This window comes from Streptomyces sp. NBC_01237 (assembly GCF_035917275.1).
GTDB lineage: Bacteria > Actinomycetota > Actinomycetes > Streptomycetales > Streptomycetaceae > Streptomyces.
Genome location: NZ_CP108508.1, coordinates 4,765,471 through 4,880,813, shown reverse-complemented (window position 1 = coordinate 4,880,813; position 115,343 = coordinate 4,765,471). Strand labels below are relative to the sequence as shown.

Below are 115,343 nucleotides of genomic sequence, written 5' to 3'. Positions count from 1 at the left end.
TCCCTGCGGCGAGCGGTGCCCAGATGATCCCGGCGACGGCCGCCACCGAGTCCTCGGCCGTGCCGCGCCGGCGCATGCTCCACCAGCACCACAGGGCCACCAGGACCATGCCGAGCATGATCCCGTACTCACCGACGAACTCCATGACCCGGTCGAACCAGGGGGGAGCGGCCTTCGCCAGCCCGTTGATGTCGTAGAGCAGGCTGACGTCGGGGTTCGACCCATCGAGTGCGAGTCCAGCCATCTGCCGCGGCCCCTTGCCTTGTCTGCTGCCGCGACGCGCGTCCGCGCGCGCCGCATCGGTCGAACCCCCGTGTTCGGTGCGATCCGGATACCGCGGTCCAGCCGCTGCGGTCCCGTCACCCTGCGACCACGCTGTCGCACGACGTCCGGACCGGCGTCCGCATGGTCAGTGCGCATGCTGTCCCAGTTCAGGGAACGGCCTGTCCACCGTCTACGTTCCGCTCTCCACCGAATGATCACCATGACGTTATCGAAGAGTGACTCATCGTCGCAGCTCAGGGCCCAGGCTTCACGGAGAGTTCCGGCCACGGCCGACTCTCCGTCAGGCGCGACACCGAGCCCCGGCCCGGTCCCCGCCCGTTTCCGTCCCGGTCCCGTACCACTCCCCTCCCGCGCGCCTCCCGCTCCCCTTCCTCCCGCCGGTCAGGCGGAGGGAAGGTCCCGGGGAAGAGCGGCGGCGCCGTCCTTGGTGACCCGCGTCGCACCGAAGTAGTCGGGGGTGTCGATCTTGTCGAACCGGATCACGGACCCGGTGTACGGAGCGTTGATCATGTACCCGCCGCCGACGTAGAGCCCCACGTGCCGAATGGCCCGCGAATTGTTCAGGTCGTCGGAGAAGAACACCAGGTCCCCCGGCAGCAGCTCGTCCCGCGAGGGGTGCGGCCCGGCGTTGTACTGATCATTGGCCACACGCGGCAGGTCGATGTCGACGGTGCGGTACGCGGCCTGGGTCAGCCCGGAACAGTCGAACCGGCCGCCCTGCTCCTTCGTCCCGTTGCCGCCCCACAGATACGGGGTGCCCAGCCGGCCCTGCGCGAAGTAGATGGCACCGGCCGCCTGCCGGGACGGCTCGACGCGGCCGACGGGCCTGGCGAAGCTCTTCTCCAGGGACCGGATGATCTTGACGTAGTTCTGCGTCTCCGAGATCCCGGGGACCCCGCCCGCCTTGATCACCCGGTAGGCACCGGCGTTGTAGGCGGCCAGCATGTTGTCGGTGGGGTCGCCCGGGACCTTCTTCACGTACCCGGCGAGCTCACAGTCGTACGAGGCCGCGGACGGAATCGCGTCCGCCGGGTCCCATACGTCCCGGTCGCCGTCCTTGTCCCCGTCGACCCCGTGCGAAGCCCAGGTGCCGGGGATGAACTGCGCGATGCCCTGCGCGGCGGCGTGGCTCTGCGCCTTCGGGTTCCATCCGCTCTCCTGGTACAGCTGGGCGGCCAGGAGAGCCGGGTTGATGGCGGGACAGAGATTGCCCCACTTCTGCACCAGAGGCTGATACCGCGCCGGAACGGCCCCCTTGGCCAGCCCCACGGCACCACCGCCGCCGGCTCCCGCGATCCCGGCGGCGGCCGAGTACGTACCGACGACGAGCAGGGCCACGAAGCACATGGCCATCCCGACGCCGATCCCACCGATCACCCAAAATTTCCGCACCCCTCAACCATCCCCCATTCGTGCGTGGTTCAAGGGCGTTTTCGAGGGTGTGTACGAGTCGTTCGGGTCACCGGTGGGGCTGACCGACCCTCAGGACGCTCCGGCGGACCAGAAATCGGAGCGGACGTTGGGGCGGGGCAGCGGGTAGACGCCTTCGTACGCGGGCCCGTTCGGCTCAGCGGTGGGGTCGGCGACCTTCGACTCCTTCACGCAGGGGCTGTCCGCCTCGAAGAAGGCCTGGCCCTTGCCGCGAATGCTGACGCTGATGCCGAACCCGCTCTTCGTCACGGCGTAGACGGCGGGGAACACCTTGTCGGCGTTGACCGCCTTGATCCGGTAGTCGCTGTCCCGCCAGAACGTCTCCACCCGGTCCAGGAACATCTCCCGGCGGTCGGCGGACACGATGGTCATCACGGTCCGCCTGCGGGTCACCCCGCAGGCACGCGTGGTCGTGGGACCGTGCGCCCACTCGACCTCCGGGTCGATGCCCTCCAGTACCGCGTCGAGCATCTTGTCGGACTGTTCGGCGGCTTCCTGCATGTTCATACCGCTCTTCTTCCCCGCGTCCGTCCGCAGCGTGTCCTCGCTCCCGCAGCCGGACAGAGCGAGCCCGAGAGCAAGGGCCATCGCCACGATCGGGAACCTTCGCCTCACCTTTGTTCCTCCATCTTGAGCCGGTCGGAGTGCCCCGACACGATCAGAGCGATGCTGTCCGCCGAGACGGCGTCCCGTTCAGGATCGAAGTACTGCGAGTGCGCGTCCAGACTGACACCGCTGCCACTGATCACCGGCGGCCCGGGGTCCACGGGGAACCGCTGGGCCCCGAACGCCTTGCTCGCCGGGTCCTTGCCGAACCAGAGGTCATCGTCCCCCGGATCGGCCAGATCGCCCACCAGGTAGGAGACACCGGGACCGCCCGCGATGAGACCGATGGCCCCCACCGCGGCCTGCGTCTTGGACGGAAGCTTGGTCACCGGGTCATTGGCGGCGGCACCGACGAAGACGTGCCCGCTGCCGACCCCGAGGTCCACGGCATGGTCCACACCCACCCCGGGGCTGCCGACGAGGATGATGTCGTCGACCCCCGGAATGCCGCCCTCCCGCTTCGCCGCGGCACCGACGGTGCGTGAGCCGTAGGAGTGCCCGATGGCCGTCACATGCGGGTCCTTGTTCTGGTTGGTGGCCGCGATGCCGCCCATGAAGTCGCTGTAGGCCGCACCGCCCTTCTCCGCCCGTCCGGTACCCATCACCGCGAAGTACCCGCCCACACCGTCGCTGTCCGGCAGCTGCGGAGCGTCGTAGCCGAGCCAGACGATCGACGCGGTGGACTCGTCGTACCCCTGGGCACCGATGGCCGTGTCCCGGGCGCGCCCGAGGTCGTTCTTGGCGAACTCCTCGTCCAGGGAGGTGTTCAGCCCCGGCACGTACGCCGACACGTTCTTCGACGTGTCCGGGTTGCCGAACGAGACGATGGCCCTCCCGTTGCCCTCGTCCCCGATACCGATCAGGTACATCGGCGGCTGCTTCTTCTCCTTGAGCTGCCGGTCGATCTCCTTGAGACCGGCCAGCTGCTTCTGGGCCTTCTCGGTGTCCGTCTTCTCCAGCTTCCCGATCAGGTCCTGGAGGTTCTTGCGGTTGGCCGCGTCCCGGGCCTCGACCGGAATGCCGTCGAGGCTGCCGATCCGCTCCGGGCTCAGCTCGATGTACCGTTCGCGCTGCTCCTGCGACAGCCCGTCCCACCAGGACTTGCGCTGGGCCGCGGTGGCGTTCTGCGGGATGCGGTCGTTGAGGTAACCGCGCTCGGCCTCCTGCACCTTGGCGTCGACCCGGCCACCGGAACCGGGCATGCCCATTCCGGCGCCGCCACCGCCACCGGCGGCCTTGTTCAGGTCCCAGGCCGCACCGATGAAGTCGCCCCGGTCCCACTTGTCGCTCGCGTTCTGCGAGTCCCGGGTCCACTGGTCGACGATGCCCCGGCCGCTCTCGACCGGGTGGAGGACGGCGTCGACGATCCCGCTGACATCGCCCCCGAGCCCGTCACCGAGGAACCCGTCGATGAACCCGCCGTCGGAGCCACTGCCCGAGCCGCTGCCCCCGGCGCCACCGGATCTACCCGCGTCGACCGGCGTAGCGGAATCGCCCCCACCGGACGCGCCAGACCCTTCGGAACCACTGGAACCACCGGAGCCGCCGGCCCCGCCAGCACCGCCGGCGCTGCCCGATCCGCCGGAGCCGCCCGATCCGCCCGATCCGCCGGAGCCTCCCGCAGCGGCCGATCCGCCCGTGTCGGACCCACCGGACGCGTCGGACCCACCGGAGCCGGACCCACCGGACGTCGTGCCACCGGTGACGGTCGACCCCTCGGAGCCCGCGCCGCCGGAGGCCGAACCCTCGCCGCCCTGGCCGCCTCCGGAACCACCGCCGGCTTCCACACCCGTACCCGGAGCCGGGCACGAGCTGCCGGTCAACTCACAGATCGCACTCTGGAGCCGGCCGGACACCGACCCGCCGATACCCGTCGCCGTGATGGCGCCGACGAGGGCCACGACCACCAGGACCAGACCCAGGTACTCCAACGCGCTCTGGCCGTTGTCCCGGCGCAGTTTCATCATCCGGGCGACGCTGAACACCTGCTGCTCGGCGCGCTGTTCCCGACTCAGCCGGAACCACTCACGCGACCCGGGGCGTGTCAGCAACACCACGACGGCGGCGGGGACGACCAGCCGCGTCACCCCTTGCACCCCGGCGTCACCGCTCAGCGTGGCCAGCGCGCCGAGGATGAACCAGGCGTGTACGGCGAGCAGTCCACGCCAGATCCAGACACCCCCTGTACGCGCATACAGGGACAGCACGAAACCGCAGACGCCAGGCAGCGCGGCGTACAGAAGCATCCCGATCAGGTAGCCGTCGACGGCATCGACCGACGAGGCGACCGACAACACCTCGATCGCACCCACGATCGTGGCCACGAGGAGCACTTGGACGAGAATGAGCACCGCCTGCAGCGGGCGTGGCATCGCATGCCCACCCGGACGGACCGCGGCAGCGCTTACATCAACGCCGCCCGGAACCGCGACTCCTCGTATGCCAGACAAGACCAGTCCCCTACCTTGTGAGTGGGCGGCGCAGCGACAGATAAATCACTCCACGTATGCGACCACAGCGGCAGGGGACGCAGCATGGGTCCCTGGGCCCAATGCAGGGCTCAAAAACTTTGCCCGGTGGGCAAGTTGAGAGGGATTGCTCCGGTCACGGGGAGGACGCCACTGCCGCCCCGGCCGCGAGGGTCCCGGCGGACCAGAAGTCGGAGCGAATGTTGGGGCGGGGGATGTGTTCCATGCCCTCGTACGCGGGGGCGGTCGCCCTGCTGGTGGAGTCGGCCACTTCGGAGGGGGTGACGCAGGGGGTGTCGACCTCGAAGAACACTTGCCCCTCTCCGCCGACGATCAGACTTACTCCGAACCCCTCCGAGGTCTGAGCGAAGATCGCGGGAACATCCGCATCATTATTGACGGCCTTGATCGTGTAGCCACTCTTCCGCCAGAAGCGATCCACCACGCCCAGGAAGCTGCCGCGCCGCTCAGCCGACACGATGGTCATGACTGCGCGACGTCGAGTGACGTCACAACTGCCTGTACTCGTCGAGTCATGCGTCCAGCGCACTTGCGGTTGGAACTGCGCCAGCACTGAATCCAGCATTCCGTCGGCATGCTCTGCCGCCTCCTGCATATTCATGCCATTCCCATTCTCAGGATTTCCTGCGGAACCACCGGCGCAGCCCACTACTGACACACAAAGAAGAAAGGCGAACACCGCAAATCGAATCGGATGATTCATCGATGGCCCTCCACTTTCACTTTCTGGGAATTTCCTGAGGCGATGAGGGCGATACTGTTTGCTGATTGCGAATCCCTGACGGGGTCGAAGTATTGAGAGTGCGCATCAATGGAGAACCCTCGCGGACCGACGACCGGGGGCCCCTCATCCACACGAAATCGTTTCGCGCCGAACGCCGCACTTGCCGGGTCCTTGCCGAACCAGAGATCGTCACCTCCCCGGTCAGCAGCATCACCCGCCAGATAGGAGGCTGCAGGCCCCGCGAGAGCATGTTCGAAAACACCAATGAGGCTCTGCTGTTTGGACGGGATCTTTGTCACCACATCGTTCTGCGCCGCACCAACGAAGACATGGTCCTTCCCCACTCCAAGGTCTTCCGCGCGATCTACCCCCACCCCCGGACTGCCGACAAGAACGATGTCATCCACACCGGGGATGCCTCCCGCCTGCTGCGCGGCGGCCCCCACCGTCCGCGATCCGTACGAATGACCAATGGCGGTCAGGTGAGGGTCATCATTCTCGTTCGTGGCGGCCAATCCGCCCATGAACCCGTTGAAAGCACCACCCCCCTCTCCAGCCCTGCTATCTGCCGAGACCGCGAGGCTAGAAAACCCGTCAGGGCTCTGCGGCGCGTCGTATCCGAGCCAAACGATGGCCGTACTGGACGGATCGTGATATCGGGCGCCTTTAGCGGTATCGAAGGCGCGCTTGAGGTCATCCTTCGAAAACTCTTCATCCAGGGACGTATTCAGCCCCGGGACATAGGCCGCCACATTCCTCGACGTATCAGGGTTCCCGTACGAGACGATCGCCCGCCCGTTCCCCTCGTCGCCGATGCCGAGCAGGTACATCGGTGGGTCCCCCGCCCGGGGGACGGCCTGCAACTGCCGGTCGATCTCGCGCAGGGCCACCAACTTGGTCGCCGCCGCGTCATCGTCCAGCCCCTCCAACTTGCCGATGAGCAGACGCAGGTTGTCCCGGTTGGCCGCGTCCCGTACCAGGGCCGGGATCCCGTCCAGATTGCCGATCCGGTCCGGGTACACCGCGAGGTATTCCTCGCGCTGTTCGTCCGTCAGCCGGGCCCACCACTCCTTGCGCTCGGCCGGAGTCGCGTCGAGCGGGATGGCCTTCTCCAAGTAGCCGCCCGCCGCGTCCCGCACCGCGGCCGCGTCCGCCGCCGCGTCCGTCCACGTCGCGTCCGGGACCCTCAGCCCCTCCTCGGCCTTCAGCTTCCGGAGGATGTCCGCGTAGCGCCAGTCGGTCTCGGCGGCCGCCCGTACGGCCCGCACCACCCGGTCAGCGATGTCCTGGGCCTTTGCCCTGTTCGGGTTCGGCGCGACCAGCCCGGACGGCGCCACGAGCCCCGGCCCGGCCACCCCCGACGCCGTGCCGCCCTGTAGCGGACCGTCTCCGATCAGACCTTCCCCCGCCTCCGGATACGTCACCGAGCCGTCCGCGTGCACCGTGAACCCCAGCGCCGTCGCGTCGTCCAACGCGTCCCGCAACGCGCGCTGCTGGTCCTTCATCTCGTGGGCCAGACTGTTCAGCGCCGTACGCAGCAGGCCGCACTCCGTGTACACGTACTGGAAGTTCCGGGCGAGCCGGCGCAGCCGTCCGACCGCCGCCTCGGCCGCCTCGCCCCGCTGCGTCTCGCGGAGGCCGTTCAGGAGCTGCTTCTCGATACGGTCGCGGGCCGCGTCGGCCCGGTTCGCGGCCCGGCCCCACCCGTCGGCCGCGCCCTCCAGCTCGTCGCACTTCACCTGGCGCAACGTCGCCCACGTCAGGGTGGAGGACATACCGCCCACTCCACCGCGCGCCCCCTGCACCCCAGGCATCCCAGGCGCCTCAGACCCACCCCGCACCCCACTCACCGCGTCCCGCCACCGTGCGGCGACATCGGCGCGAAGGCGGACTTCACGGCTTCGTTCGTCTCGCCCTGGGCCCGTGCCACGGCCCGCAGTTTCCCGGCCAGGCTGTCGCACTCACCGCGGGCGGCCTCGATCCGCCGTTCCCAGGAATCCCGTACGGCGCCCAGTTCGGCCAGCGCCGCCAGCGCACCGGCTCCCGCCATCAGCCCCTCGTGGGCAGCCTCCAACTCCGCTGTCACCGGGCCCATATGCGTACGCAGGGCTTCCGCGCCCCCGGCGGCCCGCGTCCACGGACCGTCGCTGTGTCGCAGCTCCGTGCCGCCACCCGCCGGTCCCGCCAGATCGCTCAGCCTCTGCCGACCACCACTCACCCAGCCCACCCGCTCCCTGATCGTAGAGCGGCACTGTGCCAAATCGGAACGACGCGACACGCCGCTGTCATGTGCCGCAGTGTCTGCACTGCCCTTGCCGCATCAGGGCCCGCAAGGCGCGGGCGGGGTCCGATGCTTCACCCGAACGTGCCGTCTTCCGTTCCTACGCCTCATGGGACTCCGCCTCGCCCCGCCCTCCCCCGCACTCGACCCACAGGAGCTTCCCGTCCCGCCCCGGCAGTCCGCCCCGCATCGCGTACGCGCCCCAGTTGTCCGCGCAGAGGCTCACGAGGTGCAGACCACGCCCGTGCTCGGCGAGCTCCGGCTGCTGTTCCGCCCTCCGCACCCCGTCGAACGGAGCGGGTATCTCGGGATTCGTGTCCCACACGCTCAACCGGATACGTCGCCGCCCCGCTCCCCACAGCCGCAGCGCGTACTCGCCCGACGAGTAGCGGTACGCGTTGGTGACCAGCTCGCTCGCCAGCAGTTCCGCGGTCTCGCGGAGTTCGGTCAGCCCATGCGCGCGCAGCACCGTACGGAGGGTCGAACGGGCGATTCCGGGCGCACGCGGGTCCTGCGGGAGGTGGAGGGTGTAGGCCCAGGGCGGCGATACGGTGGCCACGGCCATGGAGGTCTCCGTTCACGGAGGGGGGTCGGTGGATCGGACAGCGAATCCCGGCGACAGGGCCACCCCGTCGAACAGGCGGCACCGGGCTGATGACCTTGGAAACGACACTAGGTTCGCGCAAGGATTCTTTGCACGCGATGGGCGGAATTCCCGCGGCGAATCACTCGTGTGAGTGATCGCGCAATCCACACGCCTCCCAGGAGGGTTCGCCATGGCAGGCAGGGCCGCACCGACCGCTCGTCGCAGCCGCCTCGGAGCGGAACTGCGCAGATTGCGCCGGCGAGCCGGACTGACCACCACTCAAGCAGCCGGTCTGCTGGGTACCAGTCCGGGTCAGCTGAGCAATATGGAGGTGGCGCGGTTCGGGGTGAGCGCCGAGCGCGTACGCGTCGCCGCCAGCGCCTACTCCTGCACCGATCAGGCCCTCATCGAGGCATTGGTCGCCATGACGGGTGACCGCAGGCGCGGCTGGTGGGAGGAGTACCGGGAGACGTTGCCGCCCGAACTGCTGGATCTGGCCGAGGTCGAGCACCACGGCACGGCTCTGTACGCGGCGCACAGCATCCACCTCCCCGGCCTGCTCCAGACCGTCGATCACGCGCGTGAGCTGCACCGTCAGGCAGTGCCCGAGATCTCCCCGCCGGAGATCGAGGACCGTGTCACGTACCAGGCCAGGCGTCAGGCCGCCCTGTACGGGAACAGGTCCGTCCCGTACCGGGCCTTCATCCATGAAGCCGCTCTCCGTATGAGGCTCGGCGGTCCCGCGGTGGCGCGCGCCCAGCTCCTCCACTTGCTGGAAGCGAGCGAGGCCGATCACGTGACGGTGCGTGTGATCCCGTTCGAAGCCACGTACTACCCGGGGCCCGGTCAGTCCGTCCACTACGTCCAGGGTCCCGTTCCCTGCCTGGACACCGTGCGGCTCGACCAGTCGCACGGCCCGCTGTTCCTCGATTCCGAGGCCGAGCTCACGCACTACCGGCTGCTGCTCGAACGGCTCGACGACGCGGCACTCGGCATCGAGGAATCCCGCGACCTGATCCACGGGATCGCCCGGTCCGTATGACGGAACCCCTCTCCCTCTGCCCCAGGGCCGAGAGGAGGAAGGGTGCCTGGTCCACCGCCGCAGGACCGGAACGGCCGGCGCGCGGGGTGTCGGAGCGACCGTTGGTGCCATCATCCGCTGATGCCCCCGGAGAAGATCAGCCCGACGACCGCGGCCTCGGCCGCCGGCACCTGGAGTCTCGGCGACCTGACGGTCAACCGCATCGGCTACGGCACGATGCGCCTCACGGAGAACGCCGACGGCACCCCCCTCGACCGCGACCGGGCCCTCACCGTCCTGCGCCGGGCGCTCGAACTGGGCGTGAACCACATCGACACCGCCGCCTTCTACTTCTCGCCGCTGCGCTCGGCCAACGAGCTGATCAACCGGGCGCTGGCCCCGTACCCGGACGATCTCGTCATCACCACCAAGGTCGGCCCCGGACGCGACACGTGGGGCGCATGGCACTGGGCCACCCCGGAGCAGCTGCGCGGCCAGGTCGAGGAGAACCTGCGCCAGCTCGGCCGCGACCACCTCGACGTGGTGAACCTGCGCGTCCCCCGCAAGGAGACCTCGGGGTCGATCGCCGCCCACTTCGGCGCACTGGCCGAACTCCGCGAGGCCGGGCTCATCCGCCACCTGGGCATCTCCAACGCCCGCCCCGACCACCTCGCCGAGGCCCTGGCCATCGCCCCGGTGGTCTGTGTCCAGAACGCGTACGCGGTCGGCGCGCCGCGCGAGGAGCACGAGTTCCTGGACGCCTGCGGTGCGCGGGGCATCGCCTACGTACCGTTCTTCGCCATCGCCGGGGCGGGCCGCGAGACGGGCGCGGCCTCCACCGACAACGAACGGGTGCTCTCCGTGGCCCACGCGCACGGGGTGACTGCCGCTCAGGTCCGCCTGGCGTGGACGCTGAACCGCGGTCCCCACGTCCTGGCCATCCCGGGCACCGGCAACCCCGACCACCTGGCCGACAACGTGGCCGCCGGCGCACTCCGGCTCACCGCCGACGAGCTGTCCCTGCTCGAAGCTCCGGCCGACGACGAGGCGTAGGAAAGGCGCGGCCCGCACCCGAATCCCGGTGGCATGATCGCCCGATGGACGACGCACCGGGCGGGATACTCCGCTGGAACCTCTTCATCGGCGGCCACCTGAGTTCCTCCGTTCCCGTGCGCCTCGTCGAACGTACGAGGGTGGGCCGGCTGCTCTGGCTGGAGACCGGAACACCGATGTGGCGCACCGAACTCCCGGGCGGCGCCCATCTCCGCGACATCCCGCCGCAGGACCGCCCGGCGCACGGGTACCCGGCGAAGGCCGACCGCTGGCCCATGGGCAGCGCGCTCATCCACCAGCCGTTCGGAGCCGGACACGCGGTGTTCTGGTTCTTCGGCCGACGCCAGAGATTCCGGGGCTGGTACGTGAACCTGGAACGCCGCGTGCACCACGGCGAGGACATCGACGTCGTCGACCACGAACTCGACATCACCGTGGCGCCCGACCGGACATGGCGGTGGAAGGACGAGCGGTCGTTCACCGAGAAGACCGGTCACCCGGCCTACTGGTCGGCGGAGGAAGCCGCGTCCATCCGCACCGAGGGAGAGCGGGTGGCCGCTCTCGCGGAATCCGGAGCCTTCCCCTTCGACGGCACCTGGTGCGATTTTCGGCCATCCAGGCGTTGGATGACGCCACCTCGCTCAGCGCCACCGAGCCGCACCGTCCTGTAAGACGCACGGCGCGACCGCAGACCGCACCGTCCTTCCCCACCCACCTCCTGACGACGCGTCGAACACGTCGAACACGAAGCCGACCGGCGCACCGACGGCTCTCGAACGGCGCATACGAACACCCCGTGCCCCACGAACGCTGCAACCGTGTCGGGAACCCATAGCCACCGTCGTTGCTCGTGGTCATATCGCGTGATACACAGAGTGACTATGCATATGCACGGGAAACCCGGAACGAGCCGCAGGTCAGGGCAGCCGTCCCGGTCAAACGTGCGAGATCCGGGTAAAGAGACCCGGGAAGGCGTCGTGCGGGCGCGGTTTCATCAGCGAAGATAGAAGGCGACCCGTTGCTGTTCGGCGCGGGCGGCGAACTACCCAACAGGGGCGGTGACTTACATGATCCTGGCAGCGGAAAAGGGCGACATCACCACCATCATCGGCGGAATCGCCCCGAACTGGGGGCCGTTCGGGACGCTGGGCAACGAGGCGCGCATCATGATCGAGGTGGTGATGGCGATCGCCATCCTGCTCTGCCTCGGCATCGCGATCTGGGGCGCGGCGAAGCAGCGCATCGGGGCGACGGCGCTGCGTGACACGTTCAGCGCGGAACAGGGCAAGGGCCTGATCGTGGCGGGCCTGACCGGAGTCTTCATCATCGGCTCACTGGGCACCCTGTTCACCATTGTCTACGGAATGGCCGTCTGACCGGCCGTCGGCCGGCCCTGCTCACCGTCACCCGCCCCCGTACCACCCGGGCCGTCCCAGCCCGCTCCCCCACCATCCGCCCGTCGTGCCCACCGGCTGAGGTTGCGTCTCCCTGATGTCGAGTCACCACACCGCGCCCACGCGGCAACCAGCACAGCTACCGTCGTCCTGCGCGGATCCGCACACGACCGAGGGAGCGTACGCGGCATGAGTCCCGGCGACGAGCACGACTACCGCGGCATGGACCAGGGCGGCCGCACGGACGACCCGTACAGCACCCTCGGCGGCACCCGCCAGACCCGCACCCGCCTCCCCGACGGCGACACCGCGACCCCCCACACCCGCCGTCCCGCCCGCAGCTCCCGCTCCCTCGTCACCGTCATCGGCATCGTCGTCCTCCTCATCGCCGCCATCGCCTTCGCGAACCGGGGCGGCGGCAACAGCGACGACGAGGCATCCGGCAACGGAAAGAAACCGGGCGCGGCAGGCCCAGCGCCGACGGGGGCCACGGGCACCAAGCCCGTGCAGGGCAAGAACGGCACGATCGCCTCGGGCTTCGCGCACGACGAGCAGGGGGCGCAGAGCGCGGCGGCGAACTACGCGGTGGCGCTGGTTTCTGCCGATATCCTCAAGCCGGATCGCCGAGCAGGCATTGTGCGTCAGATCTTCATCGCCGAGCGGGCCGGCGAGTTGGAGACGAAGTTCAACCAGGCGTACGGCCAAGAGTTCCTCGACAAAGTCGGACTCGACCAGAACGGGAACGCAGCCGAGGGAATGACGTACGTCTCCCGAACGGCTCCCGTCGGCACCAAGGTCACCGCGTACTCGGCAAGCTCTGCGACCGTCGACGTCTGGTGCACCGGCGTCTTCGGCACCGCGGGGGTCAGCTCGACCAACCCGGTGAGCAGTGACTGGTTCACCATGACGCTGCAACTGCAGTGGACCAGCGAGGACTGGAAAGTCGACAGCTTCGCCCAGAAGGAGGGGCCTGCTCCGGTGAACACCGACCGTACGGCCTCCAACGCGGACGAGATCGCCAAGGCAGTCGAGGAGTACGGAGGGTTCACTTATGCCCGCTGATTCACGTCGTGGTCTCAAGATCGGGGGATTCCTCGTCGGCATTCAGGCCACGATGGTTATCCTCGCGACCCGTGTCGCCGCAGCGCCTACGCCGACACCGACGCCTTCACCGTCCGACAAGGACAAGTGTGACCTCATTGTCGGCCCCGCCAAGGACTACTGCGAAGGCGGCGAAGGCTCCCCCTCCTCCGGCCCCCCCGTCCCCCCGGACTCCACCGACCCCCTGGCCTCCCTGGCCCGTGGCTGCGCCGACGCCGCCGCGTGGATCGTCGGCAAGCTCAGCGAGGCCGTGAAGGGCACCGCGAACGTCGACTTCACGAACCCCAAGTTCCTCCAGCAGTACGCCGTCATCTTCGCGGCCTCCACCATCCTCACCCTCGTGCTGTGGCTGCTCGCCGTAGCCAAGCGCGCCATCCGCGGCGTCCCGCTCACCACCGCGATCTCCGAGGCCGTCGGCTTCCTCTGGCTGACCGTCCTCGCCTCCGCGTTCACGCCACTCATCCTGTACACGATCGTCTCGGCCACCGACGGCGTCACCGAGGTCATCGCCAGCTCCACCGGCGGCCAGACCGATGTCTTCTTCGGCTCGTTCGCCGAGGCCCTCAAAAAGGGCAACGACATCGGCGGCGGGCCGATCATGCTGATCGTCGTCTCGCTCGTATCGATCCTCGCCGCCGGGGTCCTGTGGCTGGAGCTCGTCATCCGGGCCGCCCTGCTCTACGTCGGCGCGCTCCTCGGCATCGTCGTGTACTCCGGCCTCGTCGACAAGAACATGTGGGGCCACGTACGCCGCTGGGCGGGCATCATGATCGCGGTGATCATGGTGAAGCCGGTCATCGTCATCGTGCTCGGCCTGGCCGGGGCGCTCTCCGAGGACGACGGCCCCGACGCCTTCTCCGCCGTCGTCTCCGGCCTCGCGATCATCCTGCTGGCCATCTTCGCCTCCGCCATGATCTACCGCTTCGTCCCCGGCTTCGGCGACGAGATCCAGGGCGCCCGCACCAACCGGAAGCAGGCCACCGACGGCGCCCAGGCCGCCGCCCTGATCAGCTCCCCGGCCGCCCTCGTCTCCCAGGGCATCAAGACCCACAGCGGCCGCAACGACCAGAACAGCGGAGGCGGCGGTGGCGCCCGCCCCTCCAACCCGGCCAGCGGCGGTGTCGCCGCGCACAGCTCCCGCAGTACCGGCGGGGGCGGAGGCGGCGGCGGATCTGTCCCCTCCGCCGCACCTTCGCCCCGCAGCGGAGGCGGCCCCACCTCCGGCACTCCCCACGGCAGCCGCTCCCCCCGGGGCGGTTCAGGCAGCACAGGTAATCCGAACACAGGAGGTGGAGGGCGTTGACGACCCAGTCCCACACGATCACGCCCCGCCGTACGTATCTCATCGGCCGTGCCCGGCCGAACGCGATCGTCGGCAAGAACCGCGAGACCGGCGAGATCGCCCTGATCATCGCCGGTGCGTTCCTCGGCATGATGAGCGGGCTGATCGTCCCCGTCCTGTCCCTGCGGATCGTGCTGCTCATGGGCTTCCCCATGCTGGCGCTGGCCATCGTGTACGTCCCGTACAAGCACCGCACCTTCTACAAGTGGTTCGAGATCAACCGCAGCTTCAAGCGGTCCCTGCGGCGCGGCACCGCGTACCGCTCCACCGCCATGGAGGCGGGCGTCAGCGCCGACGGCCGTGAGGTCGAGATCGGCCCGCCGCCCGGCATCGGCCGGATCGGCTGGCTCGCGGCCCCCTTCGGCCCCGACGAGATCGCCGTGCTCCTCCACGCCGACCGCCGCACCGTCACCGCCGCCATCGAGATCGAGGGCCCCGGCGTCGGCCTCCGCGACAGCGAGGACCAGGAGGCGCTGGTCGACCGGTTCGGCACCCTGCTCAAGCACGTGGCCAACGGCGACGGCTTCGTGACCCGCCTCCAGATGCTGGCCCGTACGCTGCCCGCCGACCCCGACGCGCACGCCAAGGACGTCGCCCAGCGCGGCGACAAGGCCGCCCCCGGCTGGCTCCAGGAGTCCTACGACCAGCTCCAGTCCATGGTCTCCACCTCCAGCGAGCAGCACCGCGCCTACCTCGTCGCCTGCATGCACTACAGCCGCGAACTGGCCGCCGAGGGCCACGCCATGGCCCGTGCGGCCCGCCCCCAGGGCGGCCGCAAGCTCGACCGCGACGCCGGACTCGCCGTCGTCATGGCCCGCGAGCTCACCGACATCTGCGCCCGCCTCGCCGAGGCCGACATCCGGGTACGCCAGCCGCTCGGCCAGAGCCGCCTGGCCTCCCTCGTCCACTCGATGTACGACCCCGACCACCCCATCGACCACATCCAGGCGATGACGAAGCGCAACGCCTGGCCGGCCGAACTGGACGCGGTCGAACCGACGTTCCTCCAGGCCAAGACCCGCGAGTCCTCGACCCGCGCCCCCTGGTGCCACGCCACGGCCTGGGTGAAGGAGTGGCCGATGACCCCCGTCGGCGTCAACTTCCTGGCACCGCTCCTCGTGCACACCCCGGACGTCATCCGTACGGTCGCGGTCTGCATGGACCTCGAACCCACCGAGGTGGCCATCGAGCGCATGCTGACGGAGAAGACGAACGACGAGGCCGAGGCCAGCCGCCAGGCCAAGATGAACCGCACCGTCGACCCGCGCGACATCGCCGCCCACGGTCGGCTCGACCAGCGGGGTGAAGATCTGGCGAGCGGCGCGGCCGGGGTGAACCTGGTGGGGTACATCACCGTGTCGTCCCGATCCCCCGAGTCCCTCGCCCGCGACAAGCGGACGATCCGGGCCTCGGCCGGCAAGTCGTATCTGAAGCTGGAGTGGTGCGACCGCGAGCACCACCGCGCCTTCGTGAACACCCTGCCTTTCGCCACGGGCATCCGCCGCTGACCCCCTGACCCGCTGCCCCCTGACTCAGCGGTCCGCAACACCGCAACGCCGCAGACAGCCGGACACCACACACACCACCGGACAACCACCGCACCCCCAACGCACCCGCACCCGACCGAACCCACACCAGCACCAGCCCCCGCACCCGCACCCGCAAGAACCAAGACCGGAAACCGAGAGAGAGGGCAGTCACGCCATGCGAGACCCGTTGTCCGCATTGTCGGATGCCTTCACCGCCTTCCTCTTCGGAAAGGTGGAGACGACGCGGCTGCCGGTCCGTACGTCGACCGGCCAGGCCCAGGCCGTCTACCTGCCGACCGCCGCCCCCGGCCTCGGCGACTCCGGCGTGATCATCGGGCGCGAGGTGTACTCCGGCAAGGGCTACATCTACGACCCCTTCCAGCTGTACGGGCAACAGCTCCCCGCCCCGCACTGGCTCGTGCTCGGTGAGTCCGGCAACGGCAAGTCCGCGCTGGAGAAGACCTACGTCCTGCGCCAGCTCCGCTTCCGCGACCGGCAGGTCGTCGTCCTGGACGCCCAGGGCGAGGACGGTGTCGGAGAGTGGAACCTCATCGCGCAGGAACTGGGGATAACCCCCATCCGCCTGGACCCGACCGCGGCGCTGAACGGCGGTATCCGGCTCAACCCGCTCGACCCGTCGATCACCACCACCGGCCAGCTCGCCCTGCTCCGGACGATCATCGAGGTCGCCATGGGCCACGGGCTCGACGAGCGCTCCGGCTTCGCGCTCAAGGTCGCCCACGCCTACGTGAACGAGACCATCACCGACCGCCAACCGGTCCTGATGGACATCGTGGAACAGCTGCGCCACCCCGAGCCCGAATCGGCCGAGGCGATGAACGTCGACATAGACGACGTACGCGCCTGGGGTCTGGACGTCGCTCTCGTCCTGGACCGGCTGGTCGACGGCGACCTGCGCGGCATGTTCGACGGCCCCACGAGCGTGGGCATCGACCTCGACGCCCCGTTGATCGTGTTCGACCTCTCGCACATCGACCGCAACTCGATCGCCATGCCGATCCTGATGGCGATCGTGGGTGTCTGGCTGGAGCACACCTGGATCAGGCCCGACCGGAAGAAACGCATCTTCCTGGTGGAAGAGGCCTGGCACATCATCAACTCGCCCTTCGTGGCCCAGCTCTTCCAGCGGCTGCTGAAGTTCGGCCGACGGCTCGGTCTGTCGTTCGTCGCCGTCGTCCACCACCTCAGCGACGTGGTGGACGGCGCCGCGGCGAAGGAGGCCGCGGCGATCCTGAAGATGGCCTCGACCCGGACGATCTACGCGCAGAAGGCCGACGAGGCGCGAGCGACCGGACGGGTCATCGGCCTCCCCCGCTGGGCGGTCGAGATCATTCCCACGCTCACCCCGGGCATCGCGGTCTGGGACGTCAACGGCAATGTGCAGGTGGTCAAACATCTGATCACCGAGGCGGAACGGCCGCTGGTCTTCACCGACCGCGCGATGACCGAGGGCTCCGACACCGACATGCTTCCCGAGGACGTACGAGCCGCGGAGCTGGAGGCGGAGCAACGTGCGGCCCGGATCGAGCACCAGCAACGGCTGAACGAGTCGTCCGAGTCAACGGTGGCATGACATGGCACGGCAGGCAGGGCACGGTACGCGGCGCGGACGCGACGACGAACGGGGCAGCGGCGGCATCCCGGACGGACTGCTGATCGGCCTCCTGGGCTTCTTCCTCGCGCTGACCGTACTGGCCTGGACGGCCACGGGCCTGGCCGGACTCTTCGCGCACGGCGCCTGGCCGGAGGGCGTCGCCTTCACACAGACCCCCCTTGCCCTGCGCGAACTGATCGCGGCACCGAACGACCTCCCCAACGCCTGGCCGCACACCCCACCGGCCGAGCTCTCCGGGTACGGGCTCTTCTGGGGCCTCCTCATCGGCGAGTTGATGGTGCTGGTGGTGCTGACGGTGTTCGTACTGGGGGTGGTGGCCCGTGGACGCGCCGTGCGGGAACGGCGCCGCGAGGAGCGGCTGAACCCGGTGCGCGACGAGCCCGCGCAGAAGGGGGTACGCGACCGGGGCCGGGCCAGGGAAGCCGCACCCACCACCGTGCACGAGCAACCCACCACCACACAGCCCACCGCCACCCCTTCCGGCGCACCGGCAACCACCCCCGTGGAAGCGCCCCCCGCCCTCACGGCACCCGCGGCGTTCACCACACCCACGACACCCACGGCCGCCACCACACCCACCACACCTCCCACGTCTCCCACGCTCCTCCCCTCCCCCCGCACCCCCCTCCTCCTCTACGCCCCCGCCGCCACCCGCCGCCCCACCGTCGTCCAGGCCATCCGGGAAGCCGACGGCCCCGTACTCGTCGTCACCTCCGACCCCACCGTCTGGGCCGAGACGAAGGACGCCCGCAGCAAGCTCGGCCCGGTCCTCGTCTACGACCCCGGCCACCTCTGCGACACCCCGGCCCGCCTCCACTGGTCGCCCACCGCGGGCTGCGAGCAACCCGACGTGGCCGCCACCCGCGCCGCCGCGCTGCTCGCCCCGGTCCGGCCGCAGGCCCGGATCGACGCGGCGACGGCCGACACGGCGCAGACGCTCCTGCGGTGCTGGCTGCACGCCGCCGCGGTGGACGGCCGGCCCTTCCGCCAGGTCCACCGCTGGGCCCTCGGCGGCAGCGCCCACGAACCCGTGCGCCTGCTCCGTACCCACCCCAAGGCCGCCTCCGGACTCGCCGGACTGCTGGAGTCCGCCTTCACCGCGTACCCGGAACGCCGGGAAGTGGCACAGGAGTTGACCGTACGGGCCCTCACGGCCCTGTCCTCGGTCCATATCCGGGAGGCCTGCACGGCGAACCGAGCGGATTCGCTCGCGCTGGAATCATTTACGGGTGAAGGGGGAACGCTCTATGTGGTGGGCGAACCCATCGAGGATCCCCGCTCCCACCCCGGCGCGATGCCTCTTCTCACCGCGCTCGCCTCATACGTGGTCGAGCACGGCCGCCGCATGGCCGCACGGTCATCCGACGGTCGGCTCGACCCACCAATGACGCTCGTCCTCGACGACGTCGCGGCCGTGGCTCCTCTTCCCCTGCTCCCGGAGCTGCTGGCGACCGGTCAGGACCAGGGCATGCCCACCTTGGTCCTGCTCCGCTCGCAGGAACAGGGCCGCGCCCGCTGGCAGCAGCAACTGCAACTGCCCGCCACCTGAATCAGACCCTGAATCAGATGGTCAACGGGACGGGACCGGGGGTTCCGGGGTTCCTCGCGACTACTCGCGCCCGAGGACGTACTCCAGCTCCCATTCAGGCACTCCCGCCACGCCCGTGCCATCCGCATCGTCCACATCACTCGTGTCACCCGGCAGACGAACGGTCTGTCCGGACGGCGCGAATCCGAACCGGCGGTAGAAGGCGGCGGCCCGCGGGTTGTTCTCGTGCACATACAGCCGCACCCGCTCAAGCGGCGGCTCGGACAGCGACCAGGCCCACTCGACCGCCGCACGGAACAGCGCATCGGTCACCCCGGTGCCCCGCACCTCCGGCCGCACGAACACGCCGACGAGATGCCCCTGGTTCACCTCGGCGGGAGCCCCGAACCGCACCTCGTCCTCCGGAAGTTCGACGAGCAACGTGACCGACCCCACCCACGTGCCGTCCGGCGCCTCGGCGACGAACTGCCGGACACGCGTCCCCGTGGCACCGGTGGCAGTCCGCTCCTGCCAGAACCCGTCCGGCTGCGCGAACGCGTTCTCGTACGTGTCCAGGAACGCCACGGGCGCCGCAGGATCCTGAAGGGCAGCCAGCCGCAGCTCTCTGGCCTGCGGCCATTCCTCGGCCCGCACGGGGCGAATCACATAATCCATGCGCCGATCCTCACCTCCGGCGCGCGGGAGGGGCAAACCGGTTTCGGCGTCGTACCCCGGTACTACGCCCCCGCCGACATCCCGCCCCCGGTCGGACGACCACCGCCCGGCCGCTCCGTAGCGTCGACGGCATGATCAAGGCGTACGAACTCACCAAACGGTACGGGGACAAGACCGTCGTCGAGGGTCTCGACTTCACGGTCCGCCCCGGAACCGTCACCGGATTCCTCGGTCCCAACGGGGCCGGCAAGTCGACCACGATGCGCATGCTGCTCGGCCTGGACGCCCCGACCCGCGGCCGGTCCACGATCGGCGGGCGAACCTACGCCGCCCACGCGGCGCCCCTCACCGAGGTCGGCGCCCTGCTGGAAGCCAGGTCCGTCCACCCCGGCCGGTCCGCCTTCCACCACCTGATGGCGCTGGCGCACACCCACGGCATCCCGCGCAGCCGCGTCGAACACGTCCTCGACCTGGCCGGCCTGACCGAGGTCGCACACAAGCGGATCAAGGGCTTCTCCCTCGGCATGGGCCAACGGCTCGGCATCGCCGCCGCACTCCTCGGCGATCCCCGCACCCTCATCCTGGACGAGCCGGTGAACGGGCTCGACCCGGAGGGCGTCCTGTGGATCCGCAACCTGCTCAAGTCCCTTGCCGCCCAGGGCCGTACGGTCCTGATCTCCTCGCACCTGATGAGCGAGACGGCCCTCACCGCCGACCACCTGATCGTGATCGGCCGGGGCCGTCTCCTCGCCGACACCACGGTCGCCGAACTGGTCCGCACGGCGGGCGGCGCCTCCGTCAAGGTGGTCACCCCGCAGGCCGCAGCCCTGCGCGCACTGCTCACCGCCCCCGGCGTGGAGATCACCACGCCGGACGCCGACTGGCCCGGACCGCTCGGCCAGTTGGAGGTCCGGGGCATGGACGCGGCGCACATCGGCCGGATCGCGGCCGCTCACACGATCGCCCTCCACGAACTCACGCCGCAGACCGCGTCGCTGGAGCAGGCGTTCATGGACCTCACACACGAATCGGTCGAGTACCGAGCCCCAGCCACCCCCCTGACCGGAGCCGCGTCATGACCACCACCGACCCCACCGTCACCACTCCCACCGCCACTCCCACCACCGTCGACCCCACCGCCACCGTCCGTCCGCCGTACCGCATCACCCCGGCCCGCGTCCTACGATCCGAGTGGCACAAGCTCTGGTCCCTGCGCTCCACCTGGATCACCATCGGCTCGGCCGCCGCGCTGATCCTCGGAATCGGTCTGATCATGGGTGCCACCTACACATCCGGCGGCGGCGATTCCGACGTCGACACGGTCATCCTGACGCTCTACGGCACCCTGCTCGGCCAGCTCTGCATCGCGGTCCTGGGCATTCTGGTCACCGCGGGCGAGTACTCCACCGGCATGATCCGCGCCTCGCTCACCGCCGTACCGACCAGGCTCCCCGTCCTGTGGGCGAAGGCCGCGGTCTTCGCCGTGTCCGCCTTCACGATCATGTTCGTGACCGCGCTGATCACCTTCTCCACAGCACAGTTGTTCCTCCACGACACCGACCAGTCGGCCTCCCTCGCCGACCCGGGCGTCCTGCGAGCGGTGGCGGGCAACTCGGCGGCCATCACCCTGCTGAGCCTGATCGGCCTCGGCCTCGGCGCGCTGCTCCGTTCCGTGCCCGGAGCGATCGGTGCCTTCATCGGCGGAGTCATGATCGTCCCTGAGATCCTGGGCATGATCCCGTACGAGACCGTCGAGACGGCCATCAGGTACTTTCCGACCCAGGCCGCCGGAGCACTCGGCTCCGCCACCCCGATCCCGGACACGGCCACCCCGGGCGCGGCCCTGCTCGCCCTGTTCCTGTGGGCAGCGGCCTCACTGGGCGCGGCAGGCCTCCTCCTGCGCCGCCGGGACGCCTGACGGCGAACAGGCGTCAGGAAGGGGGGCTTACGGCGAACAAGGCGACGGAGCCGACGAGGATGACCCTGTGACGGACAACAAGGCACACGCCGAACCAGGCGTCGGCGGTACGGGACACGACGCGGCTGCCCAGGACAGGCGGGACGAACCCGACCGGCGGGACGGGCAGGACGGGCGGGACCAGGAGTGGTTCACGGGGACCGCACCGCTCACCCGGTACGTCCAGGAGCGCCTGCACCGCCTGCGCGCCTTCGACCGGCGCCGGCCGAGGGTCTGGGACGTCCTGGTGACCTCATTCTGGGTCCTGGTCACGGTGCTCGACTTCACCACGGGCGGCTGGCGGACCGTGGCTCGCGACGTGGACGCGCCCGAGCCGCTGGTCCTGCTGCTGACCCTGAGCTTCTCGGTGCCGTTGCTGTGGCGGCGTACGCATCCGGTGGCCGTGCTCGTCCTGATGGCGCCGGTGTCCATGGCCAACATCTGGGCCGGAGCCGTCGTGCAGGCCGCGTTCCTCCAGCTGATCCCGGCGTTCCAGATCGCTCTGCGCCTGCCCCTGAGGACCCTCGGGGGGGCGGGCCTGCTGATGAGCGCCCCCGCCGTGGCCGGGGCGGCACGCATCCCGGAAGTCTGGAACCAGCAACTGGTCTCCTACCTCTGGGGCTTCGCCTTCGTCTCCCTCCTGGGCATCGCGGTCCGGACCCGCAGGGACTACACGGAGGCCCTGGTCGAACGGGCCCACCGGCTGGAACACGAACGCGACCAGCAGGCACGCCTGGCGGCCGCGGCCGAACGCACCCGTATCGCCCGCGAGATGCACGACATCATCGGCCACAACCTCTCCGTCATCACGGGCCTGGCGGACGGCGGCGCCTACGCGGCGGCGAAGACCCCGGAGCGAGCGGTCCAGGCGCTGGAGGCCATCGGCACCACCAGCAGACAGGCCCTGTCCGAACTCCGCCGGCTCCTGGGCATCCTGCGCGAGGACCAACCCGACGCCGACCGCACCCCCCAGCCGACGCTGAACGACCTGCACCCCCTCGTCACGTCCGTCGGTGCCGCGGGCCTCCCGGTGCGCCTGGACATCCACGGCACGCCCCTGGCCAACTCCCTCACCCCCGGACGCGAACTGACCGTGTACCGCGTGGTGCAGGAAGCCCTCACCAACACCCTCAAACACGCGGGCGGCGGCCCCGCCCTGTCCGCGGTGGTCACCCTCACCCACAGCCGTACGCACCTGGAAACCCGGATCACGGACACCGGCCCCCGGACCCCCACCACCCCGGCAACACTTCCGCGCGGCTCGCACCAGGGCCGGGGAATCACGGGGATGCGGGAGCGCGCCGCGCTCTACGACGGCACAATCGAAGCGGGCCCTCTGCCGGACGGCGGCTGGCAGGTACGACTTCGCCTTCCCCTGGAGGACACTCCCCTGTGACGACCGTACTCATCGCGGACGACCAGCCGATGCAACGCTTCGGCTTCCGCATGCTGCTGGAGAGCCAGGACGACATGACCGTCGTCGGCGAGGCGTCCAACGGCACCGAAGCGCTCCACCTGATCGGCCGACACCAGCCCGACGTGGCTCTGATGGACATCCGTATGCCGGGCCTCGACGGCATCGAGGCCACCCGCCGGATCATCAGGTCGGGCGCCCGTACCCGCGTCCTCATCGTGACGACCTTCGACCAGGACGAGTACGCGTACGACGGCCTCCGCGCCGGAGCCAGCGGGTTCCTCGTCAAGGACGCCCTGCCGGAGGAACTCCTCTCCGGCATCCGTGCGGTGGCGGGTGGCGACGCGGTCGTCGCCCCGAGCCTGACCCGCCGGCTCCTGGACGCGTACGTACAACATCTCCCGGCCGTACCGGGCGTGGCCACGTCGGCGGACCCTCGCATCGCCACCCTCACGGAGCGGGAAAGAGAAATCCTCACGGTGATCGGTCAGGGCTGGTCCAACACGGAAATCGCCGCCCGTCTCCATCTCGCCGAATCGACTGTGAAGACGCACGTCACCCGCATCCTCGCCAAGACCGGGGCCCGGGACCGCGTCCAGGCCGTCATCCTGGCCTACGACACCCGCCTGGTGACGCCGGCCTAGACGCCACCGTTCCGTTTCCCCATCCCCTGGTTCCTCCCTGCCTCCACTGCCACAAGCGCAGGAAAGCGGGGAAGCAGGGAAGCAGGGAAACCGGTGGTGAACGCAGAAAAGCCCCGTGCCACAAGGCACGGGGCTTTCCCGGAAAAATTGTTCGGCGGCGTCCTACTCTCCCACAGGGTCCCCCCTGCAGTACCATCGGCGCTGAAAGGCTTAGCTTCCGGGTTCGGAATGTAACCGGGCGTTTCCCTAACGCAATGACCACCGAAACACTATGAAATTAACCAACACCGGAACACAACACGGCCGTTCGTTATTTCAGAACTAACACAGTGGACGCGAGCAACTGAGGACAAGCCCTCGGCCTATTAGTACCAGTCAGCTCCACCCGTTACCGGGCTTCCACATCTGGCCTATCAACCCAGTCGTCTACTGGGAGCCTTAACCCTTCAAGAGGGTGGGAATACTCATCTCGAAGCAGGCTTCCCGCTTAGATGCTTTCAGCGGTTATCCTTTCCGAACGTAGCCAACCAGCCATGCCCTTGGCAGGACAACTGGCACACCAGAGGTTCGTCCGTCCCGGTCCTCTCGTACTAGGGACAGCCCTTCTCAATATTCCTACGCGCACAGCGGATAGGGACCGAACTGTCTCACGACGTTCTAAACCCAGCTCGCGTACCGCTTTAATGGGCGAACAGCCCAACCCTTGGGACCGACTCCAGCCCCAGGATGCGACGAGCCGACATCGAGGTGCCAAACCATCCCGTCGATATGGACTCTTGGGGAAGATCAGCCTGTTATCCCCGGGGTACCTTTTATCCGTTGAGCGACAGCGCTTCCACAAGCCACTGCCGGATCACTAGTCCCGACTTTCGTCCCTGCTCGACCCGTCGGTCTCACAGTCAAGCTCCCTTGTGCACTTACACTCAACACCTGATTGCCAACCAGGCTGAGGGAACCTTTGGGCGCCTCCGTTACTCTTTAGGAGGCAACCGCCCCAGTTAAACTACCCATCAGACACTGTCCCTGATCCGGATCACGGACCCAGGTTAGACATCCAGCACGACCAGAGTGGTATTTCAACGACGACTCCACAACCACTGGCGTGGCCGCTTCAAAGTCTCCCACCTATCCTACACAAGCCGAACCGAACACCAATATCAAACTATAGTAAAGGTCCCGGGGTCTTTCCGTCCTGCTGCGCGAAACGAGCATCTTTACTCGTAGTGCAATTTCACCGGGCCTATGGTTGAGACAGTCGAGAAGTCGTTACGCCATTCGTGCAGGTCGGAACTTACCCGACAAGGAATTTCGCTACCTTAGGATGGTTATAGTTACCACCGCCGTTTACTGGCGCTTAAGTTCTCAGCTTCGCACACCCGAAAGTGCACTAACCGGTCCCCTTAACGTTCCAGCACCGGGCAGGCGTCAGTCCGTATACATCGCCTTACGGCTTCGCACGGACCTGTGTTTTTAGTAAACAGTCGCTTCTCGCTGGTCTCTGCGGCCACCCCCAGCTCACCGAGTAAATCGGATCACCAGTGATGGCCCCCCTTCTCCCGAAGTTACGGGGGCATTTTGCCGAGTTCCTTAACCATAGTTCACCCGAACGCCTCGGTATTCTCTACCTGACCACCTGAGTCGGTTTAGGGTACGGGCCGCCATGAAACTCGCTAGAGGCTTTTCTCGACAGCATAGGATCATCCACTTCACCACAATCGGCTCGGCATCAGGTCTCACCCTTATATGTGTGACGGATTTACCTACCACACGGGCTACACCCTTACCCCGGGACTACCACCGCCCGGGCTGGACTACCTTCCTGCGTCACCCCATCGCTTACCTACTACAAGTCTGGTTCATCGGCTCCACCACTACCCTCAACTCCGAAGAGATCGGGCCGGCTTCACGGACTTAGCATCGCCTGATTCAGTACTGGGCGTTTCAAAGCGGGTACCGGAATATCAACCGGTTGTCCATCGACTACGCCTGTCGGCCTCGCCTTAGGTCCCGACTTACCCTGGGCAGATCAGCTTGACCCAGGAACCCTTAGTCAATCGGCGCACACGTTTCTCACGTGTGTATCGCTACTCATGCCTGCATTCTCACTCGTGAACCGTCCACAACTCGCTTCCGCGGCTGCTTCACCCGGCACACGACGCTCCCCTACCCATCCCAGCCCCCGTTGGGGGTATGTGCTGGAATGACACGACTTCGGCGGTACGCTTGAGCCCCGCTACATTGTCGGCGCGGAATCACTTGACCAGTGAGCTATTACGCACTCTTTCAAGGGTGGCTGCTTCTAAGCCAACCTCCTGGTTGTCTCTGCGACTCCACATCCTTTCCCACTTAGCGTACGCTTAGGGGCCTTAGTCGATGCTCTGGGCTGTTTCCCTCTCGACCATGGAGCTTATCCCCCACAGTCTCACTGCCGCGCTCTCACTTACCGGCATTCGGAGTTTGGCTAAGGTCAGTAACCCGGTAGGGCCCATCGCCTATCCAGTGCTCTACCTCCGGCAAGAAACACACGACGCTGCACCTAAATGCATTTCGGGGAGAACCAGCTATCACGGAGTTTGATTGGCCTTTCACCCCTAACCACAGGTCATCCCCCAGGTTTTCAACCCTGGTGGGTTCGGTCCTCCACGAAGTCTTACCTCCGCTTCAACCTGCCCATGGCTAGATCACTCCGCTTCGGGTCTTGAGCGCGCTACTAAATCGCCCTGTTCGGACTCGCTTTCGCTACGGCTTCCCCACACGGGTTAACCTCGCAACACACCGCAAACTCGCAGGCTCATTCTTCAAAAGGCACGCAGTCACGACTGACAGCACAAGTGCTGCCAGCGACGCTCCCACGGCTTGTAGGCACACGGTTTCAGGTACTATTTCACTCCGCTCCCGCGGTACTTTTCACCATTCCCTCACGGTACTATCCGCTATCGGTCACCAGGGAATATTTAGGCTTAGCGGGTGGTCCCGCCAGATTCACACGGGATTTCTCGGGCCCCGTGCTACTTGGGTGTCTCTCAAACGAGCCGTTAATGTTTCAGCTACGGGGGTCTTACCCTCTACGCCGGACCTTTCGCATGTCCTTCGCCTACATCAACGGTTTCTGACTCGTCTCACAGCCGGCAGACTATGAAAGAGAGATCCCACAACCCCGCATGCGCAACCCCTGCCGGGTATCACACGCATACGGTTTGGCCTCATCCAGTTTCGCTCGCCACTACTCCCGGAATCACGGTTGTTTTCTCTTCCTGAGGGTACTGAGATGTTTCACTTCCCCTCGTTCCCTCCACACTGCCTATGTGTTCAGCAGCGGGTGACAGCCCATGACGGCTGCCGGGTTTCCCCATTCGGAAACCCCCGGATCAAAGCTTGGTTGACAGCTCCCCGGGGACTATCGTGGCCTCCCACGTCCTTCATCGGTTCCTGGTGCCAAGGCATCCACCGTGCGCCCTTAAAAACTTGGCCACAGATGCTCGCGTCCACTGTGCAGTTCTCAAACAACGACCAGCCACCCATCACCCCGTCGCATTCGACGAGTTCACTGGGGCCGGCAACCGAAGGACAGACTCAAACGAGTCCGTACCCTCAGATACCCAACAGCGTGCCCGACCCGACCGATCCCTCCCCACGTTCCACGCCGAAGCAGTACTAGTGAAAAACAACCTGTCGTGCCGAGTAGTCAACGTTCCACCCATGAGCAACCAGCACCGAACATTCGCCGGTGTACTGGCCTCTGACCAAACCGAAGCCTGGTAAGAAGTGCTCCTTAGAAAGGAGGTGATCCAGCCGCACCTTCCGGTACGGCTACCTTGTTACGACTTCGTCCCAATCGCCAGTCCCACCTTCGACAGCTCCCTCCCACAAGGGGTTGGGCCACCGGCTTCGGGTGTTACCGACTTTCGTGACGTGACGGGCGGTGTGTACAAGGCCCGGGAACGTATTCACCGCAGCAATGCTGATCTGCGATTACTAGCAACTCCGACTTCATGGGGTCGAGTTGCAGACCCCAATCCGAACTGAGACCGGCTTTTTGAGATTCGCTCCGCCTCGCGGCATCGCAGCTCATTGTACCGGCCATTGTAGCACGTGTGCAGCCCAAGACATAAGGGGCATGATGACTTGACGTCGTCCCCACCTTCCTCCGAGTTGACCCCGGCAGTCTCCTGTGAGTCCCCATCACCCCGAAGGGCATGCTGGCAACACAGAACAAGGGTTGCGCTCGTTGCGGGACTTAACCCAACATCTCACGACACGAGCTGACGACAGCCATGCACCACCTGTATACCGACCACAAGGGGGGCACCATCTCTGATGCTTTCCGGTATATGTCAAGCCTTGGTAAGGTTCTTCGCGTTGCGTCGAATTAAGCCACATGCTCCGCTGCTTGTGCGGGCCCCCGTCAATTCCTTTGAGTTTTAGCCTTGCGGCCGTACTCCCCAGGCGGGGAACTTAATGCGTTAGCTGCGGCACCGACGACGTGGAATGTCGCCAACACCTAGTTCCCAACGTTTACGGCGTGGACTACCAGGGTATCTAATCCTGTTCGCTCCCCACGCTTTCGCTCCTCAGCGTCAGTAATGGCCCAGAGATCCGCCTTCGCCACCGGTGTTCCTCCTGATATCTGCGCATTTCACCGCTACACCAGGAATTCCGATCTCCCCTACCACACTCTAGCTAGCCCGTATCGAATGCAGACCCGGGGTTAAGCCCCGGGCTTTCACATCCGACGTGACAAGCCGCCTACGAGCTCTTTACGCCCAATAATTCCGGACAACGCTTGCGCCCTACGTATTACCGCGGCTGCTGGCACGTAGTTAGCCGGCGCTTCTTCTGCAGGTACCGTCACTCTCGCTTCTTCCCTGCTGAAAGAGGTTTACAACCCGAAGGCCGTCATCCCTCACGCGGCGTCGCTGCATCAGGCTTTCGCCCATTGTGCAATATTCCCCACTGCTGCCTCCCGTAGGAGTCTGGGCCGTGTCTCAGTCCCAGTGTGGCCGGTCGCCCTCTCAGGCCGGCTACCCGTCGTCGCCTTGGTAGGCCATTACCCCACCAACAAGCTGATAGGCCGCGGGCTCATCCTTCACCGCCGGAGCTTTTAACCCCCGCCCATGCAGGCAGGAGTGTTATCCGGTATTAGACCCCGTTTCCAGGGCTTGTCCCAGAGTGAAGGGCAGATTGCCCACGTGTTACTCACCCGTTCGCCACTAATCCACCCCGAAAGGCTTCATCGTTCGACTTGCATGTGTTAAGCACGCCGCCAGCGTTCGTCCTGAGCCAGGATCAAACTCTCCGTGAATGTTTTCCCGTAATCGGGACACACATCACGAGAGCGGAACGACCGGTCGGAATAAGACCAGTCGTTCACAGCGTCCTCGCTGTGTAATTGCCCACCGGAACCCTAGGGCCCGGCAGGACTTTCAAAGGAACCACCAACCTGCCGAAGCAGGCCGGGGTATCAACATATCTGGCGTTGACTTTTGGCACGCTGTTGAGTTCTCAAGGAACGGACGCTTCCTTCGGTCCCGTTTCACCGGGGCCCTCCGGGCGCTTCCCTTCGTGTTCTTGCGTTTCCGACTCTATCAGACTCTTTCGTGTCCGATTCCCGGTCGAAGCGGGCCGAGCAGTTTTCGCTTTCCAGTTCTTCGCTTTCGCGTTTCCCTTTCCGGCGAGTCCGACTCTATCAGATCCTTTCGGGCCTGATTCCCAGTCAGCGGGGCTTGTCTTCCCGGCTGTTGGGCCGTTCCGACGCTCAAACTCTAGCGGATTCTCCCGGCGGCTCATAATCGAGCCTCGAAATGAATTCCGGCATGCCGAAATTATCCCGGGTGGGAGATCGTGCTGAGTTTTGGTTGCCGCGTTCGCGGCGGGATCGGCTGTCACAGAACCGTTCCGGCCCCGTGACAACTCGAAGAACCTTACGGATCGGGCGGGACTGTGTCAACCCCGCCGTGGGACCCCGCAGAGGGGGTCAGTCCAGGTCGGTGAGCCGGCCGCCCGCGTCCGGCTGGGCGTGCTCCACGCGGCGCAGCAGCCTGATCAGCATCTCGCCGAGGACTCCGCGCTCGTCGCCGGAGAGGTCCTGGAGAAGGTCCTCCTCGAAGTCGCTCGCCATGCGCATCGCCTCGAGCCACTTCGTACGACCCTCATCGGTCAGTTCGACGATGACGCGGACGCGGTTGTTCTCGTCCCTGTCCCTGGTGACCAGGCCCTCGCCGGCCATGCGGTCGATCCGGTGGGTCATGGCCGCCGGGGTGAGACCGAGGCGCTTCGCGAGTTCACCGGGGCCCAGCCGGTAGGGGGTGCCGGCCAGGACGAGGGTTTTGAGGACCTCCCACTCGGCGTTGCTGATGCCGAGGGCGGCGAGCTGTCTCCCGTACGCGACGTTCATGCGCCGGTTGAGGCGGCCGAGGGCCGAGACGACCTGTTCGACCTGGAGGTCCAGGTCGCGGAACTCGCGCTGGTAGGCGGCGATCTGCTCGTCGAGGCTCGGCTCGTGGAGGCCGGGCTGCTCGGTGGTGTCAGACATGGCGGGCAGTATGGCACGCCCTCCATCGCCATCGAAGTCCTTCCATCTGTATTGTTAAGGTTCTAACTTTAGTGCTAAAGTCTTCGAGTCTGATTCCTTCAAGATCTTGAGGTAGGTGAGTGTGACCAGGGAGATGGGCGCAGCGCTGCGGCGGATCCAGGTGGGGAGCGCGCTGAGCGCGTTCGGCCTCGGGTTCACCGTCCCGTATCTGTACGTCTATGTGGCGCAGGTGCGGGATCTGGGTGCCGGTACGGCGGGGGTCGTACTGGCGGTCTTCGCCATGGCAGCGCTGGCCGTACTGCCGTTCACCGGTCGGATCATCGACCGGCGCGGGCCGCTGCCCGTACTGGTCGTCGCCTCCGGTGTGGCCTCCGCGGGGGCCACGGCGCTGGGCTTTTCGAGCAGTGTGACGACCGCTGTGCTGTCGGCCGCGGTCCTCGGTGCGGGCACGGCGGTCATGCAGCCGGCCCTCGCCACCATGCTGGTGTGGTGCTCCAGCACCGCCACCCGTACGCGGGCCTTCGCCACACAGTTCTTCCTGCAGAACCTGGGACTCGGCCTCGGCGGACTCGTCGGCGGGCAGATCGTCGATACGAGCAGGCCGGCGAGCTTCACGCTGCTGTTCCTGATCGAGGCCGTGATGTTCATCGTGCTCGGCGTCGTCGCGGGAAGCGTGCGGATGCCCCGTACCGCCTCCCTCTCCGGCGCCAGGCCGGGCGACGGGGCCGCGGCGAAGGGCGGGCTGCGGGCGCTGCTCTCGCACCGGGCCATGGTGCAGCTGTGCGTGATGGGCTTCGTGCTGTTCTTCGCCTGCTACGGACAGTTCGAGTCCGGGCTGGCGGCGTACGGGACCGAGGCCGCCGGGATCCAGCCGTCGACGCTGGGTATCGCGCTGGCCGCCAACACCGCCGTCATCGTCGTGGCGCAGTTCGTCGTCCTGCGGCTCGTCGAGCGGCGGCGGCGCAGCCGGGTGATCGCGTGGGTCGGCCTCATCTGGGCGTTCGCCTGGATCGTGGCGGGGTACGCGGGGCTCGGGCACGGGAGCCAGACCATGGCGACGGCCGCGTTCATCTCGACGTACGCCCTGTTCGGGCTGGGCGAGGCGATGCTGTCACCGACCGTGGCTCCGCTGGTCGCCGATCTGGCGCCCGCGTCGATGGTCGGCCAGTACAACTCCGCGTTCGCCCTGTGCAAGCAGCTCGCGCTGGCGGTCGGTCCGGCCGTGGGCGGGCCGATGGGGGCCGCGCTGCACGGCCCGTACATCGTGACGTTCGTGCTGTTCTCCCTCGGCATCACCGTGCTGGCGCTGCGGCTGGGCCGTCGGCTCACCCCCTTGCAGGATCAGCCGTCGCTCGCGGCGGTGCCGTCGCGGGTGGTCGCCGTTTCCGTACCGGAGACCGAGCCCGCGGCGGCACGCGCCGCCGCTCACTGAGGCAGCGCGAACTCGCACCAGACGGCCTTGCCGCCGCCCGGGGTGCGCCGGCTGCCCCACGACGAGGCGATCGTCGCGACGATCGAGATGCCGCGTCCCGCCTCGTCCGCCGGTTCGGCGCGGCGGCGGCGCGGCAGGTGATCGTCACCGTCCGCCACCTCGATGATCAGGCGGCGGTCCGTGCGGCGCAGCCCCAGGCGCATCGGCGGGGTGCCGTGCTGGAGCGAATTCGCCACGAGTTCGCTCGCGGCGAGGACCCCCAGATCACACAGCTCGACCGGGAAGCGCCAGGACGTCAGGACGCCGGTGGCGAAGGCGCGGGCGCGCGGCGCCGCTTCTATGCCGCCGAGCAGATCGAGCGACGCGTTGTGGAACAGCTCCGCGTTCGTCCCCGTGCGGGCGGGGTGCTGGACCACCAGGACCGCCACGTCGTCGTCGTGTTCGGCGGTCACCCCGAGGGAACGGATCAGCCGGTCGCAGACCACCTGCGGCGAGCCCTTGGCGCCGGACAGCGCACGTGCCAGGGCGGCCACTCCCTCGTCGATGTCCTCGCTGCGCCGTTCGACCAGGCCGTCCGTGTAGAGGACGGCGGTGGAGCCGGGCGGCAGCGGGATCGTGCCCGAGGTGTGCACCCAGCCACCGGTGCCCAGCGGCGGTCCGGTGGGGTCCGCGGCCCGGTGGACCGTGCCTTCCTCGTCGCGCACGAGGATCGGGAGGTGGCCCGCGGAGGAGTAGACGAGCAGGCCCTCGTTCGGGTCGTGGACCGCGTAGACACAGGTCGCGATCTGGCTGGCGTCGATCTCGGCGGCGAGTCCGTCGAGGAGCTGGAGCACCTCGTGGGGCGGCAGGTCCAGCCGTGCGTACGCCCGGACGGCGGTGCGCAGCTGTCCCATGACTGCGGCGGCGCGGACCCCTCGGCCCATCACGTCCCCGATCACCAGGGCGGTGCGGCCCGCGCCCAGGGTGATGACGTCGTACCAGTCGCCGCCGACGGCCGCGTCCGTGCCGCCGGGCTGATAGGTGGCGGCGATCCGCAGGTCATCGGGCTGCTCCAGCTCCTGCGGGAGCAGGGAGCGCTGGAGCGTGACGGCCGTTTCGCGGTGCCGTCGCTCGCTGGTGCGGAGCCGTTCGGCGGCTTCGGCGTGGTCGGTCACATCGGCGGCGTACACGAGGACGCCTCCCACGCCCTTGCCCGCGCCCTTTCTGTCCTTCTCCTTGTCCCTGGGTTTCGCCTTCGCCCTCCCCTCCGCTGTGCCTTCTTCTTCGCTCGCGTCGTCCCAGGCGGCCACGGGGGTGCAGGTCACGGTGTACGAGCCGCCGTCGGCGGTCTTGCGGGACTTGACCGTGCGGGGCGTGCCGCTGCGGAAGACCTGGTCCATCAGCGGGAGGACGCTGAGCTCCGCGAGCTCCGGCATGGCCTCGGCGGCGGGGACGCCGGACGGGCGGGGGCCGAAGACGGCCTCGTAGGCGTCGTTGACGTAGGCGATGCGGTGGTCGGGGCCGTGGAGCAGGGCGACGGGCGCGGGAAGCCTGCCGAGGATCTCGCGGGCCGAAAGGTCGTCGAGGGCGGGGGCGACCACCGGTGCCGGTTCCGGGGCGGGGGTGACCTCGGCGGGTGAGGGGAGGGGCGAGGTGGGCTCGCCGTCCGGTGGGGTGGGCGGGTTCTCCGGCCGGGCGTACTCGGCTCGCGCCGCGGGTACGGAACTGCGGTCGTCCCGCGCGGCGGCGCGACGCTGCGTTCCGGGAAGGCGGGCGCTCCAACGCGTGAAGTTCACGGAATCTCTGGCCTCGTGTGTCGGTCTGGTCCGCTCGGGCGGGCTGCATCTTCTGCCTGGATCGGGGCGCCGGGGGCCGGACCCCGGGAAGGCGCAGCCGGGCCTCGTCATGCTGCTGGTGCGTCGCGGCTGGTCACTTTTGGTCACTGTCGGCCGGGTCACTCTGTGCAGGCGTGGGCCCACCTATGGTCACACGTCCAGTGTGACCGACCGTACTGACAGTCGCCGTTCAGCCGGATGTCTTCGGCGGTCCGTCGCCCTGGGAAGGGTCGCTTCCGGGGGGCGGGGTGCTGCCGGGTGCCTGACGGTTTCCGGGTGCCTGACGGTTTCCGGGGGCCTGGTGGTTTCCGGGGGCCTGGTGGTTTCCGGTGCCGCCCGCCGCGAGGGCGAACTCGGCGCGTGGGTGTTCCAGGGAGCCGAGGGAGACGATCTCCCTCTTGAAGAGTCCCGCCAGGGTCCATTCAGCAAGGACGCGTGCCTTCCGGTTGAACGTGGGGACTCGGCTGAGGTGGTACGTACGGTGCATCAGCCAGGCCGGGTAGCCCTTCAGCTTGCGACCGTAGACGTGGGCGACGCCCTTGTGCAGACCGAGCGAGGCGACCGATCCCGCGTACGCGTGCCGGTACTCCGTGAGCGGCCGGCCGTCGATGGACGCGAGGATGTTCTCGGCGAGGGTCTTCGCCTGGCGGACCGCGTGCTGGGCGTTGGGCGCGGTCTCCGTGCCCGGTTCGGCTGCGGTCAGGTCGGGCACGGCTGCGGCGTCGCCCGCCGCCCAGGCGTGTTCGTTGCCCTCGACGCCGAGCGTGGCGGTGCACCGGAGCCGGCCGCGTTCGGTGAGCGGCAGGTCGGTGGCGGCCAGGAGCGGTGCCGGTTTGACGCCCGCGGTCCACACGAGCGTGCGGGTCGGGAAGCGGGAGCCGTCGCTGAGGACGGCGACACGGTCCTCGCAGGTGTCCAGGCGCGTTTCGAGGCGTACGTCGATGTTGCGGCCGCGCAGCTCCCGGACGGCGTACGTGCCCATCGCCTCGCCGACCTCGGGAAGGATGCGTCCCGAAGCCTCGACCAGGATCCATTTGAGGTCCGTGGCCTTGATGTTGTGGTAGTACCGCGAGGTGTAGCGGGCCATGTCCTCCAGTTCGGCGAGCGCCTCGACGCCCGCGTAGCCGCCGCCGACGAAGACGAACGTCAGGGCGGCGTCGCGGATGGCGGGGTCGCGCGTGGCGGAGGCGATGTCCATCTGCTCGATGACGTGGTTGCGCAGGCCGATGGCTTCCTCGACGGTCTTGAAGCCGATGCCGAACTCCGCGAGCCCGGGGACCGGGAGGGTGCGCGATACGGAGCCGGGGGCGATGACGATCTCGTCGTAGCGGATCTCCACGGCACCGGTGCCCTCCTCGCCGGTGGCGAGGGTGGTGACGGTCGCGGTCCTTTTGGCGTGGTCGATCCGCTGCGCCTCACCGATGACGATCTTGCACTGGCCGAGGACACGGCGGAGCGGCACGACCACATGGCGCGGCGAGATCGAGCCCGCGGCCGCTTCGGGAAGAAACGGCTGGTAGGTCATGTACGGCTCGGGCGTGACGACCACGATCTCGGCGTCGCCGCTCTTGAGTCTCTGCTTCAGCTTCCGCTGGAGACGCAGCGCTGTGTACATCCCGACGTAGCCGCCGCCGACGACGAGAATGCGCACACTTGGCCGGGTGCCGGGGGTCGTCCCCCGGGAATCTGGAGCCATCACCACCCCATGACGCAACGGAGTCGGGGGTTTGTCCACAGCCCCGGCAAATTGTGTGACCGGAGGATCCTGACGGCCCATCGGGGACCACGCACCGCGGAACAGTGCAGTTGCGCAGGTCAGACCTTGCGGGAGGCGCGAGGGGATGGGGTGGAATCGGGAACCAACCGGCCCTTGCTCCGATCGGGGGGCGCTCCGTGCGGAACTACCCCCTTCTGAATTGACCCGGGCTCAACTATGTTCGTAACCCGTCGGGGTGTCGGGTTCGGACTAGGTTGTGATCCGCTCCCCGACCGACACGGCGGGGAAGTCTCCGGGGGGAGACGTCATAACCGGGGGAAGTTATGCACATTCAGGATTCGCATTGGCAGGCTGCTGTCTCGTCCTCGTCCGAGGGCAACGGGCGGCTGAGCTCAGTGGGGGCGGTCGGAACCATAGGTTCGGCGGCACCGCTCGGGGCGGTGGGACCGGTCGGATCGGCCGTGACCGTTCCGTCGGCCGGAGGCAACGGGGGCACGCCGCGTTCGGCGCCGCTCCGTGTGGACGCACAGCGCAACCTGGAACATGTCCTGCGAGCCGCACGTGAAGTGTTCGGCGAGCTGGGGTACGGCGCTCCGATGGAAGACGTGGCACGCCGCGCCAGGGTCGGGGTCGGCACCGTCTACCGGCGGTTCCCGAGCAAGGACGTGCTGGTACGGCGGATAGCCGAGGAGGAGACCGCCCGGCTGACCGAGCAGGCGCGGACGGCTCTCGGGCAGGAGGAGGAGCCCTGGTCCGCACTCTCCCGCTTCCTGCGGACATCCGTGGCGTCGGGTGCGGGACGGCTGCTGCCGCCGCAGGTGCTGCGGGTCGGGGCCGCCGCGGACGAGCCCGGCTCGGCGGTGGGTCCGGTCTCCGGCGACATCGTCGACGAGACGCGTGTTCCGCAGCAGCGGCAGAGCGCGGGGCAGCCCGATCTCCGGGTGGTCCCGCAGCGCTCCGCGGCCGTGGACGGTCTGGACGACGACGATTCGGGAGCGGCCGAGCTGTTGGAGATCGTGGGCCGCTTGGTGGACCGGGCGCGGGAGTCGGGTGAGCTGCGCGGTGATGTGACGGTGGCCGACGTTCTCCTGGTCATCGCCACGGCCGCGCCTTCGCTGCCCGACGCCGCTCAGCAGGCGGCCGCTTCGACACGGCTGCTGGACATTCTGCTGGAGGGCCTGCGGTCCCGTCCCGCGTGACGGTGTCTGCGTGACCGCGTCCTGCGTGACGGTGTCTGCATGACCGCGTCCCGCGTGACCGCGTTCTGCGTGACCGCGTTCTGCGCGGTGGGTGTCTGTTCGGCCCGGTCGGCCGGCTTCGGTCGGCCGGGCATGGGCGGGACGGACCCGTGCGGCGGCCCCGGTTCCCGGCCGACCGGCACCCGGCGGCTGAAGATCGCCCAGAAGCATTCCCCGAATGGGCGACGGCTAGTGCTCCCATTCGGAAAAACGCCCCGGATGAGTGGTTGGCAGGGCTGACCGTTCGCGGCCACGGGGCCGTATGGCACTCTTGCCCGGTGTTCGGGTCCGAAGGGTGCATACGGGGGCTTCCGCTGTGAGCGGTGACGGGCAACAGGAAGAACCGCTCGACGGCATCACTGCCGCGGGCGGAGGCACGGGGACGGAGACCGGTGGGCTGCCCTTGGGGCAGGTGCCGAGTCAGGCCGGACGCGTACGGCCGGACGACGATGCCGAGGGCGGCACCGTGCTGCCCGGCCCGTGGCCCGCGCCGGTCGACAGCGCCCCGTCCGCCGGCGGCCTGTCCTCACCCGGCTCCCCTTACTTGTCCGATTCCTCGTCAGGTCCCTCTTCCTCCACCGGCCCCGCGGGCAGTGCCGGGATCGCCGTTCCGTCGCAGCGGGAGGGCCGCGGTGGTTCCGCCGACCTCGGGCTGTCCGACGTCCAGCTGATCCAGGGCATGCGGGCCGGTGACGACGGCGCGTACGAGGAGCTGTTCCGGCGGCACTCGGGCGCGGTGCGCCGCTACGCCCGCAGCTGTTGCCGGGACGGGCACACCGCCGACGACCTGACGGCGGAGGTCTTCGCTCGGACACTGCAAGCGGTACGCGGCGGCAAGGGGCCGCAGGAAGCCGTCCGGGCCTACCTCATGACCGCCGTCCGCCATGTCGCCGCCGCCTGGACGAAAAGCGCGAAGCGGGAGCATCTGGTCGATGACTTCGCGGTGTTCGCCGCGCAGGCGTCGCGTACCTCCGAGCTGTCGGACGACGACACCCTCGACCTCGGCGCCGACGTGATGGCGATGCACGAGGCCGAACAGACGATGGCCATGCAGGCGTTCCGCAGTCTGCCGGAGCGCTGGCAGGCCGTGCTGTGGCACACCACCGTGGAGGAGGAGTCGCCGAGCGAGATCGCCCCGCTGTTCGGTCTGACCGCCAACGCCACGGCCGTTCTGGCCAGCCGGGCCCGTGAGGGACTCAAGCAGGCGTATTTGCAGGCCCATGTGAGCCGGGCGCTCACGACGGGCGGCGACTGCGCCCAGTACGCCGACCGGCTCGGCGCCTATGCCCGGGGCGGTCTGCGGATGCGGGCCGAGCGCGGGCTGCGCAAGCACCTGGACGAGTGCGCGCGGTGCCGGGTCGCGGCGGGCGAGCTGGACCATGTGAACGCCGGGATTCCGGCGCTGCTCCCGGTCGCGGTCATCGGGTGGTTCGCCGCCGGGTACTCGCTCAAGGCCGCGGGCATCGTCGCGGGCGGCGTGGCGGGAGCCGCGGGTGCCGGGGCCGCCGCCGCGGCGACCGGCGGAGGCGCGTCCGGGGGTGCCGCCGGTGGTGCCGCCGCGGAAGGGCTCGGGGCACCGGTGAAGGCCGGGATCGCCGCGACGGTGGCCGTGGCGGCCGCCGCCGGGCTGGTGTGGGCGCTGGTCGGCGACGACCAGCCGGAACCGAAGCCCGTCGCCAAGCCGCCCGTGGTGGCTCCCGTGGTGCCGTCTCCCGCTCCGCCGCCGAAGCCGAAGCCGAAGCCTCCGGCGGCGCCCGCGCCGCCGGCACCGGCTCCGCCGCCCGAACCGAAGCCGAAGCCCACGCCCACACCCCCGCCGAAGGCCACGCCCGAGCCCACACCGACGCCCACACCGAAGCCCACGCCCCCGGCACCGAAGCCGCCCGCGCCGACGCCCACGCCTCCGCCCAGCCCGAAACCGCCGCCACCCGCCCCGACCGTCTACCAGGTCAGCGAGCTCGGCTACACCCTGCTCGGGGACCACACCGAGCCCGAGGTGGTGTTCGGCGACAGCAGCTGGCTCTGGCAGCGCTCCCGGGTGTCGATCGCGTCCACTTCGTACGCGCCCGGGGTGACGGTGCACGCCAATTCGTCGGTCACCATCCAGCTGAACCGGGAGTGCACCCGCTACGAGGCGAAGGTCGGCATCGACGATCTGACGATGGGGCTCGGCTCCGTGCGTTTCTCCGTCTTCGACGGGGCCGGTGTCCGGCTGTGGCAGTCCCCGGTCATGGAGGGCGGCGAGCCCGCCGTTCCGGTGAGCGTGGGCATCGGCGGTCAGTCGTCGATCCGGCTCGTCGTGGAGGCGCAGTCGCCGCTCGGCGGTGTGGGTCTGGCCGACTGGGCGGAGTCGAGGATCAGCTGCCGGTGAGCCGGCGCCGGTGACCGGACAGCGGCAGCCGGGAGCGGTGACCGAGCGGGGCCGGGCCGGAAGCGGTGAGCCGGAGCACCGGCCGCCGGTGGACCGGGCCGCGGACGGTCACGGCTGGAGGGTGCGTCCGGCAGGGACCACTCCGCCCGCCACCGCGCGTTGGCGTGGAGCCGCCGTGCCCGTCCAGCAGGTGCCTCGGCGGGCGAGGAGGCGGCGGAGCCAGAGTTCCGTGGAGGCCAGGTCGGCCAGGCCGTCCAGCGGGAGGGGTTCGCCCTCGGAGGCGGCCCGCAGGGCCTTGCGTACGACGCGTGCCTCGACCAGGCCCGCGTCGGCCAGCAGCGGGGCGTCGAACAGTGCCATCAGCTCGGGGAGCGCGGCGCGCAGACCGGTGCGGGTGGCGACGGCCGAGGTGGCCTGGGACGGGGCTCCCCAGCCGGGCGGGAGGTCGTGGATGCCCGCGCCGCCCAGGACCCGGCGCAGGATCGCGGCCCGTGCGCCCGGTTGGACGCGGAGGGATTCGGGAAGGGCCCGGGCGGCCCGGACGACCTGGTTGTCGAGGAACGGGGCGTGGAGGCGCTGGCTGCGGACCTCGGCGGCCTGCTCCAGGATGCGGTGGTCGGCGGCGCTGCGGGCGAGGGCGGCGCGGGCGCGGGCCTCTCCCGGGCGCTGCACGGAGGTCGGCCGGATCGCCGCCTCCTGAAGGCGAACCGCCACTTGGGCCAGCGCCTCCCCCGTCAGCCAGCGCGCCGCGGGTCCGGGGCGCGACCAGGCGAGGGCGGCGAGCGAGGCATCGGCCGGGGTGTCGAGGTCGGGGGCGTAACGGTTGGCGTCGGGCAGCCGGTCGGCCGCCGTCTCCAGGCCGGTGCGGTACGACGTACGGGCCAGCCGCCGCGCCGCGCGGTAGAGCGTGAGCGGGACGAACAGGGAGCGCGCCGCGGGGCCTTCGGCCTTGGTGAGGGCCGCCAGGGGGCGCACGATGTGGCGTCTGCGCCGGTCCATCAGCAGGTCGGCGAGGCGGGCCGGGTGCGCGTCCAGCACCTGCCGGGCGCCGTGGCCGACGAAGTGGTCGGCGCTGCCCGCGGCGAGCCGGCGGCGGTGACGCTCGGAGACGACCAGGGAAGGGGCCGGTTCGTCGGTGAGCGGGCCGCTGTCCAGCGCCGCGTACGGCAGTGCCTCCTCGCCCGCCGCGACCACCACATGGTGCAGGCGCGGGTTGGCGGCGATGGCTCGGGCGCGTTCGAGTTCGTCCTCGTGACCGCGGGTGGTGAGGTCGTTGAAGGTGACCGCGAGCAGCCGCTCCCCCGCCTCCGTGCCGTGGCCGAGGAGGGTGCCGGGGAGTCCGGGCAGTCCGGAGGCCAGCAGCGCGAGGGTGGCGGACGCGCTTCCTCCGGAGAGGTCGGAGCCGACGCCCGGCACGGGTGCGCCGCGCGCCGCCCGGCGTTCGGCGGGTCCCATGCCGGGCACCGGTCCGGGGTCCGGCGGCAGGGTTTCCGGGGCGTGGCGCGGGGCCGTGAGCCGGGCGCGTACCGCTTCGACGAGCGCGTCCCGTACGCCCTCGACGGCGTGTACCGGGTCGGCCTGGGGTGCCGCGACGGCGAGCGAGGCCACCGCCTCGTACCCGGTGATCTCGCGCGAGCCCTCGCGCAGGATCAGCGCGTGTCCCGGCGGGACCCGCTTCACACCGACGTACGGTGTGCCGTCGCCCAGCGCCTCCGGTGTCTCGGGGCAGGCGAGCAGGGCGGCGAGATGGCCGATGTCCAGCTGGGCTTCGATGAGGTCGGCGAGGGGAAGGGCCGCGGTGGCGTAGGCGGTGCCGTTGGCCCAGGGCGTGTGGAATACGGGCCGGGCTCCGGCCAGGTCCCCCGCGACGGTGATCCGGCGGCCGATCTGCACGACGGCCGTGTAACTGCCCGGCCAGGCGGTGAGATGACGCATCGCCCCGCCGCGTGCGGAGAGCAGCCCGACGCGCAGCTGTTCGTCGGTGGCCCCGCAGCAGCCGAGGACGGCGAGGCGCGCGGTGGGGGCGCCTTCGGGGGTCGCGACGTCGATGACGCGGATCTCGTCGGGGCGCCAGTCACCGACGGCCCAGAGCGGATCGGGGTCTCCCCACAGGAGTTGGGAGCCCACGGGCTGGACCGTGCGCCCCTCCCCGCCGGCACCGACCGCGCCGACGGTGCCGAAACTCGCGGCGATACTGCTCCACCCCACCAACCAACGCATCGCCGCCTCCACAGGCTGTGGACAAAGCGGTGCACAGGGAGAACGGGACACCGCTGCGGGACATGCTGCCACGACAACGGCGTACGGGAGGGGGTACGGGCAGCGCACGCCGGAAGAGCATGCGCCCCTGGCAAGGGCCCGGCACCGCTTCCCGGGGGCGAGCGGCGGCCCATCCGCAACGGAACGATGGCTTCCGGGTGTTGTGGAGCCGAAGCGTCAGCCCCGAATGGCCGGTGCGGCGTTGCGGCCGCCCGGTTGACCGCCCGCACGAGCGGTCGAAATCCGGCCATAGTCGGACCGTTGACCAGAGCATCACCCCAGCGTCGTCATTCAGCCATTCTCGGCGCGCGCCGCAACCGGCGATTGTCCGCTTTCACCCCCCGCGCCGAGCGGCTCCACGCACAGCCCGGGAGGTGGGCCTCACCTCCCGGACCGGTCCGCCGCCCGCGGGGAATGGGGCGGCAGTATCCCCCAGCCCACTGAGTCCAGTACAGCGGGCCGACCCACGCAGCATCCATGGAAGCCCTCCCGGAGCGGGCCGGGCCAGAGCGCACGGCCGGGCGCACGGCCACACAACAGGAGCACGCCGGACCCTGCCCGGCACACGCCCGGGATTCGAACACCGGCCGCCCGCACGGACAACAATCCCGCCATCCGGACGCTCGCCCCTTAACGGTAGGGATGCGGCGAACTACGCTGGGTTTACTGATGTTCTCAGCAGGGCGGCATATTCCTCGGGGCTCGGCCAAATGCGTGTGCAGCCGGAGTGACGGGGTTCGAACCTGGGGAGGCATCGGCACGAATGCCGCGCGCCGCCCTCGGTGTCGCGGCGGCTGTCTGTGTGTCGAGGGGTGGCGCATGTCCAGGGAGCAACGCGGGCCGAACGAGAAGCTCGGCACGGTTCTCGCCCTCGCGGGAATCAGTAACGCCGGCCTCGCCCGGCGGGTCAACGACCTCGGAGCACAGCGCGGTCTGACACTTCGCTACGACAAGACCTCGGTGGCCCGGTGGGTCGCCAAGGGCATGGTGCCGCAGGGCGCCGCGCCCCATCTCATCGCTGCGGCGATCGGCGCCAAGCTCGGCCGGCCGGTCCCGCTGCACGAGATCGGGCTCGCGGACGCCGACCCGGCGCCCGAGGTCGGACTCGCCTTCCCGCGTGACGTGGGCGAAGCGGTGCGGTCGGCGACCGAGCTGTACCGACTGGATCTGGCCGGGCGGCGGGGCGGCGGCGGAATCTGGCAGTCGCTGGCGGGGTCGTTCGCCGTCAGCGCGTACGCGACCCCCGCCTCCCGATGGCTGATAACCCCCGCCGATCCCTCGGTGGCGCGGGACTCCGCGGCTGCCCGGGTCGCCATCCTCGGCGCACAGGGCGCGCAGGGCGCGCACGCCGCTCAGAACCTGCGGAGCGCACTCGGCCCGTCGGGCGCGCCGGGCATGCCCGGCGCACTGATCGGGCACGGTGCGCAGGGGTCCGTGCCCCTCCAGCCCGGCCCGGAGTCGGCGGCCGACGCCTCGCCGCTGCGGGTCGGCCACAGCGATGTGGCCAAGCTGCGCGAGGCGGCCCAGGACGCGCGCCGCTGGGACTCCAAGTACGGCGGCGGGGACTGGCGTTCCTCCATGGTTCCGGAGTGCTTACGGGTCGACGCAGCGCCGCTGCTCCTCGGCTCCTACAGCGACGAGGTGGGCCGCGCCCTCTTCGGCGCCTCGGCCGAACTGACCAGGCTGGCCGGGTGGATGGCCTTCGACACCGGCCAGCAGGAAGCCGCCCAGCGCTACTACATCCAGGCCCTGCGCCTGGCCCGCGCCGCCGCCGACGTACCGCTCGGCGGGTATGTGCTCGTGTCGATGTCCCTCCAGGCGACCTACCGCGGCTTCGCCGACGAAGGGGTCGACCTCGCGCAGGCCGCCGTCGAACGCAACCGCGGGCTCGCCACCGCCCGCACCATGAGCTTCTTCCGGCTGGTGGAGGCGCGGGCGCACGCGAAGGCGGGGGACGCGGCGGCCGCGGGGGCCGCGCTCAAGGCCGCCGAGGGCTGGCTGGAGCGGTCCAGGGCGGGGGACGCCGACCCGTCGTGGCTCGGCTTCTACTCGTACGACAGGTTCGCGGCCGACGCCGCCGAGTGCTACCGCGACCTCAAGGCGCCCCGGCAGGTGCGGCGCTTCACCGAGCAGGCACTGTCCCAGCCGACCGAGGAGTTCGTCCGTTCGCACGGACTGCGGCTCGTCGTCTCCGCGGTGGCCGAGCTGGAGTCGGGCAATCTGGACGCGGCGTGCGCGGCGGGGACCCGGGCGGTCGAGGTGGCGGGCCGGATCTCCTCGGCGCGGACCACGGAGTACGTACGCGATCTGCTGCACCGGCTCGAACCCTACGGGGACGAGCCGCGCGTCGCTGAGCTGCGCGAACGTGCCCGGCCGCTGCTGGTGGCCCCGGTCTGATCCGGCGCCCGCCCCGGGTCCGCGGGGCCGGGATGTGCGCTACGTCCTGCCCGTCCCGGGTTTGAGCCGGTTGTCAGTGGGTCAGTGCACTATCGGGGTGGGAGGTGGCGTGATGATGACGCACGCGGCGTACGACTGCGATGTGCTGGTGATCGGCGGCGGGATCGTCGGTCTGTCGACCGCGTATGCGATCACGCGGTCCGCTCCGGGCACCCGGGTGACGGTGCTGGAGAAGGAGCGGGGCCCCGCCCGCCATCAGACCGGGCGCAACAGCGGAGTGATCCACAGCGGCGTCTACTACCGCCCCGGGTCCCTCAAGGCCCGCTACGCGGTGCGCGGCGCCGCCGAGATGGTCGACTTCTGCACGGAGCACGGCATCGCGCACGCGGTGACCGGCAAGCTGATCGTCGCGACCGAGCGGTCCGAGCTGCCCCGGCTGCACGGCCTGGTGCAGCGCGGCCGGGAGCACGGACTGCCGGTGCGGGAGCTGGGCCCGGCGCAGATCGCGGAGTACGAACCCCATGTGCGCGGACTCGCGGCGATCAGGGTCGGGACGACCGGGGTGTGCGACTTCACGGCGGTCGCCGCACGGCTCGCGACGGAGGTCACGACGGCCGGGGGCCTCATCCGGTACGGGGCGGAGGTCACCGCGATCGACCGGCGCCCCTGGGGTGTCGCGGTGCGGACGGCGGACGGCCTCGTCGTCCGGGCCCGGGTGCTGGTCAACTGCGCGGGGCTGCACTGCGACCGGGTGGCACGGCTGGCGGGCGACGACCCGGGAGTGCGGATCGTGCCGTTCCGGGGGGAGTACTACGAGCTGGCCAGGCCGGAGTTGGTGCGCGGGCTGGTCTATCCGGTGCCGGACCCGGCGTTCCCGTTCCTCGGGGTGCATCTGACGCGGGGCTTCGACGGCTCCGTCCACGTCGGCCCCAACGCGGTACCGGCCCTCGCCCGGGAGGGGTACGGCTGGCAGGTCGTGCGCCCCCGTGAGCTGATGGAGACGCTGAGCTGGCCGGGCTCCTGGCGGATAGCCCGACGGCACTGGCGGTACGGGGCGGGCGAGGTGCACCGTTCGCTGTCGAAGCGCGCGTTCACTCTGGCCGTCCAGCGGCTGCTGCCCGAGGTGAGCGAGGACGATCTGCGGCCGTCGCCCGCCGGGGTCAGGGCCCAGGCGGTCCTGCGGGACGGCACGCTGGTGGACGACTTCCTGATCCGTGAGGCCCCGCACACCGTGCACGTGCTGAACGCCCCGTCGCCCGCCGCCACGGCCTCGCTGCCCATCGGCAGGGAGGTGGCACGCCGGGCACTGATGCGGGCTCGCGGCGCGGGGTGGAAGCCGCCCGCCGTAGAATCGGGTCATTGTGTCTGAGCAGCCTGTGAACCCCACTCCTGATGCCCCTGACGCACCCGGTGCCCCCGGTACCACTGGTGCGTACGACGCGGCCGGTGCCCCTGGTACCACCGGTGCGGCCGATGTGGCCGGTGCCTCCGGTACCACCGGTGTGGCCGGTGCGGACGATGCCGCGGACGACGCGGCTGCCCGGCGTGCCGCCTCCTTCGAGCGGCAGCGCAGGCTCCGCCAGGAGCCCCGCTTCCCCGGCGGTCCCGCCGCCGACCCGGCGGGCTCGCACCACGAACGCCGGATCCGCAGCTTCCAGCCGCGCCGCAGCAGGGTCACGACCGGACAGGAGGACGCCCTCCAGCGGCTGTGGCCCATGTGGGGCCTGGACATCGACGGGCTCCGCGTCCTGGACCCGGCCGAGATGTTCGACGGGCTGCCCGTCGTCCTGGAGATCGGCTTCGGCATGGGCGAGGCCACCGCGCAGATGGCGGCCGACGACCCGGGCACCGGGATTCTCGCCGTCGATGTGCACACCCCCGGCCAGGGCAATCTGCTCGGCCTCGCCGACCGGAACGGCCTGACCAACATCCGGGTGGCCAACGGTGACGCGGTGATCCTGCTGCGCGAGATGCTGAAACCGGACGCGCTCGATGGCCTCCGGGTGTTCTTCCCCGACCCCTGGCCCAAGGCGCGGCACCACAAGCGGCGGCTGATCCAGCCGGAGTTCCTGGACCTGGTGGCCCAGCGGCTGAAGCCCGGAGCCGTGATCCACTGCGCGACGGACTGGGAGCCGTACGCGGAACAGATGCTGGACGTCCTCACCGCGCACCCCCTCTTCGAGAACACCGTGGCGGACGGCGGTTACGCCCCGCGGCCCGCGTTCCGGCCACTGACCCGCTTCGAGGGGCAGGGTCTGGACAAGGGGCACGTCGTCCACGACCTGCTGTTCGCCCGCGTCTGACCGACGCGGCACACGGGCGGACGCGGGCGCACGGCCCGATCCGGCACAGGGTCCCGACGCGGCACAGGGTCCGGGTCGGCACAGGGTCCGGGTCGGCACACGGGCAGACGCGGCACACGGACCGACGTGGCACACGGACCGACGTGGCACACGGACCGACGTGGCACACGGACCGACGTGGCGCGCGGCCGGGGACCGTTGCGAACCGGCCGTGTCTCCCGGCGCCCGTGGTCAGCTGTCGGTCCCGCTCGTTAGGGTCATGGGGTGTCCGACGGGTCCGTGCAGCATCAGCAGCCGCAGCCGGCCGTCCCGGTTCTCGAGGAGCGTCAGCTCGGCGAGATCCTGGGCGCCGTGCCGGAGCGTGGCTGGCGATACCGGCCGCGCCGCGTCGGCATGGTGTGGCGCAGCAAGGCGTTCCGCGCCGGTGCGGTGATCGTCGCGCTCGCGCTGTGCGGGCTGGTGATCCTGTCCCTGGTCCGTGAGCAGACCGGCACGGAGGGGTTCCTGGTCGGGCTCGGGCTGGCCGTGCTGCCCGTGCCGCTGCTGATGGCGGCCTTCCGCTGGCTGGACCGGGTCGAACCGGGCCCCTGGCGGAATCTGCTGTTCTCCTTCGCCTGGGGCGCGTGCGCCGCCGCACTCGTCGCGATCATCGCCAACTCGTTCGCGACCCGCTGGATCGCCACGGCCACCGCCGACCCGGCGAGCGCCGACACCCTGGGTGCCACGGTGATCGCCCCGGTCGTCGAGGAGAGCGCCAAGGCGGCCGCGGTGCTGCTGATCTTCCTGTTCCGGAGACGGGAGTTCAGCGGCATCGTCGACGGCATCGTGGTCGCCGGATTCACCGCGACCGGCTTCGCCTTCACCGAGAACATCCTCTATCTGGGCAATGCCTTCGGTGAGGACCAGCAGCTGGGGATGACCGGGTTCGCCTCGGTGACCGCCGGGACGTTCTTCGTACGGATCGTGATGTCGCCGTTCGCGCACCCGCTGTTCACGGTGCTCACCGGCATCGGCTTCGGGTTCGCCGCGGTCGGCGCGCGGCGCCACCGGGTCCGCCGGATCGCGCTGCCGGTACTGGGCCTGGTCCTCGCGATGGGCCTGCACGCCCTGTGGAACGGTTCGTCGGCCTTCGGCCCGTACGGCTTCTACGCGGTGTACGGGGTCTTCATGGTCCCGGCGTTCGGGCTGGTGACCTGGCTGGCGGTGTTCTCGCGCCAGCGGGAGCTGCGTACGCTCTCCGCCGAGCTGCCCGCGTACGCGGCGGCGGGCTGGCTGACCCCCGCCGAGCCGCTCGCGCTCTCCTCGATGCGGGCGCGCGGCATGGCCCGTGATCTGGCCCGCCACTGGCACGGCCACCCGGACCGGAACCGGGGCAGGGCGGCGGCACGGGCGGTCGCCGAGTACGAGTCGTTCGCGACGTCCCTGGCCGTACTGCGCCGACGGGCCCGCCGCGACACGGCGGGCCCGGACTTCGCCGCGCGGGAACGGGAGCTGCTGCATCACCTCTGGCAGCGCAGGGAGATCGCGGGCCCGGCCCTGACATACGCGGCCCACGCCACGGGCCGGCTGCGCGCACACCTACGCCTTCCGGTCCCGCCCTACGGCGGGCCGTTCCCGCAGCGGCCGCCGTACGCGTACGGGGCACCGCAGACGCAGACGTACCCGCACGGGGGCGCCGGGACACAGACGTACCCCTCCGCGTACGGGGGCGCGGGGACGCACACGTACCCCTACGCGTACCCGAACGCGGGACCGGCCCCGCAGCCGTATCCCCACGGCGCGGCACCCAAGCAGCCGTATCCGTACGGGCCGGTGCCGCAGACGTTCCCGATGCCTCAGCAGCGCGGGACGGAGCCGCACGGCGCACCGCACCCCCAGCACGGCGGCGACAACCCCTATCTGCGTCCTCCGCAGTAGCCCGGCGCCCGCTGCCCGGTCGGGTGGATCAGGCGGATGCCTCGGTGAGCTCCGCGAGTTCCCGGTCCGTCAGGCGCAGCTCGGCGACCGCGACCAGCGCGGGCAGCTGCTCGACCGTACGGGCCGAGGCGATCGGCGCGACGACGGTCGGCCGGGAGGCCAGCCAGGCCAGGGCGACCGTGGCGATCTCGGCCTCGCGCTCCTGGGCGATCCGGTCCAGGGCGACCAGCACCTTGCGGCCCTGCTCCGACTCCAGGTGCTGGCCCGCCTTCTCGGCGCGCGCGCTGTCGACCGAGGTGCCCGGACGGTACTTGCCGGTGAGGAAGCCCGAGGCCAGCGCGAAGTACGGGACGGCGGCGAGCCCGGCGCGGGCGGCGGTGTCCTGGAGGGCGCCCTCATAGGTGTCGCGGGAGACCAGGTTGTAGTGCGGCTGGAGGGCGACGTACCGGGCCAGGTTCTCGCGCTCGGAGAAGTCCAGGGATGCCCGGAGCCGCTCCGGGCTGATGTTGGAGGCGGCGATCTCCCGCACCTTGCCGTCCTTCACCAGCTGGTCGAGGGCGGTGATGATCTCCTCGACCGGGACGGTCTCGTCGTCGAAGTGCGTGTAGTACAGGTCGATGTGGTCCGTGCTGAGCCGCCGCAGCGACTCCTCGGCGGCGGACTTGATGGTGGCGGCGGAGAGCCCCTTGTACGAGGGGTGGGCGCCGACCTTGGTGGCGACGACGATGTCGGACCGGTTGGCGCGCGAGGCGAGCCACTTGCCGATGACGGTCTCGGACTCGCCGCCCTCGTTGCCCGGGACCCAGGAGGAGTAGGCGTCGGCGGTGTCGATGAAGTTGCCGCCCGCCGCGGTGTACGCGTCCAGGACGGCGAAGGACTGTGCCTCGTCCGCCGTCCAGCCGAAGACGTTGCCGCCGAGGGCGAGGGGGAAGACCTGGAGGCCGGAGGAGCCGAGCGGGCGCAGAGAGTTCGCAGAAGTCATGTTGGGTTCAACGAGAGCACCGGAGAGGACTATTCCGCGTGGGCGGGAGCCTCTCTGCGCCGTGTGCTGTGTGTCATGTGCTGTGTGCTGTGTGCTGTGTGCTGTGTGCTGTGTGCCATGCGCGTCTGCCGGCGTCGGCTCCGGCTGCGCTGCGGGGCCCGGGGCGTTGTGTGCCCCCATCACCCGTACGACGCGGACGCCACGCGCGTTCTCCTGCGGACAGCAGACCGGCAGCCCTGACGTCGGGGGGTGTGCGTCAGGGCTGCCGGGGTTCGGGTGCGCCCGGTGGACGGGCGCGGGGGGCTCAGACCGTGAGCCCCTTGCTGCGCAGCCAGCTCATCGGGTCGATGCCCGCGCCGCCCCCGGTGTGGACCTCCAGGTGGAGGTGGGCACCGGTCACATTGCCGGTGGCGCCGACGCGTCCGATGGTGTCGCCGGTGGAGACCTTCTGGCCGGCCGTGACGTTCATCGTGGACTGGTGGCAGTACCAGATCTCCGTGCCGTCATCGAGTTCGAGGACGGTGCGGTAGCCGTACGCACCGGAATAGCCGGCCGACTTCACCGTGCCGCTGTGCACGGCCTTGACCGGAGTGCCGGTCGGCGCCGCGAAGTCGAGGCCGGTGTGGTGGCCCGAGGACCACATCGGGCCGGACTGGCCGTAGGTGGAGCTGATGCTGTACGAGGAGGTCGGCAGCGCGTAGCTGGCGGCGAGCTTGGCGAGGCGCTCGGCCTCCTTCTTCTTCTTCGCCGCCTCTTCCGCCTTCTTCTTCTCGGCGGCGATCTTGGCCTCGGCCTTGTCCTGCTGCTCCTTGGCGTCGGCCGCGGCCTTCTCGGCCGCAGCCTTCTCCTCCGCGGCCCTGGCCTCGGCGTCGGCGTTGGCCTGCTGCTGCTCGGCCTGCTGGAGGATGCGGGCGCGGAGCGCCTCACCGGCGTCGGTCGTGCCCTGCTCGGCCTCGGCGCTGGTGATGCCCGCGGAGGTGAGCGGAGCCGCCGAGACCGGGGTCTTGTCCGCGTCGTCGGACATGAAAGCGCCGACGCCGGGAAGGGACTTGGCATCGGGGAGGTTGTCCGCGAGGGAGTCAGGAAGGGAGATGGATACCGGCGGCTTGCTCTGCGCGGTGGCCATGCCGCCCGCGCCGACGGCCGCGATGACACCGACGCCGAGGACGGTGGAGCTACGGGCGAGTCCCCGCTGCTTGGCTACGCGGTGCCTGCCGCGTACGGGCCGGATGGACTCCTCGGTGGGATTCCATTCCTCCCAGGTCCTGTCCGCTTCACCGAAGTTGTCGGTGGCGAAGGGCGACGGGGCCTCGGGGGCAGGCTTGTTGGACGCCACGTGGGCGCACTCCTTTCCTTCCTTCTCGCCTACCGGGTTAGCTGACGGGTTCGGAGCAGGAAGGTCTCCTACGGGCTCCTCTGCCTCTCACGAGACACAGGTGTCCGATTCACCCCATGTAGGTGGTTCCCCGGTTCCCTTGCGGGATTCGGCGCTCGCGCACGGTGCCGCCTCTTGCGACGACTGGGACAACCGCGCTGCGTTATCGAACGTTAATAGACTGATGGGCCCTATTCCAAGCTCTTCCGACTGATCGTTCATGACTTTGGCCTGGACTTAACGGGTACAAGGGGGCGGAATCGGGCGAGTTGAACCGGGCCCGGCCAATACCCAGTTTCTGACGTTGCGTCAAATGTTATGCGGAGCGGCGTCCTTCAGTCACGTACGGTGGTATCGCCCCTGGCTCATCCGCCGCCGCGGCCCACGATCTTCACCGTCTTCCGGCGCTCGGGCTGCCCCTCGGCCGGCCGCCCCACCGCGAGAAGTGCCATGTCGTCAGTGGACCGGCCACCGGTGTGCAGCCGTACGTCGTCGGTGAGCGCGGAGAGCAGCTCCTCGGGACCCGGGAAGATCCGGCCCCGCAGCCGCGTCGCCGGGTCGTAGAAGGCCCCGGACGGGTCCCGGGCCTCGGAGAGGCCGTCCGTGAACACCAGCAGCGTCGCCCCGGCGGGCAGCGCCCACTCATCGGCCCGGTCGGGCCACACCCCCAGGTTCATGCCGAGCGGCAGCGCGGGCACGGACGGGGCCAGCACCTCCAGCGCCCCGTCGGAGTGGAGCAGGATCGGCTCGGGGTGCCCGCGGTTGACGATGCGCAGGATCGTCGAACCGGGCGGGATCTCCGCGAGCACGGCCGTGATGAACCCCTCCATCGCGTCCAGCCCACCGCGCCGCGTCCCCTCCCGCGCCAGCGCCCGTTCCAGCCGCTGCGCGACCCCCTCCAGCGAACGCTCCTGCTCGGCGGCCTCCCGGAACGCCCCGATGATCACCGCCACCGCCTCGACCGCGTCCAGCCCCTTGCCCCGTACGTCCCCGACCACCAGACGTACCCCGTACGGGGTGTCCGCGACGGCGAACAGGTCACCGCCGACGAACTCGTCCGCCTGTGCCGCCTCGTACCGCGCGGCGACATGCAGCCCGCCGATGCGGTCGTCCGGGGTCGGCAGCACGGCCCGCATGGCCGTCGCCGCGATGAACCGCGCCGAGGCCAGCTGCTCGTTGCCGCGCCGCACGACGCCATTGATGACCAGGGCGAGGACCGAGGCGGTGAGCACGGTGGCCAGCTCGGTGACCGGGACGGCCCGGGTCAGCGTTCCGGCGTACGCGTGCAGCCCGACGACGGCCAGGACGGCCGCCACTCCGGTACGGACGGTGCTGGCCAGCGAGAAGAACGGTGCGGCCATCAGCGGTGCCGCCACGAACAGCGGGACGGCGGTGAAGGTGGGCGGGGTCCCGATGTCGAAGAGCAGCCCGCCGCCGATCATCAGGGCGGGCAGCGCACGCACGAACCGCCGGGCGCCGCGGCCTCCCGGGCGCCCCCCGCCGCCACGCGCCGGGAAACCGAAAGCGGAACCTCCCAGGCCGCGCGCCGGAAGGCCCGGAACCTTCCGGCTCCAGGCGCGGGGCAGCCCGGCAGGTCCCCCACGCCGCCTGTCCCGCTTCCCCACGTGTGCACTCCTGCCAGGTCCGCCCACGGCTGCGGACGGTACCGCGCCCCGTCCAGGCTTGCCGGAGCCGCGCCGTGCGGCGACTCCTCATCGGCCAAAGGGGGGAGCGTGCGGCAGCCCCGGCCTTCCGGAGGTCAGTCGGAGAGCCGGTGTTCCGCGTGGATCGTCAGTGCATCCCGTACGAAGGCGGCGGTGCCGTCCCCGTACTGATCGTAGTTCTTCGCGAAGCGGGGATCGGCGACATACATCTCGCCGAGCCCGGTCACATAGGACCGGGTCGGTGCCGCCGTGGCCGAAAGCCAGGCGCAGTGCCGGCGGGCGATGTCCTGCACGGCCCCGCTGCCCGCGGCCAGGCCGTCCCTCCGGGCCTGCCCGTAGTCCGCGGCGATGGCCTCGTGCGAGGCGATGTGGTCCCGTCTCTCCGCCGGACCGAGCGAACGCCACCAGCGGTCGCCCTTCTCATACGCGTCGCGGCCCCAGCGCTCGGTCACCTCCTGCTCGTGGGCGGTGTGGTCGAAGCCGTCGAACACTTCCTCGGCCATGAGTGCCGTCCCCTCCTCCGTCTTGTGAAGAGTGGTCCGCACCGAGGCGATCTGCCGCCCGATGCGCTCGCGCTCCCGCTCCAGCAGCCGCAGATGTGCCCGCAGGGCCCCGGCCGTGTCCCGCTGCCCCTCCAGTACGTCCTTGATGGCGGGCAGGCCCAGCCCCAGCTCCCGCAGCAGCAGAATGCGCTGGAGCCGGACGAGGGCGTCCTGGCCGTAGTAGCGGTAGCCGTTGCTCCCGACCCGGCTCGGCGCGAGAAGACCGAAGTCTCCGTAGTGCCTGAGCGTGCGGCTCGTGGTGCCGGCCCTTCTGGCGATTTCCTGGATGGACCACTCCATGCCGGAAACGCTAGATCTTTACGCTGCGTCAAGGTCAAGCGCGGCGGATGCGGCGCGCCCACGGTGTGCCGGAGCCCGGAAACGACTCGGGCCCGGAACGCTGTGTGCGTTCCGGGCCCGGGCCTTCAGTAGCGGGGACAGGATTTGAACCTGCGACCTCTGGGTTATGAGCCCAGCGAGCTACCGAGCTGCTCCACCCCGCGTCGGTAAACACAACTCTACGGCATGCTGGACGCACTCTTGACCACGTAGCCGATCCCCGCCGCCGGCCGGCCCGCCTCCGCCCCCTCGAAGGCCCCGGCAGAGACCCGCGCAAGGGCCCCTTGGAGGCCCCTTGGAGCCCCCCGTGCCGTGAAGGCCCCCATGGAGCGGGGCGTCAGACGTCCAGCGAGAGGGCGTTCTTGGCCCGGTCGACCGCCTCCCAGGACGCGGGACCGGCCTCGCCGCCGCCGTTCTCCGTCACCAGGGCCTGGTTGGCCGCGACGAACGGACGCATCCGTTCCGTGTACCGGGCGAACGCGGCGGCATGGTCGTCACCGGCCCGCGCCAGTTCGTCCGCCAGCACCTGCGCGCCCACCAGAGCGAGGCTGGTCCCCTGCCCGGAGAGCACGGACGCGCAGTACCCCGCGTCACCCAGCAGCACCGCCCTCCCCCGCGACCAGCTGTCCATACGCACCTGGGCCACCGCGTCGGCGTAGAAGTCGGGCGCGTCCCACATCGCCTTCAGCAGGCGGGCGTTCTCCCAGCGCAGGGGCGCCATCCGCTCGGCGACCAGCGCCCGGTACTGCTCCCGGGTCCGGGCGCCGGGTCCGAGCGGGCCGCCCTCGAAGCCGAACGTGACCCGCAGCTCGGTGTTGTCGCGCACCGGGTAGATGCCGTAGCCGGCCGGGCCCTCCCGGTGCCACACCTGCCAGTTGTCGAGGTCCAGGAAGTTCTCCACGCTGAAGATGGCGATGTGCATGTCCAGGTGACGGACGAACTCCTCCTCCGCGCCGAAGACCAGCCGCCGCACCCCCGAGTGCAGCCCGTCGGCGCCCACCACCAGGTCGAAGGTGCGCGGAGCGGCACGCTCGAAGGTGACGCGCACACCGTCCCCACCCTCCTCCAGAGCGGTGATGCGGTCTCCGTGGCGGAACTCCGCACCGCCGCCCAGGCGTTCGTGCAGCATCGGCACGAAGTCGTCGCGAAGCACCTCGATGTCGCCGCTGTCGAACCGGCCGCTGCTGAGGGTGGCCTCGGTGGAGCGGTGGATCTCGTTGCCGTCCCCGTCGAGGACGGACATGCCCCGCATCCGGGTACGGGCGCCGCGCGCCTGCTCCAGCAGGCCCAGCCGCTCGACCACGTCGAGCGCGACGCCACGGATGTCGATGGCCTGCCCGCCCCGGCGCGGTGCGGGGGCGCGCTCCACGACGGTGACGGAGAAGCCCCGGTCGCGCAGCAGGCACGCCAGCGCCGCGCCGCCGACACCACTGCCGGATATGAGCACTGTCCTCATGGCGAAACCCCTTCGATTTCCTTCGGGCGGCTTGAGCTGCCGGAGCTGTTCACGCCCGCCCAGTACGGTGTACGCGTGCTGAATGTACGGCGTACACGCACGTCCACCAAGTGCGCTTTTCCCGTATCTGAGCTAGGACAGAGCCCGAATCCGCGCCCGCGCCCCTGCTAGTCTCTGCACTAGTACAGCTTCAGAAGAAAAAGAAATCCGCAGAGCGATCCGGAGAGAAAGAAGAAGGAGCAGGGCATGACCGCGGCACCCGAACCCCCCTACCGGCGCATCGCCGACGAGATCCGCCGCCGCATCACCTCCGGCGAGCTGGTCCCCGGCGACCGGGTGCCCTCGACCCGGCAGATCGTCAGGGACTGGGGTGTCGCCCTGGCCACCGCGGCCAAGGTGCTGACCACCCTGCGCCTGGAGGGGTACGTGGAGACCCGCCCCCGGATCGGCACGGTGGTCGCCACGCGTACGCCGACCGCGGCTTCCGCGCCTCCCGCACCGCGCTCCCCTTCGCCCGCGCCCGCCTCCGCCTCCTCCGGTCCCGGTCCCGGCTCCGGCCCCGACCACGACCTGACCCGCGACCGCATCGTCCGTGCCGCCATGCACATCGCCGACACCGAAGGGCTGTCCGGTCTGTCCATGCGCGGGGTCGCCGCCCGGCTCGGGGTCGCCGCGATGTCCCCGTACCGGTACGTGAAGAGCAAGGACGACCTGATCCTGCTGATGGCCGACGCGGCCTTCGGCGAGGAGACGTACCCCGTCACGCCCCCCGAAGGCTGGCGCGCCCGCCTCGAACTGTGCGCCCGGACCCTCTGGAAGGTGTACCGCAGGCATGCGTGGCTCGCCCAACTCGCCCCGCTGTCGCGCCCGTTGGTACTGCCCAACCTGATGGTGCACGCGGAGTGCGCGCTCGCCGCGCTGGACGGTCACGGGCTGGAGCCGGCCACCATGATGGACGTCCACGTCCTGCTCTACAGCTACGTCCAGGGGCTGGCCGTCAGCCTGGAGCAGGAGGCCCAGGCCGAGGCCGCCACCGGACTCACCGAGGACGAATGGATGGCCGACCAGGTGGAATCCCTTCGCGCGATCGCCGGATCGACCGGCTACCCCGTCTTCGCCAAGGTCACCGCCGCCCTCGCCGACGGTTACGACCTGGACCTGGACGACCTGTTCGAGTTCGGGCTCGGGCCGCTGCTCGACGGGTTCGCAGGCATCGTCGAGGGCCCCCGCCCCGCCTGACGGCGGCTCGCGGCGCACCGGACGGAAAGCGGGCGCCGGACGAAACGCGGCGCACCGGACGGAAAGCGGGCGCCGGACGAATTGCGGGCACCGCCGACCGGCGAGAGGCTTGACGTACGTGATGTACCAGCCCTGCGGTGTCCGACGACGCCGCCGGCTCTCGGGGTGCCGGAGCGCCGGCGTACGAACAGACCGATCAACGGCACCGCGGCAGGGGGAAGCAGCCGGGTGTGCGCCGCGGTCCGCGTGTCACCGAGGAGATGCCATGGACGCCGCCACGCTCGAAGCGATGAGAACCACGCTGCGCGGTCCGGTGATCGGCCCGCAGGACCCGGAGTACCAGCAGGCCCGCACGGTCTACAACGCCATGATCGACCGCCGTCCGGCGGCTGTCGTGCGGTGTTCCGACGCGGGCGATGTGATGGCCGCCGTCGATTTCGTACGGGAACACGGCCTCGAAGCCGCCGTGCGCGGCGGCGGGCACAGCGGCGCGGGCCTGTGCCTGGTGGACGACGGGGTCACGATCGACCTGTCGCCGATGCGCGGCGTACGCGTCGACCCTGCCGCGAGGACGGCGGAGGCCGGCGGCGGCGCGCAGCTCGGCGACCTCGACCACGCCGCCCACGCCTTCGGCCTCGCCACCCCGGCCGGCATCATGTCGACCACCGGCATCGGCGGCCTCACGCTCGGCGGCGGGCACGGCCACCTCACCCGCGCGTACGGACTGACGGTGGACAATCTGGTCTCCGCCGACGTGGTCCTCGCCGACGGCAGCTTCGTCACCGCGAGCGCGTCCGAGAACGCCGACCTGTTCTGGGCGCTGCGCGGCGGCGGCGGGAACTTCGGCATCGTCACCTCGTTCGGCTTCCGGTTGCATCCGGTGGACACCGTGGGGGTCGCGATCACCGTGTGGCCGCTGGACCTCATGCGTGAGGTCCTCCAGTGGTACCGCGAGTTCCTGCCCCGGGCGCCCGACGAGCTGAGCGGGTTCTTCGCCGTGCTGACCGTCCCGCCCGGCCCGCCGTTCCCTGAGGAGATCCACGGGCAGCCGATGTGCGGTGTCGTCTGGTGCTCGACCGGCGACCCGGCCGGTCTGGACGAGGCGCTGGCCGCCGTGAACGAACCCGGGCCGCCCGCCTTCCACTTCACGACACCGATGCCCTACCCGGCGCTCCAGACCATGTTCGACGAGCTGATCCCGAAGGGCCTCCAGTGGTACTGGCGCGGGGACTTCTTCGACCGGATCACGGACGAGGCGATCGACGTGCACGCCAAGTACGCCGGGAGCCTCCCCACCGACCTGACGACCATGCACCTCTACCCGGTCGACGCGGCGGCGGGCCGGGTGGACCCGGACGACACCGCGTGGGCCTACCGGGACGCCGTCTGGTCCGGGGTCATCGGCGGCATCGACCCCGACCCGGCCAACGCCCCGGCGATCCGGCAGTGGGCGGTGGACTACTGGGAGGAACTGCACCCGCACTCCATGGGCGGCGGGTACGTCAACTTCATCGGCGCGGGCGAGGACCAGGAACGTGTCCGGGCCACCTACCGCGGTCACTACGACCGGCTGGCCGCCGTCAAGCAGACGTACGACCCGCACAACCTCTTCCACGCCAACCAGAACATCGCACCGGCCGGTTGAGCAGCGGGGCCGCCGCCGCCCCTACTCCGCGGCCGGGGACACCGGGGCCGGACAGCCGTGACGCCGGGCCGAGTTGGTGGCGAAGGTCTTCAGCGCGGCCCGCTGGAGTTTCGGGTCGGCGGCGCGGAAGGCACCGGCCTCCTCGTCCCGGACGGTCTCGACGGCGAAGAGCGCCTCGCCGTCCGGGCAGTCGGCCGTGGTCCAGTACACCCCGTCCGCACCGCCCGTACGGGTGAGGTAGCGCTTGCCGCGGACCGTCTCCAGGCGGGCGGCCTTCACGTACGGACCGTAGTAGGCGGACAGTTGGAAAAGCCGGTTGCCCGCGTCGTCCGTCAGCACACAGTCCTCGACCGGAGCGGGACCGTCCGCCGCGGCCTCGAAGACGGCTGAGGCGATCCCCTCGCACGTGCCCGTGGCGCTGCCTTCCGCCTTGAGGGTCCGCGTGGTGTCCTCGGGAACCTCGGTGATCCTGTCGCCCCCGGTGGGACCGGAGCCGCCGCAGTCCCACTTCTCCGCCGTTCTGTCGAGGGTGCCGGCCAGCACGCGGGCCAGCCTGGCCCGCTGGGACGGCTGGTCGAGCGGGGAGCCGGAGCCGTCGCGTACCGCCGCCATCACGACGGTCAGCCGATCCGCCGCCTCACTCCCGGCGCCGCCCTTCCCCGCCCCGCCGGTCGCCGTGTTCCCCGCCTCGCCGTCCCCCGCCGAACCGCCCTTCCCGCAGACGAGGTACCCGCTGGCCACGGCCGTTCCCCTGGAGGTCTTCAGCACCGCGGACCGGCCGTTCCCGAGCGGCGACATCAGCGTTCCGCCGAGGTGCGGGTCGGCTCGCCGCAGGGTGCCGAGCAGCCGCGCGGGGGCGTCGCCCCGGGTGATCTCCACCTGGAGCGAAGCGGCGCCCTCACCCGGATCGGACACCGAGCAGTGCGCCGGATCCTCCCCCTCGCCGCGCAGTCGGTCCGCGCCGAGCAGGTCCGTCAGCTCCGAGGTGTCCAGCAGGCCGTCGCAGGCCGAGGCGAGGGAGCGGCCGTCGTCGGTCGCGTAATAGATCCCGCCCCCGATCAGGGCGAGCGCGACGACACCCGCCGACGCCCAGATCACCCGCCGGCGCCCGCCCCCGGGCGATCCGCCGTGACGGGTGCCCTCGTCGGAGGTGCTCTCGTGAGGCGTGCCGTTCTCCGTCATACGGTTCAGTCCCTGCCCAGCACCGAGAGTGCGGTGGTACGGGACGTGATGTACGACTGCGACGCCTCGTCGCGCATGTTGATCACCGCGGTGTCCTTCACGTAGTCCTTGCCCTGCCCGGCGGCCCACTGGTTGATCAGGTCGTGCGAGGCGTGGTTCTTCGCCATCAGGTCCTTGGTCGTCTCGGCCTTGGCTATCTGGTCCGCCTCCGCCTTGATGTCCTTGGACCATTCGTACGTGGCGGCGTCGAGCATGCGCTGCGCGGTGTCACCGACCCCGGGGATCATCGTCAGGGGCGTACCGCCGAGGTGGTAGCTGTAGCGGGCCACGTCGTCGGCCCACGCCTTGCGGTCGTCGCGCTCGTCGAGAATGATGTCGGCGCCGATCGCGTTGAAGGCGCCGAGCCCGGTGGCCGTCCTGCGGGCGGGAACGTCCCAGTTCTCGGTGCCGTGCCCGGGGCTGTCGGGAGCCCTGCCCAGCCCGTCGGCGGCCTGGGCCCGCTCCGCCTCGTACAGCATGGCGAAGTCCTTCGGGTCCTCGGCCACGCCGCGCAGCATCCTGGTCAGCGAGTCCTGACCCACATTGAGATGGGCCCCGTCCTTGTCGGTGCGGACGTCGCCGCCCGACTCCCAGTCGTGGTTCGCCTCCTGGGCGAAGGTGTTGTGGGTGTCGGGGGCGTAGTCGGCCATGGCCCTGGCCAGCGGCGTCTGCATGTTGGACGGGACGCTCTCGGCGCCGTCGCCCCGGTCGAGGAGGTTGATCGTGTCCTGCATGACGCGGGTCTGCTCGACCGTGTGGGTGCCGTCGCGCCCGCTGTCCGAGCCCGCGGGCGACCCCGTGGACGCCGCCTCGATGGCGGCGCCCAGGCCCGCCCTGTCGTCGCCGTCCCGGCTGTCGGACGCCGTGTACTCGATGTTTCCGCGCCAGCCCATGTTGTTGACGATGTCCGTGTCCCGGTCCATCAGGTACTTCAGCCGGTCGTTGGGACGGTGCTCGGCGTCCGCGCCGCCCGCGCCCGGGTCGAGATAGCCGGTGGACGCGACCGGGTCCCTGCCCATGACCTGCAGCGCGCCGTCGACCGGGTCGTTGGCGAACCACCCGTCGTCCTTGCCCGCGAACGACCCGTGCAGGTCCCAGATGTTCTTGTCCTTGCGTTCGGCCGCGATCATGTCGTCCGTGACATCGGCGAGGAACTGGGGCGAGTACCCGTCCCCCTGCTGCATGAGGGTGACCAGGCTCTGGTAGCCGCGCGCCTGCTGGCCGTGGCCGGTGCCGACGGAGATCTTCTCGCCCGCGACGTCGACGTCGTACTGCTTGACGCCCGCCTTCTGCATGCCCTCGCGCCAGTCGTTGTAGAACGTGGCGTCGCCCGACTTCTTCCAGGCGTCGAGCTTCTCCTGGTAGCCCTTGGAGCCGTACGCGATCGGCTTGCCGTCGGCGTCCTTGAACTCCGGTACGCGGGTGGCTCCGGCCAGCGTGTTCCCCAGGCCCCGTTCCAGCGCCTGGTAGTCCTTCCTGTTCCCCGTGTCGTCGAAGTGGCCGAGGTCGGTCAGCCTGTTCTCCAGCTTGATGGTGTTCTCGGGGCCGAGGGAGTTCAGCAGGGTCTGGCTGTAGACCTTGTTGTCGGCGTTGTCGCGGTTCAGCCGCTGCCAGTTCGCGCGGTCCTCCGCGGAGAGCTTGCCGCCGTCGAGAACCTTGTCGGCGTACGACTTCGCCTCGCGCGCCTCGTAGATCTCGATGTCCCCGACCGCTGCGCTGTTGAAGCCGTGCTGCGCCGAGCCCGGCAGGATCTTCTCCAGACCGGTCTTGACCCCGGCGGCCTTCGTCAGCGCGAGCTGCGCGCCCTGGTCGGCGTCGTCGACCGCCTTCACGGCTTCCTTGATCCGCCGGGTCCAGGTCTCCTCGGCCTCGATGCGCTTGCGGACGAAGTCCTGGTAGTCGGGGTCGTTGTGGTACTTCGCCGTCTTGCTGAAGTCGTACGACGCCTCGCCCTTGGCGTCGACCGTCATCCCGTCCTCGCCCGCCTTGGCGACCATGTCCGTGACGGCCTTGCACAGCGTGACGAACTGCGTGTGCGCGTCCCTCAGCAGGGAGGCGATGGCCTTCGACTCGGTCTGCGCACCCTGCAACTGCGCCCGCGTGGCCTTGAACTGGGCGGAGGCCGAGCCGACCGCGATCCCCTGCCAGCCCCCGTCCTCGGCCACCGGCTGGACCTGGCTCTTGTAGAGGTCCTCGACGTCCTTGAACGCCTTCGCCATGTCGTCCCACTTGCCGGCCGCCGTGGTCAGCGGCTCCAGCTTGGTCGTGACGACGTCCTGGTAGGTCAGCATCCTTGCCCCCGTGCGATGTGTGCTGCTGGTGGTGCGGTTGTTCGTTCCGTACTCCGGCGCGCATTGCCGCCCTCGGCGTGCGCTTCCCCGGACTCCCGTCCTACGGCGTGCGCTGTTCCGCGATGCCGTGCGCCGGTCTGCTGCCGTAAGCCGGGCTGCATTCCGCACGCCGGGCTACTTGCCGCACGCCGGGCTACTTGCCGTACGACGGATTACTTGCCGTATGCCGGGCTACTGGACGTCCGGCGCGTACGGCCCGTAGAGGGGCGGCGACTGGAGGCCCGGCGCGTACGGCCCCTGCGACTGCGGGCCACCGAGCCTCAGCAGATCGTTGCCCGTGTGCACGTCGTTCAGGAGGTAGCTCTTCTTGGCCTCCTGGAGCGAGGACCTGTCATTGGCCAGCCGCCCCTGAAGGCTCTTCACCTGGAGGGACCACTCCTCCAGCGCGTCCTTGAGACCGGCGCCCGTCGCCCACCCCTTGAACCCGGTCACCGCGCTGTTGGTCGATTCGTCGGCGACGACCCCGGCCTTCCCCGCGCCGGGCTGTATCTGGTTGGTCAGCGCGCTCACCGCGGCTGCCTTGCCGGTGTTGTTCGTCTTCAGATCGGCGTCCCCGCCGCCCTGCCCGCCACCGGTCCCGTTGAGGCGCATGGCCGCCTCGCTCTTGTGCGCGGCCCATTCCTGTTCGAAGGACACCGTTCCCCCACACAGTTCGCTTCTTGCTTCGGATCAAAACACAACACTACGTATCAATTCGCTGTCAGCAAAAGGACAACCAGGAACAGCTACGGACACCTGACCAGCGGATCGGAGTGCCGGTACAGGTGCGGCGGACTCCTACAGATGCGGGGCGATGGCCGGCATGAGGTCCTGGAAGGTGCGCCCGTCGGCCGGGCTCCCGATGGCCGCCATCTCCCAACCGGTGCCGCTGCGGCGCACCTTGGCCATGATCTGGGCGGTGTGACGCCCGCCCCCGGTGAGCGTGTAGCGGGCCAGTTCCTGGCCGTTGCTCTCGTCGAGGAGGCGGCAGAACGCGTTGTCGACCTCTTCGAAGGTCTGGCCGGTGAAGGAGTTCACCGTGAAGACGATCTGGTCGATGTGGACGGGGACGCGTTGCAGGTCCACGACGATCGACTCGTCGTCACCGCCCTGGCCCGCTCCGCCGACCCGGTTGTCACCGGTGTGGCGTACGGAACCGTCGTCGCTCACCAGGTGCTGGAAGAAGACGACATCCACCGGCTGCTTGTCGGCGAAGAGCACCGCGGAGGCGTCCAGGTCGATCTCACGGGCGGTGAGCCTGGCGAGGAACCCCTTGCGCGGCGCGGACTTCCAGCCGAGCCCCATCCGTACGACGCTCAGCGCGCCGCCGTCGGACTTGCTGAGGCTGATCTGCTGGCCCTTGGTCAGGTTTACGGACATGTGCCGCCTCTTCGTTCGATCGGGTGGGCAGAGGGCGTGGGCGTCGGTGCGTCGGTGCGGTGCGTGGGTACGGGTGGTTCAGCTCCCGGCGGGCCCGCCGTCCGTGCCGCCGCCCGGCCGCACGGTGGTGGTGTCGCCGGGGCGCACCCGGATGACCTGGGGGGACGGCGATCGCGGGTCGGCCGCGGAAGTCCCGGACGTCTTCGCCTCGGACTTCATCGCCTTGGTCTCGCTCTTGAGGATGCGCGCCGCCTTTCCCGCGCTACGGGCCAGGTCCGGGAGCTTCTTGGCACCGAGGAAGACGACAACGACGATCAGGAGGATGGCGAGTTCGCTGAGTCCGAGCACTGGAATCCGCTTTCTTGAAGTGGCCGTGAAGGACGAGGGGCACGGGGCGGGGCATACCGCACGGGGCGCGGAATGTGTCCCGTGCCCCGTGCGTACGGCGGTGTGACAGTGACAGCGGTGGCGGTGGCACCGGCGGTGATGCCGTGCGCAATGCCGCCGAGCGGGTCAGATGTTGACGCCGAAGTCCTTGGCGATACCGGCCAGCCCGCTCGCGTAACCCTGGCCGACGGCGCGGAACTTCCACTCGGCACCGTTGCGGTAGAGCTCCCCGAAGACCATGGCGGTCTCGGTGGCGGCGTCCTCGGACAGGTCGTAGCGGGCGAGCTCCGCGCCGCCCGCCTGGTTGACCACGCGGATGAAGGCGTTCCGTACCTGGCCGAAGCTGTGGCCGCGGCTCTCGGCGTCATGGATGGAGACCGGGAAGACGATCTTCGACACCTCGGCGGGGACGGCTGCCAGGTCGACCTTGATGACCTCGTCGTCGCCCTCGCCCTCACCGGTCAGGTTGTCGCCGGTGTGCTCGACCGAGCCGTCGGGGCTCTTGAGGTTGTTGAAGAAGACGAAGTGCTGGTCGGAGAGGACCTTCCCGGCTTCGTCGACGAGCAGGGCGCTGGCGTCGAGGTCGTAGTCGGTGCCGGTGGTCGTACGGACGTCCCAGCCCAGACCGACCAGTACGGCGGTCAGGCCCGGAGCCTCCTTGCTGAGCGAGACGTTGCCGCCCTTGGCCAGGCTGACACCCATGTCGTACCCCTATCCCGCGTGTATCCCGTGCGAAGGAGCCGGGTCCGTTACCCGGTTCCCAGTGACACCCCAAAATCTACAGCACTGTAGAAACCATTGGGGGGGCCGATACGGAACGCTGCGGGCCGCTCCTCCGGGCCCTGCGGCAGGGCATCCGCACCGACGGCGGCCGGACGGAGGCGAAGGGCCGGGCCATCAGTCAGTACGATGAACCGCCCCGCGGCGGCAGGCGAGGCCACGAGGCGGGCGGGAGACGGCATGACGGAACAGCGCCAGGACGGTATCGGCCGGCATCACCGCCGCCGGGGCCAGGGAGAGCTGGAAGCACTGGTACTGGCCGCGCTGCGCCAGGCACCGGGCGCGGTGAACGCCGCCTGGGTGCAGGAGCGGCTGGTCGGAGACCTCGCGTACACCACCGTGATCACCATCCTCACGCGCCTGCACGCCAAGGGAGCGGTCGCCCGCGAGCGGACCGGCCGGTCCTTCGCCTGGACCCCGGCCGCCGACGAGGCGGGGCTCGCCGCCCTGCGGATGCGCAAGGTGCTGGACGGGGAGTCGGACCGTGAGGCCGTCCTCGCCAGCTTCGTCACCGCCCTGTCCCCCGGCGACGAACAGCTGCTGCGCGGCCTGCTCGCCCAGACGACCGACGACGCGGAAGACTGACGTCATGGGGGTCTTCGTCTTCCTGCCACTCGTACTGCCCTTAAGCGCATGGCCGATCGCGCGCCTGGCCGAGCAGCACCTCCATCCGCGCGCCGCCACCCTGTTGCTGACGGCGGTCGCCGCCGTGCTCGCGGTCTGCAGCACGCTGTGCCTGGCGCTGCTGATGGTCGTCGGCACGGCGCAGCTGCCCGGCAACCCGTTGCCGGACGCCTGGTCGGACCCGGAGGTGCGCGAGGCCCTGCCGTACGACGAGGTGGCGGGCAAGGTGGCGATCCCCGCCCTGTTCTGCGTGCTCATCGCGTGTGCGAGGACGGCATGGCGGCATCACCGGGTGCGGCGCCGGGCCGGACAGGCTCTGGCGTGGCTGCCCAGCAGGCCGGTGGCGGTGCTGCCGGACGAGACGCCGTACGCGTACGCCCTGCCGGGTGGGCGCCGTGACCGGATCGTCGTGACGACCGGCATCCTGGCCGGTCTGAACGCCCCGGAGCGCCGGGCCCTGTTCGCCCACGAGCGTGCCCATCTGACCGGGCGCCACCATCGCTTCCTGCTGGCGGTGCAGCTGGCCGCGCGGGCCAACCCGTTCCTGCGCCCGCTGCGTACGGCCGTGATCTACACCGCCGAACGGTGGGCGGACGAGGACGCTGCGGCGGCGATCGGCAGCCGGCGCACGGTGGCCCGCGCGATCGGCAAGACCGCCCTGGTCTCACGCGGAGCGCCGGTCGCCACGCTCGCCGGTTTCGCGACGGCCGGGCCGGTGCCGCGCCGGGTGGCCGCCCTGCTCGGACCGGCCCCCGCCGCGCGTGTGTGGCCGTCCGTCTTCACCACGGTGGGGCTGGCGGCCTGGGGAGCGGCGGCGGGCACCACCGTCTCGGCGCTGTCCTCCGCCAACTCGGCCATCACGTTGTACTTCGTCCTGCACGCCGCGACACCGATGTAGAGGCGGGGCCCCGGGCGCTCGCGGGACGTCGGGGCCGCCTCAGCCCTCCTCGCCCTCTTCTTCCTCGTCCTCGCCCTCGAAGGCGTCGCCGATCTCGTCGACCACTTCGGCCGCGACGATCCCGCCGACCACCCCGACGGCGAGTCCTGCCGCACCGGCTGCGACGACGGTGCCCATCCCGGGTCCGGAGCGGTGACCGTGCCCCTCCCCGTGGTGCGGCTCGCCATGGCCGAAGCGGTCCGCCTGATACGGATCCTGGTGCCCGTACGAGCCGTGGGTGCCGTGTGAGCCGTACGCGTCATGGGCTCCGTGGGTGCCGTGGGTGCCGTACGAGGCATGCGTGCCGTACGAGGCGCGGTGCTCGACCAGTTGGCCCATCCAGCCGTCGACCTCGGCGTTCCAGTCACGCCGGCCGACATCGTGGTGGCTCACGGTGAAGCGGGTCACCGTGTCGTGGCCCTCGGCGAAGAGCCCCCCGCGCTTGTCGGCCTCCAGGACCACTTCCATCCCGCCCGGATGCGCGAGGAAGGTCACCTCGATCTCGTTGACCGCGTGCGCGTACCGGGCCGAGGGGGTGAGCTCGACCTCCTGGTAGAACGGCAACTGCTGGCCGGTCCCGCTGATCCGCCCCAGTTCCAGGTCGGCCGACTTGAAGCCGAAGCTGCTCTGCCCGAAGGCTTCGAGGATCGCCTCCTGCGCGGGCAGGGGGCGCACCGCGAGCGGGTCCAGGTCGCCCTTGTCCTTGGCGCCCGCCACCGACAGTTCGGTACGCACACCGAGGACCACCCCGAGACTCTGGCCGTGGAGTTCGGTGACGGGGGTCTCCCACGGCAGCGTCACACCGAAGGGGATGCTGCGCCGCTCCCCCGCGGCGAGGCGGAAGTTGCCGCCGACGGCGAAGCGGTCGAAGACGACGGTGCCCTCGTGTTCGCCGTCCTCGCGCTCGGCCTCGACCCGGGCCACCAGCTCCAGGGTGATCTGCTCAATGGTGAAGTCGGCGTCACCGCCTTGGAGATGGACCTGGCCGTCGAGGCTGCCGCCGGGCGCGAACGCGCCCGCGTCGAGGACCGTGTCCACCGTGGGCCCGCCCACGCCGAGTGAGCCGAGCAGCCGTTTGAACACCATCGTGGCGTTCACTCCTTCTTCTCTGCGGGTGATTCCGGAGCGGCGGGCCGGTGTGCCGCGGGCGTCCGTGGCACACCGGCCCGCACACCATGCCTACTTGGCGGTCGCGCCCAGTGCCGCCAGGGCCTGCGCCCAGCGCGCGTACTTCAGCTCTGCGAGATCGGCGACGGTCTTGACGCCGAACGCCTCCTGGAGCAGCTCACCGCCGCGGTCGGAGACCCCCTTCAGCGCGGACACGGGTGCGTCGAGGATCTCCGGCAGGCTCTTGTCCGCCCATGCCTTGTCCAGCACCTTGTCCAGATCGATCGAAGCCACGACGGTCCTCCCACGGAATTCGGATGGATGGTGCGTGCGACCGGTCCGGGCCGGGGACCGGTCGTCGTGCGCCCCCGTCGGAACTCCGTTCGCGCGCAGGGCGAAGCCGGAAGTCCGGGCCGCCCCACACTTCTTCTACACGCGTGTAGAAGCATAGGGCCGGGAAGATGCCGTCCGGGTCCGAACCCGAAGACCTGAGGAGCGCCGTCCCCCGCAGGGTCCGTTTGCCGTTCCTTTACAGTGAGTGTAGAAGTACGCCCCTTCGGCACCCACTGATCTGACCCCTGACAAGGAGCCACGGACCCGCGATGGGTGAGCCTCCCAGTACCGGCCGTGCCACTCCCCGCCTCCCGCGCAGGAACCGCGGAACGGGAGTGACACGGTGAACGAAGCTGTGCCTGAAGGCCCCGCGCGAACCGTCCCTCTCCCGCCCCGGCGTACGACTCAGCGCCCCGCCCGGCGTGCGCCTGAGCATCCCGCCGGGCGTACGCCTCAGCGCCCCGCCCGGCATGCGGCCCGGCACCGGGCCCGACACCAGGCTCAACACCCCGCCCGGCGTACGCCCGAGCACCCTGCCGGGCGTCCGGCTCAACACCCCGCCCGGCACCCGGCCCTCCGCCCTCCACCCTCCCCACCCCTCCAGAAGGAGCGCTCCTTGTCCGCCAGACCGACGGCACCCGACTCGCCGGGGCACAGTCCGAGACCCCCCGCCCCCCGCCGTGACGCACGGCGGCGGCAGGGTGCCCCCACGCGATCGACCTGCCGATGAACGCCGTGCTGGGGCTGCTGGCCGTGGTCGTACTGACCGCCGGCACCGGATACTTCGTCGCCCAGGAATTCGCGTACGTCGCCGTCGACCGGCTGGCACTCGCCCGCGAGGCCGCGGCGGGCGACAAGCGGGCCGCACGCGCCCTGAAGGTGCTCGGGCGGCTCTCGTTCATGCTCTCGGGCGCCCAGCTGGGCATCACCGTCACCGGGCTGGTGGTCGGTTTCCTCGCCGAGCCGTCCGTCTCCGCACTGCTCAGGCCCGTACTGGAGGGCCTCGGTCTGCCGGACGGAGCCGTCTCCGCGATCTCCGTCGTACTCGCCTTCGTCCTCGCCACCTTCGTACAGATGGTGCTGGGCGAGCTGGCGCCGAAGAATCTGGCGCTCGCCGTACCCGAACGGCTGGCCAAGTCGCTGGCCCCGTCCACCCTCGTCTATCTGAGGATCGTGGGCCCCGTGGTGCGCGTCTTCGACGGGGCCGCGAACAAGCTGCTGCGCACCATGCGGATCGAGCCGGTCGAGGAACTGCATCACGGGGCCACCCTCGAAGAGCTCAGCCATCTCATCGGCGAGTCCCACGAGCAGGGGCATCTGCCCGCCGACACCGCCGAACTCCTCGACCACGCGCTGGCGTTCTCCGAACGCACCCTGGACGAGGTGATGGTCCCCCGCGCCGACGCCGTGTTCGTCCGCCAGGACGCCACCGCCGCGCAGGCGGTCGAACTCATCGCCAGGCACGGCCACTCCAACTACCCGGTGGTGGGCGATCACCCCGACGATGTCGCGGGAGTCCTCGGCGTACGGGATCTGATGCGGCTGCCCGCCGCCCGGTTCGAGCGCACCACCGCGGGCGAGGTGGCCCACCGGCCGCTGCTGCTGCCCGACACGCTTCCGCTGCCGCACGCGGTGGCGCGGATGCGGGAGCGGGACGACGAGTTCGCGGTCGTCCTGGACGAGCACGGGGGCATCGCGGGAGTCGTCACGTACGAGGACATCGCCGAGGAGCTGGTCGGCGACATCGCCGACGAGAGCGACACCGTCGTCGAGCTCGCGGTCGCCGACGGAGCGGGCTGGCTCGTGGACGCCGGCCGACGCCTGGACGAGGTCGAGTCGGCCACGGGCATCGCGCTTCCCGGCGAAGAGGACTACGACACCGTGGCGGGCCTGATCATCGACCGGCTCGGCCGCTTCCCGGCCATCGGCGACCTCCTGACCACGGACGGCGTCCGCATCCAGGTGCTGAGCCTGGACCGCCACGTTCCCGAACGCGTACGCATCGAGCCGGCCGAGCACCCGGCCGAGGAGGCACAGGCATGAGTTTCCCCGTAGCCGTCCTCATCACCGTCCTGCTGCTCATCGGCAGCGGATTCTTCGTCGCCGCCGAGTTCGCCCTGGTGGCGGCCAAGCGCCACCGTATGGAGAAGGCCGCCGCCGAAGGGCAGCGGGGCGCCGGAGCGGCCCTCGCCGGAATGCGCGAGCTGTCCCTGATGCTCGCGGGCGCCCAACTCGGCATCACCATCTGCACCCTGGGCCTCGGCTCCCTCTCCAAGCCCGCCATCTCGCACCGGATCGACCCGCTGCTGGTCGATCTGGGCCTGCCCAGCGGCCTCAGCTACGGCATCGCCTTCGCCCTCGCCATGCTCATCGTCGTCTTCCTGCACATGGTGGTCGGTGAGATGGCGCCGAAGTCCTGGGCCATCGCCCACCCCGAGCGTTCCGCGATGCTGCTCACGCCGCCCTTCCGCGCACTGGTCAGGACCGTGCGCCCGCTGATCCGGTTCCTCAACACGATCAGCAACGCCCTCGTACGCCTGTGCCGCGTCCAGCCACGCGACGAGCTGACCTCCGTCCACAACCGCGAACAGCTCACGCAGCTGGTCGCCGAATCCGAGCGCCTCGGCCTGATCAACAAGACCGACTCCGAGCTCATCACCCGTTCCCTGACCGAACCGCAGACCCCGGTATCCGAGCTCCGGATCCCGGCGGGCGACATCATCACCGTCCCCGCCGACGCGGGCCTCGACGCGATCCTGGCCCGAGCGACCACCGCCGACCGCACCCGCCTCCTGGTACGGGACGGCGACCGGGTGCTCGGCTCGATCCACGCCCGCGACGCCCTGGTGGCCCGCGCCCACGACCGCTCGACCACCGCCCGCCAACTGGCCCGGCCGGTACCCGAGCTGAAGAGTGACGACAGCATCTCCCACGCGGTGGAACAACTCCGCCGCAACCGCGCGTCACTGGCCGTCATCCGCGACGACCACGGCCGCCTCACGGGCCTGATCAGCCTCGACGACCTACTGGCCCGGCTGCTCCACCCGCAGACCGCCTAGAGATACCGGACTGCGCGAACAGCCCTTCCCGGACGGGCGGGAAGGGCTGTTCGCGTGCCGCGCGGGCACGCGGGGCGTAACCCTTGCGACGGTGTGCGACAACGGCACAGAACCCTCACCGGCGAGTTGTCGAACACCGAAGTCAGGCCGCAGCAGGAAGCTTGGGCCTACGTAGGCCCAGGGCCGAACGCAGGCGCTCAACTCGCTGCGGCGTACCGAAAGGCGCGTTGGTGGCCATGGCCAGCCCTTGGGTGCTCTCTGCCGGTCGAGGGCAGTCAGAGACAGAAGCTTTCGCGCTGTTGGCGGATCTCAGCCAGAGCCCGAGCAACATCGCGCCGGGGGCCGGCAGATTCGACGCTGTTGGTACCAGGGGCGCCGTCGGGCGTGCATGTCGGATGGCGTTGGTGGTGAGTTCTGAGTTCCGAGCCGAGGAGCCGGGCGTCTGCAAGGGGCTCGGCGGGGAAGCGCGCCGTTGCTGTAGGACGCCGACGGTGCGACAGCGAGCCCAGGCGACGGCGTCCGGTGCAGCAGCGAGGGTCAGTTCGCTGATGGACGGCGGCGCCTGGTTCATGTGGTGGCTCCGTCGGCGGCGTGGCCGGGCGGCGCGGCGTGATGTGTGGTGGACCGGAGAGTCCTGGGCGGCAGATGAGGGAGGACCCGCGGGACTTTCCGGCTGCCGCGTGAGGGCGCTACTTCGTCGCAACGACGTAGACGCTGCCCCACCGGCGCTTCGGGTTGGCCATGGCGGGATCGAACGTCCAGGGCTCGACGGTGCTGAAACCGACCTCGGTGAAGAGGTGGACGAGCTTCTCGTGGTCGTAGGCCCACAGGTGTGGGGTGTAAGTGGGGTCGTCGTCCTGGTCGCGGAAGACGAGGTTGATCAGGTCGAGTCGCGTGTTGATGTCGCTGCGGCAGTCGCGCTTGGCGTACCAGCGCTCGATCGTCTCGTCGCTGGCGTCCAGGGGGCCGGGGTACTGGTTCAGGGCGAGGGCGGCGTCGGGAACGCCGGTGATGATCCGGCCGCCCGGCACGAGGACCCGGTGGGCCTCGCGAACGTAGTGCTTGGCCGAGTGCGGGTAGTCGATGTGCTCCAGGAAGTGCTCGGAGAAGATCTCGTTGGTGCTGTCGTCCTGGAGAGGGATGCCCTCACGAATGTCCCACAGGAGGTCGGCCGGCGGGACTAGGTCGATGTTGAAGAAACCGTCGACGCGGTGAGCCCCGCCGCCGATCTGCACCTTGATGGGCCTTTCGTCGAGCCGGCCGTTGGGCCAGGCGCGGCAGCTGGCGTGGTGGTAGCAGTGCAGTTCGATCTCCTTCGCTGCGGCCCGGAGAGTGCGGGCGAGGCCGTGGGTAGTGGCGGGGTCGGCGAGTACGGCAGAGATCTGCTCGCCGAGAAGGTCGACGGAGGGCATGCCGGAGGGACTCATCACGGGTCTCCTGCGTGTGAGGCCGTTCGGGGTCGAGTGGGCCCCGGATGGCGCTGGCGATGATCAGGCGACGCTGGGCGCAGGGCGGCCCACTGGTTGTTGCGCATCAGGGTGTACTTGATGTCCACGAGCCGCGGAGTGATGGTCAGCGAGAGCTCTTCGGCCGGGTGGAGGTGGCCGGCGTCGTCCTGCTCGGCGCGCCAGACGCGGTAGTCGAGGTTGGGGTAGGCCGGGTTGATGCCGATCTCGCCCTTGGGCATCGTGCCGTTGAACGGGGCGACGATGTCCATGTGGTTCCAGTAGTTCCAGGCTTGCAGTGCCTTGTGCTGGTCGAAGTAGAAGTAGAAATCGGGGTAGCGGCCGAAGGTACGCAGTTCTCGGTGGATGAGGTGGCCCAGGAGCGGTCCGAACTGAGCGGCCAGGGAGTCGAATTCCCAGCGGGTGTGGTGCCATGCTTCGGGGGCGTCACCGGGTGCGAAGAGGCGAGCTGCGACGAGGTAGCTGATTCGCTCGACCAGGTATGCGTTCGCGTGGCTGATGTCGATGGTCGGCTCGACTCGGTGGAGGAGCGCGGCCAGCTGCTTCGGCCGGGGGCGGAAACTCGCGAGGTCGAACTTGCCGGCCATGGCAGGGAAGGAGGCGAACAACATCTCCTTGTACAGCCAGTTGTTCAGCTCGCCGAGTTCGGCCAGACGCCGGGTGTGGTGAGAAGTCGAATGGAGCATCAGGTACTCGGCGACCGCTTCGAAGTACAGGTAGCCAAGGATCGGCAGGCGGGGGATCGTCTCGTCGAGCAGCTTGAGGAACAGCCCGGCATCAATCCGAGTGCTCTGATAGGCGACGGCGGCAGCGGTGGCGAGGAACGCGGCCGAGTTCTTGACCCGGCACACGACGGTCTCGCGCAGCTGGTGCCGTTCGTTCTTGCTCAGCAGGTATTCGAGGTGGCTGTAGATCTGCAGGTGGATGAGGCCCAGCCGCAGGTAGTCCACGCCGGCGAGACCGCGGTATGCCTGCGGCGGCGTGTCGATTTCGAAGATCAGCGGAGTGGGGACGCGATCGGTGACGCCGAGCTTGGCCAGGAAGGTCGGCGCTTCCTTGGTCAGGACGTAGTCGCCGAGATTGTGCATGCGGAAGCCCCGGTCGATCGCCGTGAGCGGTGCACAGTAGATGCTTCCTACAAGGCAGCCACCCGACGGGTAGAGCACTCCCTGTCGGCTGATCGCCTCCAGGGCGTGGGTGACGTGCAGCAAGTGCAGCTTGCCGCTGCCGCTCAGTGCCTCGAAGAGGGCATTCTGGCGTAGCAAATGGCCGTTCGGAGTTTCCTCGGCGAGCCGTCTGTCCCAGCCCGCAGCCTGGGAGGCGAGGGAGTGGGCGTGATCGCCGGGGCGGGGGCTGAGGGTGGAGTCGAAGAATGCGTGGGCGTCGGCCCACAGGTGGTAGGAGTCGAGGAAGTCCATGGTCAGACCAGGCCCTTCTCGGCGAGCGCGTAGCCTACGGCCGTGGTGTCGTCGGCCCCGGCGAGATAGGCCCGCTCCGAGATCAGTACCAGGTCGAAGGCGAGGCCGCGCAGTTGGTCGAAGGCGGGCTCACGCACATGCCGGGCATCCGGCCACCACTTCAGCTTCGGCAGGCGATAGCGGTCCAGGGCATCAGCGGCCTTGACCACGTCGGTGATGCGCTCGGCCCGGGTGTGGTCGGTCTTGTCGTCTGCGGTAAACGCCTCGTACGGGATGTCGTGCAGACGGATGGCGATGGACGCTTGCACGATTCGCCGTGGTGTGGCGGCGAGGCCGAAGTGGCTCCAGACAGTGTCGGCGTTCGCGGCCAGCCAGATGGCCGCGCGGGCGCCATGTCCGCAGTCGGCCTTGTCGTGCCGCCGCTGGCAATCGTGCACGGCGGCGGCGAGAATCGCCGTGGCGGAGTCGGTGTCGTCGAGGCCGTTCGCCTCGGCAAGGACAGAGACCAGCGCCGCCGTCCTCATGGCGTGCCGGACTCCGTGGAGCGACGTGTACAGGCGTGGGTCCGCCCACCACCGGGTGGGCAGTCCGCTGCGAGCGAGCAGTTCCTTCGACTGCGGACGCAAGGCCGACGCCGATGCCGATGGCAGGACGGGCCTGTGGTCGCTGATCCACACGACGGTGGCATAGTCCATGTGCTGGTGGAGCGGAAGCTGCCGTCGGGCAGCCAGGTCGATCAAACTTGCGGCTGACGGGGTTGTGCTCACTCGTGCCCACCCCCTTGGTGGTCTCCGCGGTGATGTTCCCTACCGGATCGGCGCGGCCTGCTGCTCGCGCTCCTTGCTTTCCTTCTCGGCCGCCTCGAACGCGGCGGTGAAGTCGGCCAGCTCCTGCTCCGTCATCAAAGCCACGCCGAGCACCGTGGCGACGTCCGTGATCTTGGCCTCGGCCTCGGCACGGGCTTCGTATGAGGCGCCGTCCTCCAGCAGGACCTCGAACTCCGCGTGGTAGCCCCACGCCTCGCTCCACTTGACCGCGATCTCGATGTCGTCGATGCGGAAGTTGTGACGGAAGTTGAACGCCTCGTGCATTGCCGTCTCGAACCCGAGGGCGTTGAACACCTTCACCGCGGCGGGAACGTCGGCGGGGGCGATGGCGAACTCGGTCTCGGCGAAGGCTGCCCCCTGCCCGATCTTGCTCCCCTTAAGGGTGATCTTGGCAGTGCCGACAGCGGTGTTATCGGTGACCTTCAGGAGCTGGTCGGGGAGCACGTAGAAGTAAATGTGCTTGTCGTCGGGGCCCAGATCCTCTCCGTCCGCCTTCAGGCGGGTGACGAGCTGATCGTGGGCCTCCTTGGTGAAGCGCGCACGCATCTCGATCTCGACAGCCACGGGACTGTTGCCTCCTGGTTTCAGGCATGGCGAAGCTAGCCGGACCCGGCCGCGAGGAGGGCCTGTCCGGTCGGGCGATCGCTGTGGGGGTTGGTGGTTGTGCGCGGGGTGGTGCGACCGATGCGGGTACCGACCGCATCACCCCGGTACATCTTTGGGCGTCAGCCAAGGGCGCCGAAGCGTCCCTCGACGACCCCCGAATGCAGGTAGGTCGGCAGCTGAACGCCTCCCACCGACGTGCGGCCGGTGGCCACCTGCTCCTCCGTCTCGCTGGAGAAGCCCTCCAGCAGACGCAGACACTGTTGGGCCCACTCACGCGACGCGGGTCGGTCCCCCAGGTCACGATGGCGCACAGCGATGGCGTACGCCGTCTCGGCGGCCGCCCACCGGTCGGTCACCAGCTCACGCTGGAAGATCGACTCCAGTTCCTCGGTGGACGCCGGGCGGGTCGAGTTGGTCATGGTGCCCTCTCGGATCAGACAGTCGTGCCCCAGTGGTGATCAACGCTCCGGCGTCCCCGCAGTGACGCTACGACCAGTTGCTAGTAGGTGTAGATCTCGGCCAGCGTCTTGTAGTCCTGCAGTTCGTCCTTGCCGAACCACAGCTCCAGCTCCTGCTTTGCCTCCTCCGCGTTGCCGGAGGCATGCACAAGGTTGGCGACCGCCTTGCCCGAGGCGATGCTTGCCGCGGCGCTGTAGTGCGAGAGATCGCCCCGCACCGTGCCGGCCGGAGCCTGGTTCGGATAGGTGCTGCCGACGATCTTGCGGACGGTAGCGATGGCATCGAAGCCCTCCAGCACCAGGGCAATAACCGGCCCCTGCTGCATGAACGTCGACGTGACGTTGTAGACCTCCGGACCCAGCCGTTCCTCAAGGTCGAAGTAGTGCCGACGGGTGAACTCTGCGTCCATCCACTTCATCTTCGTGCCGACGATCTTCAGCGCGGCGTCCTCAAACCGCGTGATGATCCTTCCTGCCAGGCCACGCGCCAGCGCATCGGGCTTGAGCAGGACGAGCGTGCGCTCGACAGTGTGTGCCTGAACTTCGGGCATTGACTCCCTCTCTCCATGCCGGCAAACGAACATGACGGTCAATCAGCCGTCAGCTGCTGAGGCTACCGGCGTCAGCAAGTCGGTTCGGGCGAGGAACGCCCCGGACGGGTGAACGCTGGCTGGCGTGACCGATCAGCTGATCAAGAGGAGCGATTCAGCCAACTTCTCCTTCTCCGTTATCCACTGGAGACAGGCACCTAAAATCCCCCTGTGGTCGTCCGGCGCTTTCGCGCCTCTCCTATGTCTCCCACCCACTGGGCCCTGGGGCGCTTCCTCGGGCCTCGATGACTCCGATTCTCCCCGGGCTCCTATCCCGCAACCATGAAGTGCCAGTGCAGTGGGAGTGCACTTTCGGCGTGCGGATTCCTGCACCGGGACAGCTACGAGGGGCAGTCTTATGGACGTGGTTGAGCGCTGGAGCGGCAGGTACGCCTGCCTGTTGCAGTCGGCCCTACGGCTCAGCAACGAACAGTTCGCTGCCCGCCTGGGCATCGCCGCAAGGACCGTGGCCGCCTGGCACTCCGACGCCTCTCTTGTGCCCCGCAGGGAGATGCAACAGCTCCTCGACACAGCTCATGAGCAGGCTCCTCCGGCTGTGCGACAGCGCTTCGCCCTCCTACGGGCGAAAGAACGGGCCCCAGCGGACTCGCCGCCCGCCGGCGCGCAGGCGCTGCGGGTGGCCATCGCGGTAGTCGTCCGCGAAAGCGATGTCCTTCTTGTGTGCCGCCGAGATGACGACGCTACTGGGACTACGTGGCAATTCCCGGCCGGCGTCATCAAGCCGGGAGGGAGGGCGGAGACCGCCACTGTGCGGGAGACCTTGGACGAGACGGGAGTCCACTGCGCGGTCCGGCAGCGCCTCGGGGACAGACTCCATCCCGTCACCGGCGTGTTGTGCGAGTACTTCCTGTGTGAATATCTGGCTGGTCAGGCCACCAATAGCGACGTGGCCGAGAACATCGACGTCATGTGGGTGCCCAGAAAGGCGGTACCCCGCTTCATCCCCGTCGATACGATCTTCCCACCCGTCCTGACCGCCCTGGAGAAGCAGACGTGACGCAGCAGAACACGGACGATCGTCCGGGCATCGCCGCAGCAATTGTGGTGAACGAAGGCCGTGTACTCATGGTGCGCCGCCGGGTCAGCGAGGGACAACTCTCCTGGCAGTTTCCGGCCGGAGAGGTCGAGCCCGGCGAGGCCCGCGAGGACGCCGCTGTGCGGGAGACTCGAGAGGAGACCGGGCTGACTGTGGCGGAGGTGAAGTTGCTTGGCGAGCGGGTCCACCCGAAGACGGGTCGGCTGATGTCGTACACCGCTTGTGACGTGTTGAGCGGTACCGCCCACGTCGCAGACACCGAGGAACTCGCCGAGCTGGCCTGGGTCGCCCACGACGAGATCCCCGAATACGTGCCGTACGGGCTGTTCGAGCCTGTGCAGGAGTACTTGGACGCGACCCTCGCCTCCTGACTGGCCAGGAGCCTGTGAACAGGTTCTTTGCCGTTGTCCTGAGACAGGGCAGGGAGGAGCACGGGTTTTCCCACGGACCGGGGGACCTGGCGCGAGTATCAGCCCCCCTACTTCCTGCGAGGACGTTCGTTCTCCAGTGTGGTGACCTTCGCGAACGTCTGGCGGACGTTCCCCCGTTTCCTCGCCGCCACCGACCTGCCGCCGATCCTCCTGCGAGACCTGCGTCACGTCGCGGCCGCTCTCACCCACGGCGGGTATGGCGATCGACCCACACGATCACGGAGACGCTGATCCACTCCACGATCACGCTCACGTCGGACACGTACACGGGTCTGCTGACCGAAGTCGACAAAGCCGCGGTAGAAGTCCCCGCTGCGCCGGTGCCACGTGCCCGTAAGGCTTCTTCCGTAGCCCCCGCTGCCGGTCCGTCCGCTCACGCACGAGGCCGGAGAAGGCTGAGCGCCTCGACCGGATAAACCCGATCGAGGCGCTAAATAGCAGCTCAGAGAGGGTTTTCCCTCGCTGCCGACGGTAGGCCGTGTGGGACTCGAACCCACAACCAACGGATTAAAAGTCCGCTGCTCTGACCAATTGAGCTAACGGCCCCTGGCGAATCACCCCCGAGCATAGCCCGCCCGAGCCCGGCAGCCGATCCGGTATCGGGTGCCGGGGCCTGTCGTCCCGGTCGGAGGGTGATCGGAGGGTGTGCGGGGTGTGGGCGGGGAGGGGTCAGTGCGGGGGTTCGGGGGAGATCGTGCGCTTGTGATCCGGGTTGTCCGGCTTCAGGAACCAGTGCCAGGCCGAGACCAGCCACCAGGTCGCCGCGAAGCCGAGTACCACCAGGACCGCGATCGGGGCGTAGTTGAAGGTCTCCCAGGTGACCGGCGACACCTGGGGCAGCATGAACAGCACCGTGATGATCACGACCCACGTCACCGCCACGATGCCGATCGGGCGGGACCAGCGGCCGAGGTGCCAGGGGCCGCGGGCGAAGTCGTCGCCGCGCAGGAGGCGGAGCAGGGTGGGGATCACGTACGCGATGTAGAGACCGATCACCGCGATGGACGTGACGGCGGCGTACGCGGTGACATTGATCAGGTACGGGAGGCCGAGGGCGAGGGCGCCCAGGGCGGCGAGCCAGACCGCCGCGACGGGGGTGCGGGTGCGGGGGCTGACCGTGTGCCAGATGTGGGAGAACGGCAGGGCGCCGTCGCGGGAGAAGGCGTAGATCATGCGGCTGTTGGCCGTGACCGAGGCCATGCCGCAGAAGAGCTGGGCACCGATCACCACCAGCAGCAGGAGCTTGCCGGTGGTCGCTCCGAGGGCGTCCAGGAGGATCTGGGCGGGCGGGGCGCCGGTCGGGGACGTGAGGGCTCCCTCGTACGACTGGATGGCGAAGGTGAAGCCGAGCAGGAGGACGAAACCGGCGATCCAGGAGGTCCAGATCGACTGCACGATCCCGCGCGGCCCCGCCACCGCGGCGTCGCGCGTCTCCTCCGTCATGTGCGCCGAGGCGTCGTAGCCGGTGAAGGTGTACTGCGCCATCAGCAGGCCGATCATCACCACGTAGAAGCCGCTGCCCCACCCCGTGTTGTTGACGAACTCGGTGAACACGTACGACGCCGACTGGTGCGAGTCCGGCACGAAGGTCAGAGCGCCGACGATGACGGCCACGCCGAACACGTGCCACCAGACGCTGACGCTGTTGAGGACCGCGACGATGCCGACGCCGAAGGTGTTGAGGAGACCGTGCAGCACCAGGATCGCGGCGAAGAGCAGGATCGTCCGGCCGGGCGTGACCTCGAAGCCGAACTGGAGGTTCAGATACGCCCCGAGGAACGACGCCGCCCCGAAGTCGATCCCGGCGGTGACGGCGACCTGTCCCAGTACGTTGAACCAGCCCGTGAACCACGCCCAGGCGGCCGCCGAGCGCGGCGGGGCGAGACGGTGGGCCCAGAAGTACAGGCCCGCCGAGGTCGGGTACGCCGAACAGATCTCCGCCATCGCCAGCCCGACGAACAGCGTCATCAGGCCGACCCCGACCCATCCCCAGGTGATGACGGCGGGGCCGCCGGTGTTCATCCCGAACAGATACAGCGTCAGACAGCCGGAGAGCACCGAGATGATCGTGAACGAGACGGCGTAGTTGGAGAAGGCCGACATCCGGCGGGCGAGGACCTGCGTGTAGCCGAGTTCGGCCAGCCGCGCCTCGTCCGATCCGGGCGCCGCGGACCGGTCGGGGGATGCGGACGGACCGGAGGACGCGGGCCGGTCGGTGGGCGGGGCGGACGATGCCGGTGGGCCGGGGGGTCCCGCGTGTGGCGCGGGAGAGTCGTTTGTCATGCCCCCAGCGATTCCCTCGCCGGGCAGCCGACATGCGTACCAGGTGGCCCGGAAACGACCTCGCGCTCCTCCCGGAGACGAGCACGAGGACGAAGACGAGCGGCGAGCGGCGAAGGAACGCCACGGCGCAGAGCCGGGGACACGACAAAGCGGGCCCGTCCGTGAAGGACGGGCCCGCTTCAGCAGCTCGGCCGAGCCGCCTCGCGGCAGCTCAACAGTTCAGCGGAGCGCGATCAGCCGTTGCGCTTCCAGCGCGGCTTGTCGTCGCGGCGGCCGAACGAACCGGTGTTGGTGCCGGTGTTGGCACCACGGTGGTCATCACGGCGGCCGGTCGGACGGTCGCCGGCGCCACCGGCGCGGAAGCCGCCCGAGGGACGGTCGTCACGGCGGTCACGGTTGAACGGACGGTCGCTGCCGCCGGAGCGGAAGCCACCGGTGGGGCGGTCGCCGCCACGGTCGCGGTTGAACGACGGACGGTCGTTGTCACGACGCTCGAACGAACGGCCACCACGGTCATCGCGACGGTCGCCGCCACGGTCGTCACGGCGGTCGCCGCCGCCGGAGCGGAAGCCACCGGTGGGGCGGTCGCCGCCACGGTCGCGGTTGAACGACGGACGGTCGTTGTCACGACGCTCGAACGAACGGCCACCACGGTCATCGCGACGGTCGCCGCCGGAGCGGAAGCCACCGGTGGGACGGTCGCCGCCACGGTCGCGGTTGAACGACGGACGGTCGTTGTCACGACGCTCGAACGAACGGCCACCACGGTCGCCGCCACGGTCGTCGCGACGGTCGCCACCACCGGAACGGAAGCCGCCCCGGTCGTTGCCACCGCGGTAACCGCCACGGTCGCCACCGCGGTCGTCACGGCGGTTGTCGCGGCGCTCGTAGTTGCCGCGCTCGTCGCGGCGCTCCTCGCGCACGGCCGGCTGCTCCGGCACGGACACGGCGGCCTCGATCGCGGCCTCCGCCTCGGCGGTGACCTCGGCCACCGCTGCCTCGGGGTCGTCGCCCCGCTCGCGCGCGGCGCGGGCGACCAGGCGGTCGGCCTCCTCGCGCAGCTCACCGGCACGGCGCTGGACGCGCTCCAGCTGCTTGGTCAGGTCGGCGACCTCGCGCTCGGCCTGCTTGGCGGCGTTGTTCGCGGAGTCGGCCTGGACCTCGGTCAGCGAACGGGCGCCGGTGATCTCGGCGACCTCCGGCTCGAAGACACCCGCGCCCTGCACGAGGTGGCGGGAGGCGTCGACGCCCGCGTCCTCCATCAGGCGGAAGATCTGGCGGCGCTGGTGCGGAAGCGCCAGGGAGACGACGACACCGGACTTGCCGGCGCGGGCGGTACGGCCCGAACGGTGCAGGTAGTCCTTGTGGTCACCGGCCGGGTCCACGTTCAGGACCAGGTCGATGCCGTCGACGTGGATACCGCGCGCGGCGACGTCGGTCGCGACCAGCGCGTTGACGTAACCCTTCTTGAAGTCCTCAAGAACGCGGGTACGGGCGCCCTGGGTCATGCCGCCGTGCAGCGCGTCCGCCTTCACGCCGGACTCGATGAGCTGCTCGGCGATGCGGTCGGCACCCAGCTGGGTGCGGACGAAGATGATCGTGCGGCCCTTGCGGGCGGCGATGGCGGCCGTGACCGGTGCCTTGTCCTTCGGCTTCACGACGAGGACGTGGTGCGACATGGTCGAGACGTTGCCCTGGGCGCTGTCGACCTCGTGGCTCACCGGGTTGGTCAGGTAGCGCTTGACCAGGGTGCCGATCTCGTTCTCCATGGTGGCGGAGAAGAGCATGCGCTGGCCGCCGCCGGGGATCTGGTCGAGCAGCTCGGTGACCTCGGGCAGGAAGCCCAGGTCGGACATCTGGTCGGCTTCGTCGAGGACGGCGACCTGGACGTTCTCCAGGGAGCAGGCGCCCCGGTTGATGATGTCGCGCAGGCGGCCCGGGGTGGCGACGAGGACGTCGACACCGCGCTCCAGCGCGTAGATCTGGTTGCCCATCGACGTACCGCCGCAGACGACCTTCATCTTCAGGCCGAGCACGTCGCCGTAGGGCTGGAGCGCGTCCGCGACCTGCATCGCGAGCTCACGCGTCGGGGTGAGGATGACGGCGCGGGGCTTCTTCTTCTCGGTGAAGCCACCGGCCAGCGCGGCCAGGGTCGGCAGACCGAAGGAGAGGGTCTTGCCGGAGCCGGTACGGCCGCGGCCGAGGATGTCCTTGCCGGCCAGGGCGTCCGGGATGGTCGCAGCCTGGATCGGGAAGGGCGAGGTCACACCGTTCTGCGCGAGCTTGCGGACGATGCCGTCGGGCAGTCCGAGCGAGCTGAAGGTGACGGTCGGCTCGGCGTCGGCCTCGTCGGCGGCCTGTGCGTCCGCGGTCTCGGAGACCTCGGCTGCGACGGTCTGCGTCTCGGGGACCTCAGCGGCCTCAGCGGTCTCGGCGACCTTGACGGTGATGGTGTCGGCGACGGTCTCGTCGGCCCGGGGTGCCTGGGAAGCCTGGGCCACTACGGCCTCGGCGAGCTCAGCGAGCTCTGCGTTGTCGACGTTCTCGGGCATGACGGTGTGGTCAGAACTGGAAATTGACATGCGAAATGCGAAACCTTCCGGAGTCTCGGCACGCGCCCGTAACTCCGTGATTCGCAATTTCGACCGCCTCAATGCGGTCCAGCCACGGCAAGGGAGAGTACGCGCCACACGGCGCTCTTCTGTGTCGGCGCCGGGCAATGGGATCAAACGATCTACCACCATACGCACTCTCACCCACATTGCGCAAACCATCCCCTCCCCTCGCGTCCCTACACCGGCCCCACCTGCGGTGATGCCTCCGGAGTCCGCAGCATCTCCGGCCGCCGCGGTGCGGTCATCGCACCGGCACGGAGCTGCGCGGCCGGCGAGGCCGAGGGGGGTGGTGTGGGCGGTTCCGAGGGCTGCGAGGGCTTCGGATCGGGGTCGGGATCGGGTCCCGGAGCCGACGGGCTCGGCGGCTCCGGGGTGACCGGCGACGGCTCCGCGGGCCCCGGAGCGGAAAGGGTCGGGGCCGGCGGCCGGCCTCCCAGGGTGGGCGGCGGGGTGACCGGGGGCCTGCGTCGGTCCGCCGGGGCGGCCGAGGAGGTGGCCCCCGAGGCGTCCGGGTCCGGCTCCCCCGGGATCTCCCGGTCGGAGTGCGTGCGCGCGAGGCCACGGCCGGCGCCGGCCGTGCCGGAGTCCGGCACGGTGCCGTCCGGCTCGGCATCGCCGCCCTTCTCGTCCGCGGACCGCGAGGGCCCCGGCCTGGCGCCGTCGTCGCCGACGCTCATACAGCCTGTGGACGCGACGATCGTCAGCGCGGTGACGGCTGCCCATCGGACGGGGGCGGACAAGTGGCGCACGGGTGGCACCTCCGGGACGAGGGAACGGCGGAGTGGGTCGGCGGAGCGCAACGGCGACGGAACGGAACGGCCGCACAGGACGGCCGCGCAGAACAGCCGCGCGAACGGCCGCTCGGGGCGGCCACATCGGGTGGCGGGGGCGGGGACAGCTCCGTGAGTCCGCGAGGACCTACGCCGACGGGGCCGTACGGGAGCGGCTCCGTGCCCAACTCCCCAACCCCCGCCGGAGACACGCCCGACGCGCCACCCGCCCGCCGCGTTACGCCCCGAACCCGCCCGCCAGCTCCGCGCCCAGAAAGACCGCCCCCAGTCCCACCAGCAGGGACACCACCACATTGGCCGCGGCGAGGAAGGCCCGGCCGGTCTCGGCCAGCCGCAGCGTCTCGTACGAGAACGTCGAGTACGTCGTCAGCGCCCCGCACAGGCCCGTACCCAGGAGGGCGTACGTATGTGCGGAGACCGCGGCCCCGGTCAGCACCCCGAGCAGCAGGCTGCCCGCCGCGTTGACGGTGAACGTCCCCCACGGGAACACATACGGAAGTCCCCTTCCGTGGTGCGCCTGCACCGCGCGGTCCGTCAGATAGCGCAGGGGCGCCCCGACGGCCCCGCCGATCACCACCAGCAGCCAGTTCACGCGGCCCGCCCACCACCGCGTACGCCCAGCAGCGCCCGCGTCGCCACGGCCGCGCCCCACACCGCGCCGAGCGCCCCCACGACGGTCACCACCGCGTACGCCATGGCGGTCAGCGCCTCCTGGCGCACCAGCAGCTTCGACACATCGGCCGCGTACGTCGAGAACGTCGTGAACCCGCCGAGCACCCCGACCCCGAGGAACGGCCGCACCAGCGGACGGGTCACCACACCCCGCTCGGAGACCAGCACCATCACTACGCCGATCAGGGCGCAGCCGGTCACATTGACGCCGAGGACCGCCCAGGGGAACGCCCCTTCGGCGGCCGGCCAAAGCAGCAGGGCGGCGTACCGCGCGGAGGCACCCAGCGCGCCGCCCGCCGCGATGGCCCCGAGCACCTTCCACTTCTCGCGGCCGGCCGTCTCGGCCCGTTGTGCGGGAACGGAGAGATCGACATCGGGGTCGATGGCCGGGCCCCGGGCCCGACCGCCACGGCCCCGGTCACCGTTGCCGAACCCGCCCCCGCCCCCGCCCCCGCCCCCGTCACCGTGGCCATCGCTGTCGCCGTGGCCGTCGCCGTCGGGCTCCCGCTCGGGCCGGGGAGAGCTCACCCGTACCCCAGCGCGTGCAGCCGCTCGTCGTCGATGCCGAAGTGGTGGGCGATCTCATGGACCACGGTGATCTCCGTCTCGGCGACGACGTCCTCGTGCGACTCGCACATCCGCAGCGTCGGACCCCGGTAGATGGTGATCCGGTCCGGCAGCACGCCCGCGTACCACTCGCCGCGGTCGGTGAGCGGCGTTCCCTCGTACAGCCCGAGCAGCTCGGGGTCGCCGGGGGCCGGTTCGTCCTCGACGAACACCGCGACGTTGTCCATCAGCCGCGTCAGCTCCGGCGGAATCCGGTCAAGAGCCTGGCTCACCAGCTCTTCGAACTGCTCCCGCGTCATCTCCAGCACCCCGCCATTGTCACGTACGACCGGCCTGAACGGGCGGGCTCCGCCGGTCCGGGCCGGGGTCCCGGCACAGTGCCCCCGCATGCCGGGGGCCGTATCGGGGCATACGGGCCCAATGGCCCGCGACCCGTTCCGTGCCGCAGTCGACCGCACCCGGCACCGCTCCCGAACCAAGCGCCCGCACCCCCGCAACTCCTTCCGCAACGCCCTCCGCAGCCCCTTCCGCAACCCGCTGCGCAGACGCCTCGGCCCGCCCGAGCGTCCCGGCCTCCCCACCGGCCCCCTCGCCGCCGCCCCGAACCCGTACCTCCGCGCGCTGGGCCTGCTCGCCGTCGTCGTGCTGGGGGCCTGGCTGGGGCTGCTGGCCGTGGGCAGCGTCCGTACGCCGGTCGGCCCCATGGACACGAACATGACCCTGCGCCCCTCCCTCACCGGCGGCAGCAGGATCAATGTGTCCCCGCTCGGCGCCCTGGAGCTGAACTCGCACGTCGCGCCGCTGCGTCTCGACGTCGATGTCGACCGCCTCGACCCGGCCCGCTCGCAGACCCTGGTCGATCACCCCGAACAGTTCTCCGGCCTCCAGGACCAGGTCACCCGGGACGTCGCCACCGGCACCCGTGACCTGGCCGTGCGGTCCTGTGTGGCCGTCGTCTCCGGTGCCACCGCGCTCGGCCTCGCCGTCTACCGCCGCCCGCGCCGCGCCATGGCCGCCGGAGGGCTCGCGCTGACGCTCCTGGCCGCGTCCGGCGTCAGCGCGTACGCCACCTGGAACCCGAAGTCCGTCCTGGAGCCCCGGTTCTCGGGGCTGCTGTCCAGCGCCCCGTCCGTCGTCGGCGACGCCCGCTCGATCGTCACCGAGTTCGACGTCTACCAGCAGGAACTGGCCCGGCTCGTCACCAACGTCACCAAGCTGTACGACGCCACGTCCACGCTCCCCGTCTACCGCCCCGACCCCGGCACCATCCGCGTCCTGCACGTCTCCGACGTCCACCTCAACCCCGCGGCCTGGCACATCATCGGCTCGCTCGTCGAGCAGTACGAGATCGGCGTGATCATCGACTCCGGCGACACCATGGACCACGGCAGCGCCGCCGAGAACGGCTTCCTGGACCCGATCCGCGATCTCGGCGCGCCCTACGTCTGGGTCCGCGGCAACCACGACTCCCCGGTCACCCAGCAGTATCTGAAGGGCTTCGAGAACGTGCACGTCCTGGACGAGGGCAGCGCGGTGAGCGTGGCCGGACTGCGGATCGCCGGCACGGGCGACCCCCAGTTCACCCCGGACCGCTCGATCCCAGCCGAGGGCCGGGCGGCCGAACAGGCGGCGGGCGCGCGGCTCGCCTCGGCGATCCGCGGCCAGAAACGGGCCGGCACCCCGGTGGACATCGCGGTCGCCCACGACCCGAACGCAGCCCGGGAGACCGACGGCACGGTCCCGCTCGTCCTCGCCGGGCATGTGCACCACCGGGTGAACGAACTCCTGAAGCTCGGTACGCGGCTGAAGGTCGAGGGCTCCACGGGCGGCGGCGGGCTGCGCGCCGTGCAGAACGAGAAGCCCGAGAAGGTGCGTGCCTCGGTGCTCTATCTGGACCGGGCCACCCGCCGTCTACAGGCCTGGGACGAGATCACGCTGGGCGGTCTGGGCCTGACGACGGCCGAGGTCAGCCGCCATCTGCCGGAGGAGAATCTGAAGAACGCCTCGCCCCCGCCGACGCCCGCCGCGACCTCCCCGTAAACCGTTTTGGCGATAGCTCCCCGCATCCCATATGCTTCTCACGTCCCCGACGCGCTGCAAAGCGAACAGGTGGGCCAATTAGCCCTCATCGTCTAGTGGCCCAGGACGCCGCCCTTTCAAGGCGGTAGCACGGGTTCGAATCCCGTTGGGGGCACGCTTTACTGTGTGCGAGACTCGTCTCGCACATTGCTTGGTCCTGTGGAGCAGTTTGGAGTGCTCGCCACCCTGTCAAGGTGGAGGCCGCGGGTTCAAATCCCGTCAGGACCGCTGCAGCCCTTGTGTGCTGCGTGGCTGGGTAGCTCAGTTGGTACGAGCGATCGCCTGAAAAGCGATAGGTCGCCGGTTCGATCCCGGCCCCAGCCACCACCCGAAGGCCCCGTCCGGTGGACGGGGCCTTCGCCGTGTCAGGCGTCTTCCCTTTCCTTCTGCTCCGGTGCCCCTGCCTGCTCCGGTGCCGCGGCGTCCCGCCGACGCCAGGCCCGCACCCCCAGAACCAGCACCACCAGAGCCACCACGGACCCCAGCAGCGCCACGTCCGGGACGCGTTCCCCGAGGCGCTGCGCCCACTGCTCGACCGCGAACGAGTCGTCCACGTCCAGCAGTCCGGGCAGCGCGGTCGTCCCGTCGTAGATGAGGAACAGCGCCCCGAGGCCGATGAAGAACAGCCCCGAGAGCAGCGACGTGGTGTGCAGCTCGAAGCGGCCGAGCCGGAAGGTACGGCCGCGCAGCCAGGCGCGGCGGCCGAGGTCGAAGCGTTCCCACAGCAGCGCCAGCACGAACAGCGGTACGGCCATGCCCAGCGCGTAGACGGCGAGCAGCAGCCCGCCGTAGACCGGGCTGCCGCTGACGGCCGCCACCGTGAGGACACTGCCCAGGATCGGACCCGCGCAGAAACCGGCCAGGCCGTACACCGCGCCCAGGGCGTAGACCGAGAACGCGGTCGTGGGGCGGATGCGGCCGCTGAGGGCCGCGATCCGCCGCGAGGCGAAGCCCAGGCCGACGATCTGCGCGACGCCGAGCCCGATGATCAGCCAGCCCGCGCCCGTCACCAGGGCGTCGCGGTGGCTGTAGAAGAGCCGGCCCGCGTACGACCCGGCGGCGCCCAGCGGGACGAGGGTGGTGGCCAGACCGGCGTAGAAGATGCCGGTACGGGCCAGCAGGCGCGAGGTGGAGTCGATGGAGTACGCGAAGAAGGCCGGGAGCAGCAGGGCGCTGCATGGGCTGACCAGGGCCAGCAGTCCGCCGAGGAAGGCCGCGAAGTAGCCGATGTCCGCCGTCACTTCGCCGAGTTCCCCGCGTTGCCGGTGCCGGGGCCCGTGCTCTTCGCCTTCTCGGCCGCCGCCTCGATGGCCTGCGTGAAGGTCTCCATCGGCTGGGCTCCGGCGATCGGGCGGCCGTTGATCAGGAACGAGGGGGTGGAGGTGGCGCCGATGCCGTACCCCTGCTCCTGGTCCTTGCTGACCGCGGCGCGGGCCGCGGAGCCGTCCAGGTCGGTCATGAACCGGTCGACGTCCTTCACCCCGGCCTGCTGGGCGAGCGCCTTGAGCCGGTCCTTGCCGAAGCCCTTCTCCTTGGCTCCCTCGGCGTACGCGGCCTCGTGGAACTGCCAGAAGCGGTTCTGCTGCCCGGCGGCCCAGGCGGCGCGGGCGGCGGCCTCGGACTCCTCGCCGAAGATCGGGAAGTTGCGCCACTCGATGCGCAGGGTGCCGTTCCCGACGTACTTCTCGATCAGCTCGGGCTCGGTGTCACGGGCGAACTTCCCGCAGTAGCCGCACTTGAAGTCGGCGTACTCGATGAGCACGACGGGGGCGTCCGCGCGGCCCTGGGCCAGCTTGTCACCGGCGTCGCGGCGGGCGAGCCCGGCCAGTTCGGGGTAGACGCCCTCCTCCGGGTCGGTGGACACCTCGGCGGCCGGTGCGGAGGCGCCGGAGGTTTCCACCGAGCCGGATCCGGAGTCGGGGGCGGTCGCCCGGTAGGAGACGAAACCGAGGAGCCCGGCGGCGAGGACGACGACGGCTCCGTACAGCAGCGGCTTCTTGGCGGAGGAGGAAGAGGAGGCGGAGTTCTTCGACGGGGATGTGGGCGTGGGCATGCGGCACTCCGTGCTGGTGGTGCGGGAGAAAAGGGCAGGGTGGGGCGGGGCAGCGGGGGCTGCTACACCCTCAGCACGGAGAGTTCGACCGGGGTGGGCGTGGCCGGTGCGGGGGCGTGCGGGCGTATCCGTACGAGCGACCGGGGCGGTTCCTGGCCCACGGCCGCGGGGAGGCCCCAGTGGACCAGGCCGGGCGCCTGGTCGTGCGCCGTGCGGGTCCGGGCCGGGACGGCGGGTTCGGTGCCGTCGTGGCCGCGCTTCTTGCCGCAGCCCGGGATGCCGCTGCCGCGCCGCTCCTCGTCGACGGAGGGGACGGCTGCCGAGACGGCCGGGGCGCTCACAACCGCCGACCCGCGCGCCGGGGCACCGTACGCCGGGGCCCCTTGCGCTCCGGTCCCTTGCGTCGAGGTCCCGTGAGTCGAGGTCCCTTGCGCCGAGGTCTCGTGAGTCTGGGTCCCGTGCGCTCCGGTCACCGTCGCCGCCGGTCCGCAGAACAGCCCCATGACGACCGCGAGCACCGCCGCCAGGCAGCACCACTGCGTACGGGACACGGGGACGGCCTTCCTGGGGAATCCTGCGGGGCACACGCGTTCAGTTGCCCGAAATGGTACGTGCCGTGACCGCGTCCGCTCCCGCGGTCACCGGGAAGGTGACGCAGCCCGCGCGAAATGCGTTCGCCACTCCTTGGGCGCGGGTGAGATCCTGGGACCCGTATGTCTACTTCCTTTGCCGATCTCCAGTCCCAGCTCGGACGGCTCTCCCTCCGTGACGCGCACCGGCTCGGCCGTCGCCTCGAAGGCGCGCGCCGCATCCGCAAGCCCGAGGCCCGACAGTCCGTGCTGGACGAGATCGCGGCCGAATCGGGGAAGGCAGCTGAGCGGCTCGCCGGGCGCGCCGCGCGGATGCCTGCCCTGTCGTACCCGGAACAGCTGCCGGTCAGCCAGAAGAAGGACGAGATCCTTGAGGCGATACGCGACCACCAGGTCGTGATCGTCGCCGGTGAGACCGGGTCCGGCAAGACCACGCAGATCCCCAAGATCTGTATGGAGCTGGGGCGCGGAGTCCGGGGCATGATCGGGCACACCCAGCCGCGCCGGATCGCGGCGCGCACGGTCGCGGAGCGGGTCGCCGAGGAGCTGAACACCCCGCTCGGCGAGACCGTCGGCTGGAAGGTCCGCTTCACCGACCAGGTGAACCCGGAGTCGACCTTCGTGAAGCTGATGACGGACGGCATCCTGCTGGCGGAGATCCAGACGGACCGCGAGCTGCTCGCGTACGACACGATCATCATCGACGAGGCCCACGAGCGGTCGCTGAACATCGACTTCCTGCTCGGCTATCTGGCCCGGCTGCTGCCCAGGCGCCCGGACCTCAAGGTCGTCATCACCTCCGCGACCATCGACCCCGAGCGCTTCGCCAAGCACTTCGGCGAGGCGCCGATCGTCGAGGTCAGCGGGCGTACGTATCCCGTCGAGGTGCGCTACCGGCCGCTCCTGGAGGAGGACAGCGAGGACTCCGACCGGGACCAGATCACCGCGATCTGCGACGCCGTCGACGAGCTCCACGCGGAGGGGCCCGGCGATGTCCTGGTCTTCCTCTCCGGCGAGCGGGAGATCCGTGACACCGCGGACGCGCTGAACAAACGCAACCTCCGGCACACCGAGGTGCTCCCCCTGTACGCGCGCCTCTCGCACGCCGAGCAGCACCGGGTGTTCCAGCGCCACACGGGCCGCCGGATCGTCCTCGCGACGAACGTCGCCGAGACCTCCCTGACCGTCCCCGGCATCAAGTACGTGATCGACCCGGGCAACGCCCGCATCTCCCGCTACAGCCACCGCACGAAGGTCCAGCGGCTGCCGATCGAGCGGATCTCCCAGGCCAGCGCCAATCAGCGCAAGGGGCGCTGCGGCCGTACGTCGGACGGCATCTGCATCCGGCTGTACTCCGAGGACGACTTCGTGACCCGCCCGGAGTTCACGGACCCGGAGATCCTGCGGACGAACCTGGCCTCCGTCATCCTCCAGATGACCGCGGCCGGCCTCGGCGAGATCGAGAAGTTCCCCTTCATCGATCCGCCGGACCACCGCAACATCCGTGACGGTGTTCAGCTGCTCCAGGAACTGGGCGCGCTGGATCCCGACGAGAAGGACCCCAGGAAGAGGCTGACGGAGCTGGGGCGCAAGCTCTCCCAGCTGCCCGTCGACCCGCGGCTGGCCCGCATGGTCATCGAGGCCGAGCGCAACGGGTGTGTCCGCGAGGTCATGGTGATCGCCGCCGCGCTCTCCATCCAGGACCCGCGCGAGCGGCCTTCGGAGAAGCAGACGCAGGCCGATCAGCAGCACGCCCGGTTCCGGGACGAGACCTCCGACTTCCTGGCGTTCCTGAATCTGTGGCGCTACATCCGCGAGCAGCAGAAGGAGCGCGGCTCCTCCAGCTTCCGCCGGATGTGCAAGCAGGAGTATCTGAACTTCCTGCGCATCCGTGAGTGGCAGGACATCTACGCCCAGCTGCGCACGGTCGCGAAGCAGATGGGCATGCAGGTGGAGGAGCCCGCGGCGGACACGGCCCCACCCGAGCAGGCGGTGCACACCTCGCTGCTGGCCGGGCTGCTGTCGCACATCGGGCTCAAGGACACGGAGAAGAACGAGTACCTGGGCGCCCGGAGCGCCAAGTTCGCGATCTTCCCCGGATCCGCCCTCTTCAAGAAGCAGCCCCGGTTCGTGATGTCGGCGGAGCTGGTCGAGACGTCCCGGCTGTGGGCGCGGGTCAATGCCCGGGTCGAGCCGGAGTGGATCGAGCCGCTGGCCCAGCATCTGCTGAAGCGCACCTACAGCGAGCCGCACTGGGAGAAGGACCAGGCGGCGGTGATGGCGTTCGAGCGGGTGACCCTCTACGGGGTACCGATCATCGCCCAGCGCAAGATCAATTTCGGCCGAATCGATCAGGAGACCTCGCGGGATCTGTTCATCCGCAACGCCCTGGTCGAGGGCGACTGGCGCACGCACCACCAGTTCTTCCATGACAATCGCAAACTCCTGGGCGAGGTCGAGGAGTTGGAGCACCGCGCCCGGCGTCGCGACATCCTCGTGGACGACGAGACGCTCTTCGACTTCTACGACCAGCGAATTCCGGAGCACGTCGTCTCCGGAGCCCACTTCGACTCGTGGTGGAAGCACAAGCGCCGTGACGAGCCGGACGCGCTGGACTTCGAGCGCTCGATGCTCATCAACGAGAAGGCCGGGGCCGTCACCAAGGACGACTACCCGGACTCCTGGCGACAGGGGAAGCTCAAGTTCCGGGTGACGTACCAGTTCGAGCCCGGGGCCGACGCCGACGGTGTGACCGTCCACATCCCGCTCCAGGTCCTCAACCAGGTCACCTCCGAGGGCTTCGACTGGCAGATCCCGGGGCTGCGCGAGGAGGTGGTCACCGAGCTGATCCGCTCGCTGCCCAAGCCGATCCGCCGGCACTACGTCCCCGCGCCGAACTACGCGGACAAGTTCCTGGACCGGGCCGTGCCCCTCCAGGAGCCGCTGCCGTTCACGCTGGCCCGTGAGCTCCAGCGGATGGTCGGCGTCCCGGTCACGGCCGGTGACTTCGACCTGACCCGCGTCCCGGATCACCTGAAGATCACGTTCCGGATCGTCGACGAGCGGCGCCGCAAGGTCGCCGAGGACAAGGACCTGGAGGCGCTGAAGCTCCAGCTGCGCCCCAAGGCCCGCCAGGCCCTCTCCAAGGCCGCGGCGGAGACCGCGGGCCCCTCCGGGGAGTCCATCGAGCGCTCCGGCCTCACCGACTGGACGATCGGCACGCTGGACCGTGTCTTCGAGACCCGGCGGGCCGGGCAGCCGGTCAAGGCGTACCCGGCCCTGGTCGACCAGGGGGACACGGTGGCCGTCCGGCTCTTCGACACCGAGGCCGAGCAGCAGCAGGCGATGTGGCGCGGCACCCGGAAGCTGATCCTGCTGAACATCCCGGTGAACCCGGCCAAGTTCGCCTCGGACCGGCTCACCAACCAGCAGAAGCTGGCCCTGTCCCGCAATCCGCACGGCTCCGTACAGGCACTCTTCGAGGACTGCGCGACCGCCGCCGCGGACCGGCTGATCGCCGCCCACGGCGGTCCGGCCTGGGACGAGCAGGCGTTCCGGAAGCTGTTCGACAAGGTGCGCGCCGATCTGGTGGACCTGACCGTCCGCACGATCGACCAGGTGCAGCAGATCCTGGCGGCCTGGCAGGCGTGCGAGCGCCGGCTGAAGTCCACCAGCAGCCTGACGCTGGTCAACAACGTCACGGATGTGCGCGACCAGCTGGCCCGGCTCGTGCCGCCCGGTTTCGTCACCGCCACCGGGCTGCGCAGACTGCCCGACCTCATGCGTTACCTGGTCGCCGTGGACCGCCGGCTCCAGCAGATGCCGACGGCCGTCCAGCGCGACACCACGCGCATGGAGAAGGTGCACGAGATGGCGGACGAGTACGCCTGGCTGCTCGAACAGCTGCCGCAGGGCAGGCCCGTTCCGCAGGAGGTGCTGGACATCCGCTGGATGATCGAGGAGCTGCGGGTGAGCTACTTCGCGCACGCGCTGGGCACGGCGTTCCCGGTCTCGGACAAGCGGATCGTGAAGGCGATCGACGCCGCGGCCCCGTGACCGACGCAGCGGCGGCCCCGTGACCGGGGGCGCCGCGGAGGAGTGACGGAGTCACCACCAGGAGTGAAGTCGACCTGGACCTCCCACCTCCTGTACAGTCTGGTTTCGCAGCCAGCCGCGAGGCAGGCAGCGAAAACCTGGTCCTGTGGAGCAGTTTGGAGTGCTCGCCACCCTGTCAAGGTGGAGGCCGCGGGTTCAAATCCCGTCAGGACCGCAGTAGACGAAAGCCCGGATCCTCTGGATCCGGGCTTTCGTGCGTCTTGACGGCGACATCCGCCACGGGTAACCCGTAGAGACAGAGGCCGCCCCTGTTTTCTTCGGCGAGAGGCGGCCGGGCCCACCGGGAGGTGGCTCGTATGTCCGCGTCCACAGCACGGCACGAGACCCGCGCACTGCTGCGGGCCCATCTCGCGGCCGCCTCCGACTTCCGGCACCTCACCCGGCACTGTCCGGTCTGCCATCGCCTCCTGCGGCTCGCCATGGAGCCCCTGGCGGCCCCTGGGGCCCCGTACGGACCTCCGGAGACCCAGGAGGCTCCCCAGGAGGCCTCGGACGCCCCCGAGGCGTCCGAGGCGCCCGAGAGGGGGAAGCGGCCCGCCGGAGCGCGGGAGGAGACCGAGGACGAAAGTCCCGCCCCGACATGACCAACGGCGGGACCGTTCCACCTCCCCGCAGTGGCAGGCTCGTAGTTGGCAAGCTCGGGGCGATGTGACGGGAGTCACGGGAACATTTTTCGGAAGGGGTGACCTTACACCCTTCCTACAACTGGCGAATTTAATATGTGCAATTGCACTACCTCGACAGCGCTACCGGACCGTTCCGTCCGGAGCTGCCCCACCGCGTCCCGGACGCTCACCCACAGTCCCCCACAGACCCACCCACAGCCCACCGAACCGAACCGACCGCGCGGTTCCGGGACGCGCGCCGGACACCCCGGCCGGACGCCATGCCGGACACCCCGGCCGGACACCCGCGCCGACGCCGTCGGGGCACAAAAAAGATCGCGCTGGACCCGGCGGAGTCCAGCGCGATCAAAACGACGTATCCGTCTTGCGAAGGAATGACGCCCGTTGGGGCGGGCGTCCGTCGTGTGGAGCTATGGGTGGGCGGCTGAGGTTTGGGGGACCTGGCAGCTGCCCGGTTGTGGTGCGGCGCGACAGGGGTGTGTCAGGCCTCGCTACGCTGCTGCGGAATACCCGCAAGCAGTGCGCGGACCTCTGCCTCGCGGTACCGGCGATGCCCACCGAGCGTGCGGATGGACGTGAGCTTGCCAGCCTTGGCCCAACGGGTGACCGTCTTCGGGTCCACGCGGAACATCGTGGCAACCTCAGCCGGGGTCAGCAGCGGCTCGGCATCAGGGGTGCGAGCGGTCATGAGCGGCCTCCTCGGGAGAACCGAACATTCTCGGTTCTTTCCTCTAAATTCTGCACCTTGACCCACGTTGCCCGAAATGGCGGACGCGGGCCGAGTCGGTTATAGGACGAACGGCTTGTCCTCGGCACTACAACTACACCATCCGTCCAGCCGCTTCGGCCAAACCGATGGAATTGCCCTCCCAGGTGTTCATCAGCGACGGAAGCCGATGGACCATGCCATAGCGGACAGTCACACCACCGTGACGATCAGTCACAGAGCGATCAGGAGTCACCAGACCCCCCATAGCGTGCAATGCTGAGCATTCCGCCCATAGTTGGGCGGATGGAGCCCTCCCCGGACTCCTTGTCCTATTTTGGCACGAGGAGTAGGGATGGGCGCAAGGGCCCCGTTAGTGCTATCCGTCACGCTTGAGGCAAAGGCCCGGTTCGGGACGTAGGTCCTAGGCCCGTGGGAGTACTCTTCCGCCTCGCCCATCCCACGTGTCACACGGGACGCAGGTTCACACCCCGTCAGTTCCCATCAGACCCTGCCGGTTCACGCGAGTTCCCATGCCACTCCCGCGACGACCGGCCGCCCTCCCGGCTCCTTCCGGCACCTCCTCTCGCGGTTCGGGTTCGTCCCGAACGGAGGATGCCCCGGTTCACTCAGATTGATGCCGCTGTGTGCCTTTTCACGTCAATTGGTGAACTGGCGGTCCTTTACCGCCCGCCAGCGTTCCGCGAGCCGGGCGTACGCCACCCCCGCACCGTCGCTGTCGCCTTCCCGGAGCGCCGCGAGCCCTTCGGCCACGTCCGCGGCCGACCGGTCCGCCGCGAGGTGCTCCGCCGGCAGCGCGTGCACCAGACCGCCGTAGTCGAGCTCGACCAGCGACCGCGGATGGAATTCCTCCAGCCAGCGCCCCACATCCACCAGCCCCTCGGACAGCGGCCCGTCGTCGACGCTCTCGCGCAGCGTCCTGAGCGCCCACGCCAGCCGGCGCCGCGCCTGCACCATCGGCGTCCGGTAGCGCAGCACGGACGGCCCGCCGTCATCGGCCGCCGCCCCGTACTCCCGTTCCTCGTCGGAGAAGAGCACGAACCAGCGCACCGGGATGTGCCACACCGTGGAGCGGATCCATGGCCGCGCGTCCGGATTCCGCTTCTGCCAGCGCTCGTGGTCCGCGAGCGCCTGCCCCCGGACGACCGGCGGCAGCACCGCGTCGAGCACAGTGGCCGGAAACAACCCCCCGAGCTCCTCCAGAGCCAGCCATCCGCGCAGCCGGGTACGCCACGGACAGACGCACACCACCCCGTCCAACTCGGCCACGAACGCGTCCCCGCTCTCGTGCACGGGCACCCCGACCGGCGGGGTCGGCACCAAGTCCGCCAGCGAGCGACGCAGTTCGTCCTGGTACGTGGGCAGGGCGGAGCGCTGCGCGTACCGGGTCCAATGACTTCGTTCGGGCTCCGGGAAAGCGGCGAGGGGCTCGTACACCCGGAGATAGGACGTGTAAGGGACGAGCACTGAAGACACCACCGACATGCGGTAAATCGTGTCACGCCCGTACTCCGCCAGGGGGTGATCCTCCACACCGGCACGGATCTACGGGTCCGTAGGACTTACGCTCTTGCCCGTACCGGCCGTGCTCCGGCCGGTACAGGGCCCTCCCCACCTTCAGGAGGGCTTCCGCCGCTTCGTACTTGGGAGTCACCACAGTGACCGATGTGACCGACGGCGTCCTGCACACCCTGTTCCACTCGGATCAGGGGGGCCACGAGCAAGTCGTGATCTGCCAGGACCGTGCCAGCGGCCTCAAGGCCGTCATCGCCATCCACTCCACCGCCCTGGGCCCGGCCCTCGGCGGCACCCGCTTCTATCCGTACGCCTCCGAGGAGGAGGCCGTCGCGGACGCGCTGAACCTCTCGCGCGGCATGTCCTACAAGAACGCCATGGCCGGACTCGACCACGGAGGCGGCAAGGCCGTCATCATCGGCGACCCGGAGCAGATCAAGACGGACGAACTCCTACTCGCCTACGGGCGGTTCGTGGCCTCGCTCGGCGGGCGCTACGTCACCGCCTGCGACGTCGGCACCTATGTCGCCGACATGGACGTCGTCGCCCGGGAGTGCCGCTGGACCACCGGCCGCTCCCCCGAGAACGGCGGCGCGGGCGACTCCTCCGTCCTGACCGCCTTCGGCGTCTTCCAGGGCATGCGCGCCTCCGCGCAGCACCTGTGGGGCGACCCGACGCTGCGCGGCCGCAAGGTCGGCGTCGCGGGTGTCGGCAAGGTGGGCCACCACCTCGTCGAGCACCTGCTCAGGGACGGCGCCGAGGTCCTGATCACGGATGTCCGCGAGGAGTCCGTACGCCGGATCACCGACCTGCACCCCGAGGTCGCCGTCGTCGCGGACACCGCCGCGCTGATCCGCACCGAGGGCCTCGACATCTACGCCCCGTGCGCGCTCGGGGGCGCCCTCGACGACGACACCGTGCCGGTGCTCACCGCGAAGGTGGTGTGCGGCGCGGCCAACAACCAGCTCGCCCACCCCGGGGTCGAGAAGGACCTTGCCGACCGGTCGGTTCTTTACGCCCCCGACTACGTGGTCAACGCCGGCGGCGTGATCCAGGTCGCCGACGAGCTGCACGGTTTCGACTTCGACCGGTGCAAGGCGAAGGCGTCGAAGATCTTCGACACCACGCTGGCCATATTCGCACGTGCGAAGGCCGACGGGATTCCGCCGGCCGCGGCCGCCGACCGCATCGCCGAGCAGCGCATGGCCGAAGCCCGCCGCCACTGATCGGTCACGGGCCGTTCGGAGGCCCGTCACCCAGGCATGCCGGGCCCGACGCGCGGACCGGGCACGGACGACCCGCCGACCGGCGAGACAAGACTCACGCCGGTCGGCGGGTCGTTCGCCAAGAAGAGGTTAAAATCGCAGTTGACCAGGGAGGACGGGGCTCCTCACTGGCCCTGCGGCAGGGTGCGTGATGCGGGCGGCGTACCGTATGGCCACGGAAGCAGGTACCGTTAAAGCTCTACGGGCGCGGTCTCTCTCACGGGAGTCCGTCCTGAAACATGAACGCGTGTCAAGACTCTGGGGCCGTCGAGCCCCGTCACCGAGGGGGTCGAGCCATGGGGCGCGGCCGGGCAAAGGCCAAGCAGACCAAGGTCGCCCGCCAGCTGAAGTACAGCAGCGGCGGGACTGACCTGTCGCGTCTGGCCAATGAGCTGGGCGCATCGCCTTCGAGTCAACCACCGAACGCTGAGCCGTTCGAGGACGACGACGAGGAAGATGACCCGTACGCACAGTACGCGGATCTGTACAACGACGACGACGAGGACGAGGACGACCAGTCCGGTCCGTCGTCACAGCGCCGCGGCGCTTGACCTCGCGCTGACACAACAACCCGGTCCGGGCCTGTCCCGGACCGGGTTCTGTGTTGCCCGGGTCCAGGAGCGACGCAGCCGCGCCAGGCCGCCGGACGGAGGGTGTGATCCCACCCGCCCGGCGCCCGTGGGCGTTGCTCAGCGTGCGTAGTCGCCGGTCAGCTCGGCGCCCGTGGTGTGCGCGCCGCGGTCGGTGATCTCCCCGGCGACCCAGGACTCGACCCCGCGGTCGGCCAGGGTCGTCAGGGCGGCGTCCACCGAGTCGGCCGGGACGATCGCGATCATGCCGACGCCCATGTTGAGCGTCTTCTCCAGCTCCAGCCGCTCGACCCGGCCCGCCTTGCCGACCAGGTCGAAGACCGCGCCGGGCGTCCAGGTGGAACGGTCCACCGTGGCGTGCAGACCGTCCGGGACGACCCGGGCCAGGTTGTTGGCCAGGCCGCCGCCGGTGACATGGCTGAAGCCGTGCACCTCGGTCGTACGGGTGAGGGCCAGGCAGTCCAGCGAGTAGATCCTGGTCGGCTCCAGGAGCTCCTCGCCGAGGGTGCGGCCGAATTCCTCGACCTGACGGTCCAGCGACCAGCCGGCCCGGTCGAAGACGACGTGGCGGACCAGCGAGTACCCGTTGGAGTGAAGGCCGGAGGACGCCATCGCGATGACCGCGTCACCCTTACGGATACGGTCCGGTCCGAGCAGGTTCTCGGCCTCGACCACGCCCGTACCGGCACCGGCGACATCGAAGTCGTCGGGGCCCAGCAGGCCCGGGTGCTCGGCCGTCTCGCCGCCGACGAGCGCGCAGCCCGCCAGGACACAGCCTTCGGCGATGCCCTTCACGATGGCCGCGACACGCTCGGGATGCACCTTGCCGACACAGATGTAGTCGGTCATGAAGAGCGGCTCGGCACCGCAGACGACCAGGTCGTCGACGACCATGCCGACGAGGTCGTGGCCGATGGTGTCGTACACGCCCATCTGACGCGCCAGGTCGACCTTCGTACCGACACCGTCGGTCGCGGAGGCGAGGAGGGGACGCTCGTAACGCTTGAGCGCCGAGGCGTCGAAGAGGCCGGCGAAACCGCCGAGGCCGCCGAGGCCCTCGACCTCCGGGCGACGCGTCTTCTTCACCCACTCCTTCATCAGCTCGACGGCACGGTCACCGGCTTCGATGTCGACGCCCGCTGCCGCGTAGGAAGCACCTGTTGTCTCAGACATTGCCTGGGATCTTTCGTGTGGAGATACGGGGCTGGTGGGAAGGACGCCGGCCGGTCCGGGTCACGGACGGCGCAGCGCGTCGGCCGCGGCGGTCGCCGCGGGGCCGGCCGCCAGCTCGGTCTCCAGCAGCTGCTTGCCGAGCAGCTCCGGGTCGGGCAGCTCCATCGGGTACTCACCGTCGAAGCAGGCGCGGCACAGGTTCGGCTTGGCGATCGTGGTCGCCTCGACCATCGCGTCGAGCGAGATGTACGAGAGGGAGTCGGCACCCATCGAGGTGGCGATCTCGTCGACCGACATGCCGTTCGCGATCAGCTCGGCGCGGGTCGCGAAGTCGATGCCGAAGAAGCAGGGCCACTTCACCGGCGGGGAGGAGATCCGGATGTGGATCTCGGCGGCACCGGCCTCGCGGAGCATCCGGACGAGCGCGCGCTGGGTGTTGCCGCGGACGATCGAGTCGTCGACGACCACCAGGCGCTTGCCCTTGATGACTTCCTTGAGCGGGTTCAGCTTGAGGCGGATGCCCAGCTGGCGGATGGTCTGTGACGGCTGGATGAAGGTCCGGCCGACATAGGCGTTCTTGACGAGTCCGGCGCCGAACGGGATTCCGCTGGCTTCCGCGTAGCCGATGGCCGCAGGCGTACCGGATTCCGGCGTCGCTATGACCAGGTCCGCGTCCACCGGAGCCTCGGCGGCCAGCTTCCGGCCCATCTCCACGCGGGAGAGGTACACGTTCCGCCCGGCGATGTCGGTGTCGGGCCGAGCCAGGTACACGTACTCGAAGACACAGCCCTTGGGCTTCGCTTCCGCGAATCGCGAGGTGCGCAGGCCGTTCTCGTCGATGGCGACGAGCTCGCCCGGCTCGATCTCGCGTACGAAGCTGGCGCCGCAGATGTCGAGGGCGGCGGACTCGGAGGCCACCACCCAGCCGCGCTCCAGACGGCCGAGGACCAGCGGGCGGATGCCCTGCGGGTCGCGGGCCGCGTACAGCGTGTGCTCATCCATGAAGACGAGCGAGAAGGCGCCCCTGACCTCGGGGAGCACCTTCGTGGCGGCTTCCTCGATGGTGAGCGGCTTGTCGTCGTCATCGGTCTGGCCGGCGAGCAGCGCCGTGACCAGATCGGTGTCGTTGGTGGCGGCGACCTGGGTGGCCCGGCCGTCCTTGCGCGGAAGGTCGGCGACCATCTCGGCGAGCTGCGCCGTATTGACCAGGTTGCCGTTGTGGCCCAGGGCGATCGAGCCGTGCGCGGTGGCACGGAATGTCGGCTGCGCGTTCTCCCACACCGAGGCACCGGTGGTGGAGTAACGGGCATGACCGACCGCGATATGGCCCTGGAGAGATCCCAGAGACGTTTCGTCGAAGACCTGCGAGACCAGTCCCATGTCCTTGAAGACGAGGATCTGGGACCCGTTGCTCACTGCGATGCCCGCGGACTCCTGTCCACGGTGCTGCAGGGCATACAGTCCGAAATAGGTGAGCTTGGCGACCTCTTCACCCGGAGCCCAGACACCGAAGACGCCACAAGCGTCCTGGGGGCCTTTCTCTCCGGGGAGCAGGTCGTGGTTGAGTCGTCCATCACCACGGGGCACAGCACCGAGTGTAGGCGAGATCGACCACTGGTCCGAATTCGGGACCGGTCGGCAAAGCACCGCCGGAGCACCGGGAACGCACCGGGAAGCGGGCCGCGGCGGGCGTTTCGGGGGGCTTCGTGTGATCACGGGGAGTGATCATCGGGCGGCTTCCGGGAGGTGTCCCGAAGGCGTTCCGGAAGCACGGGGCGCGGGCGTCGCCCCGATACGGAGCCGATTTCCGGCCGAATACCGACGCCGTTCACGGGTGGGCGAAGGGAGCCCGGCCGTGGCGCTGGGTGAACCGGCGCCGACGGCGGGCCGGCCCCTGGCCGAACGCTCGTTTCGTGGTGAGCCTCACACCGGGAGCGCGGCCGCGGGGACCGTTGGGGCTCCTGCGAGAAGGGTCATCGGGCGGGCGCGGACGGGGATCGGGTGCGCTTCGGATGCGTGGGCGTCCGGAGCGCGGGGTGCGCGGTGTCCGATGTGCGGGGCCGGGCGTCCGGCGTACGGGGCCGGACGGCCTGTGCGCGGGGCCCACTGGCCGGCGTTCGGGCGCGGGCGTCCGGAGTGCGAGATCAGCGTTGACACGAGCATGTCCGCTTGGCAGGCTCCTGGACCATGCAGCCCCTCGGTGACCGTTCGGTCACGCTCGTGGAGCGCCGCCACGTCGATCTGGGACGTGTGTCGAGCGCCATCTGTCGCTGCTCCTAGTTCTCCCGGTCGTCCCTGGTCGCTCCCGGCCACTCCCGGGCCGTTCGCCGGCTGATCTCCCGGCCGGTTCTCGCGGTCGGCCGTCGCGGCCGGCCCTCACGGCTCCGCCCGGTTCCCGGGCACCGGTGAGCGCGCACCGACGCGCACACCGGGTACGCGCCGCGCCGCTCCTTCCCCCGCCCCTTTCCCCTTTCTCGTCGTCCCGCCCGGAGACCCTTCATGCCTTCACATGCCCACGATGCGGCCGATTCGAACAAAAGTGCGATATCCCCGCTGACCCGGCGTGCCTTCGGTACGGCCGTCGGCGCTACGGCCGCCGCCGCCGTCGGTCTGTCCGCCGCGCCGGCGGCGGAGGCCGCGCCCGCCGAAGCCGTACGGGAGCGGCCCTTCCGCGCGGCCCGCGGCAAGCACGCGCGGCGCCCCAACATCCTGTTCATCCTCGGCGACGACCTCGGCTGGGCCGACCTCTCCTCGTACGGCTCCCCGGACATCCGGACGCCCAACCTGGACCGGCTCGGCCGTCAGGGAGTGCGGTTCACCGACGCGTACTCCGGCTCCGCCACCTGCTCCCCCACCCGCTTCAGCCTCTACACCGGGCGCTATCCGGGGCGGACGAAGGGCGGGCTCGCCGAGCCCATCGCGGACAGGTCGGTGGGCCTCGAACCCACGCACCCGACGCTCGCCTCGCTGCTGCGGGGCAGCGGTTACGCCACCGCCCTGATCGGCAAGTGGCACTGCGGCTACCTGCCGGACTACAGCCCGACCAGGTCGGGCTGGGAGGAGTTCTTCGGGAACTTCGGCGGCGCCCTGGAGTACTACTCCAAGCTCGGCGGCAACGGCGAGTACGACCTGTACGAGGGCGACGCCGAGTACAAGGACCTGCGCTACTACACGCGCGTCCTCACCGAGCGGGCGAGCGAGTACGTCCGGCGCGACCACGGCAGGCCGTGGCTCCTCAACCTGAACTTCACCACCCCGCACTGGCCGTGGATCGCGGACGGGGACCATGAGGAGAGCGCCGAGATCGTCCGCCGGATCAAGGCCGGGGACCGCAGCGCGCTCTGGCACTCCGACGGCGGCTCGCTGGAGAAGTACAAGGAAATGGTCGAGGACCTGGACCGTTCGGTCGGCGAGGTCCTCAAGGCACTGAAGCGGTCCGGCCAGGAGGAGGACACCCTGGTCTTCTTCGCCAGCGACAACGGCGGTGAGCGCTTCTCGTACAACTGGCCGCTGTCCGGCAACAAGGGCTCGCTCAAGGAGGGCGGCATCCGGGTTCCCGCCGTGCTGCGCTGGCCCGCCCGGATCGACGCGCACCAGGTCAGCGATCTGCCGGTGTTCTCGCCCGACTGGACGGCGACCCTGCTGGAACTGGGCGGCGCGCGGCCCGACCCCGCGTACCCGCTCGACGGGACCAGCCTCGCCGGGTATCTGCTGCGGGACGAGGAGCCCGGGGAGCGGGACCTGTTCTGGCGGGTGCGCGGGGAGCGGGCGCTGCGGCGCGGCGAGTGGAAGTACTACCGGGGCAGGGGCGGTGCCGATCAGCTGTTCCGGCTCGCGCACGACCAGCGGGAACAGGCCGACCGCGCGGCCGCCGAGCCGGAGCTGCTGGCCGAGCTGCGGGCGTCGTGGGAGAGGACGGACGCGGGCCTGCTGCCGTACCCGGCGAGTTCCTGAGGCAGCGGCCGGCACTCACCGTTTCCTTCCCCCGTCACCACTCAGCCCTTGTCCGGCGCGGGTGCCGAGGCGCCGATCCCCTTGCCGCCGGCAGCGGTGAGGGACAGGGCCCGGCCCTTGAGCACGTACGTCGTCTCCCCCTTCAGGACGGCGAGGACGGACCGCTCCACCTCCATCTCGGCCTCCGGGCACATCCGGCGGGTGGAGGCGAGCGGCCCGAAGGTGATCGTGGCGCCCGCCACGGTCGCCTTTCCGTGGAAGCTGTTGCAGCCGAGGTTGCCCTCCACGGTGCCGTCCTTGCCGAAGGTGAGGTGCGGGGCCCGGTCCGGCGGGGTGTCGGCGGGCAGCGCGGTCGTGGTGGTGCCGCCGACCAGCGTGGTCACCCTCCACTTGGTGCCGGTGAGCGGGGCGGCGGGCTGCGAAGTGAGGCTGATGGAGTCCCCCTTGGGCGTGGTGAGAGTGAGGTCCCTGCCGTCCACGGCCGCGGTGAGCTTGCCGCTGAACGTCCGGGACAGGGACTTCTCGAACTGCTGAAGATCCTTCTCGCACCCCATCTCGGTGGTGGTGCCCGGCCCGACGGTCACCGCGTCGCCCTCGACACGGACGTCGGCGGTGAAGCGGTTGCAGCCCAGGTTGCCGGTGGCCCGGCCCTTCGGGCCGATCTCGACGTGCGCGCCGGCCGGGGCCTCGGTCTTCTCGCCGCCCACGGTCAGGGCGTCGACGCTCCACCGGACCCCGGTGACGGGCACGTCCGTCCGTACGGTGCCGCTGCCGTCGCCGGATCCGGAGTCCGCTCCGGAGCCCGGCTGTGTCCCGCAGGCGGCAAGGGTGAGGAGGGCCAGGACGCTGACAGCCATACGTTGTGTGCGCATGGCCCTCTGACGGAACGAGCGGCCGATCCGGTTCCCCTCCCCTCGGCCCATCAGCCCATCAGCGGCAGCAGGTCGGCCAGATCGGCCCGCTCACCGCCGGCACTGACCCGGGCCTCGTCGAGCTCCCGCGCCCACTCCGCACGACCGGTGGCGAGCCGGATCCAGGTGAGCGGTGCGGTCTCCACCACATTGGGCGGCGTACCGCGCGTGTGCTTGGGGCCGCCGATGCACTGGACGACGGCGAACGGCGGGACGCGCACCTCGACCGAGCCACCGGGCGCCCGGTCCGCGAGGACATCGGCGAGCAGCCGCGTACAGGCCGCGAGCGCCTGCCGGTCGTACGGGATGTCGAGCCCGGCCGCCTCGTTCAGATCGTCGGTGTGCACGACGAGTTCGACGGTGCGGGTGACCAGGAGATCGACGAGCCGCATCGTCCCGGCCCGGGTCGGCAACAGCCGGTCCCCCGCTCCCTCCGGCACCGCCGCCGCGAACCGCTCGGCGGTCTCCGCGTACAGCGCGTCGAGGTCGGGGCGGTCCAGGGCGAGGGCCAGGGCCAGGGTGTCGTCGCTGATCCGTCCGGCCCGCACGGCGGTGGAGGACGGCCACTGGAGCAGCCCGACCTCGGGCTTCGGGCCCGACGGCTCCGGCAGCTCCAGATTCCGGCTGACGTGGGAGAGCGCCATCGTGAGGTGCACGGCCAGGTCCCGCACCGTCCAGTCCCCGAGCCGGGTCGGCAGGGCGAGCTGCTCGGGCGTCAGGACCCTTACGGCTTCCCGGACATGGGCGAACTGGGCGAGGACCGCGGTCCGGGTCCTGGCGTGGTCGTAGGTGCGCGGACGCTTCTTGGCCGGTGGCATACGGCCGAGACTAACCGGCGCCCCCGACACCGCCCGCGCACCCGGATCAGGCGGGACCGACCGGCTCCCCCGCGCTGAACACGTCACCATTGGCCGGGACGCCGATGCCCCGCCAGGTGAACGGAATTCCGCGGGCCACATCCAGATCCGGATCGTCCATCAGCTGGAAATGCACATGCGGTTCGGTGGAGTTTCCGGAATTCCCGCAACGGGCGAGTTGCTGCCCCGCCCGGACGGTGTCCCCGGCCTTCACTCGGAGCGAACCGCGCTGGAGGTGGGCGTACAGGGCGAATACGCCGTCGCCCAGGTCCAGAACGACATGATTTCCGACAATTCTGCTCGCGCCGAACATGTCCCGCACGGACGCCTCGAACAGCATCAGATAGCCGAGGGCGAGACCCGAGTTCCGGCTCAGGTGATCACGCTGCCCGTGGCTCGCGTGGACGACGGTCGCGTCGGCCACCGAGAACAGCGGGGCACCGAACGCCGGGAAGTCCCGGTTGCGGCGGACGACCGGCCACAGCCAGCGGAACGGCGGCCGGACCGGTGCGTCCTCGCCCTCGGGTTCGGCGACGATGTCGATCGCGTACGCCTGCCCGTACACATGCGTGCCATGGCTGGGCACCTTGTCCGCCGGGCTGTTCAGCGCGGTCCAGCGGCCCGTCACCGGGGGGCCGACCTCCACGGCGGGGCGGCGGCGGGGCTCCCGCGCGCGGGACGCGACACCGGTGCGGCTCAGGTGGAGAGCGATGGCTGTCGCGGCTGCCGCGGGCACGAAGGTCGCCCAGAACGGATAGAGCCGTTCGGCGAACACCCCCACGACGGCCATGACGACAAAGACGATCCAGCACACACGGTGCAGCACCATCAGTACCTTGCGGACAGACATGTCTTCCCCCTGGTAGGTCATGCGTTCCGTTGCCGTACGGCCCGTTGCCGGGCGTTCCGCAGTCGCGCGCCCCGTTGCCGGACGCCCTTTGTCGGGCGTTCCGTAGTCGGGCGTTCCGTAGTCGGGCGTTCCGCCGGGCGGCCCGTCACGGCCGGGCAGCCGTCAGCACCACCAGCAGCGGCACCACCCGGCCGCCCGGCACCTCGTAGCGCCCGCGTCCCGTCGTGTGCAGCCAGCCCGCGCCGGTCAGTTGGCGCAGATGGTGGTAGATCTGGCCGGTCGTGCCGACCTCGTCGAGTGCGGCCAGCTCGGCGGCCGTGCGACGGCCGCCGAGGATCTCGCGGAGCAGCCGCAGCCGTACCGGGTGGCCCAGCGCGGCGAGCGACTCGGCGGTGTCCGCCCAGTCCGCTTCCATGAGGCTCTCGGTGAGGACGCCGTACTGCCATTCGTAGCCTTCGCCGGTGGGCATCCGGACCGCGCCCGTGTAGAGCACTCCGCCGCCGCCGGCCGCGCTCCCCACGTCGGCGAGCTGCGCCTTCAGCCCCTCCAGCGCCCAGAAGTCGCCCTCGCCGAGGTGCGGCGCCTCCCGGTCCGGCGCCTCCAGCGCGGTGAGCCGCCGTTCCAGCTCGGCGACGCGTTCTTCAAGCCCCATGACTCAACCTTACGTAATTACGTAATCTCATTCAACAGTGGATACGCCGAAGCCCCTGCCCGGACGGACCGGGCAGGGGCTTCGAAGAGGCGGAAACGGCTCAGGCGAACAGCGCGGGGATGATCTCCTCGTGCGCCGTACGCAGCTCGCTCAGCGGGATGCCGAACTCGCCCTGGACCTCGATCTCCTCGCCGTCCACGACACCGATCCGGGCCACGGGCAGACCGCGTGCCCCGCACATGTCGTTGAAGCGGAGCTCCTCGCTGCGCGGGATCGAGACGATCGCCCGGCCCGCCGACTCGGAGAAGAGGAAGGTGAACGCGTCGAGACCGTCCGGCACGACCAGCCGGGCACCCTTCCCACCACGGAGGCAGGACTCGGTGACCGCCTGGATCAGGCCGCCGTCCGACAGGTCGTGCGCCGCGTCGATCATGCCGTCGCGGGAGGCCGAGATGAGGATCTCGGCGAGCAGCTTCTCGCGGCCCAGGTCCACCTTGGGCGGCATACCGCCGAGGTGCTGGTGGATGACCTCGGACCAGGCCGAGCCACCGAACTCCTCGTGCGTGTCACCCAGCAGGTAGAGGAGCTGGCCCTCTTCCGCGAAGGCGACCGGCGTACGCCGGGTCACGTCGTCGATCACACCGAGCACGGCCACGACCGGCGTCGGGTGGATCGCCGTCTCACCGGTCTGGTTGTACAGCGACACATTGCCGCCGGTGACCGGGGTGCCCAGCTCCAGGCAGCCGTCCGCGAGACCACGGGTGGCCTCGGCGAACTGCCACATGACGTCCGGGTCCTCGGGCGAACCGAAGTTCAGGCAGTCCGAGATCGCGAGCGGCTTGGCGCCGGAGGCGGCGACATTGCGGTACGACTCCGCCAGCGCGAGCTGCGCACCCGTGTACGGGTCGAGCTTCGCGTAACGGCCGTTGCCGTCGGTCGCCATGGCCACGCCCAGGTTCGACTCCGCGTCGATCCGGACCATGCCGGCGTCCTCGGGCATCGCGAGCACGGTGTTGCCCTGCACGAAACGGTCGTACTGGTCGGTGATCCACGCCTTGGACGCCTGGTTGGGGGAGGCGACCAGCCTGAGGACCTGCTCGCGCAGCTCGGCACCGTCGGCCGGACGGGCGAGCCGGCCCGCGTCGTCGGCCTGGAGCGCGTCCTGCCAGGACGGGCGGGCGAACGGGCGGTGGTACGTCGGGCCCTCGTGGGCGACGGACCGCGGCGGCACGTCCACGATCTGCTCGCCGTGCCAGAAGATCTCCAGCTGGGAACCCTCGGTCACCTCACCGATGACGGTGGCGATGACGTCCCACTTCTCGCAGATCTCCATGAACCGCTCGACGTGCTGCGGCTCGACGATCGCGCACATGCGCTCCTGCGACTCGCTCATGAGGATTTCCTCGGGCGAGAGGGAGGAGTCGCGCAGCGGCACGGTGTCCAGCTCGACGCGCATCCCGCCGGAACCGGCGCTGGCCAGCTCGCTCGTGGCGCAGGACAGACCCGCACCGCCGAGGTCCTGGATGCCCGCGACGAGCTTCTCCTTGAAGATCTCCAGGGTGCACTCGATGAGGAGCTTCTCCTGGAACGGGTCGCCGACCTGGACCGCCGGACGCTTGGCCGGACCGGTCGACTCGAAGGTCTCCGAGGCCAGCACCGAGACGCCGCCGATGCCGTCGCCACCGGTGCGGGCGCCGTACAGGATCACCTTGTTGCCCGGACCCGAAGCCTGCGCGAGGTGGATGTCCTCGTGCTTCATCACGCCGATGCAGCCGGCGTTGACGAGCGGGTTGCCCTGGTAGCAGGCGTCGAAGACGACCTCGCCGCCGATGTTCGGCAGCCCCAGGCAGTTGCCGTAGCCGCCGATGCCCGCGACGACGCCCGGCAGGACGCGCTTGGTGTCGGGGTGGTCGGCCGCGCCGAAGCGCAGCGGGTCGACGACCGCGACCGGGCGGGCCCCCATGGCGAGGATGTCGCGGACGATGCCGCCGACGCCGGTGGCCGCGCCCTGGTAGGGCTCGATGTACGAGGGGTGGTTGTGCGACTCGACCTTGAAGGTGACCGCGTAACCCTGGCCGACGTCGACCACACCGGCGTTCTCGCCGATGCCGACGAGCATCGCGTCGTTCGCGGGGACCTTCTCGCCGAACTGCTTGAGGTGGACCTTGCTGCTCTTGTACGAGCAGTGCTCGGACCACATCACGGAGTACATGGCGAGCTCGGCGCCGGTGGGACGGCGGCCCAGGATCTCGCGGATCCGGGCGTACTCGTCCTCCTTGAGGCCGAGGTCCTTCCAGGGCTGCTCGGTGTCCGGGGTCTCGGCCGCGTGCTTGACCGTATCCAGGCTCATGCGTTGACCAGCTTCTTGATGATCGAGGTGAAGAACCCGAGGCCGTCGGTGCGACCGGTTCCGATCAGCGGCTCGACGGCGTGCTCCGGGTGCGGCATCAGGCCGACGACGTTGCCCGCGGCGTTGGTGATGCCCGCGATGTCGCGCAGTGAGCCGTTGGGGTTCGCGCCCACGTAGCGGAACGCGACACGGCCCTCGGCCTCCAGCGCGTCGAGCGTGTGCTCGTCGGCGGTGTACCGGCCGTCCATGTTCTTCAGCGGTACGGAGATCTCCTGGCCGGCGGTGTAGTCCGAGGTCCAGGCGGTCTCCGCGTTCTCCACCCGCAGCGTCTGATCGCGGCAGATGAAGTGGAGGTGGTTGTTGCGCAGCATCGCGCCGGGCAGCAGGTGCGCCTCGGTCAGGATCTGGAAACCGTTGCAGATGCCCAGGACCGGCATCCCGCCCCGCGCGTTCTCGATGATCGTCTCCATCACCGGCGAGAAGCGGGAGATGGCCCCGGCCCGCAGGTAGTCGCCGTAGGAGAAGCCCCCGGCCAGGATGACCGCGTCGACCTGGTGCAGGTCCTTGTCACGGTGCCAGAGCGATACGGGTTCGGCGCCCGCGATCCGGACGGCCCGCAGGCTGTCCTGGTCGTCGAGGGTGCCGGGAAAGGTGACGACTCCGATACGAGCGGTCACTTCGGCTCCTCGACCTTCACGACGAAGTCCTCGATGACGGTGTTGGCGAGGAAGGTCTCGGCCATCTCGTGAATACGGGCCAGGGCGGCGTCGTCGACCGGCCCCTCGACCTCCAGCTCGAAACGCTTTCCCTGACGAACGTCCGCGATTCCCTCGAAGCCGAGACGCGGCAGTGCACGCTGCACCGCCTGTCCCTGCGGGTCGAGGATCTCCGGCTTGAGCATGACGTCGACTACGACGCGTGCCACTGGCACTCCCGGTGGTGTGGTGCGGCTGTGTCTACGGGGGGTTCCCCAGACCCCCGCGGGTCCACTCAGCGTACCTGGCCGAAAATTCTACGCGGGTAGATATCGGGTGAAGCAGATCACGCGGAGATATCGGACGGGACATCGCACGGGGAAAGTCCTGGAAAAATCATGTCCGGATTGCATGCGGACACGCGGATGTAATTGGCGGGGCTTCACAATGCGGTGCCAACCGCTGTACAAATGATTACCGGGGAAAGCAACATTGCCCTGGAACACCGGAACGCCGGAACAGTCGACATCAGTCGATCCACCTCCGCATCCACATCCGCCTAACAGCCGGAAGGCCGGCATCAGCGCACGTCCGACGCGAGGATGCCGTAGGAAAGGACCGATATCCGTGGCTCAGCGCGTAGTGGTTACGCTCTCCGACGACATCGACGGGGGAACAGCGGCGGAAACGGTCACCTTCGCCCTGGACGGGAAGACGTACGAGATCGACCTCAATCCCGTCAATGCAAAGAAGCTGCGCAAGACCCTGGCCCCGTACGTGGCGGCCGGCCGCAAGCAGACGAACGCGGGCAAGCACGGCCGGAAGCCGGCCTCGTACAGCCACACCGCCCTCGCCCCCGACCCGGCGGCCGTCCGCGCCTGGGCCCGCTCGCACCGGATGGAGGTGCCGGCCCGCGGCCGGATCCCCAAGAAGGTCTACGAGGCGTTCCACGCCGCGAGTTGACCCGGCGGACGACTCCGGGGCCCGGCCTCCGGACGGCTTCCGGTCACCGACGGCCCGGCCCCGCGGCCGGGCCGTCGGTCGCGGTCGGCGCTTCGGCCGTCGCACCGTCAGGCGCGGGGCACCCGTGCGCAACCCCCCTCATCGGCGCCCGCTCCGGACCCTTCGCGCGACACCCGCAGGGAGCCGACTTGCGCGACACCCCTGCAGGTCGGCTAGAGTCTGGAGCACGCCGAGGGGCGAGGCCGCAAAGCCGAATCCCACGCAGCGTGCGGGTGTAGTTCAGTAGTAGAACATCCCCCTTCCAGGGGGAAGGCGCAGTGTGCAATTCCTGTCACCCGCTCTGCACCACCTTGTTCGACCAGTTCGCTGGATCGGGTAGAGTGGTGAGCACTCCACCGGTGAAAGCCGAGTGGTAGCAATGCGGACGTAGCTCAGTTGGTAGAGCGCAACCTTGCCAAGGTTGAGGTCGCCAGTTCGAACCTGGTCGTCCGCTCTTGATCAAAGGCCCTGACCGATATCGGTCAGGGCCTTTGTCGTATCCCCGTCGGTCTCCGCCGACCTTCATGGGTCCCGGGTCCTCTCCGAATCTCCATGCGTCGGCCGCACCCCCTGATGACGTTTGTCATGAGCAGTGATGACAGTGCGCACTGCTCCCGGCCCCGATCCGGCGGAAGTCTGGTGTCATGACCAGAGACGACATTCTCAGCGACAGCGGACGGGACCACGGCCGTGACTCCGGGCAGGGCGCCGTGATCGAGGCGTCCGACGTCCGGCGCAGCTACGCGGGCGGCTTCGAGGCGGTCTCCGGTATCTCCTTCTCGGTGGCGCGTGGCGAACTGTTCGCCCTGCTCGGGACGAACGGCGCAGGCAAGACCTCCACCGTCGAGCTGTTGGAGGGCCTGGCCGGCCCCGACAGCGGAACCGTGCGCGTGCTCGGCCACGACCCGTACCGCGAACGCGCCGCCGTGCGCCCCCGGACCGGGGTGATGCTCCAGGAAGGCGGCTTCCCGTCCGATCTGACGGTCGCCGAGACCGTACGGATGTGGTCGGCCTGCACCAGTGGCGCCCGGCCCGCCGGTGAGGTCCTGGACCTCGTGGGCCTGTCCGCGCGGACCCGGGTGCGGGTCAAGCAGCTGTCCGGCGGCGAGAAGCGCCGTCTCGACCTGGCGCTGGCCCTGACCTCGCGGCCCGAGGTGCTCTTCCTGGACGAGCCGACGACCGGGCTCGACGCCGAGGGGCGGCGCGACACCTGGGATCTCGTCCGGGCGCTGCGCGACAGCGGCACCACCGTGCTGCTGACCACGCACTACCTGGAAGAGGCCGAATCGCTCGCCGACCGGCTGGCGATCATGCACCAGGGGCGGATCGTGACCACGGGGACGACCGCCGAGGTCACGGCCCGGCAGCCGGCCCGGATCCGGTTCGAGCTGCCCGCCGGCGTACCCGCCGCGCGCCTGCCGCTCTCGCTGCGGGCGGCGGCGGAGGGACAGCGGATCGAGATCCGCACCCCCGCACTCCAGGAATCCCTTGACGAACTCCTGCGCTGGGCAAGGGAGTCCGGTGTTCAGCTGCTCGGCCTTGATGCCCGTTCCGCCTCCCTCGAAGAGGCGTTCCTCGACATCGCGAAGGCCCAGCACACCCGGGCCGCGCACCCGGAGAAGGAGCGGGTGGCGGCGTGACGACGACCTCGACCGCCGCGAGGCGGCTGAACGCGCTCGGGCGGGCCGAACTGACCCTCCTCCTGCGCAACCGCACGGCCGTCTTCATCGCGCTGCTGATGCCGCTGCTGATGATCTTCGCGATGAAGTCCTCGCTGGACCGGATCGACCTCGGCGGCACCGGGCTGACCGTTACCGGGGCGGCCCTGACCGGCGGCATCGGGATGGTGCTGATCCAGGTCGTCTACATGAACCTCGTCTCGGCGTACGTGGCCCGGCGCGAGGAACTGGTCCTGAAGCGGCTGCGCACGGGCGAGGTCTCCGACCGGGAGATCCTGACCGGGACCGCCCTGCCCTCCGTGCTGCTGGCGGTCGCCCAGTGCGTACTGATGGTCGTGGTCGGCACCCTCGCCTTCGACCTGGGGGCGCCCCGGCGGCCCGCGCTGCTCGTCGCCGGGCTGCTGCTGGGCTTCCTCCTGATGACCGCGCTGGCGGCGGCCACCGCGGCCATGACCCGTACGGTGCAGAGCTCGCAGCTCACCACGCTGCCGCTGTTCTTCGTCTCGATGCTGGGATCGGGGCTCTTCATCCCGCTGGAGATCTTCCCGGACCGGATCGCCTCGGTGTGCGAGCTGCTGCCGGTGACCGGGGTGATGACTCTCGTACGGCACGGCTGGCTCGGCGGCGCCGGGGGCGGCGACCTGCTCATGGCGACCGTGACCGCGCTGGCCTGGACCGGGTTCGCGGTGTTTGCTGTGCAGCGGTGGTTCCGTTGGGACCCACGACGGTGAGAAGGAGGGCTGTGCCATGTGGCTGAGGACGAAGATGCGGGGCTGGCACAGCCGCAGCGGCTTCGACAAGATCGATCTCTACACCCGCGGCACGCTGTACTCCCTGGTGTGGATGACGGTCCTGTCCCAGTCCCTGCTGACGGTGACGCGCCCGGTGCGGGACTCCGGCGCCCCCGCCCCGCTGATCGCCGGAACGGTACTGACCGCGATCGCCCAGGGGTTCTGCGGCACCTCGCTGGCCTCCCGCGCGGTCGAGGGCTACCTCGGCCGGCGCACCGTCGACCGGCGGTTGACCGGTCTCGGATTCGTCCTGATGGCCGCGAACGCGGCCGGACTGCTGATCCTGTGCTCGTACACCGGAGCGGACCGGTTCCCCGAGCTGGGGCTGGCCCTCGGCGCCTCGGTGGTGCCGTTCCTGACCCCCTTCGTCCTCCTCGTGCCGCTGTGGGCGTCCGTCGCCTTCCAGGTGGCGATGTCCCTGGCCCTGAGCGGCGGCGTCGCCCTGGCCGGCGGGGACAGCTCGTTCGTGCTTGGCACGATGCTCGGGTCGGCCCTCGCCAGCGGTCTGATCGCCGTCACCGTACGGCTGTCCGCGTGGTCCTTGGGAGTGATGGCGAAACTCCGCGACGCCCAGGACATGGAGACACGGCTCGCGGTCGCCGAGGAGCGGCTGCGGTTCGGCCGCGACATGCACGATGTGCTGGGCCGGAATCTGGCGGTGATCGCGCTGAAGAGCGAGCTGGCGGTGGAACTGGCCCAGCGCGGCAATCCCGCCGCCATGGACCAGATGGTCGAGGTCCAGCGCATCGCCCGCACCTCGCAGCAGGAGGTGCGCGATGTCGTACGCGGCTACCGCGAGGCCGACCTCCGTACGGAACTGGCCGGTGCGCAGGGGGTGTTGCGGGCCGCCGGGATCGCGTGCGACATCGAGGACAGGAGCGGTGGCCGGCTCGCCCCGCCCGTACAGGCGGCGCTCGGCTGGGTCGTCCGGGAGGCCGCGACCAATGTGCTGCGGCACGGTGATCCACGACGCTGCACGATCCGGCTCGCGAACGCCGGGGGCACCGGTGTGCTGGTCGTGGAGAACGACGGCGTGCCGGACGGGGCAGCTCCCCCGAGCGGCGGCTCCGGTCTCGCCGGGCTGCGGGAACGGCTCGCCGCGCTGGGCGGTTCGCTGGAGGCGGGGCCGGTGGGCGGCGGCCTGTTCCGGCTGACCGCGTCGGTGCCGGGGACGCCCTCTTCGTCGCGCTCACCCTCGTCGCCCTCGTCGTCGCAGCCTTCTTCGTCGTCTTCGTCGTCTCCCTCTTCGTCGCAGCCTTCTTCGTCGCCGGGGCTGCGCGGCGAGGACCCCGACGGTCACGACCGTGCCCTCACGGAGGAACGATGACATCCGCACCGCCCGTACGGGTCCTGCTCGCCGACGACGAGCATCTGATCCGGGGTGCGCTGGCCGCGCTGCTGGCCCTGGAGGACGATCTGGTCGTGGTCGCGGAGGCGGCGACCGGTCCCGAGGCGCTCGCCATGGCGCTGGCCCACCGGCCCGATGTAGCGGTCCTCGATCTGGAGATGCCGGGTGCGGACGGTGTGAACGTCGCCACATCGCTGCGGTCCGCGCTGCCCGGCTGCCGGACCATGATCGTGACGAGCCACGGGCGTCCGGGACACCTGAAGCGGGCACTGGCGGCGGGCGTGCGGGGCTTCGTGCCGAAGACCGTGAGCGCCCGCAAGCTGGCCGAGATCATCCGCAGCGTGCACCACGGAAACCGTTATGTGGACCCGGAGTTGGCCGCCGACGCCATCGCCGCCGGGGACTCCCCGCTGACCGCCCGGGAGGCCGAGGTGCTGGAGCTCGCGGCGGACGGAGCGCCGGTCGCGGAGATCGCGGAACGGGCTTCGCTGTCGCAGGGAACCGTACGGAACTACCTGTCATCCGCCGTCACGAAGATCGGTGCGGAAAACCGTCATACGGCAGTGCGGCTCGCACGCGAGCGGGGATGGGTATAGTAGGCATCGCGCTTCGGCGCCTGCGAACGTAGCTCAGCTGGTAGAGCGCAACCTTGCCAAGGTTGAGGTCGCGAGTTCGAACCTCGTCGTTCGCTCCATGGAAGAAGGCCCCGGTCCTCAGGACCGGGGCCTTCTTGCGTTCCACCCGTCTTACCGCCGTGCGGTGCTACCAGTTGGAACCGGTCAGCAGCTCGTACGCCTCGATGTACTTGGCGCGCGTCGCGTCGACGATCTCCTGGGGCAGCGCCGGGGGCGGCTGCTCGCTCCTGCGGTCCCAGCCGGAGGCCGGGGAGGTCAGCCAGTCCCGGACGAACTGCTTGTCGTACGAGGGCTGGGCATGGCCGGGCTCCCAGGTGGCGGCGGGCCAGAAGCGCGAGGAGTCCGGGGTCAGCACCTCGTCCGCGATGATCAGCCTCTCGCCGCCGTCCGCCGTGGACGCGAAACCGAACTCGAACTTCGTGTCGGCGAGGATGATCCCGCGCTCGTGCGCGATGTCGCGGGCCCTGCGGTAGACATCCAGGGTCGTCCGGCGCAGCAGGGCGGCCGTCTCGACGCCGACCTCACGGGCGACCGCCTCGTAGCTCACGTTCTCGTCGTGGTCGCCGACGGCCGCCTTGGTGGCGGGGGTGAAGATCGGTCCCGGGAGCTCGGACCCGTCGACCAGACCCTCGGGAAGGCCGATGCCGCAGACCGTACGGCTCTCGTTGTACTCGACGAGCCCCGAACCGGTCAGATAGCCGCGGGCCACACACTCGACCTGGACCATCCGCAGCGACGTGCAGACCAGGGTGCGGCCCGCCCAGTCCGCCGGAGCGCCCGCGGGCAGCTCGGTGGACAGCACATGGTTGGGCACGAGGTCGGCGAGCTGGTCGAACCACCAGAGCGAGAGCCGGGTGAGGACGCGGCCCTTGTCGGGGATCTCGGTGGGCAGGACCCAGTCGTACGCGGAGATACGGTCGCTGGCGACCATGACGAGGTCACCCGCCTCGTTCCGGTACAGGTCACGCACCTTGCCGGTATGCAGGTGGGTGAGGCCCGGGACCTGCACGGGCTCGGGCTTTTCTACGAAACCGGACACGCTGCCTCCGCGTAGGTTGATCCAGGAGCGGTTCCGATTGTCCCGTATACCGGAGTCGGATACGGCCGCGGGGCCGCCCGATGCGCGAGGTCCGCCCCGGAAAGGTCAGCCGCGCTCGCCGATCCGGCCGGTCGTGGCTACCGATCCGGTCGGTCGCGCTTGCAGATCCGGTCGGTCGCGGCTGCCGATCCGGTCAGTCGCGCTTGCAGATCCGGTCGAGCAGGTTGGCCGTGGCGCGCTGGATCCGGGCGTCCACATGGCCGGGGCGGTCCAGCGCCGGGGACCAGGCGAAGGTGCCGGAGGCGAAGACGAGCGCGCCGGACGGGGCCCGGTACAGGGAGGTCTCCTGGTGGCGGGTGGTTCCCTCGGAGTCCTGGTACGGGGAGTGGGCGAGCAGGATGCGGTTGTCGTGCTCGGGGAGGCTGGTGCGCGGGAAGTAGCGGTCGGCCTCGCCCGCGACCATGCCGTCGAGCTCGTCCCCCTCGTTGGCGCCGGTGGAGTCCCAGAGCCAGTGCTCCGCGTTCCGCACGATCAGGGGGCGGGCTTCGGGGACCCGGCCCGCGTACTGGATGCCGAGGAGCTGCTGCTCGGGCCGGTCGATTTCGCGCCACAGCGCCGGTTTCCCGGGGCCGCGGCGCTTGCGGCAGGTGAGGAGGCGGTCGGGGACCCCGGACGCGGACGGGGCGAGGCCGACCTGCCAGTACATGGTGTTGGCCGACAGGAAGACGAGCGAGGTGCCGGTGTCCCGGGCGCGCTCGGTGGTGCGCCGCATGGGCAGCGACCAGTACTCGTCGTGGCCGGGGAAGATCAGGCCCCGGTAGCGGCTGGGGTCGACGCGGCCCGCGTGCAGATCGCGGGCGTCCGCGTAGGCGAGGTCGTAGCCGTACCGCTCGGCCCAGCGGATGAAGTCGTAGGCGTGCCCGACGTGGAGGGGCAGTCCTGCGCCCGCGAACGGCCGGTCGAAGGAGATCGTGGCGGCGGCGTCCTCC

95 protein-coding genes, 9 tRNA genes, 3 rRNA genes and 1 riboswitch (2 of these 108 only partly in view) are annotated in these 115,343 nt (G+C 69.9%); of the genes, 47 read left to right on the top strand and 60 right to left on the bottom strand.

The window, feature by feature from the left end; all coding sequences use genetic code 11:
• From OG251_RS21585 to OG251_RS21550, 8 genes are all read right to left on the bottom strand, one after another.
• Positions 1-244, bottom strand: partial view of a phosphatase PAP2 family protein gene (locus tag OG251_RS21585; RefSeq protein ID WP_326678715.1) — the 5' end (the start) only. It extends 488 nt beyond the left edge of the window; 244 of the gene's 732 nt are visible here — the first part of the coding sequence; the start codon lies at positions 242-244; its stop codon lies beyond the left edge, outside the window.
• Positions 245-666: 422 nt separating this feature from the next.
• Entirely contained in the window at positions 667-1,662 is a 996-nt protein-coding gene (locus tag OG251_RS21580; protein WP_329935605.1) for a C40 family peptidase, read from the bottom strand.
• Positions 1,663-1,767: 105 nt separating this feature from the next.
• Positions 1,768-2,304: a hypothetical protein gene (locus OG251_RS21575; protein WP_326681345.1), complete on the bottom strand. Its 537-nt coding sequence runs from the start codon at positions 2,302-2,304 to the stop codon at positions 1,768-1,770.
• Between the two features lie 23 nt (positions 2,305-2,327).
• On the bottom strand, positions 2,328-4,694 hold the full coding sequence (locus OG251_RS21570) for an alpha/beta hydrolase (RefSeq protein WP_326678713.1): 2,367 nt from the start codon (positions 4,692-4,694) through the stop codon (positions 2,328-2,330).
• 232 nt (positions 4,695-4,926) lie between these two features.
• Positions 4,927-5,514, bottom strand: a complete 588-nt coding sequence (locus OG251_RS21565; RefSeq protein WP_442818355.1) for a hypothetical protein — start codon at positions 5,512-5,514, stop codon at positions 4,927-4,929.
• Positions 5,511-7,310 (bottom strand): alpha/beta hydrolase, encoded by a 1,800-nt coding sequence (locus OG251_RS21560; protein ID WP_326678712.1) that lies wholly within the window; start codon positions 7,308-7,310, stop codon positions 5,511-5,513. The genes OG251_RS21565 and OG251_RS21560 overlap by 4 nt, the downstream gene beginning before the upstream one ends.
• Positions 7,311-7,381: 71 nt before the next feature.
• Positions 7,382-7,753, bottom strand: coding sequence for a hypothetical protein (locus tag OG251_RS21555; RefSeq protein WP_326678711.1), 372 nt, complete (start codon positions 7,751-7,753; stop codon positions 7,382-7,384).
• Positions 7,754-7,916: 163 nt separating this feature from the next.
• Positions 7,917-8,381 (bottom strand): ATP-binding protein, encoded by a 465-nt coding sequence (locus tag OG251_RS21550; RefSeq protein WP_326678710.1) that lies wholly within the window; start codon positions 8,379-8,381, stop codon positions 7,917-7,919.
• Positions 8,382-8,592: 211 nt separating this feature from the next.
• Here OG251_RS21550 and OG251_RS21545 point away from each other — a divergent pair, with 211 nt between their 5' ends.
• The 9 genes from OG251_RS21545 to OG251_RS21505 all read left to right on the top strand — a co-directional run bounded on the left by OG251_RS21545 (position 8,593) and on the right by OG251_RS21505 (position 19,027).
• Positions 8,593-9,444 carry a DUF5753 domain-containing protein gene (locus tag OG251_RS21545; protein WP_326678709.1) on the top strand — a complete coding sequence of 284 codons (852 nt, stop codon included), beginning with the start codon at positions 8,593-8,595 and terminating at the stop codon, positions 9,442-9,444.
• A gap of 120 nt (positions 9,445-9,564) precedes the next feature.
• Positions 9,565-10,476 (top strand): aldo/keto reductase, encoded by a 912-nt coding sequence (locus OG251_RS21540; RefSeq protein WP_326678708.1) that lies wholly within the window; start codon positions 9,565-9,567, stop codon positions 10,474-10,476.
• A 44-nt stretch (positions 10,477-10,520) separates the two neighbouring features.
• The gene (locus OG251_RS21535) at positions 10,521-11,147 is read left to right on the top strand and encodes a DUF402 domain-containing protein (protein ID WP_326678707.1); all 627 of its coding nucleotides are present in this window, start codon (positions 10,521-10,523) and stop codon (positions 11,145-11,147) included.
• A 396-nt stretch (positions 11,148-11,543) separates the two neighbouring features.
• On the top strand, positions 11,544-11,852 hold the full coding sequence (locus tag OG251_RS21530) for a hypothetical protein (protein ID WP_015610155.1): 309 nt from the start codon (positions 11,544-11,546) through the stop codon (positions 11,850-11,852).
• Between the two features lie 207 nt (positions 11,853-12,059).
• Positions 12,060-12,932: a hypothetical protein gene (locus OG251_RS21525; protein ID WP_326678706.1), complete on the top strand. Its 873-nt coding sequence runs from the start codon at positions 12,060-12,062 to the stop codon at positions 12,930-12,932.
• On the top strand, positions 12,922-14,274 hold the full coding sequence (locus OG251_RS21520) for a hypothetical protein (RefSeq protein WP_326678705.1): 1,353 nt from the start codon (positions 12,922-12,924) through the stop codon (positions 14,272-14,274). Before OG251_RS21525 ends, OG251_RS21520 begins: the two co-directional genes overlap by 11 nt.
• Positions 14,271-15,821, top strand: coding sequence for an SCO6880 family protein (locus tag OG251_RS21515; protein ID WP_073720519.1), 1,551 nt, complete (start codon positions 14,271-14,273; stop codon positions 15,819-15,821). The genes OG251_RS21520 and OG251_RS21515 overlap by 4 nt, the downstream gene beginning before the upstream one ends.
• 196 nt (positions 15,822-16,017) lie before the next feature.
• Positions 16,018-17,436, top strand: coding sequence for an ATP-binding protein (locus OG251_RS21510; protein ID WP_266804134.1), 1,419 nt, complete (start codon positions 16,018-16,020; stop codon positions 17,434-17,436).
• 1 nt (position 17,437) lies between these two features.
• Positions 17,438-19,027, top strand: coding sequence for a type VI secretion protein (locus OG251_RS21505; protein ID WP_326678704.1), 1,590 nt, complete (start codon positions 17,438-17,440; stop codon positions 19,025-19,027).
• Positions 19,028-19,087: 60 nt separating this feature from the next.
• Here the strand turns inward: OG251_RS21505 and OG251_RS21500 are convergent, their stop codons facing one another.
• Complete coding sequence (locus tag OG251_RS21500) at positions 19,088-19,681, bottom strand: GNAT family N-acetyltransferase (protein ID WP_326678703.1); 594 nt, start codon at positions 19,679-19,681, stop codon at positions 19,088-19,090.
• 131 nt (positions 19,682-19,812) lie between these two features.
• Here OG251_RS21500 and OG251_RS21495 point away from each other — a divergent pair, with 131 nt between their 5' ends.
• The 4 genes from OG251_RS21495 (at position 19,813) to OG251_RS21480 (ending at position 23,696) form a co-directional block, all read left to right on the top strand.
• On the top strand, positions 19,813-20,760 hold the full coding sequence (locus OG251_RS21495) for an ATP-binding cassette domain-containing protein (RefSeq protein WP_326678702.1): 948 nt from the start codon (positions 19,813-19,815) through the stop codon (positions 20,758-20,760).
• Complete coding sequence (locus OG251_RS21490) at positions 20,757-21,599, top strand: ABC transporter permease (protein ID WP_326678701.1); 843 nt, start codon at positions 20,757-20,759, stop codon at positions 21,597-21,599. The genes OG251_RS21495 and OG251_RS21490 overlap by 4 nt, the downstream gene beginning before the upstream one ends.
• A 67-nt stretch (positions 21,600-21,666) precedes the next feature.
• Positions 21,667-23,034 carry a sensor histidine kinase gene (locus tag OG251_RS21485; protein ID WP_442818354.1) on the top strand — a complete coding sequence of 456 codons (1,368 nt, stop codon included), beginning with the start codon at positions 21,667-21,669 and terminating at the stop codon, positions 23,032-23,034.
• The gene (locus OG251_RS21480) at positions 23,031-23,696 is read left to right on the top strand and encodes a response regulator transcription factor (RefSeq protein ID WP_326678700.1); all 666 of its coding nucleotides are present in this window, start codon (positions 23,031-23,033) and stop codon (positions 23,694-23,696) included. Before OG251_RS21485 ends, OG251_RS21480 begins: the two co-directional genes overlap by 4 nt.
• 149 nt (positions 23,697-23,845) lie before the next feature.
• Here OG251_RS21480 and rrf read toward each other — a convergent pair.
• The 4 genes from rrf to OG251_RS21460 form a co-directional block, all read right to left on the bottom strand.
• Positions 23,846-23,962, bottom strand: a 5S ribosomal RNA gene (gene rrf, locus OG251_RS21475).
• Positions 23,963-24,041: 79 nt separating this feature from the next.
• A 23S ribosomal RNA gene (locus OG251_RS21470) occupies positions 24,042-27,167 on the bottom strand.
• 305 nt (positions 27,168-27,472) lie between these two features.
• Positions 27,473-28,998 (bottom strand): 16S ribosomal RNA (locus OG251_RS21465).
• Together the 16S, 23S and 5S rRNA genes form the textbook arrangement of a ribosomal RNA operon.
• Positions 28,999-29,670: 672 nt before the next feature.
• Positions 29,671-30,228, bottom strand: coding sequence for a MarR family winged helix-turn-helix transcriptional regulator (locus OG251_RS21460; protein WP_073722021.1), 558 nt, complete (start codon positions 30,226-30,228; stop codon positions 29,671-29,673).
• 133 nt (positions 30,229-30,361) lie between these two features.
• On the opposite strand from OG251_RS21460, the gene OG251_RS21455 reads away from it, so the two are divergent.
• Positions 30,362-31,660: an MFS transporter gene (locus tag OG251_RS21455; RefSeq protein WP_326681342.1), complete on the top strand. Its 1,299-nt coding sequence runs from the start codon at positions 30,362-30,364 to the stop codon at positions 31,658-31,660.
• Here OG251_RS21455 and OG251_RS21450 read toward each other — a convergent pair.
• Positions 31,654-33,435 (bottom strand): ATP-binding SpoIIE family protein phosphatase, encoded by a 1,782-nt coding sequence (locus tag OG251_RS21450; protein ID WP_326678699.1) that lies wholly within the window; start codon positions 33,433-33,435, stop codon positions 31,654-31,656. The genes OG251_RS21455 and OG251_RS21450 overlap by 7 nt on opposite strands.
• Positions 33,436-33,664: 229 nt before the next feature.
• Positions 33,665-35,170, bottom strand: coding sequence for an NAD(P)/FAD-dependent oxidoreductase (locus OG251_RS21445; RefSeq protein ID WP_326678698.1), 1,506 nt, complete (start codon positions 35,168-35,170; stop codon positions 33,665-33,667).
• Between the two features lie 344 nt (positions 35,171-35,514).
• Here OG251_RS21445 and OG251_RS21440 point away from each other — a divergent pair, with 344 nt between their 5' ends.
• Together OG251_RS21440 and OG251_RS21435 are read left to right on the top strand one after the other, a co-directional pair.
• Complete coding sequence (locus tag OG251_RS21440; RefSeq protein ID WP_326678697.1) at positions 35,515-36,390, top strand: TetR/AcrR family transcriptional regulator; 876 nt, start codon at positions 35,515-35,517, stop codon at positions 36,388-36,390.
• A 355-nt stretch (positions 36,391-36,745) separates the two neighbouring features.
• Positions 36,746-38,800: a sigma-70 family RNA polymerase sigma factor gene (locus tag OG251_RS21435; RefSeq protein ID WP_326678696.1), complete on the top strand. Its 2,055-nt coding sequence runs from the start codon at positions 36,746-36,748 to the stop codon at positions 38,798-38,800.
• Here OG251_RS21435 and OG251_RS21430 read toward each other — a convergent pair.
• Both OG251_RS21430 and OG251_RS21425 read right to left on the bottom strand, forming a co-directional pair.
• The gene (locus OG251_RS21430) at positions 38,787-38,912 is read right to left on the bottom strand and encodes a hypothetical protein (protein ID WP_326678695.1); all 126 of its coding nucleotides are present in this window, start codon (positions 38,910-38,912) and stop codon (positions 38,787-38,789) included. The two genes, OG251_RS21435 and OG251_RS21430, sit on opposite strands and share 14 nt — an antisense overlap.
• Positions 38,909-41,020, bottom strand: a complete 2,112-nt coding sequence (locus tag OG251_RS21425; RefSeq protein ID WP_326678694.1) for an asparagine synthase-related protein — start codon at positions 41,018-41,020, stop codon at positions 38,909-38,911. Before OG251_RS21425 ends, OG251_RS21430 begins: the two co-directional genes overlap by 4 nt.
• Before the next feature lie 858 nt (positions 41,021-41,878).
• Here OG251_RS21425 and OG251_RS21420 point away from each other — a divergent pair.
• From OG251_RS21420 to OG251_RS21405, 4 genes are all read left to right on the top strand, one after another.
• Positions 41,879-43,456 (top strand): sporulation protein, encoded by a 1,578-nt coding sequence (locus OG251_RS21420; protein WP_326678693.1) that lies wholly within the window; start codon positions 41,879-41,881, stop codon positions 43,454-43,456.
• A 112-nt stretch (positions 43,457-43,568) separates the two neighbouring features.
• Positions 43,569-44,825, top strand: a complete 1,257-nt coding sequence (lhgO, locus tag OG251_RS21415) for an L-2-hydroxyglutarate oxidase (RefSeq protein WP_326678692.1) — start codon at positions 43,569-43,571, stop codon at positions 44,823-44,825.
• Complete coding sequence (gene trmB, locus OG251_RS21410) at positions 44,818-45,759, top strand: tRNA (guanosine(46)-N7)-methyltransferase TrmB (protein ID WP_326678691.1); 942 nt, start codon at positions 44,818-44,820, stop codon at positions 45,757-45,759. Before lhgO ends, trmB begins: the two co-directional genes overlap by 8 nt.
• Before the next feature lie 264 nt (positions 45,760-46,023).
• Positions 46,024-47,676, top strand: a complete 1,653-nt coding sequence (locus OG251_RS21405; RefSeq protein WP_326678690.1) for a PrsW family intramembrane metalloprotease — start codon at positions 46,024-46,026, stop codon at positions 47,674-47,676.
• Positions 47,677-47,704: 28 nt separating this feature from the next.
• Here OG251_RS21405 and OG251_RS21400 read toward each other — a convergent pair whose 3' ends face one another.
• The 6 genes from OG251_RS21400 to OG251_RS21375 all read right to left on the bottom strand — a co-directional run bounded on the left by OG251_RS21400 (position 47,705) and on the right by OG251_RS21375 (position 54,034).
• Complete coding sequence (locus OG251_RS21400) at positions 47,705-48,658, bottom strand: aldo/keto reductase (protein ID WP_326678689.1); 954 nt, start codon at positions 48,656-48,658, stop codon at positions 47,705-47,707.
• 304 nt (positions 48,659-48,962) lie between these two features.
• A complete protein-coding gene (locus OG251_RS21395) occupies positions 48,963-49,994 on the bottom strand; it encodes a M23 family metallopeptidase (protein ID WP_326678688.1) in 1,032 nt (343 codons plus the stop codon).
• Between the two features lie 11 nt (positions 49,995-50,005).
• Positions 50,006-50,158, bottom strand: a riboswitch (cyclic di-AMP (ydaO/yuaA leader).
• Between the two features lie 240 nt (positions 50,159-50,398).
• Positions 50,399-51,658 (bottom strand): PP2C family protein-serine/threonine phosphatase, encoded by a 1,260-nt coding sequence (locus tag OG251_RS21390; RefSeq protein ID WP_442818353.1) that lies wholly within the window; start codon positions 51,656-51,658, stop codon positions 50,399-50,401.
• Between the two features lie 134 nt (positions 51,659-51,792).
• On the bottom strand, positions 51,793-52,539 hold the full coding sequence (locus OG251_RS21385; protein WP_326678686.1) for a MerR family transcriptional regulator: 747 nt from the start codon (positions 52,537-52,539) through the stop codon (positions 51,793-51,795).
• 129 nt (positions 52,540-52,668) lie between these two features.
• Positions 52,669-52,742, bottom strand: a tRNA-Met gene (locus tag OG251_RS21380).
• A gap of 173 nt (positions 52,743-52,915) precedes the next feature.
• Positions 52,916-54,034, bottom strand: a complete 1,119-nt coding sequence (locus OG251_RS21375) for an FAD-dependent monooxygenase (RefSeq protein ID WP_326678685.1) — start codon at positions 54,032-54,034, stop codon at positions 52,916-52,918.
• A gap of 246 nt (positions 54,035-54,280) precedes the next feature.
• Here OG251_RS21375 and OG251_RS21370 point away from each other — a divergent pair, with 246 nt between their 5' ends.
• A complete protein-coding gene (locus OG251_RS21370) occupies positions 54,281-55,273 on the top strand; it encodes a TetR/AcrR family transcriptional regulator C-terminal domain-containing protein (RefSeq protein WP_326678684.1) in 993 nt (330 codons plus the stop codon).
• A gap of 265 nt (positions 55,274-55,538) precedes the next feature.
• Positions 55,539-56,918: an FAD-binding oxidoreductase gene (locus OG251_RS21365; protein ID WP_326678683.1), complete on the top strand. Its 1,380-nt coding sequence runs from the start codon at positions 55,539-55,541 to the stop codon at positions 56,916-56,918.
• Between the two features lie 21 nt (positions 56,919-56,939).
• On the opposite strand, the gene OG251_RS21360 is transcribed toward OG251_RS21365, so the two are convergent.
• The 6 genes from OG251_RS21360 to OG251_RS21335 form a co-directional block, all read right to left on the bottom strand.
• Positions 56,940-58,100 (bottom strand): hypothetical protein, encoded by a 1,161-nt coding sequence (locus tag OG251_RS21360; RefSeq protein WP_326678682.1) that lies wholly within the window; start codon positions 58,098-58,100, stop codon positions 56,940-56,942.
• A gap of 5 nt (positions 58,101-58,105) precedes the next feature.
• On the bottom strand, positions 58,106-60,430 hold the full coding sequence (locus tag OG251_RS21355) for a hypothetical protein (RefSeq protein WP_326678681.1): 2,325 nt from the start codon (positions 60,428-60,430) through the stop codon (positions 58,106-58,108).
• 231 nt (positions 60,431-60,661) lie between these two features.
• Entirely contained in the window at positions 60,662-61,126 is a 465-nt protein-coding gene (locus OG251_RS21350; RefSeq protein ID WP_326678680.1) for a hypothetical protein, read from the bottom strand.
• 141 nt (positions 61,127-61,267) lie between these two features.
• Entirely contained in the window at positions 61,268-61,849 is a 582-nt protein-coding gene (locus tag OG251_RS21345) for a TerD family protein (protein ID WP_326678679.1), read from the bottom strand.
• Between the two features lie 78 nt (positions 61,850-61,927).
• Positions 61,928-62,197, bottom strand: a complete 270-nt coding sequence (locus OG251_RS21340; protein WP_326678678.1) for a twin-arginine translocase TatA/TatE family subunit — start codon at positions 62,195-62,197, stop codon at positions 61,928-61,930.
• A gap of 165 nt (positions 62,198-62,362) precedes the next feature.
• Complete coding sequence (locus OG251_RS21335) at positions 62,363-62,938, bottom strand: TerD family protein (RefSeq protein ID WP_073722042.1); 576 nt, start codon at positions 62,936-62,938, stop codon at positions 62,363-62,365.
• A 258-nt stretch (positions 62,939-63,196) separates the two neighbouring features.
• On the opposite strand from OG251_RS21335, the gene OG251_RS21330 reads away from it, so the two are divergent.
• A complete protein-coding gene (locus OG251_RS21330; protein WP_073722043.1) occupies positions 63,197-63,601 on the top strand; it encodes a BlaI/MecI/CopY family transcriptional regulator in 405 nt (134 codons plus the stop codon).
• 4 nt (positions 63,602-63,605) lie between these two features.
• Positions 63,606-64,538 carry a M56 family metallopeptidase gene (locus OG251_RS21325; protein ID WP_326678677.1) on the top strand — a complete coding sequence of 311 codons (933 nt, stop codon included), beginning with the start codon at positions 63,606-63,608 and terminating at the stop codon, positions 64,536-64,538.
• Between the two features lie 39 nt (positions 64,539-64,577).
• Here the strand turns inward: OG251_RS21325 and OG251_RS21320 are convergent, their stop codons facing one another.
• Positions 64,578-65,663 (bottom strand): sporulation protein, encoded by a 1,086-nt coding sequence (locus tag OG251_RS21320; protein ID WP_326681341.1) that lies wholly within the window; start codon positions 65,661-65,663, stop codon positions 64,578-64,580.
• A 93-nt stretch (positions 65,664-65,756) separates the two neighbouring features.
• Positions 65,757-65,978: a hypothetical protein gene (locus OG251_RS21315; protein ID WP_073722046.1), complete on the bottom strand. Its 222-nt coding sequence runs from the start codon at positions 65,976-65,978 to the stop codon at positions 65,757-65,759.
• A gap of 765 nt (positions 65,979-66,743) precedes the next feature.
• On the opposite strand from OG251_RS21315, the gene OG251_RS21310 reads away from it, so the two are divergent.
• Together OG251_RS21310 and OG251_RS21305 are read left to right on the top strand one after the other, a co-directional pair.
• Complete coding sequence (locus tag OG251_RS21310; protein ID WP_326678676.1) at positions 66,744-68,060, top strand: hemolysin family protein; 1,317 nt, start codon at positions 66,744-66,746, stop codon at positions 68,058-68,060.
• Positions 68,057-69,076, top strand: coding sequence for a hemolysin family protein (locus OG251_RS21305; protein WP_326678675.1), 1,020 nt, complete (start codon positions 68,057-68,059; stop codon positions 69,074-69,076). Before OG251_RS21310 ends, OG251_RS21305 begins: the two co-directional genes overlap by 4 nt.
• Before the next feature lie 689 nt (positions 69,077-69,765).
• Here OG251_RS21305 and OG251_RS21300 read toward each other — a convergent pair.
• The 6 genes from OG251_RS21300 to OG251_RS21275 all read right to left on the bottom strand — a co-directional run bounded on the left by OG251_RS21300 (position 69,766) and on the right by OG251_RS21275 (position 74,402).
• Positions 69,766-70,503: a class I SAM-dependent methyltransferase gene (locus OG251_RS21300; protein ID WP_326678674.1), complete on the bottom strand. Its 738-nt coding sequence runs from the start codon at positions 70,501-70,503 to the stop codon at positions 69,766-69,768.
• On the bottom strand, positions 70,503-71,960 hold the full coding sequence (locus tag OG251_RS21295) for a hypothetical protein (RefSeq protein ID WP_326678673.1): 1,458 nt from the start codon (positions 71,958-71,960) through the stop codon (positions 70,503-70,505). The genes OG251_RS21300 and OG251_RS21295 overlap by 1 nt, the downstream gene beginning before the upstream one ends.
• Positions 71,961-71,962: 2 nt before the next feature.
• Positions 71,963-72,727: a hypothetical protein gene (locus tag OG251_RS21290; RefSeq protein ID WP_326678672.1), complete on the bottom strand. Its 765-nt coding sequence runs from the start codon at positions 72,725-72,727 to the stop codon at positions 71,963-71,965.
• A gap of 39 nt (positions 72,728-72,766) precedes the next feature.
• The gene (locus OG251_RS21285) at positions 72,767-73,351 is read right to left on the bottom strand and encodes a hypothetical protein (RefSeq protein ID WP_326678671.1); all 585 of its coding nucleotides are present in this window, start codon (positions 73,349-73,351) and stop codon (positions 72,767-72,769) included.
• Positions 73,352-73,512: 161 nt separating this feature from the next.
• Positions 73,513-73,812 (bottom strand): hypothetical protein, encoded by a 300-nt coding sequence (locus tag OG251_RS21280; protein ID WP_326678670.1) that lies wholly within the window; start codon positions 73,810-73,812, stop codon positions 73,513-73,515.
• An 80-nt stretch (positions 73,813-73,892) separates the two neighbouring features.
• Complete coding sequence (locus tag OG251_RS21275; protein ID WP_326678669.1) at positions 73,893-74,402, bottom strand: nucleoside-diphosphate kinase; 510 nt, start codon at positions 74,400-74,402, stop codon at positions 73,893-73,895.
• 397 nt (positions 74,403-74,799) lie between these two features.
• On the opposite strand from OG251_RS21275, the gene OG251_RS21270 reads away from it, so the two are divergent.
• Both OG251_RS21270 and OG251_RS21265 read left to right on the top strand, forming a co-directional pair.
• Positions 74,800-75,459, top strand: a complete 660-nt coding sequence (locus OG251_RS21270; RefSeq protein ID WP_326678668.1) for an NUDIX hydrolase — start codon at positions 74,800-74,802, stop codon at positions 75,457-75,459.
• Positions 75,456-75,869 carry an NUDIX hydrolase gene (locus tag OG251_RS21265; protein ID WP_326678667.1) on the top strand — a complete coding sequence of 138 codons (414 nt, stop codon included), beginning with the start codon at positions 75,456-75,458 and terminating at the stop codon, positions 75,867-75,869. The genes OG251_RS21270 and OG251_RS21265 overlap by 4 nt, the downstream gene beginning before the upstream one ends.
• Before the next feature lie 532 nt (positions 75,870-76,401).
• Here OG251_RS21265 and OG251_RS21255 read toward each other — a convergent pair.
• From OG251_RS21255 to OG251_RS21225, 7 genes are all read right to left on the bottom strand, one after another.
• Positions 76,402-76,475 (bottom strand) — tRNA-Lys (locus tag OG251_RS21255).
• A 123-nt stretch (positions 76,476-76,598) separates the two neighbouring features.
• Positions 76,599-78,212 (bottom strand): amino acid permease, encoded by a 1,614-nt coding sequence (locus tag OG251_RS21250; RefSeq protein ID WP_326678666.1) that lies wholly within the window; start codon positions 78,210-78,212, stop codon positions 76,599-76,601.
• A gap of 233 nt (positions 78,213-78,445) precedes the next feature.
• Positions 78,446-80,764 (bottom strand): DEAD/DEAH box helicase, encoded by a 2,319-nt coding sequence (locus OG251_RS21245; RefSeq protein WP_326678665.1) that lies wholly within the window; start codon positions 80,762-80,764, stop codon positions 78,446-78,448.
• A 239-nt stretch (positions 80,765-81,003) separates the two neighbouring features.
• Positions 81,004-81,576, bottom strand: a complete 573-nt coding sequence (locus tag OG251_RS21240; protein ID WP_326678664.1) for a hypothetical protein — start codon at positions 81,574-81,576, stop codon at positions 81,004-81,006.
• 259 nt (positions 81,577-81,835) lie between these two features.
• Positions 81,836-82,210, bottom strand: coding sequence for a fluoride efflux transporter CrcB (gene crcB, locus OG251_RS21235; RefSeq protein ID WP_326678663.1), 375 nt, complete (start codon positions 82,208-82,210; stop codon positions 81,836-81,838).
• Positions 82,207-82,674, bottom strand: a complete 468-nt coding sequence (locus OG251_RS21230) for a FluC/FEX family fluoride channel (protein ID WP_326681340.1) — start codon at positions 82,672-82,674, stop codon at positions 82,207-82,209. Before OG251_RS21230 ends, crcB begins: the two co-directional genes overlap by 4 nt.
• A gap of 140 nt (positions 82,675-82,814) precedes the next feature.
• On the bottom strand, positions 82,815-83,165 hold the full coding sequence (locus OG251_RS21225; protein ID WP_198953131.1) for a metallopeptidase family protein: 351 nt from the start codon (positions 83,163-83,165) through the stop codon (positions 82,815-82,817).
• Between the two features lie 112 nt (positions 83,166-83,277).
• Here OG251_RS21225 and OG251_RS21220 point away from each other — a divergent pair, with 112 nt between their 5' ends.
• The 4 genes from OG251_RS21220 to OG251_RS21205 all read left to right on the top strand — a co-directional run bounded on the left by OG251_RS21220 (position 83,278) and on the right by OG251_RS21205 (position 85,263).
• Positions 83,278-84,897 carry a metallophosphoesterase gene (locus tag OG251_RS21220; RefSeq protein ID WP_326678662.1) on the top strand — a complete coding sequence of 540 codons (1,620 nt, stop codon included), beginning with the start codon at positions 83,278-83,280 and terminating at the stop codon, positions 84,895-84,897.
• An 81-nt stretch (positions 84,898-84,978) separates the two neighbouring features.
• Positions 84,979-85,051, top strand: a tRNA-Glu gene (locus tag OG251_RS21215).
• Between the two features lie 38 nt (positions 85,052-85,089).
• Positions 85,090-85,164 (top strand) — tRNA-Asp (locus tag OG251_RS21210).
• A gap of 22 nt (positions 85,165-85,186) precedes the next feature.
• Positions 85,187-85,263, top strand: a tRNA-Phe gene (locus OG251_RS21205).
• A 38-nt stretch (positions 85,264-85,301) separates the two neighbouring features.
• Here OG251_RS21205 and OG251_RS21200 read toward each other — a convergent pair.
• The 3 genes from OG251_RS21200 to OG251_RS21190 form a co-directional block, all read right to left on the bottom strand.
• Positions 85,302-86,177 (bottom strand): cytochrome c biogenesis CcdA family protein, encoded by an 876-nt coding sequence (locus tag OG251_RS21200; protein WP_326678661.1) that lies wholly within the window; start codon positions 86,175-86,177, stop codon positions 85,302-85,304.
• Positions 86,174-86,989, bottom strand: coding sequence for a DsbA family protein (locus OG251_RS21195; protein WP_326678660.1), 816 nt, complete (start codon positions 86,987-86,989; stop codon positions 86,174-86,176). Before OG251_RS21195 ends, OG251_RS21200 begins: the two co-directional genes overlap by 4 nt.
• Before the next feature lie 62 nt (positions 86,990-87,051).
• Positions 87,052-87,330, bottom strand: a complete 279-nt coding sequence (locus OG251_RS21190; protein ID WP_326678659.1) for a hypothetical protein — start codon at positions 87,328-87,330, stop codon at positions 87,052-87,054.
• Between the two features lie 372 nt (positions 87,331-87,702).
• Between OG251_RS21190 and hrpA the strand changes: the two genes are divergently transcribed.
• From hrpA to OG251_RS21175, 3 genes are all read left to right on the top strand, one after another.
• Positions 87,703-91,635 (top strand): ATP-dependent RNA helicase HrpA, encoded by a 3,933-nt coding sequence (gene hrpA, locus OG251_RS21185; RefSeq protein ID WP_326678658.1) that lies wholly within the window; start codon positions 87,703-87,705, stop codon positions 91,633-91,635.
• Positions 91,636-91,774: 139 nt separating this feature from the next.
• Positions 91,775-91,849, top strand: a tRNA-Asp gene (locus OG251_RS21180).
• A 142-nt stretch (positions 91,850-91,991) separates the two neighbouring features.
• The gene (locus OG251_RS21175; RefSeq protein WP_326678657.1) at positions 91,992-92,279 is read left to right on the top strand and encodes a DUF6274 family protein; all 288 of its coding nucleotides are present in this window, start codon (positions 91,992-91,994) and stop codon (positions 92,277-92,279) included.
• A gap of 523 nt (positions 92,280-92,802) precedes the next feature.
• Here the strand turns inward: OG251_RS21175 and bldC are convergent.
• Together bldC and OG251_RS21165 are read right to left on the bottom strand one after the other, a co-directional pair.
• Positions 92,803-93,009, bottom strand: a complete 207-nt coding sequence (gene bldC / locus OG251_RS21170; protein WP_003949541.1) for a developmental transcriptional regulator BldC — start codon at positions 93,007-93,009, stop codon at positions 92,803-92,805.
• 678 nt (positions 93,010-93,687) lie between these two features.
• Positions 93,688-94,533, bottom strand: a complete 846-nt coding sequence (locus OG251_RS21165) for a hypothetical protein (RefSeq protein ID WP_326678656.1) — start codon at positions 94,531-94,533, stop codon at positions 93,688-93,690.
• Positions 94,534-94,706: 173 nt separating this feature from the next.
• Between OG251_RS21165 and OG251_RS21160 the strand changes: the two genes are divergently transcribed.
• Positions 94,707-95,789, top strand: coding sequence for a Leu/Phe/Val dehydrogenase (locus tag OG251_RS21160; protein ID WP_107468279.1), 1,083 nt, complete (start codon positions 94,707-94,709; stop codon positions 95,787-95,789).
• A 335-nt stretch (positions 95,790-96,124) separates the two neighbouring features.
• Positions 96,125-96,379, top strand: coding sequence for a DUF3073 domain-containing protein (locus OG251_RS21155; protein ID WP_326678655.1), 255 nt, complete (start codon positions 96,125-96,127; stop codon positions 96,377-96,379).
• Between the two features lie 138 nt (positions 96,380-96,517).
• On the opposite strand, the gene purM is transcribed toward OG251_RS21155, so the two are convergent.
• Both purM and purF read right to left on the bottom strand, forming a co-directional pair.
• Positions 96,518-97,591 (bottom strand): phosphoribosylformylglycinamidine cyclo-ligase, encoded by a 1,074-nt coding sequence (purM, locus tag OG251_RS21150; protein ID WP_073722086.1) that lies wholly within the window; start codon positions 97,589-97,591, stop codon positions 96,518-96,520.
• Positions 97,592-97,651: 60 nt separating this feature from the next.
• Positions 97,652-99,178, bottom strand: coding sequence for an amidophosphoribosyltransferase (gene purF / locus OG251_RS21145; RefSeq protein WP_266804222.1), 1,527 nt, complete (start codon positions 99,176-99,178; stop codon positions 97,652-97,654).
• 600 nt (positions 99,179-99,778) lie between these two features.
• Between purF and OG251_RS44995 the strand changes: the two genes are divergently transcribed.
• Complete coding sequence (locus OG251_RS44995) at positions 99,779-99,871, top strand: putative leader peptide (protein WP_365201432.1); 93 nt, start codon at positions 99,779-99,781, stop codon at positions 99,869-99,871.
• Between the two features lie 219 nt (positions 99,872-100,090).
• Positions 100,091-101,545 carry a sulfatase family protein gene (locus tag OG251_RS21140; protein WP_326678654.1) on the top strand — a complete coding sequence of 485 codons (1,455 nt, stop codon included), beginning with the start codon at positions 100,091-100,093 and terminating at the stop codon, positions 101,543-101,545.
• Positions 101,546-101,586: 41 nt separating this feature from the next.
• Here the strand turns inward: OG251_RS21140 and OG251_RS21135 are convergent, their stop codons facing one another.
• From OG251_RS21135 to purS, 7 genes are all read right to left on the bottom strand, one after another.
• Positions 101,587-102,417: an META domain-containing protein gene (locus tag OG251_RS21135; protein ID WP_326678653.1), complete on the bottom strand. Its 831-nt coding sequence runs from the start codon at positions 102,415-102,417 to the stop codon at positions 101,587-101,589.
• Between the two features lie 50 nt (positions 102,418-102,467).
• Positions 102,468-103,274 carry a maleylpyruvate isomerase family mycothiol-dependent enzyme gene (locus OG251_RS21130; RefSeq protein WP_326678652.1) on the bottom strand — a complete coding sequence of 269 codons (807 nt, stop codon included), beginning with the start codon at positions 103,272-103,274 and terminating at the stop codon, positions 102,468-102,470.
• Positions 103,275-103,320: 46 nt separating this feature from the next.
• The gene (locus OG251_RS21125) at positions 103,321-104,163 is read right to left on the bottom strand and encodes a M23 family metallopeptidase (protein ID WP_326678651.1); all 843 of its coding nucleotides are present in this window, start codon (positions 104,161-104,163) and stop codon (positions 103,321-103,323) included.
• 145 nt (positions 104,164-104,308) lie between these two features.
• The gene (locus OG251_RS21120) at positions 104,309-104,815 is read right to left on the bottom strand and encodes an ArsR/SmtB family transcription factor (RefSeq protein WP_326678650.1); all 507 of its coding nucleotides are present in this window, start codon (positions 104,813-104,815) and stop codon (positions 104,309-104,311) included.
• A gap of 100 nt (positions 104,816-104,915) precedes the next feature.
• Positions 104,916-107,165, bottom strand: coding sequence for a phosphoribosylformylglycinamidine synthase subunit PurL (gene purL, locus OG251_RS21115; protein WP_326678649.1), 2,250 nt, complete (start codon positions 107,163-107,165; stop codon positions 104,916-104,918).
• Positions 107,162-107,842 (bottom strand): phosphoribosylformylglycinamidine synthase subunit PurQ, encoded by a 681-nt coding sequence (gene purQ, locus OG251_RS21110; protein ID WP_326678648.1) that lies wholly within the window; start codon positions 107,840-107,842, stop codon positions 107,162-107,164. The genes purL and purQ overlap by 4 nt, the downstream gene beginning before the upstream one ends.
• Complete coding sequence (purS, locus tag OG251_RS21105; protein WP_073722102.1) at positions 107,839-108,090, bottom strand: phosphoribosylformylglycinamidine synthase subunit PurS; 252 nt, start codon at positions 108,088-108,090, stop codon at positions 107,839-107,841. Before purS ends, purQ begins: the two co-directional genes overlap by 4 nt.
• Positions 108,091-108,487: 397 nt before the next feature.
• Here purS and OG251_RS21100 point away from each other — a divergent pair, with 397 nt between their 5' ends.
• The 8 genes from OG251_RS21100 to OG251_RS21065 all read left to right on the top strand — a co-directional run bounded on the left by OG251_RS21100 (position 108,488) and on the right by OG251_RS21065 (position 113,374).
• Positions 108,488-108,823 carry a histone-like nucleoid-structuring protein Lsr2 gene (locus OG251_RS21100; RefSeq protein WP_326678647.1) on the top strand — a complete coding sequence of 112 codons (336 nt, stop codon included), beginning with the start codon at positions 108,488-108,490 and terminating at the stop codon, positions 108,821-108,823.
• 268 nt (positions 108,824-109,091) lie between these two features.
• Positions 109,092-109,163: transfer RNA gene (locus OG251_RS21095), tRNA-Gly, on the top strand.
• An 80-nt stretch (positions 109,164-109,243) separates the two neighbouring features.
• Positions 109,244-109,316 (top strand) — tRNA-Gly (locus OG251_RS21090).
• A gap of 190 nt (positions 109,317-109,506) precedes the next feature.
• On the top strand, positions 109,507-110,502 hold the full coding sequence (locus OG251_RS21085; protein ID WP_326678646.1) for an ABC transporter ATP-binding protein: 996 nt from the start codon (positions 109,507-109,509) through the stop codon (positions 110,500-110,502).
• Positions 110,499-111,272: an ABC transporter permease gene (locus tag OG251_RS21080; RefSeq protein WP_326678645.1), complete on the top strand. Its 774-nt coding sequence runs from the start codon at positions 110,499-110,501 to the stop codon at positions 111,270-111,272. The genes OG251_RS21085 and OG251_RS21080 overlap by 4 nt, the downstream gene beginning before the upstream one ends.
• A gap of 16 nt (positions 111,273-111,288) precedes the next feature.
• Positions 111,289-112,659: a sensor histidine kinase gene (locus OG251_RS21075; protein WP_326678644.1), complete on the top strand. Its 1,371-nt coding sequence runs from the start codon at positions 111,289-111,291 to the stop codon at positions 112,657-112,659.
• On the top strand, positions 112,656-113,276 hold the full coding sequence (locus OG251_RS21070; RefSeq protein ID WP_073722112.1) for a response regulator transcription factor: 621 nt from the start codon (positions 112,656-112,658) through the stop codon (positions 113,274-113,276). The genes OG251_RS21075 and OG251_RS21070 overlap by 4 nt, the downstream gene beginning before the upstream one ends.
• 22 nt (positions 113,277-113,298) lie before the next feature.
• A tRNA-Gly gene (locus tag OG251_RS21065) sits at positions 113,299-113,374 on the top strand.
• Between the two features lie 68 nt (positions 113,375-113,442).
• Here OG251_RS21065 and OG251_RS21060 read toward each other — a convergent pair.
• Positions 113,443-114,354, bottom strand: coding sequence for a phosphoribosylaminoimidazolesuccinocarboxamide synthase (locus tag OG251_RS21060; protein WP_326678643.1), 912 nt, complete (start codon positions 114,352-114,354; stop codon positions 113,443-113,445).
• 193 nt (positions 114,355-114,547) lie between these two features.
• Positions 114,548-115,343 carry the 3' portion of a N,N-dimethylformamidase beta subunit family domain-containing protein gene (locus tag OG251_RS21055; protein WP_326678642.1) on the bottom strand. It continues 668 nt past the right edge of the window, so only the last 796 of its 1,464 coding nucleotides appear in the window; its start codon lies off the right edge, out of view — the gene reads right to left on this strand; the stop codon is at positions 114,548-114,550.

Bases quoted from the DNA above. Each gene is read 5' to 3' on its own strand.
- OG251_RS21575 (WP_326681345.1), bottom strand. From the start codon at position 2,304: ATGGCCCTTGCTCTCGGGCTCGCTCTGTCCGGCTGCGGGAGCGAGGAC.
- OG251_RS21570 (WP_326678713.1), bottom strand. From the start codon at position 4,694: ATGCCACGCCCGCTGCAGGCGGTGCTCATTCTCGTCCAAGTGCTCCTC.
- OG251_RS21565 (WP_442818355.1), bottom strand. From the start codon at position 5,514: ATGAATCATCCGATTCGATTTGCGGTGTTCGCCTTTCTTCTTTGTGTG.
- OG251_RS21560 (WP_326678712.1), bottom strand. From the start codon at position 7,310: ATGTCCTCCACCCTGACGTGGGCGACGTTGCGCCAGGTGAAGTGCGAC.
- OG251_RS21550 (WP_326678710.1), bottom strand. From the start codon at position 8,381: ATGGCCGTGGCCACCGTATCGCCGCCCTGGGCCTACACCCTCCACCTC.
- OG251_RS21545 (WP_326678709.1), top strand. From the start codon at position 8,593: ATGGCAGGCAGGGCCGCACCGACCGCTCGTCGCAGCCGCCTCGGAGCG.
- OG251_RS21540 (WP_326678708.1), top strand. From the start codon at position 9,565: ATGCCCCCGGAGAAGATCAGCCCGACGACCGCGGCCTCGGCCGCCGGC.
- OG251_RS21535 (WP_326678707.1), top strand. From the start codon at position 10,521: ATGGACGACGCACCGGGCGGGATACTCCGCTGGAACCTCTTCATCGGC.
- OG251_RS21530 (WP_015610155.1), top strand. From the start codon at position 11,544: ATGATCCTGGCAGCGGAAAAGGGCGACATCACCACCATCATCGGCGGA.
- OG251_RS21525 (WP_326678706.1), top strand. From the start codon at position 12,060: ATGAGTCCCGGCGACGAGCACGACTACCGCGGCATGGACCAGGGCGGC.
- OG251_RS21520 (WP_326678705.1), top strand. From the start codon at position 12,922: ATGCCCGCTGATTCACGTCGTGGTCTCAAGATCGGGGGATTCCTCGTC.
- OG251_RS21510 (WP_266804134.1), top strand. From the start codon at position 16,018: ATGCGAGACCCGTTGTCCGCATTGTCGGATGCCTTCACCGCCTTCCTC.
- OG251_RS21505 (WP_326678704.1), top strand. From the start codon at position 17,438: ATGGCACGGCAGGCAGGGCACGGTACGCGGCGCGGACGCGACGACGAA.
- OG251_RS21500 (WP_326678703.1), bottom strand. From the start codon at position 19,681: ATGGATTATGTGATTCGCCCCGTGCGGGCCGAGGAATGGCCGCAGGCC.
- OG251_RS21495 (WP_326678702.1), top strand. From the start codon at position 19,813: ATGATCAAGGCGTACGAACTCACCAAACGGTACGGGGACAAGACCGTC.
- OG251_RS21490 (WP_326678701.1), top strand. From the start codon at position 20,757: ATGACCACCACCGACCCCACCGTCACCACTCCCACCGCCACTCCCACC.
- OG251_RS21460 (WP_073722021.1), bottom strand. From the start codon at position 30,228: ATGTCTGACACCACCGAGCAGCCCGGCCTCCACGAGCCGAGCCTCGAC.
- OG251_RS21455 (WP_326681342.1), top strand. From the start codon at position 30,362: ATGGGCGCAGCGCTGCGGCGGATCCAGGTGGGGAGCGCGCTGAGCGCG.
- OG251_RS21445 (WP_326678698.1), bottom strand. From the start codon at position 35,170: ATGGCTCCAGATTCCCGGGGGACGACCCCCGGCACCCGGCCAAGTGTG.
- OG251_RS21440 (WP_326678697.1), top strand. From the start codon at position 35,515: ATGCACATTCAGGATTCGCATTGGCAGGCTGCTGTCTCGTCCTCGTCC.
- OG251_RS21425 (WP_326678694.1), bottom strand. From the start codon at position 41,020: ATGCGTTGGTTGGTGGGGTGGAGCAGTATCGCCGCGAGTTTCGGCACC.
- OG251_RS21420 (WP_326678693.1), top strand. From the start codon at position 41,879: ATGTCCAGGGAGCAACGCGGGCCGAACGAGAAGCTCGGCACGGTTCTC.
- lhgO (WP_326678692.1), top strand. From the start codon at position 43,569: ATGATGACGCACGCGGCGTACGACTGCGATGTGCTGGTGATCGGCGGC.
- OG251_RS21400 (WP_326678689.1), bottom strand. From the start codon at position 48,658: ATGACTTCTGCGAACTCTCTGCGCCCGCTCGGCTCCTCCGGCCTCCAG.
- OG251_RS21385 (WP_326678686.1), bottom strand. From the start codon at position 52,539: ATGGAGTGGTCCATCCAGGAAATCGCCAGAAGGGCCGGCACCACGAGC.
- OG251_RS21375 (WP_326678685.1), bottom strand. From the start codon at position 54,034: ATGAGGACAGTGCTCATATCCGGCAGTGGTGTCGGCGGCGCGGCGCTG.
- OG251_RS21370 (WP_326678684.1), top strand. From the start codon at position 54,281: ATGACCGCGGCACCCGAACCCCCCTACCGGCGCATCGCCGACGAGATC.
- OG251_RS21365 (WP_326678683.1), top strand. From the start codon at position 55,539: ATGGACGCCGCCACGCTCGAAGCGATGAGAACCACGCTGCGCGGTCCG.
- OG251_RS21360 (WP_326678682.1), bottom strand. From the start codon at position 58,100: ATGACGGAGAACGGCACGCCTCACGAGAGCACCTCCGACGAGGGCACC.
- OG251_RS21355 (WP_326678681.1), bottom strand. From the start codon at position 60,430: ATGCTGACCTACCAGGACGTCGTCACGACCAAGCTGGAGCCGCTGACC.
- OG251_RS21345 (WP_326678679.1), bottom strand. From the start codon at position 61,849: ATGTCCGTAAACCTGACCAAGGGCCAGCAGATCAGCCTCAGCAAGTCC.
- OG251_RS21335 (WP_073722042.1), bottom strand. From the start codon at position 62,938: ATGGGTGTCAGCCTGGCCAAGGGCGGCAACGTCTCGCTCAGCAAGGAG.
- OG251_RS21330 (WP_073722043.1), top strand. From the start codon at position 63,197: ATGACGGAACAGCGCCAGGACGGTATCGGCCGGCATCACCGCCGCCGG.
- OG251_RS21325 (WP_326678677.1), top strand. From the start codon at position 63,606: ATGGGGGTCTTCGTCTTCCTGCCACTCGTACTGCCCTTAAGCGCATGG.
- OG251_RS21320 (WP_326681341.1), bottom strand. From the start codon at position 65,663: ATGGTGTTCAAACGGCTGCTCGGCTCACTCGGCGTGGGCGGGCCCACG.
- OG251_RS21310 (WP_326678676.1), top strand. From the start codon at position 66,744: ATGAACGCCGTGCTGGGGCTGCTGGCCGTGGTCGTACTGACCGCCGGC.
- OG251_RS21305 (WP_326678675.1), top strand. From the start codon at position 68,057: ATGAGTTTCCCCGTAGCCGTCCTCATCACCGTCCTGCTGCTCATCGGC.
- OG251_RS21300 (WP_326678674.1), bottom strand. From the start codon at position 70,503: ATGAGTCCCTCCGGCATGCCCTCCGTCGACCTTCTCGGCGAGCAGATC.
- OG251_RS21295 (WP_326678673.1), bottom strand. From the start codon at position 71,960: ATGGACTTCCTCGACTCCTACCACCTGTGGGCCGACGCCCACGCATTC.
- OG251_RS21280 (WP_326678670.1), bottom strand. From the start codon at position 73,812: ATGACCAACTCGACCCGCCCGGCGTCCACCGAGGAACTGGAGTCGATC.
- OG251_RS21275 (WP_326678669.1), bottom strand. From the start codon at position 74,402: ATGCCCGAAGTTCAGGCACACACTGTCGAGCGCACGCTCGTCCTGCTC.
- OG251_RS21270 (WP_326678668.1), top strand. From the start codon at position 74,800: ATGGACGTGGTTGAGCGCTGGAGCGGCAGGTACGCCTGCCTGTTGCAG.
- OG251_RS21250 (WP_326678666.1), bottom strand. From the start codon at position 78,212: ATGACAAACGACTCTCCCGCGCCACACGCGGGACCCCCCGGCCCACCG.
- OG251_RS21245 (WP_326678665.1), bottom strand. From the start codon at position 80,764: ATGCCCGAGAACGTCGACAACGCAGAGCTCGCTGAGCTCGCCGAGGCC.
- OG251_RS21220 (WP_326678662.1), top strand. From the start codon at position 83,278: ATGGCCCGCGACCCGTTCCGTGCCGCAGTCGACCGCACCCGGCACCGC.
- OG251_RS21195 (WP_326678660.1), bottom strand. From the start codon at position 86,989: ATGCCCACGCCCACATCCCCGTCGAAGAACTCCGCCTCCTCTTCCTCC.
- hrpA (WP_326678658.1), top strand. From the start codon at position 87,703: ATGTCTACTTCCTTTGCCGATCTCCAGTCCCAGCTCGGACGGCTCTCC.
- OG251_RS21175 (WP_326678657.1), top strand. From the start codon at position 91,992: ATGTCCGCGTCCACAGCACGGCACGAGACCCGCGCACTGCTGCGGGCC.
- bldC (WP_003949541.1), bottom strand. From the start codon at position 93,009: ATGACCGCTCGCACCCCTGATGCCGAGCCGCTGCTGACCCCGGCTGAG.
- OG251_RS21165 (WP_326678656.1), bottom strand. From the start codon at position 94,533: ATGTCGGTGGTGTCTTCAGTGCTCGTCCCTTACACGTCCTATCTCCGG.
- OG251_RS21155 (WP_326678655.1), top strand. From the start codon at position 96,125: ATGGGGCGCGGCCGGGCAAAGGCCAAGCAGACCAAGGTCGCCCGCCAG.
- purM (WP_073722086.1), bottom strand. From the start codon at position 97,591: ATGTCTGAGACAACAGGTGCTTCCTACGCGGCAGCGGGCGTCGACATC.
- OG251_RS44995 (WP_365201432.1), top strand. From the start codon at position 99,779: ATGCAGCCCCTCGGTGACCGTTCGGTCACGCTCGTGGAGCGCCGCCAC.
- OG251_RS21140 (WP_326678654.1), top strand. From the start codon at position 100,091: ATGCCTTCACATGCCCACGATGCGGCCGATTCGAACAAAAGTGCGATA.
- OG251_RS21135 (WP_326678653.1), bottom strand. From the start codon at position 102,417: ATGCGCACACAACGTATGGCTGTCAGCGTCCTGGCCCTCCTCACCCTT.
- OG251_RS21130 (WP_326678652.1), bottom strand. From the start codon at position 103,274: ATGCCACCGGCCAAGAAGCGTCCGCGCACCTACGACCACGCCAGGACC.
- OG251_RS21125 (WP_326678651.1), bottom strand. From the start codon at position 104,163: ATGTCTGTCCGCAAGGTACTGATGGTGCTGCACCGTGTGTGCTGGATC.
- OG251_RS21120 (WP_326678650.1), bottom strand. From the start codon at position 104,815: ATGGGGCTTGAAGAACGCGTCGCCGAGCTGGAACGGCGGCTCACCGCG.
- purL (WP_326678649.1), bottom strand. From the start codon at position 107,165: ATGAGCCTGGATACGGTCAAGCACGCGGCCGAGACCCCGGACACCGAG.
- OG251_RS21085 (WP_326678646.1), top strand. From the start codon at position 109,507: ATGACCAGAGACGACATTCTCAGCGACAGCGGACGGGACCACGGCCGT.
- OG251_RS21075 (WP_326678644.1), top strand. From the start codon at position 111,289: ATGTGGCTGAGGACGAAGATGCGGGGCTGGCACAGCCGCAGCGGCTTC.
- OG251_RS21070 (WP_073722112.1), top strand. From the start codon at position 112,656: ATGACATCCGCACCGCCCGTACGGGTCCTGCTCGCCGACGACGAGCAT.